Source organism: Mesorhizobium sp. WSM1386 (assembly GCF_055901595.1).
In genome coordinates this window covers 451,117-561,085 of the sequence record NZ_CM148373.1, presented here as the reverse complement: position 1 = coordinate 561,085, position 109,969 = coordinate 451,117, and the positions used below count along the sequence as shown (strand labels likewise).

113 protein-coding genes and 1 tRNA gene (2 of these 114 running past the window's edge) are annotated in these 109,969 nt (G+C 63.6%); 44 read left to right on the top strand and 70 right to left on the bottom strand.

Annotation, left to right across the window (positions count from 1 at the left end):
• From AC0NIH_RS02655 to AC0NIH_RS02630, 6 genes are all read left to right on the top strand, one after another.
• Window positions 1-372, top strand: partial view of an AraC family transcriptional regulator gene (locus AC0NIH_RS02655; RefSeq protein ID WP_473467156.1) — the final stretch only. 546 nt of this gene lie to the left of the window's left edge; only the last 372 of its 918 coding nucleotides appear in the window; its start codon lies beyond the left edge, outside the window; it ends in the stop codon at window positions 370-372.
• Between the two features lie 229 nt (window positions 373-601).
• Complete coding sequence (locus tag AC0NIH_RS02650; protein WP_473467159.1) at window positions 602-1,873, top strand: ABC transporter substrate-binding protein; 1,272 nt, start codon at window positions 602-604, stop codon at window positions 1,871-1,873.
• Window positions 1,874-2,022: 149 nt separating this feature from the next.
• Window positions 2,023-2,889 carry a carbohydrate ABC transporter permease gene (locus AC0NIH_RS02645; RefSeq protein WP_287277446.1) on the top strand — a complete coding sequence of 289 codons (867 nt, stop codon included), beginning with the start codon at window positions 2,023-2,025 and terminating at the stop codon, window positions 2,887-2,889.
• Window positions 2,886-3,698, top strand: a complete 813-nt coding sequence (locus tag AC0NIH_RS02640) for a carbohydrate ABC transporter permease (protein WP_023765510.1) — start codon at window positions 2,886-2,888, stop codon at window positions 3,696-3,698. Before AC0NIH_RS02645 ends, AC0NIH_RS02640 begins: the two co-directional genes overlap by 4 nt.
• 15 nt (window positions 3,699-3,713) lie before the next feature.
• Window positions 3,714-4,760, top strand: a complete 1,047-nt coding sequence (locus AC0NIH_RS02635; protein WP_473467161.1) for an NAD(P)-dependent alcohol dehydrogenase — start codon at window positions 3,714-3,716, stop codon at window positions 4,758-4,760.
• 7 nt (window positions 4,761-4,767) lie between these two features.
• The gene (locus tag AC0NIH_RS02630) at window positions 4,768-5,856 is read left to right on the top strand and encodes an ABC transporter ATP-binding protein (RefSeq protein WP_473467163.1); all 1,089 of its coding nucleotides are present in this window, start codon (window positions 4,768-4,770) and stop codon (window positions 5,854-5,856) included.
• Between the two features lie 8 nt (window positions 5,857-5,864).
• Here the strand turns inward: AC0NIH_RS02630 and AC0NIH_RS02625 are convergent, their stop codons facing one another.
• The 9 genes from AC0NIH_RS02625 to gcvA form a co-directional block, all read right to left on the bottom strand.
• Window positions 5,865-7,451 (bottom strand): FGGY-family carbohydrate kinase, encoded by a 1,587-nt coding sequence (locus tag AC0NIH_RS02625; RefSeq protein ID WP_473467165.1) that lies wholly within the window; start codon window positions 7,449-7,451, stop codon window positions 5,865-5,867.
• Window positions 7,448-8,131, bottom strand: a complete 684-nt coding sequence (locus AC0NIH_RS02620) for an HAD family hydrolase (RefSeq protein ID WP_013891806.1) — start codon at window positions 8,129-8,131, stop codon at window positions 7,448-7,450. The genes AC0NIH_RS02625 and AC0NIH_RS02620 overlap by 4 nt, the downstream gene beginning before the upstream one ends.
• A 15-nt stretch (window positions 8,132-8,146) precedes the next feature.
• A complete protein-coding gene (locus AC0NIH_RS02615; protein ID WP_473467166.1) occupies window positions 8,147-9,625 on the bottom strand; it encodes a mannitol dehydrogenase family protein in 1,479 nt (492 codons plus the stop codon).
• Window positions 9,626-9,791: 166 nt separating this feature from the next.
• Window positions 9,792-10,562 carry an L-iditol 2-dehydrogenase gene (locus tag AC0NIH_RS02610; RefSeq protein WP_473467168.1) on the bottom strand — a complete coding sequence of 257 codons (771 nt, stop codon included), beginning with the start codon at window positions 10,560-10,562 and terminating at the stop codon, window positions 9,792-9,794.
• A complete protein-coding gene (locus tag AC0NIH_RS02605) occupies window positions 10,559-11,563 on the bottom strand; it encodes an ABC transporter ATP-binding protein (RefSeq protein WP_023765515.1) in 1,005 nt (334 codons plus the stop codon). The genes AC0NIH_RS02610 and AC0NIH_RS02605 overlap by 4 nt, the downstream gene beginning before the upstream one ends.
• A gap of 71 nt (window positions 11,564-11,634) precedes the next feature.
• On the bottom strand, window positions 11,635-12,459 hold the full coding sequence (locus AC0NIH_RS02600; RefSeq protein WP_013891802.1) for a carbohydrate ABC transporter permease: 825 nt from the start codon (window positions 12,457-12,459) through the stop codon (window positions 11,635-11,637).
• A gap of 11 nt (window positions 12,460-12,470) precedes the next feature.
• Window positions 12,471-13,343, bottom strand: coding sequence for a carbohydrate ABC transporter permease (locus tag AC0NIH_RS02595; protein WP_224689655.1), 873 nt, complete (start codon window positions 13,341-13,343; stop codon window positions 12,471-12,473).
• 139 nt (window positions 13,344-13,482) lie between these two features.
• Window positions 13,483-14,793: an ABC transporter substrate-binding protein gene (locus AC0NIH_RS02590; protein ID WP_224689654.1), complete on the bottom strand. Its 1,311-nt coding sequence runs from the start codon at window positions 14,791-14,793 to the stop codon at window positions 13,483-13,485.
• A gap of 285 nt (window positions 14,794-15,078) precedes the next feature.
• Window positions 15,079-15,984: a transcriptional regulator GcvA gene (gene gcvA / locus AC0NIH_RS02585; RefSeq protein WP_023765517.1), complete on the bottom strand. Its 906-nt coding sequence runs from the start codon at window positions 15,982-15,984 to the stop codon at window positions 15,079-15,081.
• Between the two features lie 110 nt (window positions 15,985-16,094).
• Here gcvA and AC0NIH_RS02580 point away from each other — a divergent pair, with 110 nt between their 5' ends.
• A complete protein-coding gene (locus AC0NIH_RS02580; protein WP_023765518.1) occupies window positions 16,095-16,280 on the top strand; it encodes a hypothetical protein in 186 nt (61 codons plus the stop codon).
• Window positions 16,281-16,321: 41 nt separating this feature from the next.
• On the opposite strand, the gene AC0NIH_RS02575 is transcribed toward AC0NIH_RS02580, so the two are convergent.
• Window positions 16,322-17,281, bottom strand: coding sequence for a sugar-binding transcriptional regulator (locus tag AC0NIH_RS02575; protein WP_013891797.1), 960 nt, complete (start codon window positions 17,279-17,281; stop codon window positions 16,322-16,324).
• Window positions 17,282-17,527: 246 nt separating this feature from the next.
• On the opposite strand from AC0NIH_RS02575, the gene AC0NIH_RS02570 reads away from it, so the two are divergent.
• Window positions 17,528-18,160, top strand: coding sequence for an HAD family hydrolase (locus tag AC0NIH_RS02570; RefSeq protein WP_473467172.1), 633 nt, complete (start codon window positions 17,528-17,530; stop codon window positions 18,158-18,160).
• A gap of 12 nt (window positions 18,161-18,172) precedes the next feature.
• On the opposite strand, the gene AC0NIH_RS02565 is transcribed toward AC0NIH_RS02570, so the two are convergent.
• The 8 genes from AC0NIH_RS02565 to ureC all read right to left on the bottom strand — a co-directional run bounded on the left by AC0NIH_RS02565 (window position 18,173) and on the right by ureC (window position 24,620).
• Entirely contained in the window at window positions 18,173-18,940 is a 768-nt protein-coding gene (locus AC0NIH_RS02565) for a class II aldolase and adducin N-terminal domain-containing protein (RefSeq protein WP_224689652.1), read from the bottom strand.
• Between the two features lie 87 nt (window positions 18,941-19,027).
• A complete protein-coding gene (gene ureG / locus AC0NIH_RS02560) occupies window positions 19,028-19,669 on the bottom strand; it encodes an urease accessory protein UreG (protein WP_473467174.1) in 642 nt (213 codons plus the stop codon).
• Entirely contained in the window at window positions 19,666-20,106 is a 441-nt protein-coding gene (locus AC0NIH_RS02555) for a DUF3995 domain-containing protein (RefSeq protein ID WP_473467176.1), read from the bottom strand. Before AC0NIH_RS02555 ends, ureG begins: the two co-directional genes overlap by 4 nt.
• On the bottom strand, window positions 20,103-20,774 hold the full coding sequence (locus AC0NIH_RS02550) for an urease accessory protein UreF (RefSeq protein WP_473467178.1): 672 nt from the start codon (window positions 20,772-20,774) through the stop codon (window positions 20,103-20,105). Before AC0NIH_RS02550 ends, AC0NIH_RS02555 begins: the two co-directional genes overlap by 4 nt.
• Window positions 20,767-21,381 (bottom strand): urease accessory protein UreE, encoded by a 615-nt coding sequence (locus AC0NIH_RS02545; RefSeq protein ID WP_473467180.1) that lies wholly within the window; start codon window positions 21,379-21,381, stop codon window positions 20,767-20,769. Before AC0NIH_RS02545 ends, AC0NIH_RS02550 begins: the two co-directional genes overlap by 8 nt.
• Before the next feature lie 185 nt (window positions 21,382-21,566).
• Window positions 21,567-22,160 (bottom strand): hypothetical protein, encoded by a 594-nt coding sequence (locus AC0NIH_RS02540; RefSeq protein ID WP_023776057.1) that lies wholly within the window; start codon window positions 22,158-22,160, stop codon window positions 21,567-21,569.
• A 59-nt stretch (window positions 22,161-22,219) separates the two neighbouring features.
• Window positions 22,220-22,708 carry a DUF29 domain-containing protein gene (locus tag AC0NIH_RS02535; RefSeq protein ID WP_473467183.1) on the bottom strand — a complete coding sequence of 163 codons (489 nt, stop codon included), beginning with the start codon at window positions 22,706-22,708 and terminating at the stop codon, window positions 22,220-22,222.
• 199 nt (window positions 22,709-22,907) lie between these two features.
• Entirely contained in the window at window positions 22,908-24,620 is a 1,713-nt protein-coding gene (ureC, locus tag AC0NIH_RS02530; RefSeq protein ID WP_473467185.1) for an urease subunit alpha, read from the bottom strand.
• Between the two features lie 167 nt (window positions 24,621-24,787).
• Between ureC and AC0NIH_RS02525 the strand changes: the two genes are divergently transcribed.
• Entirely contained in the window at window positions 24,788-25,162 is a 375-nt protein-coding gene (locus AC0NIH_RS02525) for a hypothetical protein (RefSeq protein WP_473467188.1), read from the top strand.
• 114 nt (window positions 25,163-25,276) lie between these two features.
• Window positions 25,277-25,771, top strand: coding sequence for a hypothetical protein (locus tag AC0NIH_RS02520; RefSeq protein ID WP_023776054.1), 495 nt, complete (start codon window positions 25,277-25,279; stop codon window positions 25,769-25,771).
• A gap of 80 nt (window positions 25,772-25,851) precedes the next feature.
• Here AC0NIH_RS02520 and AC0NIH_RS02515 read toward each other — a convergent pair whose 3' ends face one another.
• Genes AC0NIH_RS02515 through AC0NIH_RS02495 form a run of 5 tightly spaced genes read right to left on the bottom strand, consistent with a single transcriptional unit; the run spans window position 25,852 to window position 28,223 of the window.
• Window positions 25,852-26,157: an urease subunit beta gene (locus AC0NIH_RS02515; protein ID WP_473467191.1), complete on the bottom strand. Its 306-nt coding sequence runs from the start codon at window positions 26,155-26,157 to the stop codon at window positions 25,852-25,854.
• A gap of 6 nt (window positions 26,158-26,163) precedes the next feature.
• Window positions 26,164-26,751, bottom strand: a complete 588-nt coding sequence (locus AC0NIH_RS02510; RefSeq protein ID WP_473467194.1) for a HupE/UreJ family protein — start codon at window positions 26,749-26,751, stop codon at window positions 26,164-26,166.
• Window positions 26,752-26,784: 33 nt separating this feature from the next.
• A complete protein-coding gene (locus tag AC0NIH_RS02505; protein ID WP_473467197.1) occupies window positions 26,785-27,039 on the bottom strand; it encodes a DUF1272 domain-containing protein in 255 nt (84 codons plus the stop codon).
• A gap of 10 nt (window positions 27,040-27,049) precedes the next feature.
• Window positions 27,050-27,352, bottom strand: a complete 303-nt coding sequence (locus AC0NIH_RS02500; RefSeq protein WP_013891781.1) for an urease subunit gamma — start codon at window positions 27,350-27,352, stop codon at window positions 27,050-27,052.
• 28 nt (window positions 27,353-27,380) lie between these two features.
• Window positions 27,381-28,223 (bottom strand): urease accessory protein UreD, encoded by an 843-nt coding sequence (locus AC0NIH_RS02495; RefSeq protein WP_473467199.1) that lies wholly within the window; start codon window positions 28,221-28,223, stop codon window positions 27,381-27,383.
• 202 nt (window positions 28,224-28,425) lie between these two features.
• Here AC0NIH_RS02495 and AC0NIH_RS02490 point away from each other — a divergent pair, with 202 nt between their 5' ends.
• From AC0NIH_RS02490 to AC0NIH_RS02480, 3 genes are all read left to right on the top strand, one after another.
• Complete coding sequence (locus AC0NIH_RS02490) at window positions 28,426-28,680, top strand: acyl carrier protein (RefSeq protein WP_013891779.1); 255 nt, start codon at window positions 28,426-28,428, stop codon at window positions 28,678-28,680.
• 4 nt (window positions 28,681-28,684) lie between these two features.
• Window positions 28,685-29,893 (top strand): beta-ketoacyl-[acyl-carrier-protein] synthase family protein, encoded by a 1,209-nt coding sequence (locus AC0NIH_RS02485; protein ID WP_473467201.1) that lies wholly within the window; start codon window positions 28,685-28,687, stop codon window positions 29,891-29,893.
• A gap of 214 nt (window positions 29,894-30,107) precedes the next feature.
• Window positions 30,108-30,812, top strand: a complete 705-nt coding sequence (locus tag AC0NIH_RS02480; RefSeq protein WP_473467204.1) for a glutathione S-transferase family protein — start codon at window positions 30,108-30,110, stop codon at window positions 30,810-30,812.
• 24 nt (window positions 30,813-30,836) lie between these two features.
• Here AC0NIH_RS02480 and AC0NIH_RS02475 read toward each other — a convergent pair whose 3' ends face one another.
• From AC0NIH_RS02475 to AC0NIH_RS02460, 4 genes are all read right to left on the bottom strand, one after another.
• On the bottom strand, window positions 30,837-31,145 hold the full coding sequence (locus AC0NIH_RS02475; protein ID WP_473467217.1) for a hypothetical protein: 309 nt from the start codon (window positions 31,143-31,145) through the stop codon (window positions 30,837-30,839).
• Between the two features lie 92 nt (window positions 31,146-31,237).
• Window positions 31,238-31,849, bottom strand: coding sequence for a nucleoside triphosphate hydrolase (locus AC0NIH_RS02470; RefSeq protein ID WP_023765536.1), 612 nt, complete (start codon window positions 31,847-31,849; stop codon window positions 31,238-31,240).
• A gap of 122 nt (window positions 31,850-31,971) precedes the next feature.
• Window positions 31,972-33,066, bottom strand: coding sequence for a hypothetical protein (locus AC0NIH_RS02465; protein ID WP_473467206.1), 1,095 nt, complete (start codon window positions 33,064-33,066; stop codon window positions 31,972-31,974).
• Between the two features lie 134 nt (window positions 33,067-33,200).
• Window positions 33,201-35,015 carry a methyl-accepting chemotaxis protein gene (locus tag AC0NIH_RS02460; protein WP_473467208.1) on the bottom strand — a complete coding sequence of 605 codons (1,815 nt, stop codon included), beginning with the start codon at window positions 35,013-35,015 and terminating at the stop codon, window positions 33,201-33,203.
• A gap of 288 nt (window positions 35,016-35,303) precedes the next feature.
• Here AC0NIH_RS02460 and AC0NIH_RS02455 point away from each other — a divergent pair, with 288 nt between their 5' ends.
• The 3 genes from AC0NIH_RS02455 (at window position 35,304) to AC0NIH_RS02445 (ending at window position 37,877) form a co-directional block, all read left to right on the top strand.
• Window positions 35,304-36,197 carry a D-alanyl-D-alanine carboxypeptidase family protein gene (locus AC0NIH_RS02455; protein ID WP_473467210.1) on the top strand — a complete coding sequence of 298 codons (894 nt, stop codon included), beginning with the start codon at window positions 35,304-35,306 and terminating at the stop codon, window positions 36,195-36,197.
• A gap of 564 nt (window positions 36,198-36,761) precedes the next feature.
• A complete protein-coding gene (locus AC0NIH_RS02450; protein WP_473467213.1) occupies window positions 36,762-37,691 on the top strand; it encodes a DUF1003 domain-containing protein in 930 nt (309 codons plus the stop codon).
• A gap of 109 nt (window positions 37,692-37,800) precedes the next feature.
• Window positions 37,801-37,877, top strand: a tRNA-Arg gene (locus tag AC0NIH_RS02445).
• 38 nt (window positions 37,878-37,915) lie between these two features.
• Here the strand turns inward: AC0NIH_RS02445 and AC0NIH_RS02440 are convergent.
• The 7 genes from AC0NIH_RS02440 to AC0NIH_RS02410 form a co-directional block, all read right to left on the bottom strand.
• Window positions 37,916-39,103: an IS481 family transposase gene (locus tag AC0NIH_RS02440; protein WP_474025142.1), complete on the bottom strand. Its 1,188-nt coding sequence runs from the start codon at window positions 39,101-39,103 to the stop codon at window positions 37,916-37,918.
• Between the two features lie 570 nt (window positions 39,104-39,673).
• A complete protein-coding gene (locus AC0NIH_RS02435; protein ID WP_473469265.1) occupies window positions 39,674-40,561 on the bottom strand; it encodes a pentapeptide repeat-containing protein in 888 nt (295 codons plus the stop codon).
• Between the two features lie 113 nt (window positions 40,562-40,674).
• A complete protein-coding gene (locus AC0NIH_RS02430; RefSeq protein WP_473469268.1) occupies window positions 40,675-40,980 on the bottom strand; it encodes a hypothetical protein in 306 nt (101 codons plus the stop codon).
• A gap of 425 nt (window positions 40,981-41,405) precedes the next feature.
• On the bottom strand, window positions 41,406-41,879 hold the full coding sequence (locus AC0NIH_RS02425; protein WP_473469271.1) for a DUF7689 domain-containing protein: 474 nt from the start codon (window positions 41,877-41,879) through the stop codon (window positions 41,406-41,408).
• A complete protein-coding gene (locus AC0NIH_RS02420) occupies window positions 41,872-44,760 on the bottom strand; it encodes an N-6 DNA methylase (protein WP_473469274.1) in 2,889 nt (962 codons plus the stop codon). Before AC0NIH_RS02420 ends, AC0NIH_RS02425 begins: the two co-directional genes overlap by 8 nt.
• A gap of 179 nt (window positions 44,761-44,939) precedes the next feature.
• A complete protein-coding gene (locus tag AC0NIH_RS02415; protein WP_473469276.1) occupies window positions 44,940-45,107 on the bottom strand; it encodes a helix-turn-helix transcriptional regulator in 168 nt (55 codons plus the stop codon).
• Between the two features lie 110 nt (window positions 45,108-45,217).
• Entirely contained in the window at window positions 45,218-46,489 is a 1,272-nt protein-coding gene (locus tag AC0NIH_RS02410; protein ID WP_473469278.1) for a flavin-dependent oxidoreductase, read from the bottom strand.
• 195 nt (window positions 46,490-46,684) lie between these two features.
• Between AC0NIH_RS02410 and AC0NIH_RS02405 the strand changes: the two genes are divergently transcribed.
• Window positions 46,685-47,656: a GlxA family transcriptional regulator gene (locus AC0NIH_RS02405; protein WP_473469280.1), complete on the top strand. Its 972-nt coding sequence runs from the start codon at window positions 46,685-46,687 to the stop codon at window positions 47,654-47,656.
• 28 nt (window positions 47,657-47,684) lie between these two features.
• Complete coding sequence (locus tag AC0NIH_RS02400) at window positions 47,685-48,215, top strand: imm11 family protein (RefSeq protein WP_473469282.1); 531 nt, start codon at window positions 47,685-47,687, stop codon at window positions 48,213-48,215.
• A gap of 4 nt (window positions 48,216-48,219) precedes the next feature.
• Here AC0NIH_RS02400 and AC0NIH_RS02395 read toward each other — a convergent pair whose 3' ends face one another.
• Window positions 48,220-48,921, bottom strand: coding sequence for a haloacid dehalogenase type II (locus tag AC0NIH_RS02395; protein WP_473469284.1), 702 nt, complete (start codon window positions 48,919-48,921; stop codon window positions 48,220-48,222).
• 266 nt (window positions 48,922-49,187) lie between these two features.
• Here AC0NIH_RS02395 and AC0NIH_RS02390 point away from each other — a divergent pair, with 266 nt between their 5' ends.
• On the top strand, window positions 49,188-49,418 hold the full coding sequence (locus AC0NIH_RS02390; RefSeq protein WP_013891763.1) for a hypothetical protein: 231 nt from the start codon (window positions 49,188-49,190) through the stop codon (window positions 49,416-49,418).
• Window positions 49,419-49,477: 59 nt separating this feature from the next.
• On the opposite strand, the gene AC0NIH_RS02385 is transcribed toward AC0NIH_RS02390, so the two are convergent.
• Complete coding sequence (locus AC0NIH_RS02385) at window positions 49,478-50,611, bottom strand: LacI family DNA-binding transcriptional regulator (protein WP_352709512.1); 1,134 nt, start codon at window positions 50,609-50,611, stop codon at window positions 49,478-49,480.
• Between the two features lie 607 nt (window positions 50,612-51,218).
• Between AC0NIH_RS02385 and AC0NIH_RS02380 the strand changes: the two genes are divergently transcribed.
• From AC0NIH_RS02380 to AC0NIH_RS02370, 3 genes are all read left to right on the top strand, one after another.
• The gene (locus AC0NIH_RS02380) at window positions 51,219-52,181 is read left to right on the top strand and encodes a sugar-binding protein (protein ID WP_473469286.1); all 963 of its coding nucleotides are present in this window, start codon (window positions 51,219-51,221) and stop codon (window positions 52,179-52,181) included.
• 113 nt (window positions 52,182-52,294) lie between these two features.
• Window positions 52,295-53,833 (top strand): sugar ABC transporter ATP-binding protein, encoded by a 1,539-nt coding sequence (locus tag AC0NIH_RS02375; RefSeq protein ID WP_023769272.1) that lies wholly within the window; start codon window positions 52,295-52,297, stop codon window positions 53,831-53,833.
• A 62-nt stretch (window positions 53,834-53,895) separates the two neighbouring features.
• Entirely contained in the window at window positions 53,896-54,891 is a 996-nt protein-coding gene (locus AC0NIH_RS02370) for an ABC transporter permease (protein ID WP_023769271.1), read from the top strand.
• Between the two features lie 47 nt (window positions 54,892-54,938).
• Here AC0NIH_RS02370 and AC0NIH_RS02365 read toward each other — a convergent pair whose 3' ends face one another.
• From AC0NIH_RS02365 to AC0NIH_RS02315, 11 genes are all read right to left on the bottom strand, one after another.
• Window positions 54,939-55,154 carry a hypothetical protein gene (locus tag AC0NIH_RS02365; RefSeq protein WP_224689507.1) on the bottom strand — a complete coding sequence of 72 codons (216 nt, stop codon included), beginning with the start codon at window positions 55,152-55,154 and terminating at the stop codon, window positions 54,939-54,941.
• Entirely contained in the window at window positions 55,151-55,906 is a 756-nt protein-coding gene (locus AC0NIH_RS02360; protein ID WP_473469288.1) for a COG4280 domain-containing protein, read from the bottom strand. Before AC0NIH_RS02360 ends, AC0NIH_RS02365 begins: the two co-directional genes overlap by 4 nt.
• 258 nt (window positions 55,907-56,164) lie before the next feature.
• On the bottom strand, window positions 56,165-56,794 hold the full coding sequence (gene phnN / locus AC0NIH_RS02355; protein WP_473469290.1) for a phosphonate metabolism protein/1,5-bisphosphokinase (PRPP-forming) PhnN: 630 nt from the start codon (window positions 56,792-56,794) through the stop codon (window positions 56,165-56,167).
• The gene (locus AC0NIH_RS02350) at window positions 56,791-57,930 is read right to left on the bottom strand and encodes an alpha-D-ribose 1-methylphosphonate 5-triphosphate diphosphatase (RefSeq protein ID WP_023776032.1); all 1,140 of its coding nucleotides are present in this window, start codon (window positions 57,928-57,930) and stop codon (window positions 56,791-56,793) included. Before AC0NIH_RS02350 ends, phnN begins: the two co-directional genes overlap by 4 nt.
• A gap of 41 nt (window positions 57,931-57,971) precedes the next feature.
• Window positions 57,972-58,679, bottom strand: coding sequence for a DUF1045 domain-containing protein (locus AC0NIH_RS02345; RefSeq protein WP_013891730.1), 708 nt, complete (start codon window positions 58,677-58,679; stop codon window positions 57,972-57,974).
• A gap of 153 nt (window positions 58,680-58,832) precedes the next feature.
• Window positions 58,833-59,645 (bottom strand): 5-deoxy-glucuronate isomerase, encoded by an 813-nt coding sequence (iolB, locus tag AC0NIH_RS02340; RefSeq protein WP_473469293.1) that lies wholly within the window; start codon window positions 59,643-59,645, stop codon window positions 58,833-58,835.
• Between the two features lie 322 nt (window positions 59,646-59,967).
• On the bottom strand, window positions 59,968-60,186 hold the full coding sequence (locus AC0NIH_RS02335; protein WP_473469295.1) for a DUF3329 domain-containing protein: 219 nt from the start codon (window positions 60,184-60,186) through the stop codon (window positions 59,968-59,970).
• A 42-nt stretch (window positions 60,187-60,228) separates the two neighbouring features.
• Window positions 60,229-61,146: a myo-inosose-2 dehydratase gene (gene iolE, locus AC0NIH_RS02330; RefSeq protein WP_473469297.1), complete on the bottom strand. Its 918-nt coding sequence runs from the start codon at window positions 61,144-61,146 to the stop codon at window positions 60,229-60,231.
• A gap of 82 nt (window positions 61,147-61,228) precedes the next feature.
• A complete protein-coding gene (gene iolD / locus AC0NIH_RS02325; RefSeq protein ID WP_473469301.1) occupies window positions 61,229-63,079 on the bottom strand; it encodes a 3D-(3,5/4)-trihydroxycyclohexane-1,2-dione acylhydrolase (decyclizing) in 1,851 nt (616 codons plus the stop codon).
• 50 nt (window positions 63,080-63,129) lie between these two features.
• On the bottom strand, window positions 63,130-65,064 hold the full coding sequence (locus AC0NIH_RS02320) for a bifunctional 5-dehydro-2-deoxygluconokinase/5-dehydro-2-deoxyphosphogluconate aldolase (RefSeq protein WP_473469303.1): 1,935 nt from the start codon (window positions 65,062-65,064) through the stop codon (window positions 63,130-63,132).
• Window positions 65,065-65,287: 223 nt separating this feature from the next.
• Window positions 65,288-66,133 carry a MurR/RpiR family transcriptional regulator gene (locus AC0NIH_RS02315; protein WP_023769260.1) on the bottom strand — a complete coding sequence of 282 codons (846 nt, stop codon included), beginning with the start codon at window positions 66,131-66,133 and terminating at the stop codon, window positions 65,288-65,290.
• Window positions 66,134-66,291: 158 nt separating this feature from the next.
• On the opposite strand from AC0NIH_RS02315, the gene AC0NIH_RS02310 reads away from it, so the two are divergent.
• Window positions 66,292-67,401, top strand: a complete 1,110-nt coding sequence (locus AC0NIH_RS02310; RefSeq protein WP_473469306.1) for a Gfo/Idh/MocA family protein — start codon at window positions 66,292-66,294, stop codon at window positions 67,399-67,401.
• 357 nt (window positions 67,402-67,758) lie between these two features.
• Window positions 67,759-69,048, top strand: coding sequence for an IS4 family transposase (locus AC0NIH_RS02305; protein ID WP_473469862.1), 1,290 nt, complete (start codon window positions 67,759-67,761; stop codon window positions 69,046-69,048).
• Between the two features lie 54 nt (window positions 69,049-69,102).
• Here the strand turns inward: AC0NIH_RS02305 and AC0NIH_RS02300 are convergent, their stop codons facing one another.
• On the bottom strand, window positions 69,103-69,801 hold the full coding sequence (locus AC0NIH_RS02300; RefSeq protein WP_352704051.1) for a helix-turn-helix transcriptional regulator: 699 nt from the start codon (window positions 69,799-69,801) through the stop codon (window positions 69,103-69,105).
• Between the two features lie 148 nt (window positions 69,802-69,949).
• Here AC0NIH_RS02300 and AC0NIH_RS02295 point away from each other — a divergent pair, with 148 nt between their 5' ends.
• Window positions 69,950-70,585 (top strand): LysE family translocator, encoded by a 636-nt coding sequence (locus AC0NIH_RS02295; RefSeq protein WP_023767548.1) that lies wholly within the window; start codon window positions 69,950-69,952, stop codon window positions 70,583-70,585.
• A 47-nt stretch (window positions 70,586-70,632) separates the two neighbouring features.
• Here AC0NIH_RS02295 and AC0NIH_RS02290 read toward each other — a convergent pair whose 3' ends face one another.
• From AC0NIH_RS02290 to AC0NIH_RS02250, 9 genes are all read right to left on the bottom strand, one after another.
• A complete protein-coding gene (locus AC0NIH_RS02290; RefSeq protein WP_473466959.1) occupies window positions 70,633-71,724 on the bottom strand; it encodes a 3-deoxy-7-phosphoheptulonate synthase in 1,092 nt (363 codons plus the stop codon).
• Between the two features lie 322 nt (window positions 71,725-72,046).
• On the bottom strand, window positions 72,047-72,469 hold the full coding sequence (locus AC0NIH_RS02285; protein ID WP_473466961.1) for a PIN domain-containing protein: 423 nt from the start codon (window positions 72,467-72,469) through the stop codon (window positions 72,047-72,049).
• The gene (locus AC0NIH_RS02280) at window positions 72,466-72,729 is read right to left on the bottom strand and encodes a type II toxin-antitoxin system Phd/YefM family antitoxin (RefSeq protein ID WP_352704025.1); all 264 of its coding nucleotides are present in this window, start codon (window positions 72,727-72,729) and stop codon (window positions 72,466-72,468) included. The genes AC0NIH_RS02285 and AC0NIH_RS02280 overlap by 4 nt, the downstream gene beginning before the upstream one ends.
• A 71-nt stretch (window positions 72,730-72,800) precedes the next feature.
• On the bottom strand, window positions 72,801-73,595 hold the full coding sequence (locus AC0NIH_RS02275; protein WP_473466962.1) for an SDR family oxidoreductase: 795 nt from the start codon (window positions 73,593-73,595) through the stop codon (window positions 72,801-72,803).
• 31 nt (window positions 73,596-73,626) lie between these two features.
• Window positions 73,627-74,622 (bottom strand): inositol 2-dehydrogenase, encoded by a 996-nt coding sequence (gene iolG / locus AC0NIH_RS02270; RefSeq protein WP_023776019.1) that lies wholly within the window; start codon window positions 74,620-74,622, stop codon window positions 73,627-73,629.
• A 118-nt stretch (window positions 74,623-74,740) separates the two neighbouring features.
• Window positions 74,741-75,523 carry an ATP-binding cassette domain-containing protein gene (locus tag AC0NIH_RS02265; protein ID WP_013891716.1) on the bottom strand — a complete coding sequence of 261 codons (783 nt, stop codon included), beginning with the start codon at window positions 75,521-75,523 and terminating at the stop codon, window positions 74,741-74,743.
• Between the two features lie 2 nt (window positions 75,524-75,525).
• The gene (locus tag AC0NIH_RS02260; RefSeq protein WP_023765674.1) at window positions 75,526-76,602 is read right to left on the bottom strand and encodes an ABC transporter permease; all 1,077 of its coding nucleotides are present in this window, start codon (window positions 76,600-76,602) and stop codon (window positions 75,526-75,528) included.
• A gap of 106 nt (window positions 76,603-76,708) precedes the next feature.
• A complete protein-coding gene (locus AC0NIH_RS02255) occupies window positions 76,709-77,650 on the bottom strand; it encodes a sugar ABC transporter substrate-binding protein (RefSeq protein WP_023776017.1) in 942 nt (313 codons plus the stop codon).
• 295 nt (window positions 77,651-77,945) lie between these two features.
• Window positions 77,946-78,977: a LacI family DNA-binding transcriptional regulator gene (locus AC0NIH_RS02250; protein ID WP_352703983.1), complete on the bottom strand. Its 1,032-nt coding sequence runs from the start codon at window positions 78,975-78,977 to the stop codon at window positions 77,946-77,948.
• Window positions 78,978-79,137: 160 nt separating this feature from the next.
• Between AC0NIH_RS02250 and AC0NIH_RS02245 the strand changes: the two genes are divergently transcribed.
• Genes AC0NIH_RS02245 through AC0NIH_RS02235 form a run of 3 tightly spaced genes read left to right on the top strand, consistent with a single transcriptional unit; the run spans window position 79,138 to window position 81,804 of the window.
• Window positions 79,138-80,229, top strand: a complete 1,092-nt coding sequence (locus tag AC0NIH_RS02245; RefSeq protein WP_473466964.1) for a fatty acid desaturase family protein — start codon at window positions 79,138-79,140, stop codon at window positions 80,227-80,229.
• 25 nt (window positions 80,230-80,254) lie between these two features.
• Complete coding sequence (locus tag AC0NIH_RS02240) at window positions 80,255-80,569, top strand: Rieske (2Fe-2S) protein (protein WP_023765670.1); 315 nt, start codon at window positions 80,255-80,257, stop codon at window positions 80,567-80,569.
• On the top strand, window positions 80,569-81,804 hold the full coding sequence (locus tag AC0NIH_RS02235; protein ID WP_473466966.1) for an NAD(P)/FAD-dependent oxidoreductase: 1,236 nt from the start codon (window positions 80,569-80,571) through the stop codon (window positions 81,802-81,804). Before AC0NIH_RS02240 ends, AC0NIH_RS02235 begins: the two co-directional genes overlap by 1 nt.
• A 119-nt stretch (window positions 81,805-81,923) precedes the next feature.
• Here the strand turns inward: AC0NIH_RS02235 and AC0NIH_RS02230 are convergent, their stop codons facing one another.
• The 6 genes from AC0NIH_RS02230 to hslV all read right to left on the bottom strand — a co-directional run bounded on the left by AC0NIH_RS02230 (window position 81,924) and on the right by hslV (window position 87,336).
• Window positions 81,924-82,883 (bottom strand): DUF1402 family protein, encoded by a 960-nt coding sequence (locus AC0NIH_RS02230; protein ID WP_473466967.1) that lies wholly within the window; start codon window positions 82,881-82,883, stop codon window positions 81,924-81,926.
• A gap of 274 nt (window positions 82,884-83,157) precedes the next feature.
• The gene (gene hslU, locus AC0NIH_RS02225; protein WP_023776012.1) at window positions 83,158-84,468 is read right to left on the bottom strand and encodes an ATP-dependent protease ATPase subunit HslU; all 1,311 of its coding nucleotides are present in this window, start codon (window positions 84,466-84,468) and stop codon (window positions 83,158-83,160) included.
• 2 nt (window positions 84,469-84,470) lie between these two features.
• Entirely contained in the window at window positions 84,471-85,070 is a 600-nt protein-coding gene (locus AC0NIH_RS02220; RefSeq protein ID WP_434221338.1) for a DUF2585 domain-containing protein, read from the bottom strand.
• Window positions 85,071-85,122: 52 nt separating this feature from the next.
• Window positions 85,123-86,283 carry a hypothetical protein gene (locus AC0NIH_RS02215; protein WP_027161037.1) on the bottom strand — a complete coding sequence of 387 codons (1,161 nt, stop codon included), beginning with the start codon at window positions 86,281-86,283 and terminating at the stop codon, window positions 85,123-85,125.
• Window positions 86,280-86,795 (bottom strand): GNAT family N-acetyltransferase, encoded by a 516-nt coding sequence (locus AC0NIH_RS02210; protein WP_473466969.1) that lies wholly within the window; start codon window positions 86,793-86,795, stop codon window positions 86,280-86,282. The genes AC0NIH_RS02215 and AC0NIH_RS02210 overlap by 4 nt, the downstream gene beginning before the upstream one ends.
• Window positions 86,785-87,336: an ATP-dependent protease subunit HslV gene (gene hslV, locus AC0NIH_RS02205; protein WP_473466971.1), complete on the bottom strand. Its 552-nt coding sequence runs from the start codon at window positions 87,334-87,336 to the stop codon at window positions 86,785-86,787. Before hslV ends, AC0NIH_RS02210 begins: the two co-directional genes overlap by 11 nt.
• Window positions 87,337-87,563: 227 nt before the next feature.
• Here hslV and hisB point away from each other — a divergent pair, with 227 nt between their 5' ends.
• The 8 genes from hisB to coaA all read left to right on the top strand — a co-directional run bounded on the left by hisB (window position 87,564) and on the right by coaA (window position 93,145).
• Window positions 87,564-88,163 (top strand): imidazoleglycerol-phosphate dehydratase HisB, encoded by a 600-nt coding sequence (gene hisB, locus AC0NIH_RS02200; protein WP_023776008.1) that lies wholly within the window; start codon window positions 87,564-87,566, stop codon window positions 88,161-88,163.
• A gap of 4 nt (window positions 88,164-88,167) precedes the next feature.
• A complete protein-coding gene (locus AC0NIH_RS02195) occupies window positions 88,168-88,644 on the top strand; it encodes a DUF2628 domain-containing protein (RefSeq protein WP_473466973.1) in 477 nt (158 codons plus the stop codon).
• Between the two features lies 1 nt (window position 88,645).
• Complete coding sequence (gene hisH / locus AC0NIH_RS02190; RefSeq protein WP_473466975.1) at window positions 88,646-89,296, top strand: imidazole glycerol phosphate synthase subunit HisH; 651 nt, start codon at window positions 88,646-88,648, stop codon at window positions 89,294-89,296.
• Window positions 89,297-89,355: 59 nt separating this feature from the next.
• A complete protein-coding gene (hisA, locus tag AC0NIH_RS02185; RefSeq protein ID WP_352703904.1) occupies window positions 89,356-90,105 on the top strand; it encodes a 1-(5-phosphoribosyl)-5-[(5-phosphoribosylamino)methylideneamino]imidazole-4-carboxamide isomerase in 750 nt (249 codons plus the stop codon).
• A complete protein-coding gene (locus AC0NIH_RS02180; RefSeq protein ID WP_473466977.1) occupies window positions 90,102-90,938 on the top strand; it encodes an arginase family protein in 837 nt (278 codons plus the stop codon). The genes hisA and AC0NIH_RS02180 overlap by 4 nt, the downstream gene beginning before the upstream one ends.
• The gene (gene hisF, locus AC0NIH_RS02175; RefSeq protein WP_473466978.1) at window positions 90,938-91,729 is read left to right on the top strand and encodes an imidazole glycerol phosphate synthase subunit HisF; all 792 of its coding nucleotides are present in this window, start codon (window positions 90,938-90,940) and stop codon (window positions 91,727-91,729) included. Before AC0NIH_RS02180 ends, hisF begins: the two co-directional genes overlap by 1 nt.
• Window positions 91,730-91,837: 108 nt before the next feature.
• Window positions 91,838-92,161 (top strand): phosphoribosyl-ATP diphosphatase, encoded by a 324-nt coding sequence (locus AC0NIH_RS02170; protein WP_473466980.1) that lies wholly within the window; start codon window positions 91,838-91,840, stop codon window positions 92,159-92,161.
• A gap of 24 nt (window positions 92,162-92,185) precedes the next feature.
• Entirely contained in the window at window positions 92,186-93,145 is a 960-nt protein-coding gene (coaA, locus tag AC0NIH_RS02165; RefSeq protein ID WP_023765656.1) for a type I pantothenate kinase, read from the top strand.
• 82 nt (window positions 93,146-93,227) lie between these two features.
• Here the strand turns inward: coaA and AC0NIH_RS02160 are convergent, their stop codons facing one another.
• From AC0NIH_RS02160 to AC0NIH_RS02145, 4 genes are all read right to left on the bottom strand, one after another.
• The gene (locus tag AC0NIH_RS02160; protein ID WP_473466982.1) at window positions 93,228-94,769 is read right to left on the bottom strand and encodes a DegQ family serine endoprotease; all 1,542 of its coding nucleotides are present in this window, start codon (window positions 94,767-94,769) and stop codon (window positions 93,228-93,230) included.
• Between the two features lie 198 nt (window positions 94,770-94,967).
• Complete coding sequence (locus AC0NIH_RS02155) at window positions 94,968-95,684, bottom strand: MBL fold metallo-hydrolase (RefSeq protein ID WP_473466983.1); 717 nt, start codon at window positions 95,682-95,684, stop codon at window positions 94,968-94,970.
• A complete protein-coding gene (locus AC0NIH_RS02150; protein ID WP_473466985.1) occupies window positions 95,684-96,850 on the bottom strand; it encodes a diphosphate--fructose-6-phosphate 1-phosphotransferase in 1,167 nt (388 codons plus the stop codon). Before AC0NIH_RS02150 ends, AC0NIH_RS02155 begins: the two co-directional genes overlap by 1 nt.
• A gap of 174 nt (window positions 96,851-97,024) precedes the next feature.
• Window positions 97,025-97,795, bottom strand: coding sequence for a L,D-transpeptidase (locus AC0NIH_RS02145; protein ID WP_473466987.1), 771 nt, complete (start codon window positions 97,793-97,795; stop codon window positions 97,025-97,027).
• Window positions 97,796-98,051: 256 nt separating this feature from the next.
• Here AC0NIH_RS02145 and AC0NIH_RS02140 point away from each other — a divergent pair, with 256 nt between their 5' ends.
• Window positions 98,052-98,675: a LysE family translocator gene (locus AC0NIH_RS02140; RefSeq protein WP_473466988.1), complete on the top strand. Its 624-nt coding sequence runs from the start codon at window positions 98,052-98,054 to the stop codon at window positions 98,673-98,675.
• 89 nt (window positions 98,676-98,764) lie between these two features.
• On the opposite strand, the gene AC0NIH_RS02135 is transcribed toward AC0NIH_RS02140, so the two are convergent.
• Entirely contained in the window at window positions 98,765-101,554 is a 2,790-nt protein-coding gene (locus AC0NIH_RS02135; RefSeq protein WP_473466990.1) for an autotransporter family protein, read from the bottom strand.
• 226 nt (window positions 101,555-101,780) lie between these two features.
• Here AC0NIH_RS02135 and AC0NIH_RS02130 point away from each other — a divergent pair, with 226 nt between their 5' ends.
• Together AC0NIH_RS02130 and xylB are read left to right on the top strand one after the other, a co-directional pair.
• A complete protein-coding gene (locus AC0NIH_RS02130; RefSeq protein ID WP_473466991.1) occupies window positions 101,781-103,103 on the top strand; it encodes a tetratricopeptide repeat protein in 1,323 nt (440 codons plus the stop codon).
• An 82-nt stretch (window positions 103,104-103,185) separates the two neighbouring features.
• A complete protein-coding gene (xylB, locus tag AC0NIH_RS02125) occupies window positions 103,186-104,640 on the top strand; it encodes a xylulokinase (protein WP_473467080.1) in 1,455 nt (484 codons plus the stop codon).
• A 197-nt stretch (window positions 104,641-104,837) separates the two neighbouring features.
• Here the strand turns inward: xylB and AC0NIH_RS02120 are convergent, their stop codons facing one another.
• A complete protein-coding gene (locus AC0NIH_RS02120) occupies window positions 104,838-105,200 on the bottom strand; it encodes a nuclear transport factor 2 family protein (protein ID WP_023765646.1) in 363 nt (120 codons plus the stop codon).
• A 124-nt stretch (window positions 105,201-105,324) separates the two neighbouring features.
• Here AC0NIH_RS02120 and xylA point away from each other — a divergent pair, with 124 nt between their 5' ends.
• Both xylA and AC0NIH_RS02110 read left to right on the top strand, forming a co-directional pair.
• The gene (xylA, locus tag AC0NIH_RS02115; RefSeq protein ID WP_023765645.1) at window positions 105,325-106,650 is read left to right on the top strand and encodes a xylose isomerase; all 1,326 of its coding nucleotides are present in this window, start codon (window positions 105,325-105,327) and stop codon (window positions 106,648-106,650) included.
• 204 nt (window positions 106,651-106,854) lie between these two features.
• A complete protein-coding gene (locus tag AC0NIH_RS02110; protein ID WP_473466993.1) occupies window positions 106,855-107,058 on the top strand; it encodes a hypothetical protein in 204 nt (67 codons plus the stop codon).
• 16 nt (window positions 107,059-107,074) lie between these two features.
• Here the strand turns inward: AC0NIH_RS02110 and AC0NIH_RS02105 are convergent, their stop codons facing one another.
• Window positions 107,075-108,055: a GlxA family transcriptional regulator gene (locus AC0NIH_RS02105; RefSeq protein ID WP_473466994.1), complete on the bottom strand. Its 981-nt coding sequence runs from the start codon at window positions 108,053-108,055 to the stop codon at window positions 107,075-107,077.
• A 77-nt stretch (window positions 108,056-108,132) separates the two neighbouring features.
• Between AC0NIH_RS02105 and bcoG the strand changes: the two genes are divergently transcribed.
• The 3 genes in view from bcoG to AC0NIH_RS02090 are tightly spaced (at most 16 nt apart) and all read left to right on the top strand, a layout consistent with a single transcriptional unit that may run on beyond the window.
• Window positions 108,133-109,050 (top strand): 3-dehydrocarnitine:acetyl-CoA trimethylamine transferase BcoG, encoded by a 918-nt coding sequence (gene bcoG / locus AC0NIH_RS02100; RefSeq protein WP_023765643.1) that lies wholly within the window; start codon window positions 108,133-108,135, stop codon window positions 109,048-109,050.
• 16 nt (window positions 109,051-109,066) lie between these two features.
• On the top strand, window positions 109,067-109,696 hold the full coding sequence (locus AC0NIH_RS02095) for an HD domain-containing protein (protein WP_473466996.1): 630 nt from the start codon (window positions 109,067-109,069) through the stop codon (window positions 109,694-109,696).
• A protein-coding gene (locus AC0NIH_RS02090; RefSeq protein ID WP_023775988.1) for a carnitine 3-dehydrogenase crosses the window boundary here: on the top strand, window positions 109,693-109,969 show its beginning. Its footprint extends 818 nt past the window's final position; 277 of the gene's 1,095 nt are visible here — the first part of the coding sequence; its start codon is at window positions 109,693-109,695; the stop codon falls past the right edge of the window. The genes AC0NIH_RS02095 and AC0NIH_RS02090 overlap by 4 nt, the downstream gene beginning before the upstream one ends.

Sequence of the window (109,969 nt, the reverse complement as noted above, 5' to 3'; positions counted from 1 at the left end):
CCGGATTTCTCGCCGGTCCTGGATGCCGCCTCGCTGGACATCATCCAGCGCGCGCTGACCTATCTCTTCCAGCATTTCGCCGAGGACCTGAAGCTGCCGGAAGTGGCGGAACTCGCGGGGATGACCGAGAGCACATTCTCGCGCTTCTTCCAGAAGAACACCGGCAACTCCTTCAGCGACCACCTCGCCAAGCTCCGGCTCTGGCAGGCCTGCAAGCTGTTGGCCGACACCGATATTCCGATCACCGACATCTGTTTCCAGGTCGGCTACATGAACATCTCGAACTTCAACCGTGCGTTCATGCGCAAGCACAAGATGACGCCGTCGTCCTATCGCAAGCTGTCGCGGCAGCGGCTGACGATGCGCGCATAAACCGCCATTTCAGGTGCAATCGGTACTCACGTGAATGGTGCCCTGGATGGGTGCCCTTTTTTGCGCTGCACAATGCATAAAAGTACAGGTCTGCTGCAACGGAGCTTCTAGCACGAGCCGCCGCAACTCCGCATTTTGGCGATGGGTGGCATGTCGCTCGGGCGATGGTGAGGATCGCTGAACCGAGGACTTTGCGCTTCCTGCGAAGTGTACCTGGAGGAGAAAGACCATGAAACCAGTTCGGCTCGCTGCCAGCCTTGGCGCAGCTTTTTTGCTTTCCGCTACCGTTTCCACCCTCGCGCTCGCGCAGGCACCTGTCTGCTCGGCGCCGGTCAAGGTGCTGGCCCAGCCACGCGATGGCCTGACCCTTCTGGAGGACTCCAAGGCCGAGTTCGAGAAGCTTGCCGGCGCCGGTTTCCAGATCGACTATCTGAACGAGAACGACCGCCGGGCGAAATCGCGCGCCGATGCGTCCACTGTCGGCAACTACAATGTCTATTATGTCGACGAAGCCAACGTTGCCCTGTTTGCCTCCTCGAAATGGATCGTGCCGCTGACCGACTACTATCCGGCTGACTATGACTACGCCGATTTCGATCCTGGCCGCCAGAAGGTCGCGACCTATGACGGCAAGGTCTGGTTTGCGCCGCTGACCGGTGGCGGCGACCTGATGGTGTACCGCAAGGACGTCCTCGAAGCCGCCGGCATCCAGCCGCCGAAGACGCTGGACGAGCTGATCGCCGATGTGCCGAAGCTGACCAATCCGGACAAGGGCATGTACGGCATCGCGCTGCGCGGCGCACGCGGCTCGGGCGCCAATGTCTGGCGCTGGATGCCGTTCTTCAAGGCCTATGGCGGCCAGTGGTTCGACGGCGACAAGCCGGCGTTCAACTCGGATGCCGCCGTCAAGGCAACCGAGACCTATCTGAAGCTGTTCAAGGATTCGGCGCCCGGCACGCAGACCGGCAGCTGGGATGAATCGACCGGCGCCTTCCTGTCGGGCCAGGTCGCCATCCTCGTCGAATCGACGCCGCTGTCGGGCATGGCGGTCGACCCGAAGACCTCGCAAGTGGTCGGCAAGATCGGCTTCCTGCCGCCGCCATCGCCGCTCACCGGCGGCGGCTATGGCCATGGCCTCGCCATCGCCGCGAAGGCCAATGCCGACGACGCCTCGAAGAAATGCGCCGGCCTGTTCATCGCCTGGGCGACTTCGAAGGAAAACGAGAAGCGCCGGCTCGATGCCCACCAGTTCGGCGAGCTGAACCGCACCAGTGTCCTGTCCAGCAAGGAATTCTCCGATATCTACGGCGCCGATCTCGGACAGGCGCTTGCAGAAACCGGCAAGGTCACGGCGGTCAACTTCTGGCAGGATCCGCGCTGGCCGGATCTCGGCGACCGCTGGGGCATCATCCTCGAGGAACTGGTCACCGGCACCCGCACCGACATCAAGGGCGGCCTCAACGAGCTCGAGGCCTACGCCAACGATCTGGTGAAGAAATAAGCCATCCTCCCCCGCGGCGCACGGTCCACGGCATTCAAGCGGATGTCGGGACCTGTGCGCCGCGGGTTCCCGTCATTGCCGTTCGAGCCAGCCATCGCGAAAAGGTCCAGCCATGCTCGATCGCTCGAGACGCAGCCAGGGATAGACAGATGCCGAGACGCTCTTCCTTGCCGGTCACGTTTGTGGTGCCGACGCTCGTCATTCTCTTGATCCTGTCGATGGTGCCGACGCTTTACGCGATCGTCATCGCCCTGCAGAACCGCGAACTCTCTTCGACAGCCTATTCCTATGTCTGGCTCTCGAATTTCGCCGACCTGTTCGCCGACCGGCGTTTTCTCAACGCTGTCTGGGTGTCGGTGAAATGGGAGTTCGTCACTGTTGTCGCGACGATGGTTGTGGCGATCGGGCTGGGCGTCCTGATGTTCGAGGTCGCCAGCCCACGCCTGCGCAATGTCTACTGCCTGCTGTTCATCATCCCGGTGCTGCTGCCGCGCGTTTCGGCGGCCTTCGTCTGGAAGTTCGCCTATCACCCGCTCTACGGCATCGCCACCTACCCTTATCGCCTGCTGACCGGCGGGCTGATCTTCGACCCACTGTCCAAGCCGGCGACGGCGTTGTTCGCCGTCGCGTCGGTCGATGTCTGGCAATGGGGCCTGTTCTTCGCCGTCATCGTCCTGAAGCTCCTGGAAACGCTGCCGCCGCAGCCGATCGAGGCCGCGCGGCTCGACCATGCCAGGCGCTGGCAGATCCACGCCTATGTGACCTTGCCGATGCTCAAGGCGCCGCTGATCAGCCTGATGTTCGTCAAGATGATCGAGTCGCTGCGCTCCTTCGACCTGATTTATGTGATGACCCGCGGTGGCCCGGGCGTGGCCACCGAAACGCTCGACATGTACGCCTTCTCGCAAGGCTTCATCGAATCCGGCAAGGTGTCCTATGCCTCGGCGATGGCCGTGCTGATGATGATCGCCACCGTCATCACCTTCACCATGCTGTGGAAGCGGGTGCAGGCATGAGGCCGGGTAGGCTCATCGGCAAGGCCGTGCTGGCATTTGCCGGCTTCATGGCTGTGTTTCCGCTGCTGTGGACAGCGCTCAATTCGCTGAAGAACAATGTCGACATCATCACCCGCGTCCCGCGCCTGGTGTTCACGCCGACCCTTGCCAATATCAGCTACATCATCGGCCGCGACAGCGTCATGACCGGTCTCTACAACTCGGTCATCGCCTGCGGGGTCGCGGTGCTGATCGGCGTGGTGCTCGGCCTGCCGGCCGCCTACGCCGTCGCGCGCTATCCCAACCGCTGGGCCGGCGACATCCAGTTCTTCGTGCTGTCGCTGCGCTTCCTGCCGCCGGTGGCGGTCGCTATCCCGCTGATGGTGATCTGGCTTCAGCTCGGGCTTTACGACACGCTGGCGGCGCTGATCGTCACCTATTCGCTGCTCACCATCTCGGTGATCATGTGGCTGGCCATCCCCGCCTTCCAGGCCGTGCCGAAGGAGGTCGAGGAAGCCGCCTTCGTCGATGGCTACGGCGCCTATTCGGTGTTCTGGCGGATCGCACTGCCCGTGGCTGCCCGCTCCCTGGCGGGCGCGGTCGCCTTCAGCTTCGTGCTGGTCTGGAACGAGTTCCTGATCGCGCTGATGCTGTCCAGTTCCAACGCCAAGACCTTGCCGATCGTCGCTTCGGAACTATCCCAGCAAGGCATGAACGTGCCGTGGGGGATCCTCAACGCCTCGGTCGTGCTTTTGTCGCTGCCGCCGCTTTTGTTTCTCGGCGTGCTCAGCGGCTTCCTGAATTCCGTTTTCCGGCAAAAAAAGACTTGAAGCGAGGACGATACGATGCGGGCACTGGTGCTTGAGAAAAAGGGTGAGCTGGCCTTGCGCGAGATCGCGTTGCCGCTCGATGTCGGGCCGGACGACGTCAAGATCGCCATCCACACGGTCGGTGTCTGCGGCAGCGACGTGCATTACTACACCCACGGCGCCATCGGCAGCTATGTCGTGCGCGCGCCGATGGTGCTCGGCCACGAAGCGTCCGGAACGATTATCGAAATCGGCGCCAATGTCAGGACGCTGAAGGTCGGCGACCGCGTCTGCATGGAGCCGGGCGTGCCGAACCTGTCGTCGCGCGCGACAAAGCTCGGCATCTACAATGTAGACCCGGACGTCACCTTCTGGGCGACGCCGCCCGTGCATGGCATTCTCGCCCCTGAAGCCGTCCATCCGGCGGCGTTCACCTACAGGCTGCCGGACAATGTCTCCTTCGCCGAAGGCGCGATGGTCGAACCTTTCGCCATCGGCATGCAGGCCGCCGCCCGCGCACGCATCGTTCCGGGCGACGTCGCCGTCGTCGTCGGCTGCGGGCCGATCGGCATCATGATCGCGCTGGCGGCCCTCGCCGGCGGTTGCTCGAAAGTGCTGATTTCCGACTTCTCCGCTCCCAAGCTCGAAATCGCGGCGCGCTATCCCGGTATCGTTCCGGTCAACATCGGCGAACAGTCGCTGGCCGATGCGGTGGCGGCAGCGACCGACAATTGGGGAGCCGATATCGTCTTCGAGGCCAGCGGCAGCCCAAAGGCGTTCACCAATCTGTTCGACGTCGTGCGCCCCGGCGGCGCGGTGGTCCTGGTCGGCCTGCCGGTGGAGCCTGTGTTGCTCAACGTGCCGGCGGCCATATCGAAGGAAGTACGCATCGAGACGGTGTTCCGCTACGCCAACATCTTCGACCGCGCCTTGCAGCTCATCGCATCGGGCAAGGTCGACCTCAATCCGCTGATCACCGGCACCTATGATTTCTCCGACAGCATCGCGGCGTTCGAGCGGGCGGCGGCGGGCAAGCCGGAAGACGTCAAGCTGCAGATCCTGATTTCGAGCGAGAAGGCCTGACCAGAGCATGTCCGCGATCGTCTGTTCCCATGTCGACAAATCCTACGGCGCCACGTCAGTCATCCGTGACCTGAACCTCGCCATCGAGGATCACGAGTTCGTCGTCTTCCTCGGCCCATCCGGCTGCGGCAAGTCGACCCTGCTCAGGATGCTGGCCGGCCTGGAGGACATCAGCGGCGGCGAGGTCTCGATCGGCGGCAAGGTGGTCAACGACCTCGATCCCGGCGATCGCGGCATCGCCATGGTGTTCCAGAACTACGCGCTCTACCCGCACATGACGATCTTCGACAACATCGCCTTCGGCCTGAAGCGGCAGAAGGTGCCGAAGGCCGAGATACAGCAGCGCGTCGAGGCGGTCTCGAAGACGCTGGGTCTCGACCCCTATCTCGGCCGCAAACCCGCCGAACTGTCCGGCGGCCAACAGCAGCGCGTCGCCATTGCCCGTGCCATGATCAAGACGCCGAAGGTTTTCCTGTTCGACGAGCCGCTGTCCAATCTCGATGCCAAGCTGCGCAACCACATGCGCGTCGAGATCGCCCGGCTGCACCAGTCGTTGAACACGACCACCGTCTACGTCACCCACGACCAACTCGAGGCGATGACGCTCGCCGACCGCATCGTGCTGTTGCGCGACGGCAGGATCGAGCAGATCGGCTCGCCGGCGGAAATCTACGAGCGGCCGGGCAATCTGTTCGTTGCCGGCTTCATCGGAACGCCGAACATGAATTTCATCGATGTGACGGTGGGCCGGAAAGGCAATGGCTGGACGCTGACCAATGGCGCAACGGTCTTCACCGTCGATAGCTCGCGCTTCAAGCTTCAGCATGGCGAGCAGGCGGTGCTTGGGATCAGGCCTCCCGATCTGAGGATCGCGGCCGCCGACCGCTCCGAAAATATCCTGGCGGGAACCGCCGATCTCATCGAATTCCACGGCAATGATGCGCTGGTGACATTCGCTCTCGGCGGCAAGGAAATCAGCGCACTGGTATCAAGCCGCGCCTGTCCCGTTGTCCGCAGCGATGTCCGCTATACGTTCGACGAATCGAACATGCATCTGTTCGATGCCAAATCCGGCCTGTCCTTGCTGGCAGGCTAAGGCGCGTTCTACCGGATCGCGTCGAGCGCCTGCCGCTGCCGGTGCATCTCCAGGAAGATCCGGTAATCGCGATCGAAACGGGCGCCGGCGGCCGGGTTGGCGGCACGCGTCTTGCCCCCTTGCTGCATGGCGAGGCAGGCGGCGTTGAGGTCGGGGAATAGCCCGGCCGCCGTCGCCGCCACCATGCCGGTGCCGAGCAGCACCGCCTCGTCGGCCAGCGGCTCGACCACCGTGCAGCCAGTGGCGTCGGCATAGAGCTCCATCAGGAGCGGGTTCTTGGTGTGGCCGCCGGTGACATGCAGCGTGTCGATCAGATAGCCGTTCTCGTTCAGTGCCTCCAGCACATGGCGCACGCCGAGCGCGATGCCGACGGCCGTGCGCCAGTAAAGCTTGCACAGGCTGTCGAAGGAGGAATCCAGCGTCAGTCCGCTGACCACGCCGACGGCATGTGGGTCGGCGAGCGGCGAGCGGTTGCCGTGAAAGTCCGGCAGCACGTGCAGCCTTGCGGCGAGATTGTCACCTTCGGCGGCGCGCAGTTCGGCGACGCGCCCGGCGATCCTGGCATGCATGGCTGCGTCCGGTTCGCCGCCGGCGCCATGCCAGCGGATGATGTGGTCGAGCAGGGCGCCGGTGGCCGACTGGCCGCCTTCCGACAGCCACAGCTTCGGCAGCGCCGCGCCGTAGTAAGGCCCCCAGACGCCCGCGAAAGGCTGCGGGTCGGGCGACATCGCCATGACGCAGGAGGATGTGCCGGCGATCAGCGCCAGATGCCGGCCGATATTCTGCTTGTCGCCGGCAAAGCCGCCGAGCACGCCAAGCGCGCCGGCATAGGCATCGATGACCCCGGCGCCGACCCGGCATTTTTCGGTGAGACCTAGCTCGTCTGCTGCTTTTGCCGTCAGCGAGCCGATGTAGCCGCCGACGGGGCTCGCCCGCTCGGGCAGATTGCCGTGCTCGAACAGGTCATCGAGGCCGACGAGCGCGAAGAAATCGCGCTGCCAGGCTGTTTCCTCGTGCGCCAGATAGGTCCACTTGGCCGTCAGCGTGCATTGCGATCGGGCCAGGGATCCCGCCGCTTGCCAGGTCAGGAAGTCAGTGAGGTCGAATAGATAGCCGGCTTCATTCCATGTCTTCGGCAGGTTCCGCTTCAGCCACATAAGCTTCGGCGTCGCCATTTCCGGCGACATGACGCCACCGATATAGTTGAGCACCTCGTGGCCGCTCGCTGTGCATTCGTCGGCTTCGGCGATGGCGCGGTGGTCGAGCCAGACGATGGTGTCCCAACGCTTGTCGCCGGTGCTCGAAACGCTGAGCTGACCGCCCTGCCGGTCGCGCACCACCAGCGAACAGGTGGCGTCAAAGGAGATGCCGACAATATCCTCAGCGGCGACGCCAGCCTTTTCGCGCGCCGCACGCACGGCGGTGCAGACGGCCGACCAGATATCGCGCGAATCGTGCTCGGCGTGATCGGCCTTCGGCTGGTTCATGGCGATCGGCCGCTCGGCGCGGCCGAGTAAGCTGCCACCAGTGTCGAGAATGCCCGCGCGGGCGCTCCCGGTGCCGACATCGACCGCGCAAACAAACTGTTTCGTCAAGATGCTCTAACTCTCGCTCCCAGGCCTGCAATCAGATCGGGCAATTGCAGCATGTCAGCGAATATAAAGTCCGGTTCACTCGACGCAAGCCGCGCTTTCAGTGCGGGGTTGCCGGCATGCGAGCCGCCGGTGAAGGCAAACACGCGCATGCCCGCCGCCCGCGCTGCCGCGATGCCCGCCGGACTGTCCTCGATGACCAGGCATTTGCGCGGATGCGCCCGCATGCTGGCGGCGGCATGCAGGAACAGGTCGGGCGCCGGCTTTCCCTTGGCCACCATGGCGGCGCTGAACAGATGCGGCTCCAACAGCCCGAGCAGGCCGGTGACGTCGAGCGCGTAGCGGATGCGCTCCAGCGTGCCGGAGGAGGCGACGCAGAACGGCAGGCCGAGCTTCGGCAGCACCTCACTGATGCCGGGGATCGGCTTCAGCTCTTCACGAAACTTTCGCATCAGGTCGACGCGCATGGCGGTGAGATGCTGGTCACTGATCTCCAGACCGAAGTCGCGGCCGAGGATCTCGCGCACGCTTTTCATGCTCTTGCCCAGAAAATGCTCGTAGGCGGCGTCCTCGCCGACATTGCCGCCGGCCAGTGCGATCATGCCGAGCAGCGCCGAAACGGAGAGCGCCTCGCTGTCGACCAGCACGCCATCGCAGTCGAAGATGACCAATTCAGGCGTCATGGGCGTCGACGGCTCTCAGAGCTTGCCGGCGATGTAGCGTGCCAGCGTGGCGCGCGCGCCATTCGCCCATAGCACGTTGAGCGCATGGGCAAAGGCCTCGACAAACGCCGTCGCGCGGCCGACATCGCCATAGATATCCTCCATGGCAAGCCAGGTGGCGGGCGCGTCCTTTGCCGCCTTGGCCGTTGCCTGCATCCGGTCCCAGCTCGGGTCGTTGGGCTCGATGACGGCGCCGCTGTCCGACGTGCCGAAGCAGTAGCGGCACCATAGCGCCGATTCCAGCGCGAGACCCGCGACGCCCTTTCCGGCCTTCAGCCGGTCGGCGATGGTCGGGATGATGAATTTCGGCTGGCGGTTTGAGCCATCGAGGCAGAGCCTGCGCACCGTGTCGCCGATCTTCGGGTTGGAGAAGCGCTTCTCGATGAGCTGGTAATAGTCTTCCAGCACCGTGTCCGGCACCGGCGGCACGGTCGGAATGATTTCGTCGTGCTCGAGCTTGTCGAGAAAGCCGCGCACCAGCGGCTCTTGCATCGCCTCATGGACGAAATGGATGTCCATCAGCCCGGCCGGATAGGCGATGGTGGCGTGGCCGCCATTGAGGATGCGGATCTTCATCAGCTCGTAGGGCGCGACATCCCTGACGAATTGCACGCCGACCTTTTCCAGCGGCGGACGGCCATCGGTGAAATGGTCTTCCAGCACCCACTGCCGGAACGGCTCGCAGAACACCGGCCAGCCGTCCTCGACGCCAAAGTCCTTGGCCAGGATGTCGCGCTCGCGATCGGTGGTGGCTGGCGTGATGCGATCGACCATGCCGTTCGGGAAGGCGACATGCTCGCTGACCCAGGCCGCCAGATCCTCGTCGATCAGGCGGGCCAGGCCAATGACCCCATCCGACGTGACGTGGCCATTGTGGGGGATGTTGTCGCAGGACATCACGGTGAACGGCACGATGCCGTCGTCGCGGCGGCGCATCAGGCCGGCGAGGATGATGCCGAACACCGTCTTCGGCGTGGCGCCCGGTTGCGCGTCGGCGACGATGTCGGGGTGGGCCGGGTTGAAGACGCCCGATGCCGGGTCGATGAAATAGCCGCCTTCGGTGATGGTCAGCGAAACGATCTTGATCGCCGGGTCGGCCAGCCTCTCGATGATGCCAGCCGCATCGCCCGGCATCAGGAAGTCGATCATGGCGCCGGTGACGCGGGCGCTCATGTGACCTTCATCCTGCTCGACCACCGTGGTCAGCCAGTCCTGCTCTTCCAGCTTGCCGCGTCCGATCTTCTCGCCTTCGAATACGCCGGCGCCGACCAGCGCCCAGTCATGGCCGAGGCCCGCATTGAACAAATCGTCGAGATAGACGGCCTGATGCGAGCGATGGAAATTGCCGACGCCGAAATGCACGATGCCAGCCTTGAGCTTCGAACGGTCGTATTTCGGTCCGGCGACGTTGGCCGGAAGCGTGGCGAGATTGGAGGAAGAGAGTTTCACGGTCATCTGCTTTACCCTTTGGCCGGGATCCGGCCTTCGTTACGCTCCTCTCCCCGTCTTCTACGGGGAGGGCAAAGGCGAGGGCGGCGCATCATCGGATAAAGGCTCGCCTCTCACCGGACTGTCGGCCTCCTCTCCCCGCGGAGGTACGGGAAGAAGAGGCCGTCCCCCCTCAACTCATCCACTGGCCGCCATCGACATTGTAGGTCTGGGCGACGATGTATTCGGCGTCGTCGCTGGCCAGGAACACGGCCATGCCGGCGAGATCCTCCGGTCTGCCCATGCGGCCGTAAGGCACGCCTTCGCCAACCAGTCTCTTCTTCTCACCCTTGGGCCGGTTCTCGTATTTGGCGAACAGCGCATCGACCTGATCCCACATATCGCTGTCGACGACGCCGGGCGCGATGCCGTTGACGTTGATGCGGTGCTTGATCAGGTCGAGCCCCGCCGACTGGGTCAGCGAGATGACGGCGGCCTTGGTGGCGCAATAGACGCCGACAAGGGCCTCGCCGCGCCGCCCGGCCTGGCTCGCCATGTTGATGATCCTGCCGCCCTTGCCACGCGCGATCATCGAGCTGGCCGCAGCCTGCAGCATGAACAGCGTGCCGGCGACATTGACGGAGAACAGTTTCTCGTAGCTTGCCCGCGATATCTCGACGATCGGCGCCAGGTCGAACAAAGCGGCGTTGTTGATCAGGATGTCGAGGCCGCCGGTCCTGGTCTCGACCGCCTTCACCGCTGCGTCGATGGAGGACTGGCCCGTGACATCGAGTTTCACGGCGTAGGCTTTGGCACCGATCTCGGCGGCTGTCTTCTCGGCAGCTTCCAGGTTGATGTCGGCAATCGCCACGATAGCGCCTTCGCGCGCATAGGCTTCGGCGAAGGCCCTGCCGATGCCACGGGCCGAACCCGTGATCAGCGCCGATTTGCCGTTCAACCTCACTGCACCATTGCCTTTCCGTCGGCGCCGAAGCGATGCAGCTTGGCCTTGTCGGGCGTGAGATAGATGGTGTCGCCGTGATGAACCGCCAGCTCGCCGTCGGCGCGCACCGTCAGCGGCCCGACGCCATCGGCCTGGACATGCAGGAACGTGTCCGATCCAAGATGCTCGGCGACACCGACGGTCGCCTTCCATTCGCCCGCCGTGGTCGAGATTTCCATGTGCTCGGGACGGATGCCGACGGTCTTGGCGCCATGTTTGGCCGCAGGCGCGCCTTCGATGAGGTTCATCTTCGGCGAGCCGATGAAGCCGGCGACGAACAGGTTGCGCGGCGTCTTGTAGAGCTCCATCGGCGAGCCGACCTGCTCGATGTTGCCGGCGTTGAGCACCACGATCTTGTCGGCCATGGTCATGGCTTCGACCTGGTCGTGGGTGACATAGATCATCGTGGTCTTGAGCTGATGATGCAGTTCGCTGATCTCCAGCCGCATCGTGCCGCGCAATGCGGCGTCGAGGTTGGACAGCGGTTCGTCGAACAGGAAGGCCGATGGCTGGCGCACGATGGCGCGGCCGATGGCGACGCGCTGGCGCTGGCCGCCCGAGAGCTGGCCCGGCCGGCGCTCGAGATAGTTGGTGAGGTTGAGCACGCGCGCCGCGTCCTTCACCTTCTTGTCGATGGTGGCCTGGTCCTCGCCCGCCATCTTCAGCGGGAAGGCGATGTTCTTGGCCACCGTCATATGCGGGTAGAGCGCGTAGGACTGGAACACCATGGCGAGCTTGCGCTTGGCCGGCGCCTCGCCGGTGACATCACGGCCATCGATGTTGATGGTGCCGCCGCTGGTGTCCTCCAGCCCGGCGATCAGCCGCAGCAGCGTGGACTTGCCGCAACCGGACGGACCGACGAAGACGACGAACTCGCCATTCTCGATGACCAGGTCGAGGCCGGGGATGATGGACGTCGATCCAAAGGATTTGGAGACGTTCTTGAGCGTGATGTTTCCCATGGTTTCCTCCCCGAGGGGTTATTTTCCTGCCGGTTGCTTCAGGCAAATTCCGTTACTTCACCGCACCGCCATTATTTGACGGCGCCAAATGTCAGGCCGCGCACCAGCTGCTTCTGGCTGAACCAGCCCATGATCAGGATCGGCGCGATGGCCAGTGTCGAGGCCGCCGAAAGCTTGGCCCAGAACAGGCCTTGCGGACTGGAGAAGGAACTGATGAACGCGGTCAGCGGAGCAGCGTCCGTGGTGGTCAGCCGGATTGTCCAGAACGCCTCGTTCCAGGCCAGGATGATGTTGAGCAGCATGGTCGAGGCAATGCCGGGCACCGCCATCGGGGTCAGAACATAGACGATCTCGTTCCACAGCGATGCGCCGTCCATGCGTGCCGCTTCCAGGATCTCGCCCGGGATTTCGCGGAAATAGGTGTAGAGCATCCACACCACGATCGGCAGGTTGATCAGCATCAGCATGACCATCAGGCCGATGCGGCTGTCGAGCAGTCCGAGATTGCGGAAGATCAGGTAGATCGGGAACAGCACGGCGACCGCCGGCATCATCTTGGTGGACAGCATCCACATCAGGATGTCCTTGGTCCGCTTGGTCGGCGAGAAAGCCATCGACCATGCCGCCGGAATGGCGACCAGCAAGGCCAGGATGGTCGAACCAACCGAGAGCAGCACCGAATTGAAGAAGAATTTGAAGTAGCCGCTCTGCGCCTGGACCTCGGTATAGCTCTCGAATGTTCCCGACGGGATAAGGTTGAAGCCCTGGATCGCCTCCTGTTCCGATTTGAACGAGGTGATGATCGTATAGAGGATCGGGAAGAAGATCAGCAGTGCGACGATCCAGGCCGCAACGGTCGCGATCGTCTTGTGCTGGGTGGTGACTGAGCGTGCCATCGTATCCTCCCTTACTTGTCCAGGTTCTTGCCGACGGCGCGCATGGCGAAGAAGGCAACGATGTTGGCGAGAATGACGGCGATCACACCGCCTGCGGATGCCTGGCCGATTTTGAATTCCAGCAACGCCTTCTGGTAGACCAGGAAGGGCAGGTTGGTGGAGGCGTATCCCGGGCCGCCATTGGTGGTGACCAGGATCTCGGCATAGACCGACAAAAGGAAGATCGTCTGGATCAGGATGACGACGGTGATGGCGCGCGACATGTGCGGCAGCGTCAGGTAGATGAAGCGGCTGACGAAGCCGGCGCCGTCCATCTCGGCGGCCTCCTTCTGCTCACCGTCGAGCGACTGCAGGGCGGTCAGCAGGATCAGGGTCGCGAAAGGCAGCCATTGCCAGGCGACGATGATGATGATCGCCGTCATCGGATGCTGCCCGAACCAGTCGATCGGCTGCGCCCCGAAGAATCGCGCTATATCGGCGAACACCCCGTATTGCGGATGCATGATCATATTCTTCCACACCAATGCGGCCACCGGCGGCATGACGAAGAACGGCGAGATGACGAGAATGCGCACAATCCCTTGCCCCCACATCGGCTGGTCGATCAGCAGCGCCAAAAGGATGCCGCCGATCACCGTGATCAGCAGCACGCTGATCACCAGGACGAGCGTGTTGAGGATCGACTGCAGGAAGGCTGGATTGGAATAGAACAGCGCGTAGTTGGAGACGCCGACGAACCCGTCGCGGATCGGATTGAGCGGATTGTACTGCTGGAAGGAGAACCACAGCGTGAGCGCCAGTGGGACAACCATCCAGACCAGGAGCAGGACGACAGATGGCGCCATCATGAAACGGGCAAGCGAACGGGTCTGCTGAGTAGCCATGACGGTCACCCTCCAAAGGTCAGCTGGATTTTAGAGTTGCGCCAGAAATTCCAGGATTTTGAAGATGGCCGCCCGAACTGGGACTCGGGCGGCCATTGCCGGTCATGATGCGCGACCGGCATTCGGCACCGGGAGGAGCCTACTTGATATAACCGCCTTCGGTCATTGTCGCCGTGGCGGCGTCCTGGGCCTGCTTCAGGGCATCGTCGACGCTCGACTGGCCGGCGAGAGCCGCCGAGAACAGCTGGCCGACAGTGGTGCCAAGGCCCTGGAATTCAGGGATGGCGACGAACTGCACGCCGACATAGGGCACCGGCTTGACCGTCGGATGCGTCGGGTCGGCCGCGTTGATCGAGTCCAGCGTCATCTTGGCGAACGGAGCCGCCTTCTGGTACTCGGCATTGGCGTAGAGCGAGGTGCGCGTTCCTGGAGGCGCGCTGGCCCAGCCCAGCTTGGAAGCGACGAGCTCCGAGTAATGCTTACTGGTCGCCCAGCCGACGAACTTCTGGGCTGCGTCACCCTTCTGCGTACCGGCCGGAATGGCAAGCGACCATGCCCACAGCCAGTTGCCGCGCTTGCCGAGGCCATTGTCGGGCGCCAGGGCGTAGCCAACCTTGTCGGCCACCTTGGAGCTCTTCGGGTCGGAGACCATGGATGCGGCGACCGTGGCATCGATCCACATGCCGCACTTGCCCTGCTGGAACAGCGCCAGGTTTTCGTTGAAGCCGTTGGAGGACGCCCCCTCGGGGCCGTCGGCCTTCATCAGGTCGACATAGAACTGCAGCGTGTTCTTCCATTCCGGCTGGTCGAACTGTGGCTTCCAGTTCTCGTCGAACCAGCGGGCGCCGAAGGAGTTCGACATGGCGGTCAGGAAGGCCATGTTTTCGCCCCAGCCGGCCTTGCCGCGCAGGCACACGCCGTTCACGCCATTGGCGCGGTCGGTCATCTTGTCGGCGGCCTGCTTGATGAAGTCCCAGGTCGGCGCGTCAGGCATCTTCAGCCCGGCCTTGTCCATCAGGTCCTTGCGGTACATGACGAAGGAGCTCTCGCCGTAGAAGGGCGCGGCATAGAGCTTGCCGTCGACCGAAAGGCCGCCGGCGATGGCCGGCAGGATGTCCTTGGCATCGTAGTCGTCGCCGAGCTTGTCGAGCGGCAACAGCCAACTCTGCTTGGCCCAGATCGGAACCTCGTAGGTGCCGATCGTCATCACGTCGTACTGGCCGCCCTTGGTGGCGATGTCGGTGGTGACGCGCTCGCGCAGCACGTTCTCTTCGAGCGTCACCCAGTTGAGCGTGATGTCGGGGTTCGCCTTGGTGAAGTCGTCGGTCAGCGTCTGCATGCGGACCATATCGGCATTGTTGACGGTGGCGATGGTGATGGATTCGGCGTGCGCAGCGAACGCCAGCGCGCTGGTCGAGCACAAGCCCAGGATGAGCGTACGAAGTTTCATCAAATTCCTCCCATGGACCAAGATGAGCATTTGCCTTGGCTGTGAGCAATTACTCATTAAGTTCCATATTATGTCAAGCCAGATTCGATGCTGCAGCGCAGCACTCGACGACGCTGGCCGGATATGGAGTAGAGGAAAATAGCCGGGCAGGCTGTGGCTGCTGCCTCTCATAATTCAGAGGTCGCGCAGCCCGATCGGATCCGGAGGTCAAAACGACCGGCATTTTGAACGGCATGCATGAAGACGCCTCGCGGAACTTCGCTTCGAAGCGATGTGCCTTGCCAGTCAGCAGGCGATTTCGGCCAGCAGCCAGTCGCGGAAGGCGCGGATCTTCGGCACGTTGCGCCGTGCCTCCGGATAGACCAGCCAATAGGCGTGGCCATCGTCGCCGACGAGGTCGAAGGGCTGGATCAGGCGGCCGTCGGCGAGTTCCGCCTTGAACAGTGCCCGGGTCAGGATCGCCACGCCGTGGCCGGCGATCGCCGCATTGGCCTCATAGGCCTGTGCGCCCATGCTGCTGCCGGGCCGCTTGGCGAGATCGTGCGAGTGCACGCCGGCGGCCTCGAACCATTGCGTCCACCAGACGTCGCCGGGATCGAGGATCGGCAGCCGCAACAGATCCGCCGGTTCCCTGACGCCGCCGATGCTTGCCGCGAGCTTCGGGCTCAGCATCGGCGTGAAATCGGCATCGAGAAGCTTGTAGGCTTCCAGCCCGGGCCACTTGCCGCCGCCCGACCGGATGGCGAGGTCGACATCCTCGCGGGCGAAATCCGTCAGCCGGCTCGACGTTTCGAGCCGCACGGCGAGCGAAGGATGAGCGATCTGGAACGAGCCCAGATGGTGCGCCAGCCAGTTCGAGGCGAAGGTCAGCACGGTGGTGACGCACAGCACGCCATCCGCGCCGCCGCGCGCCGCGGCATAGGCCTGGCCAAGAATGGCGAAGGCCTCGCTGACCGCCGGCGCGAGGCGCTGTCCGGCCTCGGTGAGCGCGATCTGGCGCGGCCGCCGCAGGAAAAGCGGCGCGCCGACCCGTTCCTCCAGCACCTTGATCTGATAGCTGACCGCCGCTTGCGTCATGGCGAGCTCCTCGGCCGCCTTGGTGAAGGAAAGGTGCCGCGCCACCGCTTCGAACACCCGGATCGCCTGCAGAGGCGGGAGCTGCGAAACCTGCCGCGAGCTGAGGTCCGGCATAAAGCCTCCTTATGGGTCCTTATCGACGTTCGATTGGCCAAGGCGGCCGGCAAGACCGACATTCAGCGTCAACCCGTCATGCGGGTCCAGGATAGCGAAGGTTGACGATCATGACCATGGCACAGCAAAAATGCACTCCCGCACCCGATCATCGCTGGATTTCGTGGCTCGCGGACGGATTCGGCTGGTTTTCAGTGAGAAAAAAGGCACATCTCGACATCAGGGACCTGTCGCCGCATCTGCAGCGCGACCTCGGGTTCCTCGACGGCAACGACCCTTTCGGACGGCACGGATAGCATTGCTCTCTTTATCGCAAATCGCTCGCAGCGGGTTCCAGTCAGATGCTGGCCAAGAGCGCGGCTGCCGTCCGCTCGTCGGTGATGAGCCCGTTGACCAGCCGGCGGTTCACGGCCGCCAGGATACCCGGCAGCTTGCGCTCGCCCATGGCCAGCGCAATGACCAGCGATTTCTCGCGCGACGGCAGCGATGCCGACGACACCCGGTCATTGGTGATGCCCTCGATCATGCGGCCTTCGCGATCGAACACCCAGCCGACGATCTCGGCGATGCCTCCCGCCTTCTGCAGGGCTTTCAGCTCGCTTTCTGAAATGAAGCCGTCCTCGTAGAGCGGCGCCTTCGGGCCGAGGTCGCCGATGCCGATGAAAGTGACGTCGGCCTCGGCTGCCAGCGCCAGCGTCGGCTGGATCATCGGCTGGTTGAGCAGCATCTCGCGCTCCTGCGGCGAGGAGGCGATGACCGGCAGCGGCATCGGGAAGGAGCGCGCCTTGACCCTGTCGGCCATGGTGAAGATGACGTTGTAGAAGGCGGCCGAGCCGTCCGGCGAGATGTTGCCGGTCAACGACACCACCTTGTGCTGCGGGCATTCCATCGGCGGCAGCTGTTCGATCGCCGCCTTCAGCGTGCGCCCGGTGCCGATGCCCATGACGATCGGCGTCGGTGACCGCAGCCGGCGCTCGATCTCGGCGGCGGCCGCCTCGGCGATACCGATGGTGGTGGAGGATGAATTCGGGTCACTCGGCACCACCTCGACCAGGTCGAGCGCGAAACGCGACTTGAGCCGGGCCGCGAGGTCCAGGCAGTTGGCGATCGGATGGTCGACGCGCACCTTGATCAGCCCTTCCGACACCGCCAGCGACACCAGCCGCTGCGCGGTCTGCCGCGATATGCCGAGCGTCGCGGCGATCTGATCCTGTGTGTTGCCGGCAACATAGTAAAGCCACCCGGCGCGCGCCGCGTCGTCCAGCCTGTTGTTGCCGCCATCCTGCCGCGTATTCACGTCCTGCCTCCCCGAGGCCGCCGGCCATCGAGGCGGTCCATGCCTAGTTTCGCAGGGAACTGCCTGCTGTGCAATTGTCAATCGAAAGAGCAAATGCCTGCGTCTGTCCAACCCGGATTTTGCATCCACCAATGTCTGGTCGGAGAAGCAACGCGGCGTCGGTTGCCGGCCGGCGCCGCGTTCTGCCGCCTCGAAGGTTTATCTCCCGGCGCAAACCCTTTAAGGGATCGAAAAAAGGAGCGCTGCATGACACCGAAGGCGGTTTTCTGGGACATGGACGGCACGCTGGTCGACAGCGAACCACTGCATGAGGCAGCCCTCGTGGCGGCGATGCGCAATGCCGGTCTGATACCGCCTGATAATTTGCATGAGCGGGTGCTCGGCGTTGCCGCCTGGCCGGTCTACGAGATGATGCGCGACGAGTTCGGCCTGGACCTGCCCTTCGACGAATGGATCGTCCACAAATACGAGCACTATCTGCCGCTTGTCGAAAGCTTGCAGCCGCGCCCCGGCGCGATCGAGGTTTTCAACGAGTTGCGGGCAAAGGGCGTGGCGCAAGCCGTGGTGTCGAATTCGGACCGGATGATCGTCGATGCCAATCTGCGCATGGTCGGGCTGACCTATCCGGGCATGAAGACGATCAGCCGCAACGACGTGCGCGAAGGCAAGCCGCACGCCGAACCCTTCCTGCGCGCCGCCTATCTCGCCGATGTCGACCCCACGCACGCCGTGGCGATCGACGACAGCTGGCCGGGCGCCCTGGCAGGACTGGCGGCGGGCATGAAGACGATCTTCTGGCCGGAGAAGCCGATGGAAGGACCGCCCGGCGCCGTCGTCATCAACAGCGCCGAGGAGTTGCGCGGAGAGCTTGGGCTCTGAGTTCTCAGACGCTCAGTTCCGGTAGACCGGTTCCTGCTCGTCGAGGATCGCCTTCAGTTCGCTGAGATGGCGCTCGGCCTGACCGGGATAGTCGTCCATTTCGCTGGCCGTCTTCTCGGCGATCGCGTCGGACAGCGTGCGCAGCGGCCGGCCGGTCCAAAGTGCCTTGATGTAGGTTTCGGCGGCGCGCTCGAAATAGAACATCCGGTTGAACGCATCGGCGACCGTATCGCCGATGACCAGCACGCCATGATTGCCCATCACCATCACCTTGACCTTGGGGTCGGTCAGAAGCTGCGAGCAGCGTTCGCCCTCTTCCTCGAAGGCCAGTCCGCCATAGTGGGCGTCGACGACATGGCGGTTGAAGAACATCGCCGAATTCTGGTCGATCGGCGGCAGGCGGGAATCGGCGAGCGAGGCCAGCACCGTGGCGTGGATGGAATGGACATGCATGACGCAGCGCGCATGGCGGACATTGCGATGGATGGCGCCGTGCAGTCCCCAGGCGGTCGGGTCGGGCGCGTTCGGCCCCGTAAGCGTGTCGGGATCGTTGGCGTCGATCATCAACAGGTCGCTCGCCTTGATGCGCGAGAAATGCACCTGGTTGGGGTTCATCAGGAATTGCGTGCCGTCCTCGTTGACCGCTAGCGAGAAATGGTTGGCCACCGCCTCATGCATGTTGAGCCGTGCCGTCCAGCGGAAGGCGCAGGCGAGATCGACGCGCTCTTCGTAGAAGGGCAGGTTGGTCAGCGTTTCCTTCTGCAGGCGGGCGATGCTCATCGAAAATCCTCCGGTTTTGCCAAGAATGCCGCGACCTACGTCCGCCCGCAACGGGTTTCGGTTGGTGCAGGAAGAGGCGGCTGCTGGTCAGGCCGCCGTGCTGGCGGCAATGCCGGCCCTCAGCCCGCCATGCTCGACGATGAAATCGATGACCTCCTGCAGCCCGTTGCCGCGCGACAGGTCGGTGAAGCCGAACGGGCGCTTGCCGCGCATGCGGCCGGCGTCCCTCTCCATCACGTCGAGGTTGACGTTCACATAGGGCGCCAGGTCGCTCTTGTTGATGATCAGGAAGTCCGAGCGGGTGATCGCCGGGCCGCCTTTCCGCGGGATTTCTTCGCCCTGGCAGACCGAGATGACGTAGAGCGTCAGGTCGGCCAGGTCCGGCGAGAAGGTCGCGGCAAGGTTGTCGCCACCGGATTCGATGAAGATGATATCGAGATCGGGGAACTTCCGGTTGAGCTCGGCGATCGCCTGCAGATTGATCGAGGCATCCTCGCGGATGGCGGTGTGCGGGCAGCCGCCAGTTTCCACACCGACGATGCGGTCCTCCGGCAGCGCCTGCAGCCGCGCCAGCATCATGGCGTCTTCCCTGGTGTAGATGTCGTTGGTGACGACGGCGATGGAGAATTCATCGCGCAGCGCCTTGCAGAGTTTTTCGGTGAGCGTCGTCTTGCCGGAGCCGACAGGGCCGCCAATGCCGATGCGAAGGGGACCATTAGCTTGGGTCATGTCGGGAACTCCGTGATGGCAAGGACTGCGAAGCCGAGCCCGATCAACAGGCACAGCGGCGAATAATAGCTGGTATCGAGCCGCGCGAAGGGCTGCTCTGGGGTCAGCCGGCGCCACCAGGGCGTGAAGCCGGCAATGCCGCGCCCGACAAACACCAGCCCGATGAGCAGCGCGGTGGCGGCGAGCCCTTCCTTGGGGAAGGGCGATGCGAAAAAGCCGATCAGCGCCAGTGGCCACAACGTTGCCAGGGCGAGACAGGCGGCAACGGCGAAACTGGCGGATGGCGTCGGCATTTCATCGACGCCGCGAAAACCGACGACGGCATGGGCGCATGACGTGGCATCCCTGCCCGGCCAGATGCCGCCAATGCCCCAATAGACATGCAGCGCCGTGATCAGCAGCAGGACGAATGAGAGGATGAAGGCGAGGGCGATCATGAGCGGAACAGCCGCGAATATTGGGTTTCGTGTTTCATCGCCATGACATCGGAGACGAAGGCGCAGCCGCCGAGATCGTCGAGCGAGGAACTGGCGGCGCGGGCAGCGGTTGCCAAGGCTAGCGGCTCGAAGCCGGCAAGTAGCACTGTTGCTTCCGACTGGCCGACGACACCCAGCCTGATCGCCGCCTGGACAAGGTTGGAGAAGAAGGCTTGCAGGAAGGCGGACAGCGCGTCCCGCAGCGCAATGCCATTGCCGCCGGCGAGGGTCCCGACAGCGACGCAATAGGCGCATTCGGCCGGCAAGCGCTCCAGCACGGGATTGGGCCAGGCCGATGCGGCCTTGATGAAGGCGGCACCTTGCAGCATGGTCTCGGTGTGGCGTTCGCGCGAACCGGCGAGCGCCTCGGCGAGCGCGGCCACTTCGACCAGATCGCCGGCATTGCGGGCGCGGCGCCAACTCTCGGCGAACAGCACGGCATCGTTCCAGCCCGAACCCATCTCGACCAGCGTTTCCAGCCATCCGGCGAGGCTGCCGGCATCGGCCACCAGCCCGTCATGCACCGCGCGCTCCAGACCGTGGCTGTAGGCAAAGCCACCGACCGGAAAGGCCGGCGACAGCCACGCCATCAGCCGCAGCAGGGTGATGTTGGAGGGCTGGTCAGTCATGGTCGTGGTGGTGATGGTCGTGAGAATGGCTGTGCGAATGGGAATGCTGTTCGCCGTGTGCGTGCGAATGCGCTTCCGAGTGGCTGTGAGCATGCGCCTCCGCGTGATGATGGCCGTGATCATGACCATGGGCACCACCATGGGCTGAATAGGCGCCGCGCACCGGCTTGAACGGCTCGGAGACCTCGCGCACCGTGGCGCCGAGCCCCTCCAGCATCGCCTTGATGACATGATCGCGAAGGATGACGATGCGGTCCGCCTCGATGCCCGCCGCGAGGTGACGGTTGCCGATATGCCAGGCAAGCTCGGTCAGATGCACGGCGTCACGGGCGCGGATGTCATAGACGTCCTCCGGCGCAGCGATGATCTCGATATGGCTGCCATCCTCCAGCACCAGCCGGTCGCCGTCGTTGAGAGCGACAGGCTCGGGCAAGTCGACCAGCACCTTGCTGCCGTCGGCAAGTTCGATGGCGCGGCGGCGCAGATGCCGCTCGTCATGAGCCAGAACCGCACGGCCCGATGGCGCGCCGGTTCCGGTATTGCCGGCGGTCAGCACCGAGACGGCGCGCGGGAATTTCGTGAAGTCGGTGTTGAGATTGAGCTTCATTTCATGGAGCCTCCGTTAGCCTGTGCCCGCGCGCGAGCGGGGCGCGCCAGAACACGGTCGAAATACGCGTTGACGCGCCCGGACTCGATCGGAAATTTTCCGGCGCGGGCCCAGCCTCGCGATCCGACGGCCTTGTACATGGTTGGACCCTGCCTTTCCTCTGGACTCTAGACCATGCGCCCTGGTCATACGATCGTGTCGAAGAGCCGCAGGATGAACGATATCTGATAGATCAGTGCTGCCGTGACAAAGGCGATGTGAAAGCGGCGGTCGCGCACCAGGATCGCGGCGATGCAAAGCGCGACGAAGACCGGCGTGCGGAACAGATACTCGTTGCCGAAGCGGGCGAAATGCTCCGGTCCTTTCAGCAGCGTATCGATCACATCGAGCAGATAGGTCGCCGCCAGCAGGCCGAAGAACCAGGCGCGGCGCGAATAGAAGAAATCCTCGTAGCTGGTGTAGTCCAGCATCGAATCCGGAAACAGCAGCGCGCACAGCAGGAACAGCGTGATCGCGTAGAAGATGATGAACAGGTATTTGCCGAAGGTCCACGTTTCGATGGCGTAGAGGCCGAACTCCCACCACCAGAAATGCACCAGCATCAGCAGCACCGAAGCGACCCAGGCCAGATGCACGGGATAAAGCCGGTACTGGCCCGGATGCTGGACGATGCGCGCCACGCCCGACAGCAGGCGGGCGACGCCAAGCCCGATCACCATGCCCATGACGATGCGGATATGCGGGAAGATGTCGTGGGGAGAGGCTATTTCGGTGGCCATGGGCGGATAATAACAATGCTCACGACGGGATGAAATATTTGCGACGGGCCACTTCGCGGCTACTCGCGAATAAGTTTATCCGAAGACCACGGCGTGCCTGGAAAATAGCCATGGTCCAGAATTTCCCTGATTGTAAATGGGCAATCAACAGGAAAATCGCGATCGCTCAAGCCGGTTTCGTCCAGCGCCTTTAACCTTGCTATCTTGAACTCTCGTCCGAGCATCTGCGCCGGATAGGCTTTCAGGCTCGGACTTTCATCGAGCAGATTTTCAATCCGATATCGCTGTTCACGGATTGTGAGCAGCCATCCGGTTTTGCGCTGCTCGGGCTGAAACTCCCATTTGAGCAAATGCAGGATCAAGGTGCCAAGCCTGCTCGCAATTTCCCTTTTGTCGCCCCGCCCCAAGCTCTCGATCTCCTCGGCAAGATTCTCGCGATCAAGATCGGACAGACGACCTTCGCGCAACAGCGCGCCTTGCTCGGCGCACCACTGAGCATAGTCCGCCTCGTAGGGCGTCAATTGCTGTTTGCGAAAAATCTTGTTCATGCAGCCTATATTGCTCCAATGGCCCCGAATTTCCAAGTTGGACGCAAAGGATAGGGCGATAAGGCGATCCAGCGAAAACTTTGTCGGCGTCGAGGTTGACCAACCGCGTACGGTTTTTGCGCTAGCGATTGACGCAATGCGCGCATCTTCAGTCAGACGCATAACCGAATTCATGAACCAGTCATGACCTGGGGAGGCATCAAAAAAGAAAATACCGCTGCGCCATCGGCAGCACCGTTGCCGGCTCGCAGGTGAGCAATTCACCATCGGCGCGGACCTCGTAGGTTTCCGGATCGACCTCGACATGCGGCGTGGCGTCGTTGAGCACCATCGAATGCTTGCCGATGCCGCCACGGGTGTTTTCGACTGCGACCATCTGCTTGTCGACGCCAAGCCGGCCATGCAGGCCCGACTCGAGCGCTGCCTTGGAAACGAAGGTCACCGACGAGTTGGTCCTGGCCTTACCATAGGCGCCGAACATCGGCCGGTAATGCATCGGCTGCGGCGTCGGGATCGAGGCGTTGGGGTCGCCCATCGGGGCGGCGGCAATCATGCCGCCGATCAGCACCATATCCGGCTTCACCCCGAAGAAGGCCGGGTTCCACAGCACCAGGTCGGCGCGTTTGCCGACCGTGATCGAGCCGATCTCTTTCGACAGCCCATGCGCGATGGCCGGGTTGATCGTGTATTTGGCGATGTAGCGGCGGACGCGGAAATTGTCGTTGTTGCCTGTCTCCTGCGGCAGTGAACCACGCTGGCGCTTCATCTTGTCGGCGGTCTGCCAGGTGCGGATCGCCACCTCGCCGACCCGGCCCATGGCCTGGCTGTCGGACGAGATGATCGAGAAGGCGCCGATGTCGTGCAAGATGTCCTCGGCGGCGATCGTCTCCTTGCGGATGCGGCTTTCGGCAAAGGCGATGTCCTCGGGGATCGACGGCGACAGGTGATGGCAGACCATCAGCATGTCGAGATGCTCGGCCAGCGTGTTGACCGTGTAGGGTCGCGTCGGATTGGTCGAGGACGGGATGACGTTGGGCAGGCCGCAGACCTTGATGATGTCGGGTGCGTGGCCGCCGCCCGCACCTTCGGTGTGGAAGGCGTGGATGGTGCGGCCCTTGATCGCAGCCACGGTGTTTTCGACAAAGCCGGATTCGTTCAGCGTGTCGGTGTGGATCATCACCTGCACGTCATGATCGTCGGCCACCGACAGGCAGCAGTCGATCGCCGCGGGCGTGGTGCCCCAGTCCTCGTGCAGCTTCAGCGAGCAGGCGCCGCCCAGCACCATTTCTTCCAATGCCGCCGGCAGCGAGGCGTTGCCCTTGCCCGACAGGCCGATATTCATCGGAAAGGCGTCGAAGGACTGGATCATGCGGGCCATGTGCCAGGGTCCCGGCGTGCAGGTTGTCGCCAGCGTGCCGTGCGCGGGGCCGGTGCCGCCGCCGAGCATCGTGGTGATGCCTGACATCAGCGCTTCCTCGATCTGCTGCGGGCAGATGAAATGGATATGCGCGTCGAAGCCGCCGGCGGTCAGGATCTTGCCCTCGCCGGCGATGATTTCGGTGCCGGGGCCAATGATGATGGTGACCCCATCTTGCGTGTCCGGATTGCCGGCCTTGCCGATCGCGGCAATGCGGCCGTCCCGGAGGCCGATATCGGCCTTGAAGATGCCGGCGCTGGCGTCGATCACCAGCGCATTGGTGATGACCGTGTCGACCGCGCCCTGGGCGCGGGAAACCTGGCTCTGGCCCATACCGTCGCGGATGACCTTGCCGCCGCCGAATTTCACCTCCTCGCCATGGATGGTGAAATCCTTCTCGACCTCGATGAAGAGCTCGGTGTCGGCGAGCCGCACCCGGTCGCCGACCGTCGGGCCATACATCTGCGCATAGGCGGCACGGGTTACTCTGGCCATCAGCGATTGCTCCCGAATTGCGGTGCGGTTGAAGCCGGCTTGCACATTGTCGCCATCCAATGGTCATGCAATGACCCGCTGGGCGACACCTTCTGATCCCATTTGGCGGTTGAGGTTGGGGGGTCACCCCAAAACGACCGTTTGCCAAATCGATGGAAGGAAGATCCATGCGCAAAGCGATAGTTCTTGCAGCCGCCGCCACCCTCATGCTGGCTGGCGCCGCCAGTGCCCAGCAGCAACCCGCGCAACAGCCCACACAGGCGCCGGCCGCGCCCGCTCCTGGCGGTCAGCAGGCCGCGCCGGCGATCCAGAGCGTCAACATCGTCGACATCACCGAACTGCCGAAGGACACCCAGACGCAGGTCAACCAAGTGATCGCCCAGCGCGGCGATGACGGCCTGAAGAAACTGCGCAGCTCGATCGATGCCACGCCCAAGGTCAAATCCGCGCTGGAGGCCAAGGGAATGACCTCGGCGCAAGTGGTCGCGGCCAGCATGGAGCCCAATGGCGCGCTGACCCTGATCACCAAGAAAGCCAGCTGACGATCCGGCCTGGCGGGCCGGCATCCGGCCCGCCAGGCGCATCGTGAAGGGAACCGTGGCAAGGCTGGAAGCGTTTCGTTTCCCAGAGGTTGGAACGAACCACGAAAGCGAGCGATGACCGTCACGATACTGCCCGATGCCAGATGGCCGCATGCCTTTGCGGCGGCGGCTTTTCTCGCGGCAAGCATCCCCCAGGCCGTGTTGAACGCACAGGGCCTCGAAAGCCCGGAGACCGTCGACAGGATCGTCGGATCGCAGGTCAATCAGGAAGAAGCCAAGGCCACCGCGGAAATTGGAAAAGTCAGTTCGGCGATCGACCGCACGCGTGAAAACATCAGCACCGTGCGCAAGACGTCCAAGCTCGACAAGGTCGACATCGTCTTCCTCACCGATGCGGCGCGCAGCGAAGGCGGCCCGCCGCCGGTCATCGAGAACAAGGTTCGGCAGCATCAGGACGATGTGGCGGAGCTGCGCAAGGAGATCGAGGCCAACGCCTTGCTCTTCAATGCCATCGATTCGCGGCGCGTGCTGGCCGAGGACGTCCTTGCCGTCGAGTTCGACGATCCCGGAAAGATCGTCATCTACGCGGCCGCCAAACCGCCCGGCTGAGCTGAAAGCACCGTATGCTCTCACGCTTGCCCCGAAGCCTGTCGCCATCTTGGCGCACCACGCGTGAGATCCCACCGATCTCACAGCTTGCCCATCACCTTCTGCTGGAATCCATAGACCTCGCGCTTGCCGCCGAGCGGCACCAGCGTGACGTCGCGTTCCTGGCCCGGTTCGAAGCGCATGGCGGTGCCGGCGGCGATGTCGAGGCGCATGCCGCGTGCCCGTTCGCGGTCGAACTTCAGCCCTTCATTGGTTTCGAAGAAATGATAGTGGCTGCCGACCTGGACTGGCCGGTCGCCGCTGTTGGCGACTTTCAGGGTGACGGTCGGCAGGCCCTTGTTGAGTTCGATGTCGCCTTGTGCGGGGATGATTTCGCCGGGGATCATTGGATGTCACACCACACCGAAGGCAAGGCCGACGCCGATCGCCGCGCAGGCCGCGCCCGCGATGCGGGCCAGGCCGCGCAACCTCTGGCCGAGGCTGAGGCCGGCGGCAATGCCGGTGGCATGGAGCAGCACGGTGGCGACGGCAAAGCCTGCCATGTATTCGAGCCCGCCGGCATTCTCCGGCACCTCGGTGCCATGGGCATGGCCGTGAAACAGCGCGAACAGGGCGATGATGGCGGCGCCAGTGGACACCGGGAGATCGGTCGCCAGCGCCACCAGCAGCCCAAGCGCCACGACCGACGCCAATATGCCCGGCTCGACGAACGGCAGCGGCATGTGCAGCATGCCGAGTGCGCCGCCCACCAGCATGACGCCGGCAAAAGCCGCCGGCCAGGCCCAGATCGCCTTGCCGCCCTTGAGTGCCGCCCATAGTCCGACCGCGATCATAACCGTCATGTGATCAAGGCCGGAGAGCGGATGCATGAAGCCGGCCGTGAAGGAGGATGTCGTGCCGATGCCGACATGGGCATAGGCCGGCATGGCGGCGGCCATCAACAGGATCGCCGAGAGGCACAGGCGTTTGGCGGGGATCATTCACTTGCCTTTCGTTTGCGGTGTTCGCAGGGGTCACGCGGCCTTGCGCGGGCCGCAGCCCTCGGCCTTGAGGACGCGCCTGGTCGAAGCCGGGTATTTCTTCAGCATCGCGGCGGGACGGATCGGCCGGGCCGAAAAATTGCCGCCGCAGTTCGGGCAGACGCCACCCAGCACGCCTTCCGCGCAGTCGGCGCAGAAGGTGCACTCGAAGGTGCAGATCAACGCGTCCGTCGCCTCCGGCGGCAGGTCCTTGTCGCAGCATTCGCAGTTTGGACGCAGATCCAGCATTCCGATCTCCTCACCTGATGGGTTCGTGCACGGTCACCAGTTTCGTGCCGTCGGGGAAGGTCGCCTCCACCTGCACGTCATGGATCATCTCGGCGATGCCTTCCATGACCTGGGCGCGGCTGACGACATGGGCGCCCGCCTCCATCAGCTCGGCGACCGGGCGGCCGTCGCGGGCGCCTTCGACGACGAAGTCGGTGATCAGCGCGATCGCTTCCGGATGGTTGAGCCTGACGCCGCGCTCCAGTCGCTTGCGGGCCACGATTGCCGCCATGGCGATCAGCAGCTTGTCCTTTTCCCTTGGCGTCAGGTTCATGCGTTTGCCTGAAATGATGCGAACAGAATCACAGTGACCATAATTTGGGCAGTCCCGCCTCTCCATTGAGCAATCCGACGAGCGGAACCAGCCGCAGGCGCAACTGGTAGCCGTCCTCGGCGTAAAGCCTCGCAAGAAGCTTGCCAGATGTCCCTACGCTCCAGACGCTGGCGCCACCCTGGTCGCCGATGATCTCCCGGACCGGATCGAGCAGCACCTCTGCCCGAGGCGACACCAGCAGCAGCGTCGCCACCGCGATCGCGCCGCCGGCGACAGCCGGACGGCCAAGGATCGCGGCGATGTCGGGTCCGATGCGGAAATCCTCGGCATGGATGAGGGACCCATTGCCACGGACACGCCAGCGGTCATGGAAATTGCCCTGCGCGGCACGTTCGCCCATTGCCAGGCGGCCAAAGACGGTCGCCTCCACCAGCAGCGCCTCGGCGCCGGCGGCAAGTTCGACATCCAATGTCCTGGCAAAGGCCGCCCGGTCGAAGACGATGGTTTCCTGGGGCAGCCACGCAATACGGCCGTTTTCGCCGACGGTCAGCTTGATCGACACCTCGGCGCGGTCGGACGCGGCGCGATAGACCTTCTCGCAGGCCTGGGTGGTTATCGCAGCGCTGGCATTTGCGCCGACATCCACGTCCCATCCGAGGCGGTCGCCGCCGGTCAGCCCGCCGGCGGTATTGATCAGCACCGCTTCCAGCGGTCCGGCCGAAACCGCCGGCAGCCTTATCTTGGCGGAGCCGTCCTGATAGAGGCGGCGCAGCCGCGTGCGGCCATCGATGCTGGCGCAGCCAAGCTGGGCCAGGCCAGCGGCGCGCTGGGCCGGTTGGCCTGAAAACTTCGTATATTCGATCGTGTCCACGCCGCCAGGTTAAGCACTGCGGCGGTTTTGTCGATATATAGCTTGTTGCTTGATAGCGTTTCCGTTTCTATAGAGGGAGCCACCTTGGTGCGGTCATGCGATGCCTGGCGGGGGTAGAAGGCGACAATCGCGGCCTGATATCGAGGACAAAAAGGCGCTGTTCAGTTGGCGTCGGGAAACGAAAAAGTGGGGAAGAAACCGAATGGCCGACCAACTGGCAACGGAAATCATCGAAAAGATCAAGGCCCATGCCGAGCCGGGCGGTGAGGAAATCACCACCGCCACCGAATTGACGGCGCTCGGCATCCATTCGCTGGAGCTGACGGAGATCATCTTCGATCTCGAGGAGCAATATGGCATCGAGATCGAGATGAACACGGTCGACGCCTGGAGCAATCTGAAGAACGTTGGCGACATGGTCGAGGCCGTTCGCGCGCTGATCGCGAAAAAAGCCTGACCGAATGCTGAAACGCGTCGTCATCACCGGCCTTGGCGGCATATGCGGGCTCGGCACCAATGCGCCGGCAATCTGGGGCGAGATGCGCGCCGGCCGCTCGGCGATAGGCCCGATCGAAAATCATTCCCTGCACGACCTGAAGGTCAGGACGGGCTGCGAGGTCAAGGCGCTGCCCGATCACGGCATCGAGCGCAAGCAACTGGTGTCGATGGACCGTTTCAGCCTGCTGGCGGTGATCGCGGCGCGCGAAGCCCTGCAACAGTCCGGATTGGCCCCCCACGCCGACAATACCTATCGCATGGGAACCATTGTCGGCGTCGGAGTCTGCGGGTTCGAGACCGTCGAGGAGAACTATCGCGCCATCCTGGTCGAGGGCAAGAATCGCGCCGGCATCTTCACCGTGCCCCGGGTCATGCCGGGTGCCGCCGCCGGCCAGGTCAGTATGCACCTTGGCCTGCGTGGGCCTGTGTTCGGCGTCACTTCGGCCTGCTCGTCGGCCAACCACGCCATCGCCTCGGCGGTCGACCAGATCAGGCTCGGCCGCGCCGACGTCATGGTGGCCGGCGGTACCGATGCGCCGCTGGTCTGGGGCGTGCTGAAGGGCTGGGAGGCATTGCGCGTGCTGTCGCCCGACACGTGCCGGCCGTTCTCGGCCGATCGCCAGGGGCTGGTGCTGGGCGAAGGCGCCGGCATGGCTGTCCTGGAAAGCTATGAACATGCGACGGCGCGCGGCGCCACCATCCTCGCCGAAATCGCCGGCGCCGGCCTGTCGGCCGACGCGTCCGACATCGTCGCGCCGACCATCGAGGGCCCGGAAGCCGCGATGCGCTTCTGCCTTGCCGATGCCGGGCTCAATCCCGAGGACATCGACTATCTCAACGCCCATGGCACGGGCACCAAGGCCAACGACCAGATCGAGACCACCGCCATCAAGCGCGTCTTCGGCGAGCACGCCTACAGGCTGTCGGTCTCCTCGACCAAGTCGATGCACGCCCATTGCCTCGGCGCTTCGGGCGGACTGGAGATGATCGCCTGCGTCATGGCGATCCGCGAAGGCGTCGTGCCGCCGACGGCGAATTTCCGCGAGGCCGACCCCGATTGCGACCTCGACGTGACGCCGAATGTGGCCCGCGAACGCAAGGTGCGCGTCGCGATCAGCAATGGCTTTGCCTTCGGCGGCACCAACGCGGTGCTGGCCTTCAAGGCTGTTTGACCACTGCGGTTACCACCGCACCCCTGCGGTTACCACCGGCAGTTACAACTGCCGGGCGATCCCGCGTGCCATCGGCGGTTGCGCCCGTCTGATTGGTTGGCGGTCGCTCATGGCGAAACCGTCGCCGCCATATTGATCACACCCGGCCGCGCGCCTAATTCTTTGCGGACCCGCCAGCACCGCGCTTTTGCGCATCCCCTTTCAGGAGTTCACCATGGCCGACCTGTCCGCCTTTCCAATTACCGCGCGCTGGCCGGCCAAGCACCCGGACCAGATCCAGCTCTACTCGGCAACGACGCCGAACGGGGTGAAGATATCGATCGCCCTGGAAGAAATCGGCCTGCCTTACGAGCCGCATTGGATCAATATCGGCCAGAACGAAAGCTGGACGCCGGAATTCCTGGCGCTCAATCCCAACGGCAAGATACCGGCGATCATCGATCCCAACGGCCCGGACGGCAAGCCGATCGGCCTGTTCGAATCCGGCGCCATCCTGCTCTATCTCGCCGACAAGACCGGCCTGCTTATGCCCGTGGACGCCGCGCGCCGCTATGAGACGATCCAGTGGGTGTTCTTCCAGATGGCTTCGGTCGGTCCGATGTTCGGCCAGGTCGGTTTCTTCCACAAATTCGCCGGCCGCGAGATCGCCGACAAGCGCCCGCTGGAGCGCTATCGCGACGAATCGCGGCGGCTGCTCGGTGTGCTCGACGCCAGGCTGAAAGGCCGCAAATGGATCATGGCCAATGACTACACCATCGCCGACATCTCGCTGCTCGGCTGGGTGCGCAACCTGATCGGCTTCTATGAAGCCCGCGACCTCGTCGGTTTCGATGATTTCGCCAATGTGGCGGCATGGCTGGAGCGCGGCCTGGCACGACCGGCGGTTCAAAAGGGCCTGACCATTCCGGCAAAGGCCTGAGGCGGACTGCCGCCCTGCTGCCTGCTACTCCGCTTTGGCCTTCGAACTGCCCTTGCCGATCACGGCGGCGGCAAGCGAAGCGGCGCCCCGGGCGGTTGCAACCACCGCACCTGCGGCGACGTTCGCTGCGGTTCGAACGGCACCGGCTTTGTTCGGCGCCGCTTTGCGCGGGCTGGCCGTCTTGGCGGCCGGGACCACTTTTCTAGGTGCCGCCTTGCCGAAAGCGCCTTTGGCGTCTTTTGAGCGTTCGGCTACCGCGGGGCCAGCACCGGCTTTCGCTTGCGTTGCCTTCGCGGGTTTCGTCTTTGCGGGTTTTCTAGCCTTGGTTGCCATGCAAAATCCCTCACGCCACACAAACTGGTTCTGAGGCATAACGGCGCGAAACTCTTAAGGTTCCCGTCCAAGAATACCGAAAATTAAGCAGGTTAACCAATGACCAGGTCGGCCGCCCGGCGCCGTGCCAGCACGCGTTCGATGTTCGGCATGTCGTTGGAGGCGATCCAGGCGCGCGCATCGGCGTCGGAACGGCCATGCTCGTGCCAGCGCTCCATCAGGCGGCGCTCGAGCTCGTTGCGCGGCACGTCGACGAAAATCGAATAATCGAACAGCGGCGCCAGCCGCGACCACGGCTCCTCGTCGAGCAGCAGGTAATTGCCTTCGACCAGGATGAACTTGGTCTCGGTGCCGACGATCGCCGCGGCGGCGCGCGACAGCTCCAAGCCGCGGTCGAAGACGGGAATCGCGATCTCGGCCTCGCCGGCCCGGATGCGCTTAAGCAGGGTTTCGAAACCGGCGAAGTCGAAGGTTTCCGGCGCGCCCTTGCGCGCGCGCAGGCCGCGCGCGTTGAGCACGATGTCGTCATAATGGAAGCCGTCCATCGGCACGACTTCCACGGCTCCTTCGGGCAAAAGGTCATGCAGGCTCGCCGACAATGTCGACTTGCCTGCTCCCGGCGGTCCCGCAATGGCGACGATGAAGCGCTTTGCCTTGCCGGCGCGCTTGAAGATGGTGGCGGCGAGGTGAGCGATTTCGGACATGGGAGCCTCACTTGCCCAGATGGTCGGCCCAGATGGTCGGCCCTGATGATGCAGGACAATTTCGCCCCCATCTTGGCGGCAGTCGGCGGAAATTTCAAATCCGCCATTGCGCAATCTCGTGCCTATGCCGCGGCAGGCTGGCCGATGCGCAGGAAATCGCTGTCGAACGGCACGTCCCATGTCGAGCCGCCGGCCGACAGCCGCATGCGGCCATCCGTCGTGACAACCTCCTGCGGCGGTTCGCCACCCGGCAGCGGCATGGCGCCGATGACATGGCGAAACGAGAAGCTGTCGCCGAGCGCAAAGGCGGTCGCCACGCCCTCGCGCTTCAGCCAGTTGTCGCCGATCGAGGCGGCGTGGCCGACGGCGGCGCGCCCATCCTCGATGCCGAGCACGCCCAGATGGCGGCCGCTCCACGGCGCGTAGTCGCGGCCGCCATTGCTGAGCCACAGCATGGTAACAGGCAGTTCGGCCGGGTTCTTCAACACCAGCACCAGGTCGCCCTCGGCCTTGCGGGCCAGCGCCGTCCAGCCCGGCCCGCCATGGTCGGCCTCGATCAGGGTGACGAAATCCTCGCGCCGATCGTCCATGCGGTAGTCCGTCAGGTCGCACGTGCGTCCGGCGGCGGCAGGAAAATGGCCGAGGTCGGCCGACCGCGCCGGATAGGCCAGCATGAAGCGGCCGCGTGCGGGATCAGGCTCCAGGGGGTCGGCCGGCGTCGCGGCAAAGCGCTTCGGCGAAAAGGCCAGCCTGCCGCCGCCCTTCATCGCCGTCATCGGGTGATGGGCGACGGAAATCGCGCCTTGGCCGCCGGAAAACACGTGCTCCTGGTAGAGGAAGGGATGGCCGTCGATGAGGGTGAAGATCTTGTCGACGCTGGCGCCCATGACCTTGTGCCGCAGCCGGAAAACGGCGCGCCAGCCACCGTCCGTGGCGCTGCTTTCGCTGATGTCCCAGGCGCTGTTGGCCGGCCAGCCATGCAGCGGCGCGTCCTCGACATCGCTGCGCGAAAACGGCGCGCAGAGGAAATCGCCGGAGAGCCTAACGGTGCCTTGCGGCAGATCTTTCGGCAAGGTCTCGCCCGCGTCGACCCAAGGCGCGCGATGCAGAGGCTTCAACCGGCGTCCGTCGCCGTCGACGGTCATGTCGGCGATGTGGCCGACGGTGAGATCGAGCGAAACCGAAATGCCCCTGGCCTTGATCGTGCTGATGTCCATTGCGCTCTCACCCGATTCTGAAGCAGCAACCAGAACCCGTTCGGCGCGGCTTGCGCAAGCGTGATGTCGGGCATTTCGCATCAGCGCCGCTTTCACCCTCCCCACAGGGAACACAAGGGGCAGGGTAAGCAGACCTACTGCCGCTTGTATTCCCGCACCGGTGATTTTGTGCTGTCGGTGTAGGTGACCTGCACCGACATCGATTTCACGCTGTCGGCGACCTTGAAATAGGGCTGGTAGTCGTAGGGGATGGCATAAGGATCTTTCTTGTCGCAGGGCGGCATCTTGATCTGCTTGTCGAGTGCCGCGCCGTTCAGGCTGTAGCGGACTTCCTTGATGGCGCAGCGGTAGGACAACATCTGCGTGAAATAGACCAGCCCATGATTGCCGCCGGCATCGAAGGCGATCCATGACGTCCAGAACTGGTCGAGGATCTGCTTGTCGCCTTGCTGAAGCGCCGCATCGGGATCGAAGCGGATGTCGAACGGACCGGTCTCTCGGCCCCGGATGTCGAGATATTTTATCGCGATGGTGGTCGCGGCCGTGCTGTCCGGCAACTCGAAGCTCGGATTGGGCATCGGCTTGCCGGTGCGCTGGTCGTTGAGTGCCAGCACGCCAGTATCGGTAAAGGCGCCGCTGTCGCCGAGACGCCAGGAAATCGCGGTCGCCGGCTCCGGCAGCGAGATGGTCATCGACCAGCCCTGGTTGGAGCGCATCGGCGTCAGCGACGGCGCGAAGCGGGCGGGGTCGAGCACGTCGCCAAGCGCTGTCAGCCGGCTGCGGCTGCGGTCCAGCCAATCGGCCAGCTGGGTCTGGTCGACGAAATATTTGAGCAGCCCGCCATCGTTCTCGTAAGCGACGAATTTCGTCAGCGCCTGGGCTTCGCCGCGCTTGTCGGCCAGCGTCTGGCTACCGAGGCGGTCTTCCGAAAATTCCTGCGCCAGGAGGTAATAGGCCGGCGCGTAGCCGGGATTGGCGGCGATGAACGCATTGACCTTGTCGACCCGCTGGGCGTCGTCGAACTGCAGCAGGTGGACGAGCTTGATCGACGGCGACTTGGCCTTCTCCGCAAGCTGGCCGAACACTTCGCGCGCGCCGGCCTTGCCGTCCTGCACCCGAAGCAGCGTGGCGAAGCGCGTATAGGGGTCGATGGCGTCGACATCGAAGCCGGCAAAGGCAAGGTAGGCGCGCCGCGCGTTGAGCATGTCGCCCGACAGTTCGTAGACGCGGGCATTGTGGTAGAACTCGTCCGGCCGTTTTGGCTCGGCGATCGCCCCGCCCTGTGCTGCCAATTGGGCAAACCCCTTGGCGATAGTGTCGATCGAGACGGCGATCTGTTCTGTCGTCGCCTGCAGTTTCTCCGCCTGGGCCTGCTGCTGTTGCTGGCCGGCGGCAAGCGTGTCGGTGGTCTGCTTGACCGCCTCCACGGTCTTTTGCGTCTCGGCGCCCTGCTGCGTCTGCTGCTGCTGGGCGGAGGCGATCTGATCGGCCTTCTGCACCACCGTGTCGGTCGATTTCTTGACCTCTTCGACGGTCTTCTGCGTTTGCGTGACGGTCTGCTCGATCTTCGCCACCCTTTCGGAGACGATGCCGATCGATTGCTGCAGTTTCGCGACCGCCGGCACAAGGCTGGCGATGATGCCGTTCTGCGAGCTGGTCTCCTTCTGCACGGCATAGACGCCGCCGGCGACCGCCGCCGCACTGGTGGCGAACACCAGCGCCGGCAGCGCCTTGGCCGCCAGCACGAGCCGCAGGACGATGGCAATGGCGATGATGACCGCCGCGATCGATGCGACCAGCGCGATATAGGCGGCGAACGGCGCCAGCGGATTGAGGATGTCGGAAACCGCGCCGCCGATAAATGCGATGCTGCCGGCCCATTTGCCGGTGCGGCTGAGAGATGCCCTGATAAGCGAGGGCGCTGCGCCCCCGGCCCCGATATTCGTCATGCCACCCCCCAAGCCGCCAGATGCCGCGCCCCTTCCCACAGGAAACGCGATTCTGGCACAGAAAGATAGGAACGGGGCTATTTCGGGGCGGCCTTCGCAACCTCTTCCTCTCCCCACTCCGCAGGGCGATCGCATATCACCGACCCCTCGGTTAGGGAGAGGAACCCAGGTCTCCGATGGCCACCATATTCCTGGGACTAACCATCATTAACCAAATGGACGCACCAATCGCGTTACGTTAGCTTCGCCGCATCTCGAGCAACGGCCTACCAAGAACAGACCTGCCCCTTGTCCCACCTGCATCCCCTTTCGTTCGTCCACAAAGTTCTCGCGGCATTTGCCTTGCTGGTGCTGCTGGCCGGCTGCTCGACCACGACGCCGCCGGATTCGGTTCTGGCCGTGCCCGCGCCGCCGGAGAAATATGCCGCCATTGTCGTCGACGCACAGACTGGAAAGCAGCTGTTCGAGGTCAACTCGACCGCGCAGCGCTACCCGGCCTCGCTGACCAAGATGATGACGCTCTATCTGCTGTTCGAGGCGATGGACTCCGGCCGCGTCACCAAGGAAACGCAGATCCCGGTCTCCGACCACGCCGCCTCGCAGCCGCCGACCAAGATGCGCTTCCGGCGCGGCGAAACGATCGACGTCGATTCCGCCATCCGCGCCATCGTCGTCAAGTCGGCCAATGACGTGGCGGTGGCGGTCGGCGAATATCTCGGCGGCTCGGAGGATCAGTTCGCCGCCATGATGACCTCCAAGGCGCGCCAGCTCGGCATGACCAGCACCACCTTCCGCAACGCATCCGGCCTGCCCGACGACAGCCAGATGACGACGGCGCGCGACATGGCGGTGCTCGGTATGGCGCTGCATTCCCGCTTTCCCCAGCATTTCCACTATTTCTCCGAAAGCGATTTCATGTTCCGTGGCCGGCTGGTGCGCGGCCACAACGACATGCTCGGCCGCGTGCGCGGCGTCGACGGCATCAAGACCGGCTACATCAGGGCCTCCGGCTTCAACATCGTCACCTCCTACAATGCCGACGGCCGCCGCCTGATCGTGGTGGTGATGGGCGCCGACTCGGCCCGCCAGCGCAACGACCATGTCGAGGCGCTGATCCAGCGCAGCCTCTCGCCCATGGTGGCCGACACCAAGACCAGGCTGATGTTCGCCGAACAGCAGTAATACAGCAGTAATTAAGAGCCGAGCCTACCTTCGTCATCCACGGGCGGAGCAAGGAGCGCAGCGACGCGGCGCAGACCCGAGGATCCATGCCGCGACTTCCAAAATGCCGCTGCGGTGCAGAATTCCGTTCCGCCGCACCCTCAACCAACGTCACGGCATGGATCCTAGGGTCTCCGCGACGGAGCTTCGCTCCTGCTTCGCCCTAGGATGACGACGTTGGGGAGGCCTCGCCTCTTATGGCCATCCGACCCCTCAACCACAAAAACACCCACAGCCGGCTATCGTTTCACGAATGTCACACAATCGTGCGGAAGCCATGGCATAGGCTGCGAAGACCGACGGTGGCTATGCGCCGCCCCGTTGGCGTATCGTCTGCCTGCGACAGGCAGAAGGCCCAAGATGTGTTGAGATTCAGGTCAGGCCGAGCTGAAAACGATGGCTTTCGAGAACCGGAGCGGAGCGTACTTTTCGTACGTGAGCACCGGAAGCGCAGAAGGCCGTCGTTTGCAGGCCGGCCTCACCTGAATATCATCACACCTTAGCGCCACAGCAGGAGCCAGCACCATGAGCACCGTTCCCAAGGCATCCGAGCAGAAGGCGGCGGACAATGAGAACGACAGCGGCGGCGAATATTTCGAGGCGTCGACCACGCAGGAAGACCTGCACGGGGTTTCCGACGAGCATTTCGACACGCCCGAGGTTCCGGACTCCGAACCTTCAGGCCCTGGCGCGTCGCGGTTCAAGCCGAAGAAAAAACCGTCGGCTATCTCGGGCCGCAAATTCCGCAAGCGCGACCTCGTGCGCATCGACACGCTGCGCCCGAGCCTCGCCGACCGCATCCACGCGGATCATCCGGACCTGCCCAAGGGCGCCCGCATCAGCCGCGAGGAGCTCGGCCGCTACCGCATGCGCTACATGGAGGAGCTGCTGCAGCAGGAGCACGGCGAATTCTCCGAGCTCGACCGCCAGGTGGTGGAATCGATCGCCCGGCAGGACACGATTTCCGAAAACTCGGAAGAAGAATTCGAGGAGCACCGCTCCTTCGCCGACCGCGTCTCCGACAACATGGCGGCCTTCGGCGGCAGTTGGTGGTTCCTGATCTCGTTTGGCAGCGTGCTTCTGATCTGGATCGGCATCAACCTGATCGCGGGCATGAGCAGCGCCTTCGACCCCTATCCCTTCATCCTGCTCAACCTCCTGCTCTCCTGCATCGCCGCTATCCAGGCGCCGATCATCATGATGAGCCAGAAGCGCCAGGAGACCAAGGACCGCCTGCGCTCCTTCAACGACTACCGCGTCAACCTCAAAGCCGAGCTCGAAGTGCGCCACCTGCACGAAAAGCTGGACTACCTCATCTCCCGCCAATGGACGCGGCTCGCCGAAATGCAGCAGATGCAGCTCGACGCGATGCACGAGCTGACGGGTGCGAAGAAGGCGAAGCGAGCCGTGCGCGGGGTGCGGCGGCCAACGGTGAAGAGTGAGGCTGGGCAGTAGGGGTCCGCACAGCCAATCGCCGATTGCCCGTTGAAGCCCGCCCCGGCTTCCGCTAAGAAGCCGTGACTTGCCGGTTCACCGGCTGGTTCGTTTTCCGGCCCCCCGGGAAGCACCCGTAGCTCAGCTGGATAGAGCGCTGCCCTCCGAAGGCAGAGGTCACAGGTTCGAATCCTGTCGGGTGCGCCAACAGAATCAGGGTCCGTTCCGGACACATAGGTTACGGTTTATACCGGAGACATGGGTAACACTTTTGGCCCGAAAGGGTTTTGGAGTGGTTCGAGCCTGCATGTCTCATCGTCGAAATATCCCAAATCATAGTCCATGAAGGTAGCCAGCCAGATATGGTCCTCGACCTGTTTGATGCCGACGGTCTGGCCGGCGAAGACGAGACTGAGATTGATCTTCTTGCGATTGTAGCAGATGCGGCCGCAGGTGGTGACGGTGACAGCCTTGTCGTGAAACGGATAGTCGAGGTCCGGCAGGCCGGTGTAGGGGCGCGTTGAGGGCGTGTAGCGCTCTGCCGGACAGTCCATGCCGAGTGCCTGATGCGGGCGTTCTGAGTTGAACTCGTCGATGAAGTCATCGAACCTGGCCTGCTGCTGAAGGAAATTGGCGCCTGCCGGTTTGGTGGCTTCCCTCTTCAGGGTGAGGTGCATGCGTTCATGGCGCCCGTTCTGCTGCGGGCAGCCCGGCTTGATGCGCTCGATGTCGATGCCCAGGCGCAGCCACCAGACCGACAGCTTGCTGAGGTTGAACAGCGCGTTGGAGCTGGCGAAGGGAACGCCATTGTCGGTCCTGATCGCGCTGGGCAGGCCGAACTCTTTGAAAACGCTTTCGAACACGGTGAAGGCAAAGGCTTCCTTGGTGGTCGACAGCGCCTCGCAGGCGATGAGATAGCGGCTGGCGAAGTCGGTGATGGTCAGGGGATAGCAATAACGTCGGTCGGCGAGCATGAACTCGCCCTTGTAGTCGGCACACCAAAGATCGTTGGGTCGATAGCCGTTTGAAAGCGGTGTCCCCGTCGCCCTGTTGCGCCTTCGCTTGCGGTGCTCGACCATGCCGTGCCGGTCGAGCACCGCATGCACTGTCGAGATCGCGGGCCGGTGCACATCGGGATACAGCCGGGCCAGCCGCTCGCGTATCTTCGGCGCCCCCCATGTCGGCTTATCTTGCTTCAGGCGCACAATCAGCTTCTCGATTTGAAACGGAAGCTGATTGGCGTGGCGATAGGGCCGGCGCGATCGATCCGTCAGCCCTTCAAGGCCGCTGTCATTGTAGCGCGTGAGGATCTTGTAGCCGGTCTTGCGCGAGATATCGAACTCCCGGCAAAGCACCGCCATCTTCTCGCCGTCCAGCAACCGGGCGACGAACTTCAGCCGCTCTTCCATGACGTTACACTCCTTCCAAGGCACCTTGCTCTCCTTGCAAAGGGCCCAAAGTGTAACCCATCTATCCGGAATGAACTGTCACCCATCTCTCGGGAAGGGCAAACGTGAAAACATACGGTTAGCAAGGGCTTGCTTCGGTAAGAAGAGGTCGGGAAATACGTGGCGGAAGCGCCACGGAAGCTATCGGCAGTGTGTTTAGGGCAGCCGCACATCGATCGCGATCGTGTCAGACCGCCCGTGTCCCTACTAAGCGGATCACTGGTCGCGGCAATTGCCGGACGGAGTGCTATGACGATTCTCCGCGAAAATGGCAGTGAGAACATGCCAAAGGCAATGTGAACCCCGTGCCACGCTAAGACTTGGACAGTCCAGCGAGGTTCACAGGGCAGATCCGTTCGGTCGAGTATCCTCGTCCGCAAACGCTCCAGCAAACCTGAAGGCATCGTGCCAATGGCGGGCTGCATCCGCGTAAGTCAAGATGCAGTGGGCCGATAGGGTAAGTCCTCCGCAATAGTCATATCGTGGCCGATGAGACCGAACTCCCACCCGCCAGATTCGCAGAGAGTGTCATATGACGCCACCTTCCCCAATGAGCTAGGATTCGGAAGATGCCGGCGTCTGGCCACCATCGAAGTGGCAGGTTTCTAGCCCCGTTGCACCATCGAAAATTGCCTTCTCGATATTCTGGGCGCCGCGAAAATCGGCATTCTGAAATCGCACTTTTTTGAAGCTGCAATTCGTTAGGTCTGCGCCATAAAAGGCCGGGTTGTAGATCTGGGCATAGATCGGTGAACCGTCTTCGGCTTCATCGACAAGTTCTTGCCAGTCGGCTTCATCGGCTATGACTCTTTCGACCGTCCAATTCAAAGAGGTTCCGTTGAATTTAGCACCAACAAGGGATGCGCCCTGAAAAGCGCAGTCATTAAACGTAGCCAAAGAAAAATCGCCGCTGCTGAAACAAACGTCGCTACAATCCACTCCGGTGAAAGCCACCAAATTGAGCTTGGCGAAGTTTTTCATCTCGTCATCAAAGTAGAGGCCATCAGAGATTACAGCGCCAGAGATAGAGCGGATCCCGTTACTGGGAAAGGAGAAATTAGTCAGCCGAGCGCCACGTAGGTCAATGTCTGTAAGGCCGAATCTGGCAAGTCCCCGTATCGCGGAACCTATGATACTATGCGCACGCGGATCATCGAACCTTTTCACGTCTTCGATACGCTCACGCAAACGGGCAATGTCATCGCTCCGGCGACGAAATTGCTCATAGGCTCCGAATGTGAACACCACGACAACCACGTCGAAAAATCCCGCCGTGGTGTTTGTGGCTACGCCTTTCCAATACTCGTCCAACTGGTTGTAAACGTACCAGAAGAAAACTGCGATGCCGGCGGAAAGCAGAAGAACAGTGACGGCCACAGTCCACCAACTTGAACCGACGGCAATCACCGTCTTGCGCCAGTTCCAAGTTTTCTTTTTTGGCAATGGGAACCTCCCCGCCGATTTCCTCTAGTCGGCTCGTCGTGGCGCTCATTCCCAAAGCTGCCCAGGGGCGCCTGAGACAACCTTTAGCAGCGCCCCATGCGCCTCAATGCCGATTAGTCAGCCATGTTCTTCTCGCATGCGAAGCATGCTTCGCCCGGGTGATTTTCGTATGCCTCTTTTAGGAGGTCAGTGTATTCGCGAGCTTTCATGGCGGCGGCCCAAGGAACTGGCCCATTAGCACCACGGTTCCGGTCGTTCATCACCTGCTTGTAGAAATCGTCTTCCAAATCCCAAGCGGCTCCGCCGTAGATGGTACCGTGGGCCTCGCAGCGTTCCATTCTTCCGATGTCCACTAGGTAGGAAGCAGCCATAGCCAAGTTTTCTTCGTGTTCCATCATTGCCGCCTTAACGCCACCCATGATCTCTCCTTCCCCTACAACAAAACGTAAGTAACCGTCCCGGCGGGACGGCGCAATGTAGGTGGGCATTGGCTTGCGCTATGTCCATGACTTGGTGTCAAGAATTTGCTCTTGCAACCCGCTGAACCTATCGGGCCTGTTCGCTTTCTGGCACCATCAAAATGGTCCGCGATCTGGCAGCATTCTGTCTGAATTGCCAAAACCGTTGACGTTGATGGCAAATTACGGCGCATACATCTGCACCGGGACAAGATTCGCCGCCGGCTAGGATCAAAAAGGGCCGCTTTCGCGTGCCCATTGGCCTTAGAGTTTAGGGATACAACCTCTCTAAAGCGGACCTTGGCCGCCAAAGCCGATAGCGGTCATGCGCAGAACCTTGCAAGATTGGACACGATAGAACGGTTTGCCGATCGGCCTGACGACCGCTAACTTTTTGGCCGCTTCAGGATCAGCGACGCTAACCCGTATCCAAGTGTCTTGTCCTCGCCGCTTTCCAGTGCCTCCAAAGTCCGGTGGGCAATGTCTTCGGCCCGTCCGAGCTTGCTGGTCCACTCGCCCGTCGCGAGTTGCCTCGCCGCGTGCGTCGGGATACCATCCTCGTCGATGTAGAGGGCGATCTTCTGGAAGCCGGGCTCCGGCTCCCTACACTGGCTCGAACAGACTTGGTATCCCATCACGGCGTAGGCCTGGATGAAGCTGTCGACCGTCTCTTCCTGCGGCGCCTCAGGCGGCCAGAAGATCCCCGGCCCTTCGGCGGGCCACCACCACCAGTCGCTCACCTCGGCGGCATGGGCAATACAATTGTAGGAGACGGTGTTCTCGCTGGTCTTCCGATATTCGCCCCTTCGCAGGTTTGGGAACGCGGCTTCGATCTCAGGCGGCAGATACTGCTCAGTCATTCAGCCCAAATCCCTTCGAGGCTCCCCATTCCACCCATGCGTCGACGGCCTTGGCGAGGACCTTGCGGTCGGCAACCGGGACTGGGTTTTCCCCGGTGATCTCCTCCAACGCGGCGAACCAGTGGTCTGGCCGCCTCGCCAACTCGGCGAGAATCATTGGCACAGCTTCCTCCCCCAGCGCCACGATCTTTCGGTAGGCCGGATGACGCAGCTTCTTCGTGACTGAGGAGACAATAGCCGTGTCGCGCTTCCATTTCTCGGCTAGCAGCCCGAAGGCTTCCTTGACCGGCACCTCGTCGTTGGTAACACGGGCCTCGCGGATGAGGTCGTGCAGGCGGTCCGTAACACGGGTTCGGTGGGTCCTAATTTCGTTGAGGAGCTGTCGGCTCTCCTCGTCCACACGCCGTCCGAACTCGGCCAGGAGGGTCTGCTCGCCCTTCGTTGCGTCGGGGATTCGGATCGTCCGCAGGTCATCGAAGTACAGCCGGTCGCGGATCGAGCCTGTCGTGATGACGTCGATGTACATGCGATAAAAGGGCGAGCGGAGGAGGGTCAGGAGATAGTTCGGATTAATGCCCTTGGCCCTGAACACGACGTAGTCCGGGCTGGTGATCACGTCCTCTGCATCCGGCACCAGGCCGATGCTGCCGATGTTGATCCGCATCGGGTTGTAGATGAAGTCCTGCGGCGAGACCTTCTTGGGCTTGTAGGTGCTCGCAAAATCCTCCCCCCGCACAATGCTGTCCAGTGTCACGCTGCCGTCGCTGGAGACGGACGCGTAAGTGAACTCGCGATCCTTGTCGTCTTCCGTCAGGAGCCTCAAGCGGTCCTTCACCTCAACCACTCTGTCGCCGATTGGGCGGAGCGCCTTCAGTGTCGCTGTGGATTGCGACCGCCAAAAGTAGAAAGGGGGGTCGAGACGATCGACCGTCTCGCTCAGTTCGACGGTGAATGCGGTCTTTAGCCCCTTCACGGTGCCGCGGACCGTCTGCTCCTTCCGGCGAAAAGACTTCTCACCGTAGAACCGAGACGCAAACTCGAACAGGTCGACGTCGGGACTGACGATCATCTCTTTGGCGGCGAAGTCCTCTAAGAGGAAGTCGAGGTCGGTCTTCTCGCCCGGCTCCAAGATTGACCGGCCGCTCGGTTCGAACCCAACGAACTCGGCGGTCGCCATGAAGATCGAGTAGTCGAAGTCTGGATCCTTCCGCAGGAGTGCGCGTATCTCGGGTTGTGTCAGGCCAGCCGTCTTCTCGTCGTAAAGGGCCTGCTTTTCGTCCGTGAATTTCTGGACGAACAAGACGCACGTATTCACCGTCGGCACACCGGACTGGACAAAGGTGTGTGTCGGCAGGCTTACCACGGCGCGCACCTCGGCCTTGCTGTGGATGTAGTCGCGGACCCGGGCGTTGTTGACGCCGCTCATCAAGCCCTGCGGGAGCACGATCAGCATCTTCCCCTCTGGGCGGAGAAGCTTCAGCCCCTTCTCGATGAAGAGGATTTCGGTCTTCGCGGACTTGGTTTCCTGGGTTTCGCCGCCCAGCGCGTAGCGGCGAAGGATGTCGGCCTCCTTCTCCCGGCTGCCGAACGGCGGGTTCGCGAGAATGACCGTGCAACCCGATCCCTGATTCCGCGGATCGTATTCGGTCAGTTCGTAAGGCCGACCGGCGTGATCTTTGTCGTCGAGCGCGTTGCCGCGGACGACCTTCTTGCCGTCACCCCACATCAGCATGTTCATCTTCGCCGTCCGCGCTGCACGGGGCTCTGCGTCAATACCGAAGATCTGGTTTGCCTTGATGTCCTCGAGAAGTTCCTCGCGCGTCGTCCCCATTCGGTGGAGGGTGCCTGCCGGCAATTGCTCGACCCCACGCTCCATCTGCTCAAAGGCTTTGATTAGGAAGCCGCCGGACCCGCATGCGAAATCCGCCACGACGTCATGGATCGAGATGGCCGCCAGATCCGCCATAAAGTTGACGATCGGACGCGGCGTGAAGAACTGCCCGAGGCCCTCGCCGCGGAGCTGCGACGGAAGGAACTCTTCGAAGGCGCGCCCCTTCACATCGACGTCTCCGCCACGGACATGGAACGATGCCATGTCCTGAAGGACGATCGCGAGTGTCGCGGGCGACAGGTTGATCTGGGGGTGGTCGTCAAAGATGCCGGGGAACAGTTCGTCCGTCGCCGCAGAGAACCAGCGGTTGACGAGGCTTTGAGCGGTATCCTTACCGAGAGAAGCCCACTCGAGGATCTTCTCTGGCGTCAGGACAGGCTTCGCCTTCTTTCGGGATACCCAGTCGTCCTCAGCTGCCTTCAGGAACAGGAGCTTGCTCAGCTCATCGAAGGCGGCACCGGGATCGAGCTTGTCGCGGTCGCGGATCGTGCTGTGGATGCGGCGGAAGAACCGCCGGTAATCACGAATCTTGCCCTCGTCCGGTGCGACGATTGGCATTGCTGGCTCGGCCAAGGTCGACTGGATGTTTTTGAACGAAATCAGGCTGTCGAGCTTGCGCCACTTGTCGCTGGCGAGTCCGTCGACGCTCTCATCGATTACGTTGATGCGGCTGTTGAACGAATAGTAGCCCCGCAGGATGAACTGCCGGCCGTTCGTGATGATGCTGTACGGCGTCTGGAGGTGAAAGGCGTACGAGTCGAGTTGCCCCATATGCGCCTGGACCGGTTCGGTTGGCTTCTTTGCTTCGACCGCAATCACGTTCCGGCCTTTGTACTTAGCGACGAGGTCCGCTTCCTTGACCTTCTTCTCGCGCCCGAGATGCATAGGGACCGGCACGGCCCAGTCCAGCTCGTCCTCGGGATAGCCGAGGATGTCTGTGAACAGCGGGTGGAGGAGCTTTACCTCCACCTCTCTCTCAGACTTGTACAATGTCAGCATCTCATGCCCGGCTGGTTCGTCGACGCGCCATGTATCACACGCGAAGGTTTCGATCAGGTTGCTGATGAACCACTAGCACGCACAGAATCGCCTGTATCGCTCTTCCGACAACTCGCCGCAAGAGGTGAACCTATGCCGGTGGCGGCATTGTGCCGGCCGACCGATTGCCGCTACTCGAGATTGCTCCGCCCCGCCCTGCCGCACCACAAAACAGGGTCATCGACCCATCGATTAACATCGGATTCTCGCCAGCCTGCGTCGTTGACACTGATCTTGATCTGAGCCGGGAAACTGCCTTCGGCGATCTTGCGATAGATGGTTGAACGGGACAGGTCCATTCTGGAGACATGGGTTACGGTTTATACCGGAAGAACGCCCCGTACGCGCCTTGAACGTCATCCGCGATCTTGCCGCGAACGCCCTTCAAGCGGCCGAGGTTTCGGGAGGCTTATGGCTTGAACCTGCCTCTGGCATGCTTGACCCGCTTTTGCGGATTGTCCGCGGCAAATCCGGCCAGGCTTGCATAGCCACGCACGACCCGCTGGCGTTCCTCGTAGGATGCGACGGTCTCGATGTCGTCGAAGCCGTCGGGTGCTCGGCTTTCCACGAGATCGATCACGCCTTCCGGCCCGCCCTTGCGGTTGGAGTGGACGATTTGCGCCGTGTTGGGACGGCGTTCCGCGTCGTATGCCGCGAGCGCGGCCTCCACCGATTCCTGGGTCCGCAGATGTTCCGCCAGGGAGCTGGCATCGAGGATGGCCTGGCTCGCTCCGTTCGAGCCGACGGGATACATGGGGTGGGCGGCGTCGCCCAACAGGGCGACGCGTCCGAACGACCAGCGCGGCAGCGGCTCGCGGTCGCAGTTGGGATATTCATGAAACGCACCGGTGGCGCGGATGATCTCCGCCGGGTCGACATAATCCAGGTGGAAGCGGTCGCGCACGAACGGCAAGACCTCGTCGAGCTTGCCGGGCCGGCTCCAGTCGCCGAGGGTGAGCTTTCGGGAGGTCGATTCGCGGCTTCTGGCCATCACGGCCCAGTTGGTCAGGCGCATGCCTGGATTGTCGGGATCCTTTCCGATCGGATAGAAGACGAACTTGGCATGGTTGCCGCCAGCGATCGCCATGGTGCAGCCGTCCCGCCATGTCGGCCACCACGTGGCTCCGCGCCAGAGCATGACGCCGTTCCAGATCGGCGGCCCCTCGTCGGGATAGAGTTTTGCGCGCACGGTGGAGTGAATCCCGTCGGCGCCGACCAGCAGATCGCCGCTCGCCTGCAAGGACTTCCCGGCTTCCGAGAGGTAAACCGTGGCCCGGCGCCCCTCCTGTTCGAAGCCGGTCACGCCGCAACCCGTGCGGATGGCGCCCGGCCCCAACCGGTCGATCACAGCCCGATGAATCAAGCCCAGCAGCGTGCCGCGATGGATGCTGAACTGCGGCACGGCATGGCCTGCCTCGATGCCGCGCAGCTCCCGCCAGACGATCTGGCCGAACCGGTTCGCATAGATCAGTTCGCGCGTGCGGATTGCGGCCGCGTCGAGTGCCGCCATCAGCCCGAGTTCGGCCAGCAGGCCGACAGCGTGCGGCAGCATGTTGATGCCGACGCCGAGTTCGCGCACCGTCTCGGCGTGCTCGAAGATCTCCACCTCGATGCCGGCCCGGTGCAGGAAGAGCGCGGTCGTTAGCCCACCGATGCCGGCGCCGGCGATCAGCGCCTTCATGGTCCCGCTCCGTATTGCGGGTGTTCGAGCTGCGTCCTCGGCCAAAGGCCGAGGCCTGCCGCCGGCAGGGCGATGAGGGCCAATCCAGCCCGGATGAGATTACGCATGGGCATCCCCGATCGAGCGTAGCTCCCCTCGTCACGGTATCGAGCGCACCCTCTGGCGGGAATGACATAAACATGGCATTTTCTGCCAATGCACAATGTCACCTTCGCCGTCTATCCCGGCTTCGAGCTTCTCGACACGTCGGGGCCGATCTCGGTCTTCACCAGCGCCAATCGATCGCTGGGGTTGCGTGAGAAACCGCCGTTTTACGCTATCGACCTCGTCTCGGCCGCGGGCGGGCCGGTGGCGAGCAGCAGCGGCATCGCCGTCGAGACGCAAAGCCTGGAAGAACGCGCCCGCAAGGCAGTCGACACGCTCCTTGTCGCCGGCGCGGAGCGCGAGCACCTGCTGCCGGTCCTTGCGCATTCCGCCTGGGCAGCGTCGCTCCGGAAGCTGGCGGGCAAGGCGCAGCGGTTTGGCTCCGTCTGTTCAGGCGCGATCATCCTCGCAAGGCTCGGACTGCTCGACGGGCATCGTGTCGCCACCCACTGGGATGCCTGCGCGCCGCTCGGCGCCGCCTTTCCATCCGTCACTGTCGACCCGGATTCGCTCTACGTGGTCGATGGGCGGCTGTGGACCTCAGCCGGGGTTACCACCGGCATCGACATGGCGCTCGCCATGGTCGCGCACGATCTGTCCGCCGAGATTGCCGGCGAGGTCGCCAAACGGCTCGTGCTTTATGCGCGACGCCCCGGCTACCAGTCCCAGTTCAGCCCGTTGCTTCAGGCGCAGGTGAAGGCCGATAGTCCTTTCGCCGAGCTGATCGCCTGGATACTGGCGAACCTCGGCGCATCGCTGGAAGTTCCTGTGCTGGCCGATCGCGCCGGCCTCAGCGAGCGGACGTTTCATCGCAAGTTCGTCGCGGCCACCGGCGAAACGCCGGCCCGGTTTGTCGAGACAGCGCGCCTCGATGCCGCCCGCATGCTGCTGTGCCGCGGGCTTTCGCTGAAGTCGGTCGCGGCCGAAGTCGGCTTGTCCCCGGCGACGCGCTTCTCCGAAGCCTTCGAGCGCCGCTTCGGCGTCTCGCCGCGCCTGTTTCGCGAAATGCATGCGGAATTCTGACGATGATCGCCGGGGAGAAAAACGCGCGATGCCACTGACCGTACACAAGTTCCAAGTCGTCGAAGATCAGGAATGGATATTCCCGGCTGACGACGACGATTATGAGACCTTCTTTGCGCTGGACGGCCGCGTCATTCAGGATTGGGTCGCCCCTGTCATGAAACTGGATACGGCAGGCCGGACCTACTCCGATTTCCCGTGGCTGGGCGAACACGCGCCGATCTTGAAAAAGCCCGCCGTCCAAGCACTGGCGCCGACTCTTGGTGGGCACGGGCAGCTTCTGCCCCTAGAGGGGGAAGCAGTCTGGCTTTTCAACACCACGACCGTCCTCGACGCCCTCGATCATGAGCGGTCGCGCATCGCCTATTTCGACAATGGAGACATCCTTGACATCGAGCGTCATGTCTTCAGGACAGAGAGAATTGGCGCCGCGGAGCTCTTCAGACTGCCGATGCGGGCCTCGGCCGTCTATGTCACCGGCAGTTTCGTTGAGAAGGTCCGAAACGCCGGTCTTCGCGGTGTCTCGTTCGCCCATGTGTGGACGTCTGCGGAGAAATGAGCAGTTAGATCCACCCAGCCTTCTGGAAAAACCCCGGCACGTCATCCAGCCCATGCGCAATCGCGTCTGGCTCATAGTCCGCCGGCGGGCGGCGCCCTGTGCCGCGATCGACCCACACGGCGCGAAAGCCGAGGTCGCGCGCGGCGGTCAGGTCGAGATGCGGGCTGGCGCATATGTGCACCAGTTCTTCCCTGGTCACGCCAAGGGTTCGCCATGCATGTTCGAAAATCTGCCGCGATGGCTTGTAGGCTTGCGCCTGCTGCGCCGTGATGACCCGGTCTATTGAGCCGCCCAGTTGCGCGACATTGCCGGCGATGATCGCATCGTCGGTGTTCGAGATGATCGCCAGCTTGAAGCCGGCTTGCTTCAGCCGGCGCAACGTTGCGACAACTTCGGGGAAAGGCGGCATCCGTCCGATCGAGGACGTCAGCAGCTCCGCGTCGCCGGCATCCGCTTCCAGGGAAAAATCGCGCATCGCCAGCTGCAAGGCTTTTGCCGTGACGTCGGCGAAGGAGAGATGCGGCTTGGTATGCTCCAGCTGGTGTTCGTGCCGGTCGTAGACGGGAATGAATTCTTCCGCCTCGATCTTGCGGCCCTTGCGCGACAGGATCGTCTCCATCGCCGCCATCAGCCCTTCATCCCACTGGATCAACGTTCCGTAGCAGTCGAAGGTAAGCCAGGTCGGGCGGGGACCGTTGAGTGCCATTCGGGAGACCTTTGCGAAGAGCGGCTGGTCAATCATATTTGAGTAGCCTGTCGAGGAATGAAATATTCCAAACCCGCCTTTTATCCAGTCCATGGCGCTCGGATCGGTGCCCGTTCGCCAATCAGTCGCCGTCAGCCGGCATTCACCGCCCTCGCGCGTCCCCGCTCCACCGACGGGGACTCCAGCTTGAAGGCGAGCCGGGAACATTATCTTGCGCGGATGCGTTCATGATCCTGCAAGGGACGGATTTTTTCTGGAGGCTGACGATGCACAGCTTCGAAATGATCGATCTGCTTTGCGTGGTCGAGGCGTGCAAGCGCGATCCCGCGGTTGGGAATTTCGTCTCGATGGCCGAAGGGGTGGAAGAGTTGCGGGTGCTGACCGGCGATTTCGTGTCATCGGACCACGCGGTGGCAAATGCGCTTTCGAAGGTGGCGCTTGCGCGAGGGTGCTCGGTTCTGTTCGACGAACAGGCGGGCGCTGAAATCCCTTTCTGAGGCCTGGACGGCCAAATCCTGGCCCCGCAGCCAGAGCCTTGCGGGGAGAACCCTCCCGTCTAGCCGCCCTTCACCGCCCGCACGCTCTCCCGTTCCACCAGCGGGCACTCCAGCTTGGTGATCGGATAGCGTCCTCGCCCAGGCGCCGGCGGCGCTTCCAGCTGTTCGATCGCCCACTGCCCCATCGCCATGTGCGGCAGGATCGAGGTGGTCAGCGGCGGGAACAGGTGACGGGCGATTTCCTCGTCGTCGTAGCCGACCACGGAGATGTCCTGCGGAATGTGCAGGCCGGCCTCCTTCAGCGCTTCGTAGCAGCCGATCGCGGTGCGGTCGTTCTGGCAGAAGATGGCGGTCGGGCGGTCTTTTAGCGCGAGCAACTTGACGGTCGCGGCATAGCCGGCGCTCGCCGACCAGTCGCCCTCGACCACCAGTTCGGGATCGAACGGGATGTCGGCGGTGGCGAGCGCGCGGCGATAACCTTTCAGCCGGTCCTGCGCGGCCTGCATCCAGGGTTCGCCGGTGATGGTGGCGATGCGGCGGTGGCCGTGGCTGATCAGGTGCCGGGTGGAACTCTGGCCGCCGGCGATCTCGGAGGGCACCACGGCCGGGAAGGCATAGTCCGCCGTGTAGCAGTTGAGCAGGATCACCGGGATGTCGAGGCCGTAGAGGTAGTCGGGCGCGGTGATCTCGCGGGTGAAGATGGTCATGTAGATCAGCGCCGAAATGCCCCGCCGGGTCAGCGCCTGGATGGCGCGCGGTTCCATCACGGCGTCGCCCATGGTCTGCGCCACCAGAAGCACGTTGCCGGCATTCCACGAGGCCTGGCGGGCGCCCTCGATGGCGACCACCGCTTCCGGGCTGGTCGCCAACTGGTCGACGGCGAAGCCGATCACCCCGTCAAGTCCATCGAAGGCCGGTCCTTCGAAGACTGGCCCCTCGAAGGCGGCAATTGGCATCTTCAGCGCCGAGAAGGCGGGCGCGCTGTAGCCGAGCGCGCGGGCGGCCTCGATCACCCGTTCGCGGGTTTGCTGCGACAGTTTTATCCCCGGCGAATTGTTGAGCACGAAGGAAACCGTCGCCTGCGAACAGCCGGCGGCCCTGGCGATGTCGGTCATGGTCACCCGGCCCTTGGGCTTCGCCGCTGCCTTGCGGCGCCGCGCCGTTTCGATCGGGCCGTCCGTCGTCTCGCTCATTGCACAAGTGTCCCCAGATCCCCGGCCTGTCCTAGCGGCGGCCTGTCCGCCCGGCAAGATGGCGCGGCGTCGCCAGCTTATAGAAACCGTCGCTGCGTTTATATCTATTAGTAGACTGTCCGTCCATCGGCCATGTGACGATGTCCATCCCGGAACGGCAGGGACAGAAAGGCGTGAACGCCCGCGTGCCAACTCAGCGGTTTGTCGGCAAAGCAGCCGCCAAGCCACAACGATGGGTGCCCCGGCAGGGTCTAACTAATACTGTTTACTAATACAAAAATGCGCTGTAACGTCGATCGGTCGCGTCCAGGTCCGGTTGGATCCGGAGCGGCGGGAGGTGCATGTGAACGGCCCGATGGCGAGCGGATAGTGCCCCCGCGAAGCTTTGTCTCGGACATGTGATATGTCAGACAAATCGGACTATTTACGAATGAGGGATGAGTCTCTAAAGTCCGTGCTCGTGGCTGGAACGACGCCATTCTTTCAGTGCCGGGTACCCTTGAGGAGGAGGGGCGTCCAAGCCGCAAGCGGCATATTCAGGTGAGCAAGCAATTCTAGTGACTAAGACCGGTCAGCCGAATGGCTGCACCAAAACGGGAGGTTGAACATGAAATCCTTGATACGCAATGCATCCGTCGCCACCGCAGCGCTGCTGCTTGGCCTCACGGCGACAGCCATCGCGCGCGCCGACGACAAGCCGACGCTGGCCTTCGTCGTCAACGGCGCTTCCGATTTTTGGAAGGCGGCCGAAGCCGGCGTCAAGAAGGCGCAGGGCGAACTGCCCGACTACACGCTCGAGCTCAAATATCCGGAACAGTCCTCGGTCGCCATCCAGCAGCGGCTGATGGACGATCTGGTGACGGCCGGCGTCAAGGGCATCATGGTCTCGGCCGTCGATCCCAAGACCTCGACCGACGGCCTGAACAAGATCGCCTCGCAAACGGCGCTGTTCACCACCGACTCGGATGCTCCGCAGACCAAACGCGTCGCCTATATCGGCTCGTCCAACGTCGATGCCGGCAAGCAGGCGGCCGAAATCGCCAAGAAGGCGATGCCCGATGGCGGCAAGTGCCTGGGCTTCGTCGGCCTGCTCGGCGCCGACAATGCCAAGGAGCGTATCCAGGGCATGAAGGACGGTCTTGCCGGTACCAAGATCGAACTCGTCGACGTGCGCGGCGACGACATCGATCAGGCCCGCGCCAAGAAGAATGTCGAGGACGCGCTGGTCGCGAGCCCCGACGTCACCTGCATGGTCGGCTTCTACTCCTACAACACGCCGCGCATCTATGAAGCGCTGCGCGACGCCGGCAAGCTCGGCTCGATCACCGTCGTCGGTTTCGATGACGATCCGATCACGCTGGGCGGCGTCAAGGAAGGCACCATCGCCGCCACCGTCGTGCAGCAGCCGTTCGAATGGGCCTATCAGGGCATGAAGCTGATGGCCGCCTATCTCAAGGGCGACAAGTCGGGCATCCCGGCGGGCAATTTGATCATCATCCCGACCAAGATCATCGGCAAGGATGACGTCGACGCATACGCCGCCAATCTGAAGGCGATGGCTGGAAACTAAGCCCAAGGCAGTTCAGCCGGCTCAAGTCGCTTGAGCCGGCTGTTCGCATTGACGAACCCTTCGAGGACCGTCAGTCTGCCGGGAGGCCGGCCCGTCAACTGCTGTCAGGCATGATGAATTATTCCGACACATCCATCGCCGCGACCAACCCGTTTCTCAGCCTTGAGAACGTGCGCAAGACCTATCCGGGCGTCGTCGCGCTCGATGGTTTTTCCATGGAGGTGAGGCCGGGCGAGGTCATCGGCCTCGTCGGCGAGAACGGCGCCGGCAAATCCACCTTGATGAAGATCCTCGGCGGCGTCACCAAGCCGGACACCGGCACCATCACCGTCGACGGCACCGCCCACAACAGCCTGACGGTCGAAGGCAGCCTGGGTTCGGGCATCGCCTTCGTCCACCAGGAACTCAACCTGTTCGACAATCTCGATGTTGCCGCCAACATCTTCTTCGGCCGCGAGCCGCTGCGCGCCGGGCCGCTCAGGCTCGTCGACCGCGCCCGGCTGCGCGCCATGGTGGCGCCGCTGCTCAAGCGCGTTGGCGCCAATTTCTCCGCCGACATGCAGGTCGCCGACCTGTCGCTCGCCCAGCAGCAGATGGTCGAGATCGCCAAGGCGCTGTCGATCAAGGCGCGCCTGGTCATTCTCGACGAGCCGACATCGAGCCTGCCGATCGCCGAGACCGACAAATTGCTCGACGTCATCAAGGCGCTGAAGGCCGACGGCATCAGCGTCATCTTCATTTCGCACCGCCTGCACGAGATCGAGCGCGTCGCCGACCGTGTCGTCGTGCTGCGCGACGGCATGCTGGCCGGCACGCTTCAGAAACGCGACATCAACCACGACCAGATGGTCAAGCTGATGATCGGCCGCATGCTGAAGGAACGCGAGAAGGCCTCCGAAGCAGCCCGGGCGCCCGGCGCCGTCGCTCTTGCGGCCAAGGCGGTGCGCACCCCCACCTATCCCGGCCGGCCTGTCGACCTCGACGTCAGGCGCGGCGAAATCCTTGGCCTTGCCGGCCTTGTCGGCTCCGGCCGCACCGAACTGGCGCGGGTGTTCTTCGGCATCGAAGGCAGCCTTGGCGGCACGCTCGAACTCGACGGCAAACCGCTTGTGCTGGGCTCGGCCGCCGACGCCGTCGCGCGCGGCATCTTCCTGGTCCCGGAAGACCGCAAGCTGACCGGCATCCTGCTCGACCTGTCGATCGCACAGAACATTTCGCTGCCCAATCTGCCGGCGCATGCCAAGCGTTCCCTGGTCTCGGCAAGTGCGGAAAGCGCCACCGCCGAGAAGCAGAAGAAAGACCTCGGCATCAAGGCGCCTTCGGTGCAGACGCGCACCGGCACGCTGTCGGGCGGCAACCAGCAGAAGGTCGTGCTCGGCAAGTGGCTGGCCATGAACCCGAAAGTGATGATCCTCGACGAGCCGACGCGCGGCATCGACATCGGCGCCAAGGCCGAAATCTACGGGCTGATGCGGGCGCTCGCCGATGCCGGCGTCGCCGTGCTGATGATCTCCAGCGACATGGAGGAGGTGATCGGCGTGTCCGATCGCATCGCCGTCATGCATGAGGGCCAGATATCCGGCATTCTCGACAAGGACCAGTTCAGCCAGGAAAACGTGCTGCTGCTGGCGGTGGGCAAGCAGCCGAAATAGTTTTGTAGCGCGGGTCTCGTGAGACCCGCGAACCTGCTCGGGCAGGCATTGGGGAGAAGACGATGAGCAAGAAAGATCTTGGGCTGCTGATCCTGATCCTGGTGGTCGGCGCGATTGTCGCCATCATCAATCCGCGCTTCCTGTTGCCAATCAACCTTGCCAACACCTCGAACCTGATCGGCCTGTTCGGCATCCTGTCGATCGGCCAGGCCTTCGTCATCATCACCGGCGGCATCGAATTGTCGGTCGGCTCGGTGGTCGCCTTGCTGGGAACGCTGTTCATCGACTTCATCGCCGTGCGCGATCTGGACTGGCCGCTGGCCTTCGTGCTGATCATCGCGCTCGGCGCCATCATCGGCCTTGTGCATGGCTGGCTGATCACGCGGCTCAAGCTGCAGCCCTTCGTGGTGACCTTGTGCGGCCTTCTGATCTATCGCGGCGTCGCCCGCTTCTACACCGCCGACGGCACCGCCGGCTTTGCCTTCGGCCAGAATTTCCCAGAGCTGGAATTCCTCACCGCCGGCCGCTCCTGGGGCGTGCCGAACTCCTTCATCGCGCTGATCGTCATCGCCATCGTCATGTGGGTGGTGCTGCACCGATCGGTGTTCGGCCGTTATCTCTACGCCATCGGCAAGAACGAGGAGGCGGCGAAATATTCGGGCATCCGCACCGGCCGCATCGTCATGGCGGCCTATGTCATCTGCGGCGTGCTGACGGCCTTGTCGGCGATCTATTTCGCCATGTACACGCGCTCGATCTCGCCGGCCAGTCACGGCCAGTTCTACGAGCTCTATGCGATCGCGGCGGCAGTGCTGGGCGGCTTCTCGCTGCGCGGCGGCGAAGGCTCGCTGATCGGCGTCGTTCTCGGCACCGTGCTGCTGCAGGAGCTGCAGAACCTCGTCAATCTGCTCGGCATTCCGTCCTCCCTCAACTTCGCGGTGATGGGCGGCGTCATCCTCATCGGCGTGCTGGTCGATCAGCAATGGGGCGTGTTCAGGGCACGGCGGCTGATGGTCGAGGCCGCCCGCAAGAACGTCGCCGGGGCGCCGGCGGAATAGCCGCGCCGCCAATTCAGCGGCAAGGAACATCCCGTGCGGGGCGGTCGCTATCGATCGGTCCGGCGGGCCGCGCGGCGAACGCTATGCAGCAGGACGGCGAGGCAGCCGACCAGCAGCAGCACGCCGCCGATGAGCGGCGGCAGCGCCAGCAGCTTCACCGCCGCCACGACGGCGGCCACCAGGACCAGCGCCAGCAGCGCCAGGTTGCCGTCATCGACGAACATGCCGAAGAACTCCCTGGCAATGAGACGAACAGCGTTCATCGGGCGAGCCCTCCAGCGGCGGCGGGATAGGTGCTGCGCAGCCAGCGCACCATGGCGAAGGACGCCAGCGCGACCATTGCGAAGATGGCGAGCAGAGCGAGATCGGCGCCCGGCCAGTCGGCACCAATGCCCTCGCCGGTCCAGAAGATGCCGAAGCTGGTCAGCATCAGCCCGACCACGAATTTGAGCGCATTCTCGGGAACGCGCGCCAGCGGCCGGTGGACGGCCGATCCGACAAGCATCACCAGGATGAATGCCACCAGCGCGCCCAGGCCGGCGTAAAGCGTCTGCCCGTGGGCCCCGCCGACGGCAATGACGATGAACACCACTTCGACGCCTTCCAGCAGCACCGCCTTGAACGAGGCCAACCCGGCGAGGTAGTCGGCGCGGCGGTCTTTGGCCTGTTGGTGCAAAGCGGCGGTTTCCTTGGCGAAGGCTGCTTCCTCGTCATGCAGGGCGATGACGCCGACACTGCGCAGGATGGCCTTCCGCAGCCAGCGCATGCCGAACAGGATCAAGAGTACCCCAACGGCGAATTGCAGCGCGGTGGTCGGCACCAGCGCCAGCAACGGGCCAAACGCCAGTACCAGCGCCGCCAGCACCGCCAGGGCCAGCGCGGCACCCGTCAGCGACGGGCGCCAACCGCGCGCCACTCCGACCGCAAGCACGATGGTGAAAGCCTCGACGACCTCGACGACGGACGCGAGAAACGCCGCGGTGACCGTCGAGAGGATGGGCGTCAGTGTTTGCATGAGAGGCTTCCTGTATCGTCTCGGTCGAGCATGATCTTTTTTGCCGTTCGTTTCCACCTTCGGAAGGGCAGTTCAGATCACTATGCGGTCAGCACCACGCAATGCTTCGATGGCAGCAAAAGCAAGCGAGGCGCTAGCCGGCGGAGCTTCGTCCAGTCGAGCCGCACACGCCGCGGCTGCAGGAGGGCAGGTCCTACCTCCTTGTTCGGCGCAATTCTGATTGGAAACCGTTTCACACTTTCCTGGATCTGCTCTTGATCAGATCAGGCCCGACATGTCGGAAAAGGCCATGGCCTTGCGCAACAATTCGGCGAAGCGTTCGCCGGCGACTTCGCGCGCGCCGCTGTTGTCGATCGAGGTGACGCCAGGACCGGACAGGGTGACATTGGCGCTGCGTGCCAGCCGCGCCAGCACTTCCCCGCGCGACTCGCGGCCGCGCATCGCCAGCCGCTCGGCCAGCACATCCGGCGATGCGGTGATTTCGACGATGGCCAGGTTGGCGTAGCGTTCGCGCAACACCGGAATGACCGCGCGCGACACGTTGGCCACTGCGACGTGGCCGTTGGCCACCGACCAGTCGACATCGGCCGGCAGGCCGTAGCGCAGGCCATGCGCCTCCCAGGAGATGGCGAAGGCGCCATCGGCCTCGGCTTCGACGAAGGCGGCGTCGGCCAGCGTGTCGTGATCCTCGCTCGCCGCATCGCTCGGCCTGGTGATGACGCGGCGGACGAACTCCAGCCGGGTCTCGTCGGTGAACAGCGCGCGGGCGTAGCCGATCACCGTGTCCTTGCCGGCGCCGCTTGGGCCGACGATAGCGACGAAAACGCCATGGCGGATCGGAAACGTTTCCGCGGACAGTTCACGCTCGATCAAGGCCGACACCATCATGCAACACGCAGTCCCTGCCGCCAGACGGTGCGCACCACCGGGACATGGTCGTCGACGCGCACGCGCACCAGGTCGGCGCGTCGGCCCTGCTCGATGATGCCGCGGTCATTGAGGCCAACCGCTTCGGCCGGGTTCTTCGAAACCATGGCGACCGCCTGCGGCAGCGAAATGCCTTCGACCATGTCGCCGAGGAAGAAGGCGGACTGGATCAGGCTGAAGGGAATATAGTCGGATGACAAGATGTCGAGCAGGCCGTCGCTGGCCAGCGTTCGCGCCGAGACATTGCCCGAATGCGAGGCGCCGCGCATGACGTTGGGCGCACCCATCAGCACGCCCAGGCCTGCGGCCTTCGAAGCGCGTGCCGCTTCCTCGGTGGTCGGGAACTCGGCGACGCGCACGCCCTGTTCGATCGCCTCGCCGACGTGGCCAATGGTGGCATCGTCATGGCTGGCCAGCACGATGCCGCGCTCCTGGCAGGCGGCGGCGATGTGCACCCGGTTCGGCCTCGAATTGAGCGCCGACTCGCCCATTCGCTTCTCGCAGAACTTCTGGAAGTCGCGGTCGGTCAGCTTCAGCTTGCGCTGGTAATAATAGGCGTAGGTTTCCAGATTGACGAACTGGCGCTGTCCCGGCGCATGGTCCATCAGCGATGCCAGCTTGACCCGCTCGTCGCCGTCGAAATTGGCGAAGGCCTGCAAGCAGTCTGGCGCCGAAACCTCACAGCGCAGATGCAGGAAATGATCGGCGCGCAGACGATCCTGCGCGACGCTGTCCTCGATTGCATCGGCCAGCTTGCGGATATCGGCCAAGGTAAGATCGGCGTCCTCGTCCATGCCGACGCGCAAGGCGTCGAGCACGGTGGTGATGCCGGCCGTCGCCACCTGCGCGTCATGGGCAAGCACAGCCGCGATCGGATTCCAGCGCACCTTCGGCCTTGGTGCGTAATGGCCCTCGAGATGATCGGTATGCAGTTCGACCAGCCCAGGAATGACATAGTCGCCGCCCATGTCCTCGCCGGTCCGGCTGCTACCTGCATCGACGTCGGCGATAAACCCGTCGCGCAGCACCAGCGAGCCCTCGACGATCTCGTCGGCAAGCACGATGCGGGCATTGGAAAGAACGGTCTCGGCGGTCATTTCAGGCAATCCTTGGTTCTTCCTGTCGGAATTGTTTCGGTTCAGGCGGTCTTTCTGGCCGGGCGGCGCCCAAGCGCGTGATGGGAAAGCACCATGAACGGTGCTCCCGGCTCGAGTTCGACGAACAGCGTCAGCGCATCCACCAGCACCGGCTGCGAAAGCACCTCCGCGAACAGGCTGTCGATTGCTGCACGCAGACGTGGGCTTTCCTGTGGCCCGGCCCGGCCGGACAGCGTCATGTGGAAGCGGAAGGTCTCGAAGACATAAGGGTAACCCCACTGGCACAGGTTGCGAAACTCGGCCGGCTTCAGCGAATCCGGGCTGCGCCGCTCGATCTCGGCCTCGGTCAGCGGCGCGCGGAACCGGTCGAAATCGCGCACCACGTCATCGGCGAAACGGTTGAGCGGCGGCAGCGGCCCTTCCGGCACGAGCGCGAAAAAACTGTCGATCTGGCTGACGACGAGACGCGGGATCGTCACCACCGGCGTTGCTTCGGCAAAATGGTCGAGTGCCGCGCGCAGCGAGGCCTCGGTCTCGTTGGCCGCCAGGCGGAAGGGCGCCTTCAGCGTCGCGTGGAAGCCGTAGCGGCGCGCCGAAGCGGTGTGAAAGGCGACTTCCGCCGCCGACAGGTCGGCCACCGCCTCGACCGGCTTCGTCGCGGCGCCGAACGGGTCGCGGCCCAGCCAGTTGGCTGCGATCCGCGCCAGCGGTTCGTCCTGCCGGGGGGTGAAATAAATGGCATAACGCATGAAAAATCCTCGTCAGTCTCGCTGCCATAGGTGATTTCCATGACGGATTGACGAAGCTTTGAAGGGTTTTCGATGGCAAATCGACCCCTGTCGGTCCTTAGCCGACGATTTTTCCGAGCTGGACCAGTGGCTTCGGCCGAAAACCCGGAAGGCTCAGGCCTTCATCAACCATTCGTGCTCGGGCGCATTGTGGAATTTCCACGTCCGCTTCGGCCCGGCCATGACGTTGAGATAGTAGAGGTCATAGCCATGGCAGGCGGCGCAGGGATGATAGCCCTCGGGCACCAGCACGACATCGCCGTCCTCGATCGCCATCGCCTCGTCGAGCGCGCGATGGCCGCTCTTGTCGGCGTCGGTATAGACGCGCTGGAAGGCAAAGCCCTGCGGCGGGTTGAGGCGATGGTAATAGGTTTCCTCGAGATAGGATTCGGCAGGCAGATTGTCCTGGTCATGCTTGTGCGGCGGATAGCTCGACGTGTGGCCGCCCGGCGTGATCACCTCGACCACCAGCAGCGAGTCCGCTGGCTGGCCTTCCGGCAGGATGTTGGTGACGTAGCGCGTGTTGGTGCCCTTGCCGCGCACCTCCTGACCGAGATCGTCGGGTCCGATAACCCGGACCGGCAAACCGCCGCCAAGGCCCGGTGCCGAGCAGACGGCGAGTTCCAGCTCGGTTCCCGCGGTCACCGACCAGTCCGATCCCTGCGGCACATAGACCGACCATGGCTTGCCTTCGAAGGGCGACATGCGTTCGCCGAGCAGGCCGAGATCCTTGCCGCCGGCTTTCGCCTTGCCCTTGCCGGTGACGAACACCAGGCAGATTTCGCGGTCGTCAGTCTTTCCGGAAGCCGTTTCGCCCGGCTTCAGCCGATGCAGGTCGAAACCGACATAGGTCCAGCCGGCGCTTTCCGGCGTCACATGAGCGACGCGGCCATGGCCCTTGTCGGCTTTGACGAGCAGCTTCGACATTTTTTGTCTCCTATTCCGTTGGCTTGAAGGCTCCGGGAAGCCAAGCCGTCTGTTTGAAAGGGCCATCGCAAATCTTCAGCGGCGCCCGTCCGACTTCGTCATCCTAGAGCGTAGCAGGAGCGAAGCTCCGTCGCGGAGACCCTAGGATCCATGCCGTTACCTCGGCCGAAGGGCACAGCGGAGCGGAATTCTGCACCGTCACACCAGCCTCAAAGTCATGGCATGGATCCTAGGGTCTGCGCTGCGTCGCTGCGCTCCTTGCTCCGCCCTAGGATGACGAAGTTAGAAGCACTGCAAGCCAATCGCCAACGCATGCGATCAGTTACTCCTTCGGTTCGGCCTCGGCCGGCGCATTGCTCTCATCGACCGGCTTGTAGAGGTAGAAAAACTGCCAGACGCCGTAGCCGGCGAAACCCAGCGCGATGATGCCCCAGAACGGGGTGCCGGTGGCGAACTCGATGATCGACCAGATGACGCAGACCGCGACGACGGCGACACGACGCCACAAGGGCCGGAAAAAGGGGTGCTCGGAATCTTTCATCGCGCCAATCTACAGCAACCTGCCTCGCCGTGAACCCTCGCATCAGGCATTCGGGAAACCCTGGGTTTCGACCGTGTAGCCGGCTGATGTCATCACGCGCATCAATTCCTTGTGGCCAACCTCAGCCATCTTGAGCGGCGGGTTCTTCTTCGGGTCCTGCTCGGCCTCGACCACGAACCAGCCCTCATAGCCATGGTCGGCGAAGCGCTGCACGATGGCGCCGAAGTCCAGCGAACCGTCGCCCGGCACGGTGAAGGCGCCGAGCGCCACCGCGTCGAGGAAGGATCGCTTGGTGCGATCGAGCTTTTCGATCACCCCCATGCGCACATCCTTCACATGCACGTGGCTGATGCGCTTGTGGTGGTTGTCGATGGCGCGCAGCACGTCGCCGCCGGCAAAGGCCAGATGTCCGGCATCGAGCAGCAGCGGAATGCCTTCGCCGGAATGGCGCATGAAGGCATCGAGCTCCGGCTCGGTCTCGACCACGGCCGCCATGTGGTGGTGATAGGACAGCGGCATGCCTTGCCCGGCGCACCATTCGCCGAAAGCGGTCAGGCGCTTGGCATAGGCCTTCATCTCATCGTCCGAGAGTTTCGGCTTGGTGGCCAGCGGCTTGGAACGGTCGCCCTGGATCGAGCGGCCGACCTCGCCATAGACGATGCAAGGCGCGTTGACCGCCTTGAACAGATCGATCATCGGCTGGATGCGATCCTGGTTCTTCGCCATCTCTTCGTCGACCAGCGTGCCCGAAAACCAGCCGCCGCACAGCGTCACATCGGCCGCCTTGAGGATCGGCAGCATGACAGCGGGGTCGTTGGGAAAACGCCGGCCCATCTCCATGCCGGTGAAGCCGGCCGAACGCGACTGGCGCAGGCATTCTTCCAGCGACACGTCATCGCTGAGTTCGGCAAGATCGTCATTCCACCACGCAATGGGGGACATGCCCAGTTTGGCTTTCAAGTTCTAGCTCCGGTTCTTCTTCACCCTCCCCCCTGTGGGGAGGGTCGCTGCGCAGCAGCGGGGTGGGGGGGCGGCGCCGATATCAATCGCCAACGCTCTGCATCTGCCGCTTTTCGTCATAGGCCTTGCGTGCCGCGTTGACCTGGGGACGCGCGGACACTTCCGGCACCGCCACATCCCACCAATGGCCGCCGGCATCGGTGGAGACAAGCGGGTCGGTGTCGATGACCAGCACCGTGGTGCGGTCGTTTGTCTTGGCCTTTTGCAGCGCGTTTTCCAGCCCGGCGATCGACGGCACTTTCTCGGCGATCGCGCCCAGGCTCGTCGCGTGAGCGGCGAAGTCGATGTCGGGCAGGATCTCGTGGCGCGAGTCCTTCAGCAGGTTGTTGAAGTTGGCGCCGCCGGTCGCCATCTGCAGCCGGTTGATGCAGCCATAACCCCTGTTGTCGAGCACCACGATGGTGAGCTTCAAACCGAGCATAACCGATGTGGCGATTTCGGAATTCATCATGAGGTAGGAGCCGTCGCCGACCATGACGACGACCTCCCGGTCGGGCTTGGCCATCTTGGCGCCGAGCCCGCCGGCAATCTCGTAGCCCATGGTCGAGAAGCCATATTCGCCATGGTACGAGCCGGGCGCTCCCGCCTGCCAGAGTTTATGCAGTTCACCCGGCAGGCCGCCCGACGCGTTCAGCAAAATCACGCCTGACCCCATTGAACGCTGTACGGCGCCGATCACCTGCGCATCCGAGGGGAAGGCGGCGTTGGTCGACGCCGTCACCTTGGAGGCGTCAACCTGCCAGGCCTTCTTGCCGGCAGCGGAATTGTCGGTCCACGCGGAAGGCGCTTTCCAGCCGCCCAGCGCCGCACCCAGTTCGGCCAGCCCCTCGGCCGCGTCGGCGACCAGCGGCAGCGCGCGATGCTTGCCGGCATCGAAAGGCTGCACGTTGAGCCCGACGATGGTCTTGCCGGAGTTCTTGAACAGCGCCCACGAGCCGGTGGTGAAATCCTGCAGGCGCGTGCCGATGGCGAGCACCACATCGGCCTCTTCGGCCAGCCGGTTGGCGGCAGACGTGCCGGTGACGCCGACCGCCGCCATGTTGAGCGGATGATTGTCCGGCAGCGAGGATTTGCCGCCTTGCGTCTCGCACACAGGAATGCCGGCGCCTTCCACGAATTTCGCCAGTTCATAGGAAGCCTGCGAATAAAGCACGCCACCGCCGGCGATGATCAGCGGCTTCTTCGCGCCCTTGAGCGCCGCCGCCGCCGCTGCCAGTTCGCCGCGATCCGGACGCGGCCGGCGCTGGTGCCAGACCCGCTCGGCGAAGAAGCTCTCGGGATAGTCGTAGGCCTCGGCCTGCACGTCCTGGCAGAGCGACAGCGTTACCGGGCCACATTCGGCCGGATCGGTCAACACCTGCATCGCGCGGCTCAGCGCCGGGATGATCTGCTCCGGCCGGGTGATGCGGTCGAAATAGCGTGACACCGGGCGGAAACAGTCATTGACCGTCGCCGTGCCGTCGGAAAAGTCCTCGGCCTGCTGCAGCACCGGATCCGGAATGCGGTTGGCGAAGACATCGCCCGGCAAAAACAGGACGGGCAACCTGTTCACGTGCGCCAGTGCCGCCGCCGTCACCATGTTGAGCGCGCCCGGGCCGATCGAAGAGGTCGCGGCCATGAAGCGGCGGCGGAAATTGGCCTTGCCATAGGCGATCGCCGCATGCGCCATCGACTGTTCGTTATGGGCGCGAAAGGTCGGCAATTCCTGCCGAACCTGGTAGAGCGCCTCGCCGATGCCGGCGACATTGCCATGGCCGAAGATCGCCCAGACGCCGCCGAAAATCGGAACCGTCTTGCCGTCGATCTCGGTCATCTGGCGGCTGAGGAAGCGGGTCAGCGCCTGCGCCATCGTCAGGCGGATTGTCTTGCTCATGGTGTTTTCCTCCGCGGTCCTGCGTCGCGTCTTGTTATGCTGCGCTCTTCTTATGCTGCCTTGCGGCCGCGCGCGGCAAGCCACGCTTTGGTCAACCGCTCGAAGCGCGACGCCATGTCGGCGACGGCCTCGTCATCCGACATCTTGCCGGCCAACCATTGTTCGGCCGCGTGGACGAAGATGGTCCGGCCGACGGCAAAGCCTTTCACGATCGGCGCCTTGGCGGTAGCGGCGAAGGCCGCTTCCAGCTCGTCCTGCGGTGCTTCCAGCCCAAGCAGCACGATGCCGCGGCACCAGGGATCGTGTTTCAGGATGACGGCTTCGATCCTGGCCCAGGCACCGCTCGATGCCTGCGGTTCGAGCTTCCACCAGTCCGGCTTGATGCCGAGTGCATAGAGTTCCTCCAGCGCGCGCGGGATCGTCGTGTCGTCGAGCTTGCCGTGCTTGCCGGCGATGATCTCGATGAGAAGCTCCCGGCCGACTTTCCGCGCCGCCTCGAACAGCGCGCGCAGCTTCTGCTGCTGTTCTTCCTTCAGCGCGGCCGGGTCGTCCGGGTGGTAGAAGCACAGGCACTTGATGCAGTGATCGACAGGCCATTCCACCAATTGCGAGCCGATGTCCTGCGAGAATTCGAAGCGCAACGGCCGCGAACCCGGCAATTCGACCGGCCGGCCGAGCCAGGCGAAGGGATGGCGGGCGAATTCGAACATCGCCTCGCGGCCATGTTTCTCATCGATCAGCATGCCGTAGCCGTCGCGCCCGGCGGCGACCTTGGCCGCCGCCTTGACCGCCAGCACCTTGAAATCGCGAATGCGTGCCGGATCGGCGCCGGCCTTCGCGGCGACATCCTCGAGCTGGATGCGATGGTCGCAGGCGAGCGCCATCAGCGAGGGAACGTCGCGCCGGCGGGTTGTCGCCCAATGAATGTGGTTGATCGCCTCGTCCTTGCGCAGCGCCCGATGCTTGCTGCCGTTCTTGAGGAAGAACTGCAGCTCCTCGAAGGTCGGATATTCCGGCGCGCACAGCAGCCGCGAGACGGCGAAGGCGCCGCAGGCATTGGCCCAGGTCGCCGCCGTCGCATGGTCTTCGCCGCCGAGCCAACCGCGCAGGAAGCCGGACATGAACGCGTCGCCGGCGCCCAGCACATTGTAGATCTCGATCGGAAACCCCTTGCCGACGATGCCGTCTTCCAGATCGTCGCTGATCGGCCCGTCATAGACGATGCAGCCCATGGCGCCGCGCTTCAACACGATGGTGGCCGAAGACAGCGCGCGGATCGTCTTCAGCGCGCTCAGGCAGTCGTCGGCGCCCGACGCGATCATGATCTCTTCCTCGGTGCCGACGATGAGATCGCAATCGGGCAGCACCGTCTTCAACTGGGCCGAGACCCGGTCGGACTTCACATAGCGCTCGAAGCCCTCGGCATGGCCGGCGAGGCCCCACAGGTTCGGCCGGTAGTCGATGTCGAAGACCACCTTGCCGCCCTTGGCTTTCATGATGCGGATCGCCTTGCGCTGGGCGGCGTCGCTGTTGGGGCGCGAAAAATGCGTGCCGGTAACGACGACCGCACGGGCCGAGGAGATGAACGCTTCGTCGATGTCCTCTTCGGCCAGCGCCATGTCGGCGCAATCCGAGCGGTAGAAGATCATCGGCGAAACGCCTTCATCCTCGACCGAAAGCAGCACCAGCGCGGTCAGCCGCTCCTTGTCGGTCTTCAGTCCGTCGGTGTTGACGCCTTCCCGCTTCAGCTGCTCGCGGATGAAACGGCCCATCTGCTCGTCGCCGACGCGCGTCAGCAGCGCCGAGCGCAGGCCGAGCCTGGCCGTACCGACCGATATGTTGGCCGGGCAGCCGCCGACCGACTTGGCGAAGGAGGTGATGTCCTCCAGCCGCGAGCCGATCTGCTGGCCATAGAGGTCGACCGAGGCACGACCGATGGTGATGACGTCGAGCGGCGCCTGTCTTGCGTCCACGGCTTCGCTCATTGGAACCTCCCGTCGGTCTTGTTGTCATGAACAACATTGTTTGGGTAACACGCGCGAGCGGCAGCGTGGCGCCGGCAATATGAAATAATAATTCCAATCCATAGTCAATATGGAATGAGCATTCCCGGCCGAAAAGTGCGGGAGCATGATCCCCGACCGAAGCCGCGGCAAGCGACCGGCTGGGCCCGGCTCCCAGCCTCGGCCGCGTCGCGTCAGGACCTGCTCAGGCCTTGCGCTTGCGGCCGACGTCGCGCCGTTTCTCGCCGACGCCGACGGTCAGCGCCATGGCCAGCGCCATCGTCGCCGACAGCGAACGGAAGCCGGCGAAATCCGCCTCGGCAACCTCGAACCACACGCTGGCAAACTGGGCAAGCGGCGAAAACGAACTGTCGGTGATGGCCACGATCGGCACGCCCTGCTCGGAAATGGCGCGGGCTTCCTCGATGGTGGCCGGCGCGTAGGGCGAGAAGCTGATGGCGATGACGGCGTCCGCCGGCGTGGCGAAGGAGACCATCTCGGCGTTCAGGCCGGCTGCCGATTCGATCAGCTGGTTGCGGATCTTCAACTTGCCCAAAGCATAGGCGATGTAGCTCGCCACCGGGTAGGAGCGCCGCTTGGCCAGCACATAGATGGTCTGCGCCTTCGCCAGCAGTGAAATCGCGTCTTCGAAGTGCGCGTCATCAAGCGTGCGCGAAATGTCGTTGAGCGAGGTGCTGGCGGCGGCGACGAAGCCATCGAAGATCGCCCGGTGGCCCGCGCCGGCATCGGCCTTGGCGCGCAGCGCCTGCAGCCGTTCGTCATAGGACGAATTGCGCTCGCGCAGCCGCTCGCGAAACACCTGCTGCAGGCTGGTGAAGCCATCGAAGCCAAGCTGCTGGGCAAAGCGGATGAGGGTGGAGGGCTGCACGCCGGCCGAGGCGGCGATGCTGGCCGCGGTGCCGAAGGCGATATCATCGGGATTGTCGAGCGCATAGGCGGCGATCTGGGCGATGCGCTTGGGCAGGCTTTCGCGCCGATCGAGGATCGTGGCGCGCAGCGTCTCGAAATCGCGAGGTACCCGTTCGTCCATCGTCGGCCCGTCCAAGCTCATCCGTGAAACGTCCTCTCTGCCCCATCATAGCGAGCCTGCGCAAGAACACCATAAAAAATGAGGCAGACATTCCATTCCAGATAAAAATGGACTAATTCATCCACGCAACCTTTCTGTCAGTGGAGGAACGAGGGAAGATGGTCGGCGTAGGTCTTATCGGCACCGGGTTCATGGGCAAATGCCACGCCATCGCGTGGAGCGCCGTCGGTGCCGTCTTTCCGGACGTGGCCAAGCCACGGCTCGTCCATCTCGGCGAGGTCAATGAGGACTTGGCCCGGCGCAAGGCCGGCGAGTTCGGCTTCGAGAAAGCGTCCGGCGACTGGCACGCGGTCGTCAATGACCCGGAGGTCGATGTCGTCTCGCTGACCACGCCCAACCAGTTCCATCCGGAAATGGCCATCGCGGTTCTTCAGGCCGGCAAGCATCTGTGGTGCGAAAAGCCGATGGCGCCGAGCTTCGCCGAGGCCGAGGCGATGGCGGCAGCGGCGAAGAAGTCGGGCAAGGTCGCCGCGCTTGGCTACAACTACATCCAGAGCCCGGCCATCCGTCACATCGGCGCGCTGCTCGACGAGAAGATCATCGGCGAGGTCAACCATCTGCGCATCGAGATGGACGAGGATTTCATGGCCGATCCGGAAGCGCTGTTCTTCTGGAAGCACGAGGCCGCTTCCGGCTATGGCGCGCTCGACGATTTCGCCGTGCATCCGCTCTCGCTGGTCACCGCGCTGTTCGGCCGCGTCGCCAGCGTCATCTGCGACATGGCCAAGCCCTATGCCGACCGCAAGCTGGCGGCGGGCGGACGCCGCGCGGTCGAGACCTATGATATCGCCAGCGTCTTGATGCATCTGGAAAACGGCATTGCCGGCACGCTGCTGGTCAATCGCTCGGCCTGGGGCCGCAAGGGCCGCATCGCCATCCAGATCTTCGGCTCGAAAGGGTCGATCCTGTTCGACCAGGAGCGGATGAACGAGTTCCAGCTCTATCTCACGTCCGATCGCCCGACCGAACAGGGCTATCGCACCATCCTAGTGGCGCCGCACCACAAACCCTACGATCTTTTCGTGCCGGCGCCCGGCCACAGCCTCGGTTTCAACGATCTCAAGATCATCGAGTGCCACGAACTGCTGACGCGGCTTGCCGGCAAACCGGCGCGGCTCATCGAGTTCGGCGAAGGCCTGGAGATCGAGCGCACCGTGCATGCAATGGCACGCTCCTTCGAGGAAAAGCGCTGGGTCGACGTGAGGTAGAGCGGCTGCTTCCCTTCTCCCCCTCGTGGGTCCCTCGTGGGAGAAGGTGTCGCCGAAGGCGACGGATGAGGGGTGTTCCAGGGAACGCCAGCGTCTCATTCCGCTGGAACACCCTCAACCGTCTCGGCGCTATCGCGCCGATCCACCTTCTCCCTCAAGGGGCTAGTGTGCGCACACATTTGCTTCGTGCTTTGATCAAGCGTGAAGAAGCGACGCCGGAAAATGGCTTGAAGCGTTTGAATCGTATGTGATTCTGTAGCTGCCATTGTTGATTCTGGAGGCTTCGACGATGGCTTTGCTGCTTGGATACTTCGGCGACCTGCGCTTGCAAAAAAGGGGAGCATGGTTCTGGAGCGCATGTTTGCGCGTGTCAGCGCGGGCATGCGCCGGCTGGCCGACACGCGCGCGGAGAAGGTCGCGTTCACGCGCCTGTTTCGCAATCGCCACGTGAGCAAGCAAGAGATCATCCGCACGGCGGCGGCGCGAACCGCCGAAATGGCCGCCGGCCGCCACGTGCTGATCATCGAGGACAGCAGCGAGATCAACTATGAAGCCAAGGCTTCACGCAAGCGTGGCCTCGGTCGTGTCGGCAATGGCAAGGATATCGGGCTGTTCGTGCATCCGGCGCTGGCCGTGGATGCCGGGGACGGCTCGGTCCTGGGCCTTGCAGGCGCCACGATCTGGCGGCGCGAGGCAAAGAAGGCGCATGACTACCAGGCGCTGCCGATCGAAGCCAAGGAAAGCCACAAATGGATCGGCACCGCCAAGGCGGCATGCCAGGCGCTGACCGACACGCCGCAGATGACGGTGGTCGGCGACCGCGAAGCCGACATCTACGAAGTGTTTGCAAGGCTTCCCGGCGAGCGCACCCATGTGCTCATCCGCGCTGTACGGGATCGGGCTTTGGGCACGCGGGGCGAGCGCCTGTTCAGCGCGATCGCCAAGACGGCGGAAGCCGGCCGCATTGCCTTCGAGCTGCAGGCACGCCCTGGCCGGCCGGGTCGCACCGTCGAACTGGCCGTTCGCTTCACCGCGGTGAGCTTGCGCCAGCCCCGCCTTGGCGCCGACAGCCGCGATCCGAGCGAACTCACGCTCAACATGGTGGAAGTGCGCGAGATCGATCCACCTTCGGCCAAGGACGCGGTGATCTGGCGGCTGTTGACCACCCACAGCGTCGAAACACTCGCCGATGCCTGCCGCATCGTCGAGATGTATCGCTCGCGTTGGATCGTCGAGCAGTTGTTCCGGACCGTGAAGTCGCAGGCCATCGATCTGGAGGAAAGTCTCATCGCCGATGGCGATGCACTCGAACGCCTGGCCGCCGCCGCTCTGGTCGTCGCCACCAGGGTCATGCAACTCGTGCACGGGCGTGGTTCGCCGGGCCAGGGCTTCCAGGCCGCGCGCCTCTTTGATCCCACCGAGATCACCGTCCTGGACGTGCTCATCGCCAAGCTCGAAGGCAAGACCCAAAAGCAGAAGAACCCTCACCCCACGCACACGCTCGCCTGGGCCGCCTGGTGTATCGCCAGGCTCGGAGGCTGGAACGGCTACGAAAAGGAACGCCCGCCAGGGCCTATCACCTTCACCAACGGCCTCAGACGCTTCAACGCCATCGTAGACGGCTTCGTTCTCGCCTCACAAAAATGAGCCCGAAGCAAATGTGTGCCCACGCTAGCCCTCAAGGGGAGAAGGGAAATCGCGTCAGCCGCCAACCGGAGCGTTCGCCTCCCAGCCGTTGACCCAGACCTGCCGCAAGCGGTCGCCTTCGCCCTTGAAGCGTAGCCCGGTCGGCTGGCAATCCGCGATCCGGTCGCTGCGGAAATTGCGGATCGCCTGGCGCAGCTCGCACCAGGCGACGATGTTGGCGGTTTCGGCGTAGTAGATGAGCGCGATCGGCCGGACGAGGCGCTCGGAGGCGCGGCCCATCTCGTCGCGATAGGAGAGGTCGAGCTTTTCCTCATCGCGGATGGCGCGGCGCACCAGCGCCAGGTCGATGGTGCCGGCCGAGGGCGCGGCGAACCCCCACGCATGCAGCGCATTGGCGTCGAGCGTCTGCCGCAAAGGCGGCGGCACCGCACCGGCGATCTTGGCGCCGACACGCTTGGCTGCCTGCTTGAGCTCGTCGTCTCCCGTGCGCTCCAGCAGCGCCAGTGACAAGACGATCGCCTCCATCTCCTCGATCGAAAACATCAGCGGCGGCAGATCGAAGCCGGGACGCAGTATGTAACCGATGCCGCGTCCGCCCTCGATCGGCACGCGCATCGCCTGCAGGGCCGCGATGTCGCGGTAGATGGAACGGATGGTCACCTCCAGCTGCGCGGCGATCGTCGCCGCCGTCACCGGCTGTCGCGCCAGCCGCAGGATCTGGATGATCTCGAACAGGCGCGACGCCTTGCGCATTTTCTCACCCGGCTCCGATCGCAACTGACACATCATCGTCAGTTGGGTTGGTCTATAGGACTGCCTATCGAGTTGAAAATCAACAAATTCCTCTGCGGCGCGCCGTCAGGAGGCGACGAGCAACTGACATGAATTATGCGGAAAATCCATGAATTATGCGGAAAATCTTTGGCTCTTCTTCATCCTCCTGTTCGGCATCATCGCCGTTCCGGGCATGGACATGCTGTTCGTGCTGGCCAATGCGCTGACCGGCGGACGCGACCGGGGTCTTGCAGCAACCGGCGGCATCATGGTCGGCGGCATGGTGCACACGCTGAACGGCGCGATCGGCGTCGGCCTGCTCATGCATTTCGTGCCGATCCTGTTCACGCCGCTGCTGATTGCCGGCGCCGCCTACATGGCCTTCATCGGCATCACGCTGATGCGCAGTTCGATCACCGTCGGTGATGACGGGCCCGCCGGCAGCCGCTCCGCATGGAAGGCGTTTCGCCAGGGTTTCGTGACCTGCCTGATCAACCCGAAGGCCTACCTCTTCGTGCTGGCCGTCTACCCGCAATTCCTGAAGCCGGATTATGGTCCGATCTGGATGCAGGCGACCATCATGGGCCTGATGACGGTCCTGACCCAGGCCGCGATCTATGGCGGGCTCGCAATATCAGCCGGCCGCAGCCGCAAGCTTCTGATCGCCAATCCGCGGGCGACCGTTCTCGCCGGCCGGGCGGCCGGCTTGCTGTTGTTTGCGGTCTCGGTGTTCACCGCGTGGGAAGGGCTGAGGACGGCGTGATCCCCAGCTGAATCGGGAACCGCCGCCCTGCCTTGTGCCCGGCCAGATCAAGCGGCGCCCGGTCGGCTCTCCATCATGGCGCGGCGTGTCGAGCGGCGCCATTCGACGGCGCCGGCAAGGCCGTGCAGCACGGTCTCGGTGGTTGCCCAGTCGATGCAGCCATCGGTGATGCTCTGGCCGTAGACGAGCGGCTTGCCTGCCACCACGTCCTGCCGGCCGGCGACGAGATTGCTCTCGATCATGACGCCGACGATGCGCTCGTCGCCAGCCGCCACCTGCCCCGCGACATCCGCCGCCACCTTGGGCTGGTTCTCCGGCTTCTTCGAGCTGTTGGCGTGGCTGACATCGATCATCAGCCTGGGTGCGACGCCGATGCGGCCGAGTTCCAAGCTAGCCGCCTCGACGCTCGCCGCGTCATAGTTGGGCTGAACGCCGCCGCGCAGGATGACATGGCAGTCCTCATTGCCCGTGGTGGTCGCGATGCCGCTGCGGCCGCCCTTGGTCACCGCCATGAAATGATGCGGCTGCGCGGCGGATTTCACCGCCTCGGCGGCGATCCTGAGATTGCCGTCGGTGCCGTTTTTGAAGCCGACCGGGCAGGAGAGGCCCGATGCCAGCTCGCGGTGGATCTGGCTCTCGGTCGTGCGCGCGCCGATCGCACCCCAGGCGACGAGGTCGGCAATATATTGCGGGGTCGTCATGTCGAGGAATTCGGTCGCCGCCGGCAGGCCGAGATTGTTGACGGCGGAAAGGACGTTGCGCGCCATCCGCAAACCCTTGTCGATGTTGAAGCTGCCGTCGAGGTCCGGATCGTTGATCAGGCCCTTCCAGCCGACCGTCGTGCGTGGCTTTTCGAAATAGACCCGCATGACGATCTCCACCCGGTCGGACAGGGCCTCGCGCAGCGCCGCCAGACGGCTGGCATAGTCGACCGCAGCGACCGGATCGTGGATCGAACAGGGGCCGACGACGACGAGCAGCCGGTCGTCGGTCCCGTTCAGGATGGCATGGATGGCGTTTCGTGACGCGCTGACGGTGCGCGTCGCCGTCAGCGTGCGCGGGATCTCCCGCATCACCTGGTCGGGTGTGCTCAGTTCGCGGATTTCCTTGACCCGAAGGTCGTCTGTGGTGGTCAACACGGCTTTCTGCTCCTTTTTTGGGAACCTGCCGGCTGAAACAAAAAAGCCGCCAGGTCTGGCGGCTGTTCGGATATTGTTGCTGCAATCTTCAGATCGAGCGCAATCCTCCCGCCGCCAGCGAGCTGCTAAAGTACCAATAGGTGGCGGTCAGGTGGATCATGCGGCTCATATAGTCGAAGCCGAGGCGTTTGTCACGTGGGTGATGGCTGTCAATTCCGGTAGGCCGAACCCTCGCGATTTCGTCATTCACGGGCGGAGCAAGGAGCGCAGCGACGCGGCGCAGACCCGAGGATGACGAAGTGATAGGCGTTCCCGCCAAACTTCATGCCGTCCAGGGATCGAAGAGTTCTATCCCAAAACCTTCGAAATCCTTCGTGTTGCGCGTTGCCAAGGTGAGCTGCTGCGCGATCGCCGTGGCTGCGATCAGCCCGTCCATCGACGACAGGCCGCGACCGCGGCGCTTCGCAAGGCCCATCAGGTCGCCCCAGGCCAAGGCAACCGGTTCGTCCACCGGCAAAACCCTCTGTTCGAAGCGCTGCGGCAGGTCCCGGGCGAGCCATTCGGCAAGGGCTTCGCGTTTCCGGCCCTCATCCATCAGGGCGACGCCGCGCCTGATCTCGGCGATCGATACGACGCTGATGAATGAGCGGTCCTCATCAAGCCCGTCCAGCCAGTCCAGAACGCGTGCGTCCGGCTCCGGCCTTGTCACCTCGGACAGGACATTCGTATCGAGCAGCACTCTCACAGCGGCAGGTCACGCGGCTCGTCACGCTGACGCTCGAGGTTGAGATCGGCGCCGCGCAGTGGCGACTCCAGCAGGAATTCCGCAAGCGTACCCTTGCGCACGGTCTTGCGCTGCCATTCCTCGGCCGAGACGACAACCACGCTCGGTTTGCCGTTTCTGGTGATCGTCTGCGGCGAAGATTGCGCGCGCTCGATAACCTCCGAGAGCCGGGCTTTTGCCCCGGCGACCGTCCAATTGGTGTCTTTGGGCGACGGTAGCATCGCATCCCTCATGACTAGCTTGACTATCATGACTATATGGGAACGGCGGTGCTGCCGCAACAGGGTTGAAACTACTCCGGTGACGCTCCCGCGACACTCTGGTCATAGTCGACCAGCGATCCGGTCATGACACCGGACTGCGGGCTGACCATGTAGCTGATCAGCCGGGCAAGCTGGTCCGGCTTCACCAGCTGGCCCATCGGTTGCGCGGCTTCGGCCTTCGCCAGCCAATCATCCGGCGCGTCGTGCCATTTCTTCTGCACGATATCCTCGCCCTCGGTGTCCATCCAGCCGGGCAGCACGGCGTTGCAGCGGATGCGGTTGAAGCGATAGGCGTTGGCGACGTTCTTGGTCAGCGTCATCAGCGCGCCCTTGCTGGTCGAATAGGGCGTCAGGAACGATTGGCCGGTATGCGCCGACATCGACAGCACGTTGACGATCGAGCCGGGTGCTTTCTTTTCCAGGAGATGCGCCACCACGCCTTGCATCAGGAAAAACGGGCCGCGCACATTGGTGTCGAAGATCGTGTCGAACAGCTCTTCCGAGGTTTCGACCAGCGAGCCGCGTGCGGAAGTGGCGGCGGCGTTGACCAGTGCGTTGATGGTGCCGAAATGCAAGAGCGCGGTGGCGACCGCGCGCTTGCAGTCGGCCACATCAGAAACGTCGGCACTGATGAAGATCGCGTCGACGCCCGCTTTCTTGAAATGGGCGACCGCCTTGTCGCCCTTCTCCTGCGAGCGGCCGATGAGCGCCAGCGCCTTGCAGCCTTCGTCGGCCAATGCTTCGGCGACGGCAAAGCCAATGCCTTGCGCCCCGCCGGTGACGATGGCGCGTGTGTTCGAATTGCGATCGGCTGATGCGCTCATCGCTTTGCTCCTGTGGCTTGGGTCCGGGTTCTTACTTGTCGAGGCGAACGGTCTTGCCTGATGTCGCCGACTTCAGCGCCGCATCCGCCAGCTTCAGCGCCACCAGTCCGTCCGCGCCGCTCGGCGACGCCTTCTTGCCCGAGGTCGCGGCGGCAATGAACGCGGCTATCTCGATGGCATAGGCGTCGAGATAGCGGGTCATGAAGAAATCGTGCAGCGGCGGGCGGGTATAGCCCTTGTCGTTGGCGACTTCGATCGACACCGGCCGCTGGTTCTCGGCGGCCACCATGCCTTTCGAGCCATGCACCTCGATGCGCTGGTCGTAGCCATAGGTGGCGCGGCGCGAGTTGGAGATGACGGCCTGCTTGCCGGACGCGGTCTCGAGGATGACGCTGACCGAGTCGAAATCGCCGGCCTCGCCGATCTTCTTGTCCACAAGCACCGAGGCATGCGCGCTGACCGCCACCGGTTCCTCGCCGAGCAGGAAGCGCGCCATGTCGAAATCATGGATGGTCATGTCGCGAAAAATGCCGCCCGAGCGCTTGATGTAATCAATCGGCGGCGCGCCCGGATCGCGCGAGGTGATGGTGACCATCTCGACGGTGCCGATGGCGCCATCGTCGATCGCCTTGCGCACCGCGGCGAAATGCGGGTCAAAACGCCGGTTGAAGCCGACCATCAGCGTCGCCTTGGCCTTGTCGACCACGGCCAGGCATTTCTCGACGCGCTTGACGTCGAGGTCGATCGGCTTCTCGCAGAAGATCGCCTTGCCGGCCTTGGCGAAACGCTCGATCAGATCGGCATGGGTGTCGGTCGGCGTGCAGATGACGACGGCGTCGATATCCCCGGCTTTCTCGATCGCGTCGATGCTGCGCACCTCGGCGCCGTAAGCGCTCGCCAGTTCGGTCGCCGCCTTCTCGAAGGCATCGGCGACGGCCACCAGTTTGGCCTGCGGGTTGGAGCCGACGGCGCGGGCATGGACCTTGCCGATGCGGCCGGCACCGAGGAGGGCGAAACGAACAGTCATGGATATTTCCTCTAGGGGGATGGGGTTCGAGAGAATTGTGTCTCCACCTTCCCGTCGGGAAGGTGGCAAGTTGTTTGCGAGCGCCGCGGATCGTCCCGGAACCGGGTGATCGCCCTGTTTAGGCCGCGAGTTCCGCCTCTCCCGTCTTGGCACCGGTGATGTAGGAGACGATGTCCTGGCCGTCCGTGTTCTCCTTGCGCAGATTGGCGACGATGCGGCCGCGCCGGAAGACGACGATGCGGTCGCAGAGGTCGAACACCTGGCGCATGTTGTGGCTGATCAGGATCAGCGGCTCGCCATTGTCCTTCAATGTGCGGATGATGTTTTCGACCTGTGCGGTCTCCTGCACGCCGAGCGCCGCCGTCGGCTCGTCCATGATGATCAGCTTGGAGGCGAAGGTCGCGGTCCGGGCGATCGCCACGCATTGCCGCTGGCCGCCCGACATATGGCGGATGGTGTTGGACAGATTGGGGATCTTCACCGCGGTGCGGATCAGTGCAGCTTCGGTCGCCTTGCGCATGTATTTGCGGTCCAGGATCGAGAACGGCCCGAGGTTGAACAGCACTTTTTCGCGGCCGAGGAACAGGTTCGACGGCACGTCGAGGTCGTCGGCCAGCGCTAGGTTCTGGAACACGGTCTCGATGCCCGCCGTGCGAGCCTCGATCGGCCCGGCAAAATTCACTTCCTTGCCGTCGAACCAGACCTGGCCGCTGGTGCGCTGTTCGACGGCGGTGATCTGGCGCACGAAGGTCGACTTGCCGGCGCCGTTGTCACCCATGATGGCGACATGCTCGCCTTTGCGCAACTCGAAATTGGCGCCTTCCAGCGCATGCACGCCGCCATAACGCTTGGTCAGGTTTTCGGTCTTCAGGACGATGTCTGTCGTGGAGATATCTGGCATGGTCAAGCCCTCAATGCCCGCATACGCTGGCGCCATTGGTCGAGAACGACGGCGCCGACGATGATCACGCCCTTGACCATCTCCTGGTAATAGGCGTCGAGGCGCAGGAAGGTGAAGCCGGAGATGATGACGCCGAAGATCAGCGAGCCGATAACCGTGCCGATGATCGAGCCGCGGCCGCCCGACAGCGAGACGCCGCCGATGACCGCCATGGCGATGGCGTCGAGCTCGTACATCACGCCCATGCCGGACTGCGCGGTGAGGTTCTTGGAAGAAAGCACCACGGCCGCGAGCGCGGCGAGAATGCCGGCGATGACGTAGACCAGGATCTTGTGGTTGGCGATCTTGATGCCGGACATGCGCGCGGCGTCCTCGTTGGAACCGATCGCGTAACAGTGCTTGCCATACCTGGTGTAGGTCATGATCAGCTGGAACAGGATAGCCAGCGACAGAAAGATGATGACCGGCATCAACCCCTTGCCGATCGCCGCGAAACTTTCGGTGGGAAACGAGATCGGCTGGCCCTTGGACCACCATTTGGCGATGCCGCGCGCGGTGACCATCATGCCGAGCGTGGCGATGAATGGCGGAATGCGCGTGTAGGCGATCAGCGCGCCGTTGACCAGGCCGGCGAACAGGCCACAGCCGATCGCCACCAGCACCGGCACGATGACCGGCAGGTCGGTCCAGCCTTGCGCCAGGAACATCGCCTTGGGATTGGGGTTGCCGTTGACGGTCGCCACCTGGGCGAAGCTCATGGCGATCATGGCGGTCGCGCCGACGATCGAGCCCGAGGACAGGTCGATGCCGCCGGTGATGATCACTTGCGTCACGCCGATGGCGATGATGCCGACGATCGACACCTGCAGGATGATGATCTGCAGGCGTGCCTCGTTGAAGAGACCGCCGACGTCGCTGCGGGTGTTGAACAGGAAACTGTCGCCGAGAAAGATACGGCCGATCAGTTCGAAGATGACGACCAGGATGACGAGCGCCAGGAAGACGTTGAATTCGGCCGGCCAGTTGCGCTTCTTCGCGTCATAGCTGACCCCGCCGACGCCGTGAGATGTCTGTGCCAATCTTCTATCCTCCATCAGCCACGGTCGTCCTCGGCACCCGAAGGCGCCCGGGGGAAGAGGAGCGGCGCTGTCTTTGCGCGAGAGCGCCGCTCCGTGGATCCGTTGCTCAGTTCTTCTTCAGGAACTTGTCGATGTTGGCCGGCGTCACCAGCTGGAAGGGCACGTAGACCTTGTGCTCGACCTTCTCGCCCTTGGCGAGCTTCAGTGCCGCATCCAGCGCACCGGCGCCCTGGCCGGCCGCGTCCTGGAACACGGTTGCATCGAGGTCGCCGGCCTGCATGGCCGCCAGCGCGTCCTGGGTGGCGTCGACGCCTCCGACAACGACCGACTTCATGTCGATATTGGCGGCTTTCATCGCCTGGATGGCGCCGATGGCGCTTTCGTCATTGTTGGCGATGACGCCGTCGAACGGCTTGCCGGTCGACAGCCAGTTGGTCATCAGATTCTGCGCTTCGTCGCGGTTCCAGTTCGACGTCTGCTTGTCGATGATCTTGATGAAGCTGCAATCCGGCGTGGCGATGACCTCTTCGATGTCCTTGGTGCGCTGCACGGCGGCCTGGTTGGAAAGCTCGCCCATGATGACATAGACATTGGCTTCCTTCTTGCCGGCTTCCTTGAACAGGCGGCAGACTTCCTTGGTTTCGAGCGTGCCGGAATCGGCCTCGTTCGAGGCGACGAAAGCCTGGTTGTCGGGCAGCGTGTTCACATTGACCGGCTCGCGGTTGACGTAGACCAGCGGGATCTTGGCGGCCGCGGCGGCGTCCGACATCGCCTGCGTGGCCGAAGTGTCGACCGGATTGACGATGATGGCGTCGACGCCCGAAGCCGCGAAGTTCTTGATCTGGTCGAGCTGCTTGGCAACGTCGTTCTGCGCGTCTTCGACCTGCAGTTCGACGCCGCTCATGCCCTTGGCCTGCTCGATCATGCCGTTGCGTAGCACGGTCAGGAAGTTGTCGTCGAACTTGGCCATCGACACGCCGATCTTGGCGGCCATGGCCGATGAACTCATCAGCGCCGCGAAGGCGACGCCCAAAAGCAGTTTCTTCATTGTAATCTCTCCTCCACTTTTGGTGTCCGGTTGCACCGATCTATCCGGAATCCCCGATCTCCCCGGGGAATCTCTCCCTGATGTCTTCGTTCCGTGTGGCTCCCGCATCGGCAGGAATGCCAAACCCTCTGTTTGAAACAGATATTCCGGAACGAAAGAACCAAAATACACAGCTGGTGAAATATTTATTCCATTCCAGCGGAACGTCAAGGGCGATTCCGCGGCCTGCCGCCGGAATTTCGGATCGTTCTGATGGTTTCTATCATTTCCGGCCGCTACTCTCGGGCGGGAAAGGCTAGATATTTTCCGGCAGATAGATGTCGAAGGGCAGGAAGGTCTGGCCAGGTGCGTTGGCGGCGCCGGCCTCGATGGCATGCACCATTCGATCAACCAGTTCCCTGCAGAGCGCGGCCAGCGGCGTCGAGATCACCATGGTGAGGATGTTGTCGGCGAGTGCCGCGCGCGACGCGGCATTGATCTCGTTGCAGACGACCACCGGCATGTTTACGGGCCTTGCTGCCCGCAGCGCCGAGACCGCGCCTTCCATACCGCCACCGGCGACATAGCAGCCGGCAAGGTCCGGATAGCGCGCCAGGAGATCGATCATCGCATCATGGGTCACCTGGTTTGCCTCCAGATTGACCAGCGTTTCGAGCACACTGAAGTCGGGTGCATGCTCGCGAAAGAACGAGCGGAAGCCGATCTCGCGCAACTCATGACCATGGAAGCGATGGCTGCCGACGAAGAGGGCGACTTTGCCGGGCTGCCGCGCCGCCCTGGCGATCATCCAGGCCGCGGTACGGCCGACCTTGCGGTTATCAAGGCCGACATAGCCCTCGCGGATGCCGGCTGCGAAATCTGACAGCAGCGAGAACACCGGTTGCCCTCTCGCCTTCAACGCCTCGACCGCCGCGGTCAGGGTCGGATGGTCCGGGCCAACAACGGCGATGGCCCTCGATTTTGCCGCCAGCCTGCGCATCTGGGCGGCGATCTCGTCTGGGACCAGGGAACTGGCGAAGTCGATGGTTGCGGCACCACGGAACCGCTGCGATTGCGAGACCGCCAGTTCGAGCTCCGCCGCGAAGTCGCCGTAGAAAACGTCATTGCCTCTCAAAAGCAAGAAGCCGAGCCGGTACTCGGGCAGTTCATGGCGCATGCGTTGCTTGATCAGGCCGGCCGCGTGATAGCCGATCTCGGTCGCGGTCTCATAGACGCGGCGCGCGGTTTCCTCGCGCACCGGCAGGCGATTGTTGAGCACGCGGTCCACCGTGGCGACGCTGACACCGGAGATGCGCGCCAGGTCGGTGATGGTCGGCCGTTTCGCCATGATCGCCCTCATTCGAATTGCAGGGTATCAATACATCATTCTGATAGGAAATGATAGAAACTATCTTTATGATGTTGAGTCTATCATGGCTCGGCGCTATTTTGACGGCGGAAGCTGGCAATATCAGGCATTCGCCAATGCCCTGCCGAGGGAGGCAACCATGACCATAGCGCCGTCCCGGCGTGACTACAGCCTGATCGGCCGCGACGCCAAGCTCGCCGTGGAGAACGGCCTGTCGGCGGCCGAGTGGTATCACACCGACATTCCGCGCAAGCAGATGAAGGAGCTGATGCAGCGCTCCGACGGTCCGGCGATCCGCGATACCGCGATCTGGATTGCCGCGCTCGTCGTCAGCGGCGCCGGCGGCGCCTGGTTCTGGGGCAGTTGGTGGTGCGTGCCGTTCTTCTTCGTCTATGGCGTGCTCTACGGCTCCTCGACCGATTCACGCTGGCACGAATGCGGCCACGGCACGGCCTTCCGCACGCAGTGGATGAACGACGTCGTCTACCAGATCGCCTGCTTCATGATCATGCGCAATCCGGTGACCTGGCGCTGGAGCCACACGCGCCACCACACCGACACCATCATCGTCGGCCGCGACCCGGAAATCTCCGTCATGCGGCCGCCGGACCTGGTGCGCGCCATCCTCGGATTTGTCGGCGTGCTCGACGCCTGGCATGCGATGTCAGACATGCTGCGCAACGCCGCCGGCAACATCAGCGCCGCCGAAAAGACCTTTATTCCGGAGCAGGAACAGGGCAAGGCGATCCGCATTGCCCGCATCTGGACCGCCATCTATGCCGCGACCATCGCGCTGGCGCTCTATTCCGGCTCGTTCCTGCCCTTGATGCTGGTCGGCCTGCCCAGGCTCTATGGCGCCTGGCACCATGTCATGGTCGGCCTGCTGCAGCATGGCGGCCTGGCCGACAACGTCACCGACCACAGGCTGAACAGTCGCACCGTGTACATGAACCCGATCAGCCGCTTCATCTACTGGAACATGAACTATCACGTGGAACATCACATGTTCCCGATGGTGCCCTACCATGCGCTGCCGAAGCTGCATGCGCTGATCAAGCACGATTTGCCGGCGCCGACCCCGTCGATCCTGGCCGGCTACCGCGAGATGATACCGGTCTTCCTGCGCCAGCTGCGCAACGAGGATTATTTCCTCAAGCGCGAACTGCCGCCGACCGCCAGGCCCTATCGCGAGGAATTCCACAGCGATGCCGTCGCCGCCGCAGCGGAATGACAATGCGATTTTTGCGGAGGAACAAATGAGCGACTGGGTCGAGGCCTGTGCTGCCGATGACATCGACGAAGAGGACGTGATGCGCTTCGATCATGGCGGCCGCACCTTCGCCATCTACCGCAGCCCTGACGACGAGTACTTCGCCACCGACGGGCTTTGCTCGCATGAGAAGGTGCATCTCGCCGACGGGCTGGTGATGGACGACATTATCGAATGCCCCAAGCACAATGGCCGCTTCAACTACAAGACGGGTGCGGCCAGGGGCGCGCCGGTCTGCGTCAACTTGAAAACCTATCCGGTCAAGGTCGACGCCGGCAAAGTCCTGGTCCAGATCGGGTGATGGATATGGCGCGCGGAATGGTCATCATCGGCGCCGGCGAATGCGGCGGGCGGGCAGCGCTCGCGCTGCGCGATCTCGGCTATGACGAGCCGGTGACGCTGGTCGGCGACGAACCGCACCTGCCCTATGAAAGGCCGCCTTTGTCCAAGGACGCGATGGCCAGCGACGCGCCGGAAATCAAGGCGATCGCCAGCGACGAGATGCTGGCTGAAAAGTCGATCCGCCATATCCATTCCGTTCAGGCCGTGGCGATCGATCGCGCGGCGCATGCGGTGCGCCTGTCGGATGGCTCGGTGGTGCCCTACGACAAGCTCCTGCTGGCCACCGGCTCGACCCCGCGCAAGCTGCCGATGCCCGGCCTTGGCGCGCGCTGTGTTTATCTCCGCACCTTCGCCGATGCGCTGGCCATCCGCGCCCATCTCAGCGCCGGCAACCGCATTGCCATCATCGGCGGCGGCTTCATCGGCCTGGAACTCGCCGCCGCGGCCCGCAAGCTCGGTGCCTCGGTCACCGTCATCGAGGCGCAGCCGCGCATCCTGATGCGCGGCGTGCCCGCCGAGATCGCCGAAATCATCCATCAGGCGCACATTGCCGAAGGCGTCGACATATTGTGCGGCGACGGCATCGCGTCGATCGCCGACGACGGCAGGCAGGTTCGCATCGCCCTTGCCGGCGGCCGAGAGGTATCCGCCGATCTCGCCATCATTGGCATCGGTGCCATGCCGGTGACCGCGCTGGCCGCCGAAGCTTTCCTGGCGATCGAAAACGGCATTGCCGTGGACGAGCAACTGCGCAGCAGCGATCCCGACATCTTTGCCGCCGGCGACTGCTGTTCGTTCCCGCTCGCCGTCTATGATGGCCGTCGCGTGCGGCTGGAAGCCTGGCGCAACGCCCAGGAACAGGGCGCGCTGGCGGCCAGAAACATGCTGGGCGCCGGCGAGGCGCATGCGGCGGTGCCGTGGTTCTGGTCGGATCAGTATGGCCTGTCGCTGCAGATCGCCGGGCTCTCGGACGAAGGCCGGAGCACGGTGCGCCGCGATCTCGGCGAAGGTGCCTTCATCCTGTTCCATTTGGCTGAGGACGGCAGGCTGGTGGCGGCGAGCGGCATCGGCCCCGGCAATGCGGTCGCCCGCGACATCAGGCTGGCCGAGATGCTGATCGGCAAGCGCGCAAAGCCCGCGCCGGAAGCGCTGGGATCGCAGGACGTCAAGCTGAAGTCGTTGCTGGCGGCGTAGAGAGACTGGCCACCCTACCCCTTGTGGGGAGGGTCGCTGCGAAGCAGCGGGGGGCGGCACCGACCCCCACCCGGACCTTCGGTCCGACCCCCCACAAAGGGAAGGTAGAGGGCCGCGCCCTAAAACAGCGCCTTCAGCTCCGACAATTTGTCGTTGACCAGCCAGCCGTAATAATTCTCTTCCGGCAGTTTCGCCGGTTCGCCGGCGGCGCGGCGCTTGTCGTTTTCGGCCTTCAGCGCATAGGCGCGCTGCTCCGGATTGCCGACATTGTAGAGCGTGGCGGTCAGTCCCGGATTGCCCGAAATGTCGAAGCCGGCAATGCTCTTGTAGGCGTCGATCGATTTCCGGATCGTCGCCGCCACGTAAGGCAGTGTCAGGTCCGGATCCATGATGGTCTTGTAGACCGCATTGGGGTCGGCGACGTCGAGCTCCGGCAGTCCGGACACCTTGTGCACGAGATCGCTCATCTGCAGGGCGGTCAGCGGGTTCAGCTGGCCGAGCCCGAAAGTCTGGCCGGCATAGTAGGGCTGGAAGAAGGTGGCGCCGAAACGGTCGTCGGGAAAGCTTGTCCCGCCAACGGTCTTGCCGCGAAACGCGCGGTTCCACACCTGCTCGCGGCATTCCCACAAATCGTAGCTGTCCGACATTCCTGCGCATTTCCTGAATTCCGGCCGCTGCACGAAATCCGTGATGTCCTCGCCGTCATAGGCGAAGGACAGTTTGCTGGAGAGATAGGAGATCGCCTTGACGTAGTAGGTCTGCAGCCGGTCATAGGCATCGACATTGTAGGTGTGCTCGCCGACGATGGCGCCGACGATGTGCATCGGATCGATGCCGTAGGCGGAAGCCGCCTTCTTGATCTTGGCGCGCAGGTCGGCGTCATTCTGCAGCAAAGCGTAGACCTTGCGGTATTTCGCCTGGAAGGTGGTGTTGGTCGCCTGCGTGCGCCGGCTCGAGGCGCCCGGAATGTCCGGCTGCTCGGCATTGCGGTTTCCCGGCGGCACCAATGTTGCCGCTTGTGCGCCGAACAGCGTCGCCGCCAACGTCAGGCCGAGAAGGACCAGGATCAGTTTTTTCATGCGCCGCCGCTGCCCAAGCAATTCCAAGGAAAGTGTGAAACGGTTTTCCGTCCGGAATTGCGTCAAACCAAGAGATCGAGAATTGCCCAAGAGATCGAGAATTGCCCAAGAGATCGAGAATTGCCGCGCAAACTAGGTAAAGCTCTTGGTCGAGTCGAGAGCGCCCCCGCACAAGGCAAGACGAAAGGTGGCCAGATGGTACCATCTGGCCACACATGATGCTTTTGCCGGAAGTTGCTGCCTGAACCGGCGCCGGATGAACCGGCGCCGGCTTTTAAAGGATGAATCGCGACAAATCTGTGTTTCGCGAGAGATCGCCGACATGCTTTTCGACATAGGCGGCGTCGATGGTGACCGATGTGCCGTTGCGGTCCGGCGCATCGTAGGAAATCTCGTCCAGCACCCGCTCCATCACCGTCTGCAGCCGCCGGGCGCCGATATTCTCGACGCTGGCATTGAGATCGACGGCGATGCCGGCAAGCGAATCGATGGCATCGTCGGTGAAGGTCAGCTCGACGCCCTCGGTCTTCATCAGCGCGATATACTGCTTGATCAGGCTCGCTTCCGTCTCGGTCAGGATGCGGACGAAATCCTCCTTCTCCAGCGCACGCAGCTCGACGCGGATCGGCAGGCGGCCCTGCAGCTCCGGCAAAAGGTCGGACGGCTTCGAGACGTGGAACGCGCCGGAAGCGATGAACAGGATGTGATCCGTCTTCAACGGCCCGTATTTGGTCGCCACCGTGGTGCCTTCGACCAGCGGCAGCAGGTCGCGCTGCACGCCTTCGCGCGAAGGCCCGCCGGAAATGTCGGATCTCGCCGCGATCTTGTCGATCTCGTCGAGGAAGACGATACCGTCATTTTCCGCCGCATCGAGCGCCCGGCGCACAACCTCGTCCTGGTCGAGCAGCTTGTCGGACTCGTCGTTGACCAAGAGGTCGTAGGATTCCTTCACCGTCGTCTTGCGCAATTTGGTCTTCTTGCCGCCCATCGCCTTCGACAGCATGTCGTTGATGTTGAGCACGCCGATATTGGCGCCCGGCATGCCGGGGATCTCGAAGCCGGGCATGCCGCCATTGCCGGTGTCCGCCACCTCGATCTCGATTTCCTTGTCGTCGAGTTCGCCGTCGCGCAGCTTCTTGCGGAAACTGTCGCGCGTGGCCGGGCTCGCCGTCTTGCCGACCAGCGCTTCCAGCACGCGTTCCTCGGCGTTGACGTGGGCGCGCGCCTTGACGTCCTCGCGCATCTTCTCGCGCACCAGGCCGATGGCGATCTCGACCAGGTCGCGGATGATCTGCTCGACATCGCGGCCGACATAGCCGACTTCGGTGAACTTGGTGGCTTCGACCTTGACGAAGGGCGCCCCGGCCAGCCGCGCCAGGCGGCGCGAGATCTCGGTCTTGCCGACGCCGGTCGGCCCGATCATCAGGATGTTCTTCGGCATCACCTCTTCGCGCATCTGGCCTTCAAGCTGCTGACGGCGCCAGCGGTTGCGCAGGGCGATGGCCACGGCGCGCTTGGCGTCCTTCTGGCCGATGATGAAGCGGTCGAGTTCCGAAACGATTTCGCGGGGAGAAAATGTCGTCATAGCTAAATTCCACTTTGCCACTGCTTGATGGCCTCGAACGGATGCAGCAGCATGATCACGTTGAGTGTCAGATTGTCCCGGATGAGATAGCCGGTACCCAGTTCGAAGAGGACGGCGAGGCTGACGATCACCCATATAGGTAGCTTTCGCGCCATCACAAATCCCAGCACCATGGCCAGCGTGTCGGACACCGAATTGATGATGCTGTCGCCATAATAGTCGAGCGAGATGGTGCCCGCGCGATACCGTTCGATGATGAACGGGCTGTTCTCGAGCAGCTCCCAGCCGCCCTCGACGAAGACGGCGAAGGCCAGCCGCAAGCCGATCGGCGAACGCGGGAACAGGAACTGCGCTAGCGCATAGAACAGGAAGCCGTGGATGATGTGCGAGAAGGTGTACCAGTCCGAAATATGCTGGGAGTTCTCGGAACTGTTCACCACGCCATGCCAGAGCTTGACGTAGCCACACGTGCATATCGGCGGATGGCCCATTCCGTAGAGGGCGCCGGCCTGGAAGATGAGCAGCCCAAGGACGAGCAGAAGTCCCATGCGCCAGCTGTCTTCATAGGCCGAATAGCTGTTTTCCGTGGCCGGTGTCGTCATCGGTTCATTCCCCCTGGTTTCGCGTCGCCGTCTCGACCATCACAAAGCCCTGTCACGCCTTCAGCGGCGGTAGCCGGCGGATCACGGCCGCCGGCAAGGTGGGATTGACCACAATCCGCCTGATACGCTGCCAGCCGGCCCCGAACAGAATAATCAGCGCGCCAACAACGACCAGGATCAAGGCAAAAGGCGGGATGCCCGTCGAATCGGAGGCGGAATTCACCAGATAATAGATGCCCAGCGAGCCGAAGTAAGCCAATGTAGGAACCAGAAGCGAACGGCGGTCTATGGCCAGCGCGACATAGAGGAAGCCAAGGATCAGAATCGTCAGCATGATGGTTGCATTGGCATCCGGCGCGATATGTCCGAATACGACGTTTTGGCCGGTTGCCATGATAAAGAGCGGATGCACCAGCATCGGCGCCGAGACGACATGCAGCCAGAAAGCGCAATCGGACCAGATCTTGCGTCGATCCCTGTCGTAAATGTCAAAAGCGACACCCGTTGCGAACACGATCAGGCCGCAGATCAGCGGCATGTAAAGGGCCGCGCGAAGCAATTCGGGAACGTCCTCGAGGCGCGGCGGCGCAATCGCGCCGGTTGTCACGCTGTCATACAGGATTATCGCCGTTTGCAGGAAGGCAAGCAGTGTGAAGGCGATGGCGATAGTCCCGGCAATGATGGGGACGCGAAAGCGCCAGAAATAGATCGCCGCCGCGATTATTCCTCCGCCCAGGAACAGATATCCGGCCCGGGACGCCGTCTGGCGCAACGCCAATAGCTGCCAGATGGTTTCCGGCTTGCGTATGCCGAAGCTGGCCTCCACTTGCAGCGCCAGAGCGGCCAGAATGGCGGCCATGAAAATCAGGGCAAGCACGGACGACGATAGTTTCATCCGGTGCTGACGCGTGACGATTTCGGCGAGCCCCCAGGCGAAAACCGCGAGGATGCCGGCGATCCAGAATGTCTGGCCTGGAAGCAAGGTGGTGAGGACAAAGAAGAAGCCGGCGCTGAGCAGAACGGTTCCCACGGTGACGAACAGATCGTTGCCGCCGCCGACCAGCCGCAGGTTTTCCTCGTCACCCTCGTCATCGGCGCGCCTGGCCTCGGGGGCGAGAGCGACCGCGCGTTCCATGGCCTCCAACTGATCGCGCAAGGTCTGCGAGATCAAACCTTTCGCGACTGCCTTGTCGAGGGTTTCGGCGCTGATCAATTGGGCTCCGGCGTCGCGTCGCGCGCCATCATCAGGGCTGGCCCGTACTCCGATGTTCTGGTGTCAAAGGCAACAAAGCCGGCCTTTTCGTAGGCGCGGATCGCCCTGACATTGGCGGGATCCGGGTCGATGATGACGCGCGGAACACCTTCCTCGAAAAGCTGTTCGACAAATTGGCGCACGATCGCCGAGCCATGGCCACGCCCGACCAGCTCCGGCCGGCCGATCGACACGTCGATACCGAGCGTGCCGAACGGCTGGTCGGCATAGGGATGATCGTCTTCCAGATGCGGGTCGTAGCTCTGCAGATAGCCGATCGGAATGCCGTCGAGTTCGATGATCAGCGGTTCCACGGAAATACTGTCGATGTGACCGCGAATCTCGGCGATTTCGGCCTCCGGATCGTCCCACCATTGCGCGACATGCGGCTCGGCGAGCCAGCCGGCGATCATCGGCAGGTCTTTCTCCGTCACAGGCCGAAAATCATAGAGCACGCCTGATTCAGGCGGCATCGAGCGTTTCGACGGCGAAATTGTTGTTGGTGTAGACGCAGATGTCGGATGCGATCTGCATCGCCTTGCGAGCGATCTCCTCGGCATCCTTGTCGGTGTCCATCAGGGCGCGTGCGGCGGCCAGCGCGTAATTGCCGCCGGAACCGATGGCCATGACGCCAAATTCGGGTTCGAGCACGTCGCCGGTGCCGGTCAGCGCCAGCGAGACCGACTTGTCGGCAACCAGCATCATGGCTTCCAGCCGGCGCAGATAGCGGTCGGTGCGCCAGTCCTTGGCAAGCTCGACGCAGGCGCGCGTCAGCTGGTCGGGATATTGTTCGAGCTTGGCTTCCAGCCGCTCCAGCAGCGTGAAGGCGTCGGCGGTGGCGCCGGCGAAACCGGCAATCACATTGCCGCCCTTGCCGATACGGCGGACCTTGCGGGCATTGCCCTTCATGATGGTCTGGCCAAGGCTGACCTGGCCGTCGCCGGCGATCACCACCTTGTTGCCCTTGCGCACCGTCACGATGGTCGTGGCGTGCATGGTCAGATTATCAGACATTTTTAGCTCCGATTCGCGCGATCCCAAAAGGCGATTGGCGCGGTACGAGTGATTTTATCGGCCATATGTATGCATGGGACCAATGATTGCAAACGGCTGGATAGCGGCGGGGATGGCAACTGGCAATCGCCGGATCATGCTGATAGAAGGCTTTCGTTTTCAAGCCCGCGAGCGCTTGAGGCCCGTGAACCGGTCACCATGTGAACCAATGGGACAAGGATAAAGTGATGGCGCCCCGTTCCGCCGAAGCCAGCCGCAAGACCAGGGAAACCGACATCTCGGTGTCGGTCCATGTCGACGGTTCGGGAAAATCCGATATCGCCACCGGCGTCGGCTTCTTCGACCATATGCTGGACCAGCTTTCTCGCCATTCGCTGATCGACATGACGGTCAAGGCCAAGGGCGATCTGCACATCGACGACCACCACACCGTCGAGGATACCGGCATCGCGCTTGGCCAGGCCTTGACCAAGGCGCTGGGTGAGCGGCGCGGCATCATGCGCTATGCCTCGATCGACCTTGCCATGGACGAGACGCTGACGCGCGCGGCGATCGACGTCTCCGGCCGTCCCTTCCTGGTCTGGAACGTTTCGTTCTCGTCGCCGAAGATCGGCACCTTCGACACCGAACTGGTGCGTGAATTCTTCCAGGCGCTGGCGCAGAATGCCGGCATCACGCTGCATGTCACCAACCACTACGGCGCCAACAACCATCATATCGCCGAGACCTGCTTCAAGGCGGTGGCGCGCGCGCTGCGTGCCGCACTGGAACGCGATCCGCGTCAGCCGGACGCGGTTCCCTCCACCAAGGGATCTTTGAAGGGATAGCGTCATGGCCAGCTATGTCGTGATGGAACCACCCGGCCGCAGCGAGAGAGCCGGCGCAACGGTCCTTGTCCGTGACGGCTTTGCCTGGTTCGGCCTGCTGGTGCCGCCACTATGGTTCGCCTGGCATAGGCTGTGGATCGAGGCGGCGCTGACCTTCGTCGTCATGGGCCTGCTTTCGATGCTTGGTGAGAAGCTCGGCCTTGGCCTTGCCGGCTCGCTGCTGTCCCTGCTCGTCTCGCTCTATGTCGGCCTGGAAGGGCAGGGGCTGCGCATCGCTGCGCTCCGCCGCCGCGGCTGGCATGAATGGGGCGTGGTCCAGGCCGGCTGGCTGGATGATGCCGACATCCGCTATGCGCTGGAGGCCGAGGCGCATGCGGACGAAGCCGCACCTGCGCCGCGGATGGTTCCGGATGCCGCCTTGGCGCGTCCGGCGCAGCCGGGCATGGCGCTGGGACTGACCCACATTCCGGGACGGCGCTGACATGCGGGTGGCAATCATCGATTATGGCTCGGGCAATCTGCGCTCGGCCACCAAGGCATTCGAGCGCGCCGCGCGCGAAGCCGGCATCGAGGCTGAGATCGACCTGACGGCGGATGCCGAGCGGGTGCGCACCGCCGACCGCATCGTCCTGCCGGGCGTCGGCGCCTATGCCGACTGCGCGGCCGGCTTGCGCGCCGTCGAAGGCATGTGGGAAGCGGTCGAGGACGTCGCCATCGCCAAGGGCCGGCCTTTCCTCGGCATCTGCGTCGGCATGCAGCTGATGTCGCAGCGCGGCCTCGAAAAGACCGTCACCAACGGCTTTGGCTGGATTGCCGGTGACGTCAAGGAGATCGCGCCAGCCGATCCGGCGCTGAAGATCCCGCAGATCGGCTGGAACACGATCGAACTCAGGCGTGAGCATCCGCTGTTTTCAGGCATTCCCACTGGACCGACGGGGCTGCACGCCTATTTCGTCCATTCCTACCATCTCGATGCGCGCCAGCCGAACGAGGTCCTTGCGGTCGCCGACTATGGCGGCCCGGTGACGGCCGCTGTTGCCCGCGACAATCTCGCCGGCACCCAGTTCCATCCCGAAAAGAGCCAGGCGCTCGGCCTGGCGCTGATCACCAATTTCCTGAAGTGGAGGCCCTGACGAGCATGAGCAAACTTGCCGCCTCATCAGGTCATTTCGTCATCGTCGAGGGCGCCTAGATGATCCTTTTTCCCGCCATCGACCTCAAGGACGGCAAGTGCGTGCGCCTGAAGCACGGCGACATGGCCACCGCGACCATCTACAACGATGATCCGGCCGCGCAGGCAAAAGCCTTCGAGGAGCAAGGCTTCGAGTGGCTGCATGTCGTCGACCTCAACGGCGCCTTCAAGGGCCAGAGCGTCAACAGCGCGGCCGTCGGCGCCATCCTCAAGGCGACGAAGAACCCGGTGCAGCTCGGCGGCGGCATCCGCACGCTGGAGCAGATCGAGGACTGGCTCGCCCGTGGCCTCGCCCGCGTCATCCTCGGCACCGTGGCGGTGCGCGATCCCGACCTGGTCAGGCAGGCCTGCAAGGCCTTCCCGGGCAAGGTCGCCGTTGGCATCGACGCCAAGGGCGGCAAGGTCGCGGTCGAGGGCTGGGCCGAGGCGTCGAGCCTCGGCGTCATCGAGCTGGCCAGGAAATTCGAAGGCGCCGGCGTCGCCGCTATCATCTACACCGACATCGACCGCGACGGCGTGCTGACCGGCATCAACTGGGACGCCACCATCGATCTCGCCGAGGCGGTGTCGATCCCTGTCATCGCTTCGGGTGGCCTCGCCTCGATCGCCGATATCGTGCGTATGACCATGCCGGACGCGCAAAAGCTCGAAGGCGCCATTTCGGGCCGCGCACTCTATGACGGCCGCATCGATCCGGCCGAGGCGCTGGCGATCCTGCGGGGCAAACCGGCAATGGAGGCGCGGTCGTGAAGCTCACCATCATCCTGGCCTCCTATGACAGCGGCCATTATCATGGCGGCATGGGCCAGGGTCCCGATGCGCTGATCGCGGGCGGCCTCGTCGACGCCCTGACCATGGCCGGCCACGACGTGACCGTGGAGGATATCGGCAGGGTTGGCGATGCCCAGGAACGCGAGATCGCCACCGGCTTTGCCGTCTGCAATGCCGTCTCAGGCGAGGTTCGCATTGCCATCGACAGGGGCCGGTTCCCCATAGTGCTGGCCGGAAATTGCCTGACGTCAGCCGGCGCGGTCGCAGGTGAGGGTGCCGATGCGATCATCTGGGCCGACCAGCATGGCGACCTCAACACGCCCGAGACATCCACATACGGCTTTCTCGACGGCATGGCGCTGGCGACGGTGCTCGGCCTGTGCTGGCGTCCGATGGCGGGAGCCATCCCGGGCTTCAAGCCGATCGATCCCTCACGCTGCGTGCTCGTCAACGCGCGCGATCTCGACCCGGCCGAGGAAAAACTTGTCGAGACGCTGCCGGTCATCCGCACGGAATGCCCAGGCGTGGCGCAAGCGACGGCAAAGCTGAAGGCCGCAGGCGCCGAACGCGTGCATATGCACCTCGATCTCGACGTGCACGATCCCGAGGAGCTGCAGGCCAACCGCTACGTTACCCCCGGCGGGCCGGACCCGGAACAATTGCGCGACGCGGCTTGCGCCATCGCGCTTGCCGTGCCGATTATCGGCATCACCATTTCCGCTTACGATCCGGCTTTCGACGCCAAGGCCGACGTGCCGCCGCTGGTCGGCCAGCTGCTCAACGATCTCATCGCCACGATAGAGGGCCGCTGATGCTGAAAGCCCGCGTCATCCCTTGCCTCGACGTCAAGAACGGCCGTGTCGTCAAGGGCGTCAACTTCGTCGATCTCATCGATGCCGGCGATCCGGTCGAGGCGGCCAAGGCCTATGACGCGGCCGGCGCCGACGAGCTTTGTTTTCTCGACATCACCGCTTCGTCGGACAATCGCGAGACCATTTTCGACGTCGTCGCCCGCACCGCCGAGCAATGCTTCATGCCGTTGACCGTCGGCGGCGGCGTGCGCCAGGTCGCCGACATCCGGAAATTGCTGCTGGCCGGCGCCGACAAGGTGTCGATCAACACGGCAGCGGTGACGAATCCGGATTTCGTAGCCGAAGCCGCCGACAAGTTCGGCAATCAATGCATTGTCGTCGCCATCGACGCCAAGAAAGTGTCCGGTGCCGGCGAAGCCGACCGATGGGAGATCTTCACCCATGGCGGACGCGAGAAGACCGGCATCGATGCGGTCGAATTCGCTCGCAAAATGGTCGATCGCGGCGCCGGCGAGATCCTTTTGACCTCGATGGACCGCGACGGCACCAAGGCCGGCTACGACATCGCGCTCACCCGCGCGGTTGCCGACGCGGTGCGCGCCCCGGTTATCGCTTCGGGCGGCGTCGGCACGCTCGATCACATGGTCGAAGGCATCCGCGACGGCCATGCCGGCGCGGTGCTGGCGGCCTCGATCTTCCATTTCGGCACCTACACCATAGCCCAGGCCAAGGCACATATGGCCGCGGCCGGGCTGCCGATGCGGCTAGACTCCTCGGGCGATCGGTCCTAGAGCAATTCGGAATTGCGTAAAAACAAAGAGATAGAGCGGTTCGCCGTTTCCGTAAAACGGTGAAATGCTCTAGAGGCTTTCCGGCTAAGAAAAGGGGCCTCAGGCGCCATGGCTGAATTTTCGCTGTCCGATCTGGAAAAAGTCCTCCACGAGCGCGCCCATTCCGGTGACCCCGACTCGTGGACGGCGAAACTGTTCGCCCGTGGCATCGACAAGGCGGCGCAGAAGCTCGGCGAAGAGGCGGTCGAGACGGTGATCGCCGCCGTCAAGGGCGACAAGCAGGGCCTCGTTTCCGAAAGTGCCGATCTTATATATCATTGGCTCGTCGTTCTCGGCCTCTCGGGTGTCCCGTTGAGCGACGTGCTCAAGGAGCTTGAAGGCCGCACGGGGCGTTCGGGCATCGCCGAGAAGGCGTCACGGCCCAAGGGCTGACCGCGAGGAAGGGCAGGTATCTCGATGGATCAGCTCGCGCCGACCGAGAAATATTCCCCGTTTCGTTTCTTCTCCGCCGAGCAATGGTCGCGATTCCGCGCCGACACGCCGCTGACGCTGAGCGAGGACGAGTTCCGCCGCTTGCGTTCGCTGAACGACCCGGTCGACCTCGCGGAGGTCTCGCGCATCTATCTGTCGCTGTCGCGGCTGCTGTCCGCCCATGTCGAGGCGAGCCAGCTTCTGTTCCGGCAGCGCCAGGCCTTCTTCAACGCCGTCGATATCGTCAAGACGCCGTTCATCATCGGCATTGCCGGCTCCGTCGCGGTCGGCAAATCGACCACGGCACGCGTGCTGAAGGAGCTTCTGGCGCGCTGGCCGTCGAGCCCCAAGGTCGATCTCATCACCACCGACGGTTTTCTGCTGCCCAACGAGGTGCTGCGCCGCGAAAACCTGATGGAACGCAAGGGCTTCCCCGACAGCTACGATGTCGGCGCGCTGCTGCGCTTCCTCTCCGGCATCAAGTCGGCGCTGCCCGATGTCCGCGCCCCTGTCTATTCGCACCTGACCTATGACGTCATTCCCGGCGAGTTCGTCACCATCGACCGGCCTGATATCCTGATCTTCGAAGGCATCAACGTGCTGCAGCCGGGCAAGCTGCCGCAGGACGGCAAGATCGTGCCTTTCCTGTCGGACTTCTTCGACTTCGCCATCTACATCGACGCCGACGAGAAGCTGATCCACGAGTGGTATATTTCCCGCTTCATGCGGCTGCGCGAGACCGCTTTCCGCAATCCGGACTCCTTCTTCCACCGCTATTCCCAGCTCTCGGAGGATTCGGCGCGGGCCATCGCCGAAGGCCTGTGGACCAACATCAACTTGAAGAATTTGCGCGAGAACATCCTGCCGACCCGTGCCCGCGCCGACCTCATCCTGCGCAAGGGCGCCGACCACCTGGTCGAGGAAGTGGCGCTGCGCAAACTGTAGCTGGCGGTGGCCGCAAGGCTGGAACGCATGGCGGCTCGTCGTCGACAAGCCGCCACGCCGTTGTTCAAGCCAGCGTCACGTCTCAGCCATTGGCGATCGGCACGGCGACATAGATCTGGCTGCCGCCGCGTTCGACCAGCAACAGCACCGACTTGCGCCCTGATTTGCCTGCCTGGGCAACCGCCTGGGTCACCTGTTTGGCGCTCTTCACCGGAACCTGGTTGACGGCGACGATGATGTCGCCCGGCTGGATGCCGGCAGCGGCCGCTGCCTTGTCGGGATTGACGCGGGCAACAACCGCGCCACGCTCGTTATCGGCGAGGTTCATTTGCTGGCGAATGTCGGGCGTGATGTCCATCAGGCCGAGGCCGAGCGCTGGCGCACCGGAGCCCTGCTCGGCGCCAGGCGCGCCGGAGCCGCCGGTCGATGCCGTCTTCGCATCGTCGCTGTTGCGTCCGACATCGACGGAGATCTTCATGGCCTTGCCCTTGCGCCAGACATCGAGCGATTCCCTGGTGCCAGGGGCGACGTCGGCGACGGCCCGCGACAGATCCTTGGGATCCTTCACGTCCTGTCCGGCGAAGCCGGTGATGACGTCGCCGGTTTCGACGCCGGCAAGGGCCGCCGGGGAGCCGTCATTGACCTGGGAAACCAGCGCGCCGCCGGGATGATCGAGCCCCATGGCGCTGGCAACGTCCGGCGTCACCGGCTGGATATCGACGCCGAGATAGCCGTACTGGATGGAGCCGCCTTTCTCCAGCTTGGCGACCACCTTCTGGGCCTGGTCGGAGGGAATGGCGAAGCCGACGCCGACGCTGCCGCCATTGGGCGAATAGATCGCCGTGTTGATGCCTATGACATTGCCGTTCACATCCACCAGCGGACCGCCGGAATTGCCATGGTTGATCGGCGCGTCGATCTGGATGAAGTCGTCGAACGGCCCGCTGTGCAGGTCGCGGCCGCGCGCCGAGACGATGCCCGCGCTAACCGTGGTGCCGATGCCGAACGGATTGCCGATCGCCAGCACCTGGTCGCCGGTCATCAGCCTGTCGGAATCGCCCCATTTGACCGTCGGCAAAGGCTTGCTGGCCTTGATCTTGAGCACCGCGAGATCGTTCTTGGCGTCGCTGCCGACGACCTTGGCCGGCAGTTCCGTGCCGTCGTCGAGCGTCACCTTGATCGAAGAGGCGCCGTCGACGACATGGTTGTTGGTGACGATGGTGCCGTCGGCACCGACAATGAAGCCGGAGCCCAGGGCCTCTGTTCTCGGCGCCTGCTGTTGTGGCGGCGTCCTGGGCATGGGCATGCCCTGGTCGCCGAAGAACTGCCGGAAATAGTCGTCGAACGGGGAATTGTCCTGGAAGGGCGACGCTTCGTTCATGGCTTCCGGTTGTGCCTTCATGACGGTCGTTACCGTCACGACGGCCGGTTTGGTCGCGGCCACGACCGGCGCGAACGAACCGTTCGGCGCCGATATTCCGGGTACCGGGGTCTGGGTGGTCGCAACGATCTTGGCAATGCCGTTCGTGTTCTGGGCGAATGAAACGACAACAGGGGAGATAATCAGCGCGGCGCCCAGCAGGGCGGCGACGCGATGTCTGCGAAGAATGCCTAGAGGTGACATGGTCGTTCTGTCCGGGCGAGAGTTGATCCGGCGCCGTGAGCGTTCTTGGAGGAGCACCCATCGGCGTGTCGACGACCGGGATCGCCTGTCTCGCCGTACATGGCGGCCGGCCGGATCGACAACCAGCTATCTAGGGTGCGGATCGGCCCGATTTAGGGTTTTGGAACGAACTTTACGAAGATTTAATTCAGCGAGCGCTCACGGACCGGCATGCAAGCGCAGATAGGCCTTTGCAATCGCACGCATGCGCTCGCCGTCGAAGCTTGGGCCGTGGCCGCCATGGCCGATGCGGATCGGCAGGTCGAGCAGGCGCCGCATGGTGCCGATATAGGCGGCGCGGTCGGAATCCGGCAGGCTGTCGATCAGCGTGTCGTCGTAGATGGCGTCGCCGCTGAAGAACAGGCCGTCGGCCTCGTCGAACAGCGCGATCGAATCCGGCGAATGCCCCGGCAGGTGCAGCACGCGGAATTGCCGGTCGCCGAGATCGATCACGTCGCCTTCGTCGAGGGTCCGCGTCAGGGGCGCCGAAGGGATCTTGTAGTCGGCGGCTTTCCAGCCCGGCTCAGGCAGTTTCGAAACGGCGCCTTCGAGATCGTGGAACATGTAGGCGTAGGTCGCCGCCTCATCCATGCTTTCGAATTGCGCCGCACTCATCCTGGGTCCCGCCCGCCATGGAAATTCATGCAGCGAGCCGACATGATCGAGATGGATATGGGTGGCGACGACCAGCAGCGGCTTTCCACGGGACGTTTCGATCTCCGGCGCCAGCGGACGGATACCCATGCCGGTGTCGACCAACAGGTCGGCATCGCGCCCACGCAGGTGCCAGATGTTGGCGCGCACATAGTCATGCACGAACGGCTCGGTCAGCATCGTCGTCCTGTCGTCGACGATGCTCCGGCTGAACCATTCCATCAGACGAACGGCTTCCCGACCTTGTATTTTTCCGGCACCAGCCGCTTGAGATAGGCCATGCCGGCCTCGGACAGCTGGTTGATGTCGGGCTTCATGAAATTGTCGGGCATGTGGCGGGTCTTGCCGGCGACGTTCTTCAGCGGCACCTTCTTCAGCACCGTTTTAGCGCCGTCATACTGCAGCGCCACCGAGCCGCCGCCTTGTTCGGCGACGGAGACGGCGAAGGCGCCGGCATCGAAGGCCTCTTGCGCGTCGACGGCGCTGATGGCGCCGACATAGCCGCGCGGCATGTAGCCGAGCGCGTCGACGCGGGCGCGCTTGCCCGGCAGGCCCTCGGCCAGCGCACGCTCGAGCGCCGCCGGCAGGTCGCTGCCCGACAGCTTGACGTTGCCATGGGCATCGCGCTCAAGCTTGTCCGGCGGCACCAGGCTTTCGACCAGCGCCTTGCCGTCGGCGGTGCTGACCCCTTCCGACACGGCGACGATGCAGCGCTTGTGGCGGTCGAGCGTGGCGCGCACGTCGTCGATGAAGCCGGCGGCCGAGAACGGCCGTTCGGGCACGTAGACCAAATGCGGGCCGCTGTCGGGGTCGAGCTGCCAGGCGGCGGCGGCCGCGGTCAGGAAGCCGGCATGCCGGCCCATGACGATGCCGACATAGATGCCGGGCAGGGCGCGGAAATCGAGATCGACGGACAGGAAGGCGCCGGCCACGAACTCGGCCGCCGAGATGAATCCCGGCGTGTGGTCGTTTTCCTCGAGGTCATTGTCGATGGTTTTCGGCGCATGGACGAAAGCGATGCTGCCGCCGGCCGCATCGGTCAGGATTTGCTGCGTGCCCGAGGTGTCGTTGCCGCCAATATAGATGAAGGCGTCGGCGCCGGCCTTTTTGAGGCCGTTGAGGATGATTTCGCAATAGGCGTCATCCGGCTTGTCGCGCGTCGAGCCCAGTGCAGCGCTTGGCGTTCCGGCGATCAGCCGCAGGCGGTCTTCGGGAATGGCCGAGAGGTCGACATAATTGCCGTCACGAATGCCGCGCACGCCGTGGATGGAGCCCAGCACCCTGGCGCCCGGATGCCGCTTGCGGATCTCCAGCGTCGCACCGACCACCGTTTGGTTGATCACGGCGGTCGGGCCGCCACCCTGCGCGATGACAAAAGTTCCGGTCATTCCTGGCGTCTCCCGAGGCGATGATTTTCAAGGCACCTTGGCCTGTCTTGCCGCATCGCGCAACGGGAGAGTCCGGGCAGGGCCCCGAACCGAAGGACCGCGTAAGCGAAAAGCGGCACCGGTTTCGGAGAAGGTCCCGCTCAAAAATAGGACGGCCGCAAGCGGCGGCCACGATCACATGACGACGACCGGGTTTTTCTTCGAAACGCGGCTGTAGAGGTCGATGATGTCCTGGTTGATCAGGCGCACGCAGCCCGACGACATCGCCTGGCCGATGCTCCACCATTCGGGCGAGCCGTGGATGCGATAGCCGGTGTCCTTGCTGTCCTGGTAGATGTAGAGCGCGCGCGCCCCGAGCGGGTTGGTCAGGCCGCCGGGCTGGCCGCCCTGCCATTTCACCAGTTCCGGCTTGCGCTGGATCATCTCGGGCGGCGGCGTCCAGGTCGGCCATTCCCTGCCGTACTGGATGTTGGCGCGGCCGGACCAGCGGAAGCCGTCCTTGCCGATGCCGACGCCGTAGCGGATGGCATCGCCTCCCGGCTGGACCAGATAGAGCATGCGTTCCTTGAGATGGACGACGATGGTGCCGGGCGCCTCGCCTGTGGTGTCGACGACGATCTGGCGGCGGAATTCCGGCTTGATCTTCAGGTACGGCACTTCAGGCACGTTGAAGCCGTTGTCGGTCAAAGCGGCGTACATGACATCGGCGCCGGTGATGTTCTTGTCGACGCTGATCGCGGGCCGCATCTGCGGCACCGAACCGGTTACCGTATTGTCGAGATCCAGCACCGGCATACCGCCGTCCCCGGAGGTCGAGCAGCCTGCGGCGCTGAGCAGCGCCAGCGCGCCTGCGCCGGACAGGACGGCGCGGCGGGAAAGATGAAGATCGGTATCGATTGCGCCGCCGTTTCGTGGCGGCGTCGGACCTTGCGGCAACTCACGCATGTACCCAAACCCTACGCTGTCGGCGGGAAGCACGGTCCGGCCGGATAGCGGGTATTTTCGTCATTCATGGTTGATAAAGCGTGAATATCTGTGTCGCCTGCGTTCGAGCATGGCTTGGCGGTGTTCGTCCGCTTCCGACGACGTCAGCCGAGCGGCGGCTTTCAGTCGGGAATGGCGCAAAAACAAAAAACAGGCCCCCTTTACATTCTCCCAGGGCTCAGGATTTATCCTTCTCTTTAACCCTAGGGAGACAAGCATGTCCTTCGAAAACTGGGCCGCTTTCGCCGCCGCGTCGAGCATCCTCCTCATCATTCCGGGTCCGACGATCCTGCTGGTCGTGTCCTATGCGCTGGGCCAGGGCTGGCGCACCGCCTTGCCGATGGCGGTCGGCGTGGCGCTCGGCGATTTCACCGCCATGACACTGTCGATGCTGGGCATTGGCGCCCTGCTTGCGGCCTCGGCGACCATCTTCACCGTCCTGAAGCTGATCGGCGCCGGTTATCTGATCTATCTCGGCGTAAAGCTGTTCCGCGCCGGCGGCACGCTAAGGGCCGAGCCGCGCACCGATGCAGTGTCTTCCGCCAAGATGATGGCGCATGCCTGGCTGGTCACCGCTCTCAACCCGAAAAGCATCACCTTCTTCGTCGCCTTCCTGCCGCAGTTCCTCGACCGGCATGCCAGTTTCTGGACGCAGATGCTGATCTTCGAGACGACCTTCCTGGCACTCGCCTTCGCCAATGCCTTCGGTTATGCGCTGGTCGCCGCGCGCGCCCGCAACGTCGTGCGCAATCCCAAGGCGATCCGCATCTTCAACCGCACCGGCGGCACGCTGCTGGTTGGCGCCGGCATCGCCACGGTGGCGATGCGCTCGGGTAATTGAAGCGGCGCGATCTTTCGGCTCGGTTCAAAGTCCAAAGTGTGGTGAGATTCAGGTCAGGCCGGCATCACCTGAATATCAGCACACCTTTGTCACCATTTGACGCTGAAGCCCAGATTGCCCTCGAGGATGCGGCGCTTGTCGCCGCCGAGATTGGTGGTGTAGTCGCCGGTGGCGAAGATGCTGACCTTGTCGCTCACCTTGGCCACGACGCCGCCGCCGAATTCAAACGAGGTCGATCGGCCCTCGGTCGCTATATCGGTGGTGTCGAAGCTGACGGTGTCGGTGCCGCCGAAATCGTGCCAGAAATTGGCTTTGAGGTAGGGCTGCACGGCCAAGCCGTTGATCGTTGTCTCGCCTTGCAGCCGCGCGCCCAGCCGGCCGGTGACGCTGCTGTCGGTGCCGAACGAAACCGACGAGAAGCGGTCCTCGGTATCGTCCAGTGACAAATGCTGCCAGACCAGTTGCGCTTGCGGCTCGAGCGTCCAGCCCTGTCCCAGCGCGATGGGATAGCCGCCTTCCAGCGAGGCCGTGACACCGGTGCCGTCGACATCGATGCCGACGCCGCGCGACGACGTCGCGTCGCCACCGAAGAACGTGGCCATCAGGACGCCGTCGAGGTACCAGCCGCCCTGGCCGATGCGGGTCCAGTAACCACCGACACTGGTGCCGTTGAGGTCGAGCTTGCCGACCGACAGATCGTTTTGTCCCAGCGCCTGGCCGCTCACGTCGCCCTTCATGCTGCCATAGGCGACGAACAGGCCGGCGCGATCGATTCCACCTGAAGCGGTCTCGCGTCCGAACACGTCGAAGCCTGCCTGAAGGCCGAACAGCGTGCCGTCGAAGGAGGGCGACACCGTTCCTGACCAGCCCATCTTGGCGTCCTGGCCGAAAATGCGGCCCCAGGCCGGCGACATCTCGGTGTTCGACAGCAGGCTCTGTTCGCCGCGCCGCTCGTGGAAGGTGCCGAGTGTCGTCATCGCCAGATGTTCGGCCACCGGCGGCAACGCCGAATAGACGGGAACCTCGATGCGATAGAGCAGGATCTGCTCGCCCAGTGCCGGGATTGGCAGGTCAGGCACGGCGGTAGGCACAACCGGTGGGGGCGGCGGTGGATCCGCGGGCGGTGCCGGCGGTGGCGGCGGCGGCGGCTCGGGTTCCGGGTCAGCGGCCTGCACCGGCGGCGTTGGATCGACCGGCGGGTTGTTGATGTCGCCCTCGGTCGGCACAGGCACCGGTGGCAGGTCCGACGGCGGTGGCGGTGGCGGCTCGGCCGCGGGCGGTTCGGGTTGGAGATTTGGCGCGGGTTCCAGCGCCGACGGCGCCGCCGCCGGCGATGTCGGCGTTATCAGCGTCGAGCGCAGATACCAGTTCTCCCCGCTGCCGGCGCTGACGCCACCCTTGAACAGATAATATTCGAAGGCGCCTGCCGCGACCGGCGCGTCGAGGGCAAAGGCACTGGCGCTGGATGTGGCACCGTTGATCGCCTGGACGACCATGATGCCGTCCGCGGTGGTCTCGGCACCCGCGCCGCCGACATTGATCACTCCGATGCCGGTCGAGCCGGACGCCGTTCCACCAGACAGGACCAGCCTGTCGGAAGCGGACGTGTCATCGCCAAGTTCGGTCTGGATGAGCAGCAGGCCGCCGAGTCCGGTATAGTTGCCTGATATGGTCAGTCGGTCCGTAGCGCCGGTTGTGCCGTTGGTCAGGTCGATACGGCCGGCATTGACGACATTGGCCAACTGGCCGGACGTGAAGGCTTGGATCGCCGAGTTGAAGCCGCCGCCATAGAGCGTGCTTGCCTGATCGACATTGAGCGACCCGGTGCCCGTGCCGCTGTCGCCGAGCACGAGATTGCCGTCCAACATCAACTGGGTGTCGTTGGTGGCGTTGATCGTCTCCCAGTTCTGGACCCTGGCGATCCCCTCCAGCTTGAAGTTGTCGAAGGTCAGCGTGTCTGTGCCTGCACCGCCCGTGATCGCCTTGGTGTCGCCGAGATTGCCATTGGTGAGGTTGCTGAGCTTGGCGGTGTCGTTGTCGCCGCCCAGATCGACGGAACCATAGATGATGCCGCCGCCGTTCCATACGAAATTGTCGGAACCAAAGCTCATCAGCACGTCGCCGCCGACCGTGCCGCCGGTCACCGTCACGCTGTCGTCGCCGCCGCTGACGCTGATGTTGCCGCCGATTATGCCGCCCGACAGGATGATGGTGTCCTTGTCGAAACCGGTGACGAGGTTGCGGTCGATGATGCCGCCGGACATGTTGAAATAGTTCTGGTCGAGCTTCATGTTGACACGGCCGATGCGCCCGCCGGTCATCACGGCATGATCGCCGTCGTCGAAGAAATCGACGATACGCCCACCGGTCATGGTGAACGTGTCCAGCCCGTCGCCCTGGTTGAGCGAACCGATCTGGCCGCCGCTCATGTTGAAGTCGTCGATGCCGGCGCCCTGCTGCACATTGCCGGCCACAGTGCCGGCGCCGATAGTGAAGAAATCCGTGCCGCCACCCTGATCGACCGTGCCGGTGATGGTGCCGGACTGCATGTCGATGCGGTCCGTTCCGACGCCGAAGGTGACGTTCCCGCTGATCTGCCCGGTACCACCTGCGGGAAAGTTCAGCGTGTTGTCGCCGTCGGTATCGGTGAGGCTTCCGCCCGAATTGCCGCTATCGCAGGTGTAGACGGTATTCCCCGCGGTTGGGCCCAGCACGCATGCCGCGAAGGCCGCGGAATTGGGCAGCAACGTCAGTGCTGTAGTTGCAAGAAAGCTAATAAGCCGTGGATTGATTCGTCGCGGCCTTTGCCGCAGCAAAGCAACCGATTCGCTGGGGTACTCCGAACGACAGTTCGGAAGCTGTATTTCACTATGCCGCATCGCGTCCCCTCTCAGATCGCGATTTCAAGCCTGCCGCCGCGCCGCAATGAAGACACAATTCGTTCGCTTTTACAAAGCCTAATCTGCACTCCATGGTTGATGAACTGCAAAAACTACTGGAACGGACCTGCGCGACATGCGGTTGGCGCGCCCGTGGCCCATGCGTTAAGATCGCTTTGGACCGAGGGGGCAGCGTGCCCATGATGGCTCGATCGAGGGATTTGGCATGGCGATCAAGGACGGATTCGGCGTGGTATTTTCGGGCGCTACGGAAGCGGGGCTCGCGCCCTACAGCCAGGCGGTGCGCGAATTGCAGTGCTTCATCGGCGATCCCGTAGCCTCGGTCGACCGCGCTATCGCGGAAAATCCCGGTTTCGTCATGGCCCATGTCTTCAAGGGCTATCTGTTTGGCCTTGCCACCGAGCAGGAGGCGACGGCGGTGGCCAGGGCCTGCCACGAGGCGGCCCTGCCGTTTGCCGCGACAACGCGCGAGCAAGCCCATGTCCTGGCCCTCGGTCACCTCGCCAACGGGCGCTGGCATGATGCAGCCGGCATTCTCGAGGACATCGCCATCGATTTCCCGCTCGACGCCGTGGCATTGCAGGTCGGTCACCAGGTCGACTTCTTCACCGGCAATGCCCGCATGCTGCGCGACCGCATCGCCCGCGCCTTGCCGTCCTGGCAAAGCGGCATGCCCGGCTACCATGCCATCCTCGGCATGCAGGCGTTCGGGCTGGAAGAGATGGGCGACTATGGCAGGGCCGAGAGGCTTGGCCGCGCGGCGGTCGAGATCGAGCCGCGCGACGGCTGGGCGCAGCACGCGGTTGCTCATGTCATGGAAATGCAAAGCCGGCAAAGGGATGGCATTGCCTGGATGCGCGCCGATCCCGAGGCGTGGACGAAAGAGAGCTTCCTGCAGGTGCACAATTGGTGGCACCTGGCGCTGTTTCACTACGATCTCGGCGAGACCGACGAGGTGCTGGCGCTCTATGACGGGCCGATCTACGGCACGCCGTCGGCAATGGCGCTGAACATGGTCGATGCGTCGGCGATCCTGTGGCGGCTTTATCTCGGCGGTGCCGATGTCGGCGATCGTTGGGCCGCGCTCGCCGCCAACTGGCCCAAGGTCGGCGCCGGCAACTATGCCTTCAACGACGCGCACGCGATGATGGCCTTTGTCGGAGCCGGTCTCGACGCGGCAGCCCTTGGCTTGCTCGAGGCGCAGCGCGAGGCCATGCATGGCAGCGACGACAATGCGGCTTTCACCCGCGATGTCGGCCATCCGCTGACGCGGGCGATCAAGGCATTCGGCGAGGGCAAATACACCGAAGCCATACGTCTGATCAGGCCGATCCGGGCGATCGCCCACCGTTTCGGCGGCAGCCACGCCCAGCGCGACGTCATCGACCTGACGCTGATCGAAGCCGCCTTGCGAGCCGGTGACGGCGCGCTTGCCAGGGCGCTCACGGCCGAGCGTTCGGCGGTACGCCCGGACAGTCCGCTGTCGGTGCTGTTTTCGCGACGCGCCGCCGATTTGTCGGAGAATTGACCCGAAGCGGATCTTGCCTTAAAAACTGGCTTCGGCCAGATTTTTTCGAGATCCGAAAAAAATAATGGCATGGGAGGATAACATGTATCTCGGCCTCGACCTGGGCACGTCGGGCGTCAAGGCGCTGCTGATCGATGCCGGACAATCCGTCATCGGCTCCGGCCATGGTTCGCTTGACGTCTCGCGGCCGCATCCCGGCTGGTCCGAACAGGATCCTTCGCACTGGATACGCGCTTGCGAAGAGGCGATTGCCGAACTGAAAGCTTCGCATCCCCGGCAGTTCGCGGCGGTGAAAGGCATCGGCCTGTCGGGCCAGATGCATGGCGCGACCTTGCTCGATGCGGCCGATCATGTGCTGCGGCCCTGTATCCTGTGGAACGACACGCGCAGTCATGTCGAGGCGGCAGCGCTGGACGCCGATCCGCGTTTCCGCGCACTCACCGGCAACATCGTCTTTCCTGGCTTCACCGCGCCCAAGCTCGCCTGGGTGAAGAACAACGAGCCCGCGGTCTTCGCCAAAGTGGCCAAGGTGCTGCTGCCGAAGGATTTCCTGCGGCTTTGGCTGACCGGCGAACACATTTCGGAAATGTCCGACGCGGCCGGCATGGCCTGGCTCGATGTCGGCAAGCGCCGCTGGTCAGCGGACCTGCTCGCCGCCACCTCGCTCGACGAGAAACAGATGCCGGCCCTTGTCGAGGGCACCGAGAAGGCCGGCGGATTGCGCGCCGAATTAGCGTCGAAATGGGGCGTCGAGGCCGGCATCCCGATTGCCGGCGGCGCCGGCGACAATGCGGCTTCGGCCTGCGGCATGGGCACGGTCGGTGCCGGCCATGCCTTTGTTTCGCTGGGCACGTCGGGTGTGCTGTTTGCCGCCAACGCGGCCTATCTGCCCAACCCGGCAAGCGCGGTCCACACCTTCTGCCATGCGCTGCCCAACACCTGGCACCAGATGGGGGTCATCCTGTCGGCGACCGATTCGCTCAACTGGCTGTCGGAGATCACGGGCAAGGGCGCGGGCGAGCTGACAACGGAACTCGGCGATGCGTTGAAGGCACCGAGCGGCGTGTCCTTCCTGCCCTACCTTTCGGGCGAGCGCACACCGCATAATGATTCCGCCATTCGCGGCTCCTTCACCGGGCTGGCGCATGAATCGAGCCGTGTGGTGCTGACCCAGGCGGTGCTCGAAGGCGTCGCCTTTGCCTTCCGCGACAGCCTCGAAGCGTTGAAGACCGCCGGCACCGTGCTGACGCGCGTGACCGCGATCGGCGGCGGCTCGCGCTCGCGTTACTGGCTGAAGGCGATCGCCACCGCGCTGCAGCTGCCGGTGGATATTCCAGCCGACGGCGATTTCGGCGCCGCCTTCGGCGCCGCCAGGCTCGGCCTGATCGCGGCGACCGGCGCGGATCCGCTGGCGGTGTGCACGGCGCCGAACACGGACGCCACGATCGAACCGGATGCGGCGCTTGGTGGAGCGTATGCCGATGCCTATCAGCGCTACCGGGCGCTGTATCCGGCGATTAGGGGCGTGACCGCGTGAGTCAGTGCGAGGCGCCCCCCTCTGCCCTGCCGGGCATCTCCCCCTCTAGGGGGGAGATCGGCAGCGTTGACGGCTTTGCTCGTCTTGCAAGGTTGATAATTAGCGAAGGCGGGAAAGACAGCCAATCTCCCCCCCTGAGGGGGAGATGCCCGGCAGGGCAGAGGGGGGCGCCTCGCACCTGCCTTACCCAGAAACCCTCACTGCGTCGGCACCTTGTCGAGGAAGCCGGTGACGCTCTTCAGGCGACCGTTCTCGATGATGCCGATATCCGTGCCTTCGATAACGGACGGCGTGCCCTCCGGGCCGAGGTTCCAGGAGAAGCGGATCTTGTCGGCAAACCCGTCCGGCGTGCCCTTCAGCGAGAAACGGAAGCCGGCAAAGCGCTGCTGCACGCCGTCGATCAGGATCGCGACGCCTTCGTGTCCGTCGCCCTGCATGATCGGATCGCGATAGCTGACGTCTTCGGTGAAGGTGGCCTTCAGCAGTTCGGCGCGGCGGCTGGCATCGCTTTCGTTCCAGGCGGTGATGTAGCCCTCGGCGATTGTGTTGAGGTCGGTCATGGTCAGTCTCCTTTGCTTGACGGCTTTGACATGAGCGTTTTCGACCACCGCGGACCCGAAACCAATTACGCCTGAGGTAATCAAGGCGAATTACCCGAGCCCTATTCGAGAGAGGACAGAAATCATGAGCAGCGGATTTTTCGGCGACATCCAGAAGATCAAATACGAGGGACCGGATTCGACCAATCCGCTGGCCTACCGGTTCTACAACCCCGATGAGGTGGTGGCGGGCAAGCGGCTGGAAGACCATTTGCGCTTCGCCGTCGCTTACTGGCATTCCTTCGCCTGGCCGGGCGGCGATCCGTTCGGCGGCCAGACCTTCGACCGCCCGTGGTTTCCCAAGGCCGGCGGCGTCGACACGATGGAGTTGGCCAAGCTGAAGGCGGATGTCGCCTTCGAGATGTTCTCGCTGCTCGGCGCCCCCTATTTCTGCTTCCACGACGCCGATGTGCGGCCCGAGGGCAAGGATTTCTCCGAGAGCGCCGCCCGCCTGGACGAAATCGCCGATTATTTCGCGGGCAAGATGAAGCAGACCGGCGTCAAGCTCTTGTGGGGCACGGCGAACCTGTTCTCCAACCGCCGCTTCATGTCGGGCGCCGCCACCAATCCCGATCCGGATGTCTTTGCCTATGCGGCGGCGACGGTGAAGAGCTGCATCGACGTCACCAAGCGGCTGAAGGGCGAGAACTACGTGCTGTGGGGCGGCCGCGAAGGCTATGAGACGCTGCTCAACACCGATCTTGGCCGCGAGCAGGAACAGGCCGGCCGTTTCCTCAGCCTCGTCGTCGACTACAAGCACAAGATCGGCTTCAAGGGCACCATCCTGATCGAGCCGAAGCCGCAGGAGCCGACCAAGCACCAGTACGATTACGACGTCGCCACCGTTTACGGCTTCCTCAAGCGCTTCGGCCTGGAGAAGGAAGTAAAACTCAACATCGAGCAGGGCCATGCCATCTTGGCCGGCCATTCCTTCGAGCACGAGCTGGCGCTGGCCAATGCGCTCGGCGTCTTCGGCTCGATCGACATGAACCGCAACGACTACCAGTCGGGCTGGGACACCGACCAGTTCCCCAACAACGTGCCGGAAATGGCGCTGGCTTATTATCAGGTCCTGCAGGCTGGCGGCTTCAAGACCGGCGGCACCAACTTCGACGCCAAGCTGCGCCGCCAGTCGCTCGATCCGCAGGATCTGCTGATCGGCCATATCGGCGGCATGGACGCCTGCGCACGCGGCCTGAAGGCCGCCGCCCGCATGGTCGAGGATAAGGCACTGTCCGCGCCCCTTGCCGAGCGCTATGCCGGCTGGAACAGCGCCGAGGCCAAGGCAATGCTGTCGGGCAAGCGCACGCTGGAGGAGATCGCCGAGCGCGTGGTGAAGAAGAAGATCGAGCCGCAGCCGCGCTCCGGCCGCCAGGAACTGCTGGAGAACATCGTCAACCGCTACGTCTGAGGTCGGAAGGCCGATTCGTATTGCTCGAGGGCGGCTGGATAACACTCCCGCCGCCCTGGAACAGCCTGCGCCAAAGCGCCCGTCCGGCGACAAGCTTTTGCCCCCAGACGCCCCTCAATGGCCTCGCTCTTGCCTTCAAACAGCCGTCACGTATCTCGTATAAGAGGGACCTGTGGCGGGTGAAAAGGAAGGAGGCGAACCGATATGCAGCACGAACGCGAAATCGACGCCCTACTGGCATCCGGCGAGACCGGATCGATCATCGACCGGCTGATGGCGTTGCCGAGGCCGACCGACGACATGAAAAACCAATGGGATCGCGCCATCAGCAACCGTTTTGAAGTCCGGCTGGCGAGACAGATGCGCTCGCAGATCGACGCTGGCGGCGATCGTCAGAACGCCGCATAATCTCCCCTAACTAAAACTATCCTCGGCGCAGCCTGACCGGTGCTTCGCCGAAAGCTCTTGAAAACGCTCTGGAAAATGCCGCGGCGGACGAGAACCCTGTCCGCCCGGCAATATCCGCCATGGCCACCCGCGTGTCGACCACCAGCCGGCGCGCCGCGCCCAGCCGCAGCCTGAGATAGTAGGCGCCCGGGGTCTCCCCGATCGATCTCCGAAAAATGCTTTCCAAGGTGCGCGCCGTCACCCCGGCACGCTTGGCTATGGCCTCTATGGTTAGCGGCTGGTCGACATGTGATTCCATCAGCCGAATGGCCTGCGCCAGGCGCGGATCGTAGCCGTCGAGCCGGCCGAGCGAGACCAATGGCTGTGCGTCGGTCGCGGCACGGGCCTGGTCGTAGATGAAGACGCTGGCGACATCGAGCGCTACCGCCATGCCGAGCCGCGTGCGAATCAAATGCAGCATCAGGTCGAAGGTCGGCGAGGCGCCGCCCGAGGTGAACACCGGCCCGTCGATGACATAGCGGTCCGGGCGGACATCGATGCCGGGAAAGGCCGACGAGAAATCCTCCATGTCTTCCCAGTGGGTGGTGGCGCTGCGCCCCTCCAGCAGGCCGGCGCGGGCCACTAGCCAGGTGCCGGCCTCGACGCCGCCGCATGCGCGGGCCGCGCGAGCCGCTCGCCGCAGCCCTGACAGCAGCGCTGTCGTGGCATAATTCTGGGTGCCGAAACCGGCGACGACGACGAGAACGTCGGTTGGCTCGGCCGCGTCGAAGCGCCCGCTGACCGCCACCGGCAGCCCGCATGTGGTGACCGGCGCCTCGCCAGTCACCGAGACCAGCTTGAAATCGAACAGGGTCTCGCCGGAGATGCGGTTGGCGGCGCGCAGCGGGTCGACGGCCGAGGCCACGCACATGATCGACGAGCCGGAAAACACCAGCAGCGTCACCTTGAGCGGCGAGCGCTCGGCGCGAAAGATAGTCGGTTTTTCGCTTTTGATCATGGAAGCTTCGTAAAACGCAAAACAGTTTCCGGCAAGTCAGTCATTGTTGAAATCTGTTTCTATGGGAGGAGAGTTCCATGCCGCTCGCGATGAACCGTGAGGTCTTCATTACCTGTGCCGTGACCGGATCCGGCGGGTCGCAGGACCGCTCTCCCCATGTGCCGCGCTCGCCCAAGCAGATCGCCGATTCGGCCATCGATGCGGCCAAGGCCGGTGCCGCGATCGTCCACTGCCATGTCCGCGACCCCGAAACCGGCAAGCCTAGGCGCGACGTGCGTCTCTACCGCGAAGTCACCGAGCGCATCCGCGAAGCCAATGTCGATGTCGTGCTCAATCTCACAGCCGGCATGGGTGGCGACATGGTCTTCGGCTCGCCCGAAGCCCCGCTGCCGCTCAACGAAAAGGGCACCGACATGGGCGGCGCCACCAACCGCATGGAGCATGTGCGCCAGTGCCTGCCGGAGATCTGCACGCTGGATTGCGGCACCATGAACTTCGCCGAGGCAGACTACGTCATGACCAACACGCCCGGAATGCTGCGCGCCATGGGCGGCATGATGACGGCGCTCGGCGTCAAGCCGGAGATCGAGGCCTTCGACACCGGCCATCTCTGGTTCGCCAAGCAACTGGTCGAGGAGAAGGTGCTCAATCCCGATGCGCTGGTGCAGCTCTGCATGGGCGTGCCGTGGGGCGCGCCTGACGACCTCAACACCTTCATGGCCATGGTCAACAATGTGCCGTCGACCTGGAACTGGTCGGCCTTCGCCATCGGCCGCAACCAGATGGCCTATGCCGCCGCGGCGGTGCTGGCCGGCGGCAATGTCCGCGTCGGGCTGGAAGACAATCTCTGGCTCGACAAAGGGGTTCTTGCGACCAACGCGCAGCTAGTCGAGCGCGCCGCCAGCATTGTCACCAATCTCGGCGCCAGGATCATCGGACCGGAAGAAGTGCGCAAGAAGCTGAACCTGACCAAGCGGGCGCCGATCGCCGCGTGATTTGAGGGGGTCGACGATGACAACCGTCAAATTCACCGCGATGAAGGATGGCGACAGGGACGACTACGAGTTCCTGACCGCGCATGAAATCGACTACGCAGCCAAGACCGGCGAGCGTTTGCTCGACGCGCTGGTGCAACTCGACGAGGGCCTGTCCGGCTACAAGATCACGCGGCTCGGCCATTCGCTGCAGGCGGCGACGCGCGCCTGGCGCGACGGCGCCGACACCGACTGGATCGCCTGCGCGGTGCTGCACGACATCGGCGACATCTACGCGCCCTATAATCACGATGAATACGCCGCTTCGATCCTGAAGCCCTTCGTGCGCGAGCAATGCACCTGGGTGGTGGAAAAGCACGGCGATTTCCAGCGCCTCTATTACGCCCATCATCTGGGCGGCAATCGCCATGCCCGCGACCGCTTCGCTGGCCACGCCTATTTCGACGATTGCGACCAGTTTTGCGAACGCTGGGACCAGTCGAGCTTCGACCCCGGCTACGACACGCTGCCGATCGAGTTTTTCCGGCCCTTCGTGCTCGAGGTCTTTGCCCGCAGGGCCTACGACCCCTCGGTCATTCGCGCCGGCGAGCGCGTGCCCCTCGTCGATCCCACAACAGCCAAGACAAGAACCGGAGCATCCGCATGAGCATCGTCAACAAGGCAGCCGCCATCGGCGGCGGTGTCATCGGCGCCGGCTGGGTGGCGCGCCTGCTCTTGAACGGCATCGACGTGTCGATCTTCGATCCCGATCCCGAGGCCTCGCGCAAGGTTTCGGAAGTGATGAAAGGCGCGCGGCGCGCCTACAAGCAGATGGTTCCCGGCGGCCTGCCCAAGGAGGGCAAGCTGACTTTCGCCAAGACCATCGCCGAAGCGGTCGCCGATGCCGATTTCATCCAGGAGAGCGTGCCGGAACGGCTCG

Excerpts from the sequence above, each read along its gene's own strand:
- AC0NIH_RS02650 (WP_473467159.1), top strand. The coding sequence starts at position 602 with ATGAAACCAGTTCGGCTCGCTGCCAGCCTTGGCGCAGCTTTTTTGCTT.
- AC0NIH_RS02645 (WP_287277446.1), top strand. The coding sequence starts at position 2,023 with ATGCCGAGACGCTCTTCCTTGCCGGTCACGTTTGTGGTGCCGACGCTC.
- AC0NIH_RS02640 (WP_023765510.1), top strand. The coding sequence starts at position 2,886 with ATGAGGCCGGGTAGGCTCATCGGCAAGGCCGTGCTGGCATTTGCCGGC.
- AC0NIH_RS02635 (WP_473467161.1), top strand. The coding sequence starts at position 3,714 with ATGCGGGCACTGGTGCTTGAGAAAAAGGGTGAGCTGGCCTTGCGCGAG.
- AC0NIH_RS02630 (WP_473467163.1), top strand. The coding sequence starts at position 4,768 with ATGTCCGCGATCGTCTGTTCCCATGTCGACAAATCCTACGGCGCCACG.
- AC0NIH_RS02620 (WP_013891806.1), bottom strand. The coding sequence starts at position 8,131 with ATGACGCCTGAATTGGTCATCTTCGACTGCGATGGCGTGCTGGTCGAC.
- AC0NIH_RS02615 (WP_473467166.1), bottom strand. The coding sequence starts at position 9,625 with ATGACCGTGAAACTCTCTTCCTCCAATCTCGCCACGCTTCCGGCCAAC.
- AC0NIH_RS02605 (WP_023765515.1), bottom strand. The coding sequence starts at position 11,563 with ATGGGAAACATCACGCTCAAGAACGTCTCCAAATCCTTTGGATCGACG.
- AC0NIH_RS02600 (WP_013891802.1), bottom strand. The coding sequence starts at position 12,459 with ATGGCACGCTCAGTCACCACCCAGCACAAGACGATCGCGACCGTTGCG.
- AC0NIH_RS02595 (WP_224689655.1), bottom strand. The coding sequence starts at position 13,343 with ATGGCTACTCAGCAGACCCGTTCGCTTGCCCGTTTCATGATGGCGCCA.
- AC0NIH_RS02590 (WP_224689654.1), bottom strand. The coding sequence starts at position 14,793 with ATGAAACTTCGTACGCTCATCCTGGGCTTGTGCTCGACCAGCGCGCTG.
- gcvA (WP_023765517.1), bottom strand. The coding sequence starts at position 15,984 with ATGCCGGACCTCAGCTCGCGGCAGGTTTCGCAGCTCCCGCCTCTGCAG.
- AC0NIH_RS02580 (WP_023765518.1), top strand. The coding sequence starts at position 16,095 with ATGACCATGGCACAGCAAAAATGCACTCCCGCACCCGATCATCGCTGG.
- AC0NIH_RS02570 (WP_473467172.1), top strand. The coding sequence starts at position 17,528 with ATGACACCGAAGGCGGTTTTCTGGGACATGGACGGCACGCTGGTCGAC.
- AC0NIH_RS02565 (WP_224689652.1), bottom strand. The coding sequence starts at position 18,940 with ATGAGCATCGCCCGCCTGCAGAAGGAAACGCTGACCAACCTGCCCTTC.
- ureG (WP_473467174.1), bottom strand. The coding sequence starts at position 19,669 with ATGACCCAAGCTAATGGTCCCCTTCGCATCGGCATTGGCGGCCCTGTC.
- AC0NIH_RS02555 (WP_473467176.1), bottom strand. The coding sequence starts at position 20,106 with ATGATCGCCCTCGCCTTCATCCTCTCATTCGTCCTGCTGCTGATCACG.
- AC0NIH_RS02550 (WP_473467178.1), bottom strand. The coding sequence starts at position 20,774 with ATGACTGACCAGCCCTCCAACATCACCCTGCTGCGGCTGATGGCGTGG.
- AC0NIH_RS02545 (WP_473467180.1), bottom strand. The coding sequence starts at position 21,381 with ATGAAGCTCAATCTCAACACCGACTTCACGAAATTCCCGCGCGCCGTC.
- AC0NIH_RS02540 (WP_023776057.1), bottom strand. The coding sequence starts at position 22,160 with ATGGCCACCGAAATAGCCTCTCCCCACGACATCTTCCCGCATATCCGC.
- AC0NIH_RS02535 (WP_473467183.1), bottom strand. The coding sequence starts at position 22,708 with ATGAACAAGATTTTTCGCAAACAGCAATTGACGCCCTACGAGGCGGAC.
- ureC (WP_473467185.1), bottom strand. The coding sequence starts at position 24,620 with ATGGCCAGAGTAACCCGTGCCGCCTATGCGCAGATGTATGGCCCGACG.
- AC0NIH_RS02525 (WP_473467188.1), top strand. The coding sequence starts at position 24,788 with ATGCGCAAAGCGATAGTTCTTGCAGCCGCCGCCACCCTCATGCTGGCT.
- AC0NIH_RS02520 (WP_023776054.1), top strand. The coding sequence starts at position 25,277 with ATGACCGTCACGATACTGCCCGATGCCAGATGGCCGCATGCCTTTGCG.
- AC0NIH_RS02515 (WP_473467191.1), bottom strand. The coding sequence starts at position 26,157 with ATGATCCCCGGCGAAATCATCCCCGCACAAGGCGACATCGAACTCAAC.
- AC0NIH_RS02510 (WP_473467194.1), bottom strand. The coding sequence starts at position 26,751 with ATGATCCCCGCCAAACGCCTGTGCCTCTCGGCGATCCTGTTGATGGCC.
- AC0NIH_RS02505 (WP_473467197.1), bottom strand. The coding sequence starts at position 27,039 with ATGCTGGATCTGCGTCCAAACTGCGAATGCTGCGACAAGGACCTGCCG.
- AC0NIH_RS02500 (WP_013891781.1), bottom strand. The coding sequence starts at position 27,352 with ATGAACCTGACGCCAAGGGAAAAGGACAAGCTGCTGATCGCCATGGCG.
- AC0NIH_RS02490 (WP_013891779.1), top strand. The coding sequence starts at position 28,426 with ATGGCCGACCAACTGGCAACGGAAATCATCGAAAAGATCAAGGCCCAT.
- AC0NIH_RS02485 (WP_473467201.1), top strand. The coding sequence starts at position 28,685 with ATGCTGAAACGCGTCGTCATCACCGGCCTTGGCGGCATATGCGGGCTC.
- AC0NIH_RS02480 (WP_473467204.1), top strand. The coding sequence starts at position 30,108 with ATGGCCGACCTGTCCGCCTTTCCAATTACCGCGCGCTGGCCGGCCAAG.
- AC0NIH_RS02475 (WP_473467217.1), bottom strand. The coding sequence starts at position 31,145 with ATGGCAACCAAGGCTAGAAAACCCGCAAAGACGAAACCCGCGAAGGCA.
- AC0NIH_RS02470 (WP_023765536.1), bottom strand. The coding sequence starts at position 31,849 with ATGTCCGAAATCGCTCACCTCGCCGCCACCATCTTCAAGCGCGCCGGC.
- AC0NIH_RS02465 (WP_473467206.1), bottom strand. The coding sequence starts at position 33,066 with ATGGACATCAGCACGATCAAGGCCAGGGGCATTTCGGTTTCGCTCGAT.
- AC0NIH_RS02460 (WP_473467208.1), bottom strand. The coding sequence starts at position 35,015 with ATGACGAATATCGGGGCCGGGGGCGCAGCGCCCTCGCTTATCAGGGCA.
- AC0NIH_RS02450 (WP_473467213.1), top strand. The coding sequence starts at position 36,762 with ATGAGCACCGTTCCCAAGGCATCCGAGCAGAAGGCGGCGGACAATGAG.
- AC0NIH_RS02430 (WP_473469268.1), bottom strand. The coding sequence starts at position 40,980 with ATGGGTGGCGTTAAGGCGGCAATGATGGAACACGAAGAAAACTTGGCT.
- AC0NIH_RS02425 (WP_473469271.1), bottom strand. The coding sequence starts at position 41,879 with ATGACTGAGCAGTATCTGCCGCCTGAGATCGAAGCCGCGTTCCCAAAC.
- AC0NIH_RS02415 (WP_473469276.1), bottom strand. The coding sequence starts at position 45,107 with ATGGACCTGTCCCGTTCAACCATCTATCGCAAGATCGCCGAAGGCAGT.
- AC0NIH_RS02410 (WP_473469278.1), bottom strand. The coding sequence starts at position 46,489 with ATGAAGGCGCTGATCGCCGGCGCCGGCATCGGTGGGCTAACGACCGCG.
- AC0NIH_RS02405 (WP_473469280.1), top strand. The coding sequence starts at position 46,685 with ATGCACAATGTCACCTTCGCCGTCTATCCCGGCTTCGAGCTTCTCGAC.
- AC0NIH_RS02400 (WP_473469282.1), top strand. The coding sequence starts at position 47,685 with ATGCCACTGACCGTACACAAGTTCCAAGTCGTCGAAGATCAGGAATGG.
- AC0NIH_RS02395 (WP_473469284.1), bottom strand. The coding sequence starts at position 48,921 with ATGGCACTCAACGGTCCCCGCCCGACCTGGCTTACCTTCGACTGCTAC.
- AC0NIH_RS02390 (WP_013891763.1), top strand. The coding sequence starts at position 49,188 with ATGCACAGCTTCGAAATGATCGATCTGCTTTGCGTGGTCGAGGCGTGC.
- AC0NIH_RS02385 (WP_352709512.1), bottom strand. The coding sequence starts at position 50,611 with ATGAGCGAGACGACGGACGGCCCGATCGAAACGGCGCGGCGCCGCAAG.
- AC0NIH_RS02380 (WP_473469286.1), top strand. The coding sequence starts at position 51,219 with ATGAAATCCTTGATACGCAATGCATCCGTCGCCACCGCAGCGCTGCTG.
- AC0NIH_RS02375 (WP_023769272.1), top strand. The coding sequence starts at position 52,295 with ATGAATTATTCCGACACATCCATCGCCGCGACCAACCCGTTTCTCAGC.
- AC0NIH_RS02370 (WP_023769271.1), top strand. The coding sequence starts at position 53,896 with ATGAGCAAGAAAGATCTTGGGCTGCTGATCCTGATCCTGGTGGTCGGC.
- AC0NIH_RS02365 (WP_224689507.1), bottom strand. The coding sequence starts at position 55,154 with ATGAACGCTGTTCGTCTCATTGCCAGGGAGTTCTTCGGCATGTTCGTC.
- AC0NIH_RS02360 (WP_473469288.1), bottom strand. The coding sequence starts at position 55,906 with ATGCAAACACTGACGCCCATCCTCTCGACGGTCACCGCGGCGTTTCTC.
- phnN (WP_473469290.1), bottom strand. The coding sequence starts at position 56,794 with ATGATGGTGTCGGCCTTGATCGAGCGTGAACTGTCCGCGGAAACGTTT.
- AC0NIH_RS02350 (WP_023776032.1), bottom strand. The coding sequence starts at position 57,930 with ATGACCGCCGAGACCGTTCTTTCCAATGCCCGCATCGTGCTTGCCGAC.
- AC0NIH_RS02345 (WP_013891730.1), bottom strand. The coding sequence starts at position 58,679 with ATGCGTTATGCCATTTATTTCACCCCCCGGCAGGACGAACCGCTGGCG.
- iolB (WP_473469293.1), bottom strand. The coding sequence starts at position 59,645 with ATGTCGAAGCTGCTCGTCAAAGCCGACAAGGGCCATGGCCGCGTCGCT.
- AC0NIH_RS02335 (WP_473469295.1), bottom strand. The coding sequence starts at position 60,186 with ATGAAAGATTCCGAGCACCCCTTTTTCCGGCCCTTGTGGCGTCGTGTC.
- iolD (WP_473469301.1), bottom strand. The coding sequence starts at position 63,079 with ATGAGCAAGACAATCCGCCTGACGATGGCGCAGGCGCTGACCCGCTTC.
- AC0NIH_RS02320 (WP_473469303.1), bottom strand. The coding sequence starts at position 65,064 with ATGAGCGAAGCCGTGGACGCAAGACAGGCGCCGCTCGACGTCATCACC.
- AC0NIH_RS02315 (WP_023769260.1), bottom strand. The coding sequence starts at position 66,133 with ATGGACGAACGGGTACCTCGCGATTTCGAGACGCTGCGCGCCACGATC.
- AC0NIH_RS02310 (WP_473469306.1), top strand. The coding sequence starts at position 66,292 with ATGGTCGGCGTAGGTCTTATCGGCACCGGGTTCATGGGCAAATGCCAC.
- AC0NIH_RS02305 (WP_473469862.1), top strand. The coding sequence starts at position 67,759 with ATGTTTGCGCGTGTCAGCGCGGGCATGCGCCGGCTGGCCGACACGCGC.
- AC0NIH_RS02300 (WP_352704051.1), bottom strand. The coding sequence starts at position 69,801 with ATGCGCAAGGCGTCGCGCCTGTTCGAGATCATCCAGATCCTGCGGCTG.
- AC0NIH_RS02295 (WP_023767548.1), top strand. The coding sequence starts at position 69,950 with ATGAATTATGCGGAAAATCTTTGGCTCTTCTTCATCCTCCTGTTCGGC.
- AC0NIH_RS02280 (WP_352704025.1), bottom strand. The coding sequence starts at position 72,729 with ATGCTACCGTCGCCCAAAGACACCAATTGGACGGTCGCCGGGGCAAAA.
- AC0NIH_RS02275 (WP_473466962.1), bottom strand. The coding sequence starts at position 73,595 with ATGAGCGCATCAGCCGATCGCAATTCGAACACACGCGCCATCGTCACC.
- iolG (WP_023776019.1), bottom strand. The coding sequence starts at position 74,622 with ATGACTGTTCGTTTCGCCCTCCTCGGTGCCGGCCGCATCGGCAAGGTC.
- AC0NIH_RS02265 (WP_013891716.1), bottom strand. The coding sequence starts at position 75,523 with ATGCCAGATATCTCCACGACAGACATCGTCCTGAAGACCGAAAACCTG.
- AC0NIH_RS02255 (WP_023776017.1), bottom strand. The coding sequence starts at position 77,650 with ATGAAGAAACTGCTTTTGGGCGTCGCCTTCGCGGCGCTGATGAGTTCA.
- AC0NIH_RS02250 (WP_352703983.1), bottom strand. The coding sequence starts at position 78,977 with ATGGCGAAACGGCCGACCATCACCGACCTGGCGCGCATCTCCGGTGTC.
- AC0NIH_RS02245 (WP_473466964.1), top strand. The coding sequence starts at position 79,138 with ATGACCATAGCGCCGTCCCGGCGTGACTACAGCCTGATCGGCCGCGAC.
- AC0NIH_RS02240 (WP_023765670.1), top strand. The coding sequence starts at position 80,255 with ATGAGCGACTGGGTCGAGGCCTGTGCTGCCGATGACATCGACGAAGAG.
- AC0NIH_RS02235 (WP_473466966.1), top strand. The coding sequence starts at position 80,569 with ATGGATATGGCGCGCGGAATGGTCATCATCGGCGCCGGCGAATGCGGC.
- AC0NIH_RS02230 (WP_473466967.1), bottom strand. The coding sequence starts at position 82,883 with ATGAAAAAACTGATCCTGGTCCTTCTCGGCCTGACGTTGGCGGCGACG.
- hslU (WP_023776012.1), bottom strand. The coding sequence starts at position 84,468 with ATGACGACATTTTCTCCCCGCGAAATCGTTTCGGAACTCGACCGCTTC.
- AC0NIH_RS02220 (WP_434221338.1), bottom strand. The coding sequence starts at position 85,070 with ATGACGACACCGGCCACGGAAAACAGCTATTCGGCCTATGAAGACAGC.
- AC0NIH_RS02210 (WP_473466969.1), bottom strand. The coding sequence starts at position 86,795 with ATGCCGCCTGAATCAGGCGTGCTCTATGATTTTCGGCCTGTGACGGAG.
- hslV (WP_473466971.1), bottom strand. The coding sequence starts at position 87,336 with ATGTCTGATAATCTGACCATGCACGCCACGACCATCGTGACGGTGCGC.
- hisB (WP_023776008.1), top strand. The coding sequence starts at position 87,564 with ATGGCGCCCCGTTCCGCCGAAGCCAGCCGCAAGACCAGGGAAACCGAC.
- AC0NIH_RS02195 (WP_473466973.1), top strand. The coding sequence starts at position 88,168 with ATGGCCAGCTATGTCGTGATGGAACCACCCGGCCGCAGCGAGAGAGCC.
- hisH (WP_473466975.1), top strand. The coding sequence starts at position 88,646 with ATGCGGGTGGCAATCATCGATTATGGCTCGGGCAATCTGCGCTCGGCC.
- hisA (WP_352703904.1), top strand. The coding sequence starts at position 89,356 with ATGATCCTTTTTCCCGCCATCGACCTCAAGGACGGCAAGTGCGTGCGC.
- hisF (WP_473466978.1), top strand. The coding sequence starts at position 90,938 with ATGCTGAAAGCCCGCGTCATCCCTTGCCTCGACGTCAAGAACGGCCGT.
- AC0NIH_RS02170 (WP_473466980.1), top strand. The coding sequence starts at position 91,838 with ATGGCTGAATTTTCGCTGTCCGATCTGGAAAAAGTCCTCCACGAGCGC.
- coaA (WP_023765656.1), top strand. The coding sequence starts at position 92,186 with ATGGATCAGCTCGCGCCGACCGAGAAATATTCCCCGTTTCGTTTCTTC.
- AC0NIH_RS02160 (WP_473466982.1), bottom strand. The coding sequence starts at position 94,769 with ATGTCACCTCTAGGCATTCTTCGCAGACATCGCGTCGCCGCCCTGCTG.
- AC0NIH_RS02155 (WP_473466983.1), bottom strand. The coding sequence starts at position 95,684 with ATGGAATGGTTCAGCCGGAGCATCGTCGACGACAGGACGACGATGCTG.
- AC0NIH_RS02150 (WP_473466985.1), bottom strand. The coding sequence starts at position 96,850 with ATGACCGGAACTTTTGTCATCGCGCAGGGTGGCGGCCCGACCGCCGTG.
- AC0NIH_RS02145 (WP_473466987.1), bottom strand. The coding sequence starts at position 97,795 with ATGCGTGAGTTGCCGCAAGGTCCGACGCCGCCACGAAACGGCGGCGCA.
- AC0NIH_RS02140 (WP_473466988.1), top strand. The coding sequence starts at position 98,052 with ATGTCCTTCGAAAACTGGGCCGCTTTCGCCGCCGCGTCGAGCATCCTC.
- AC0NIH_RS02135 (WP_473466990.1), bottom strand. The coding sequence starts at position 101,554 with ATGCGGCATAGTGAAATACAGCTTCCGAACTGTCGTTCGGAGTACCCC.
- AC0NIH_RS02130 (WP_473466991.1), top strand. The coding sequence starts at position 101,781 with ATGGCGATCAAGGACGGATTCGGCGTGGTATTTTCGGGCGCTACGGAA.
- xylB (WP_473467080.1), top strand. The coding sequence starts at position 103,186 with ATGTATCTCGGCCTCGACCTGGGCACGTCGGGCGTCAAGGCGCTGCTG.
- AC0NIH_RS02120 (WP_023765646.1), bottom strand. The coding sequence starts at position 105,200 with ATGACCGACCTCAACACAATCGCCGAGGGCTACATCACCGCCTGGAAC.
- xylA (WP_023765645.1), top strand. The coding sequence starts at position 105,325 with ATGAGCAGCGGATTTTTCGGCGACATCCAGAAGATCAAATACGAGGGA.
- AC0NIH_RS02110 (WP_473466993.1), top strand. The coding sequence starts at position 106,855 with ATGCAGCACGAACGCGAAATCGACGCCCTACTGGCATCCGGCGAGACC.
- AC0NIH_RS02105 (WP_473466994.1), bottom strand. The coding sequence starts at position 108,055 with ATGATCAAAAGCGAAAAACCGACTATCTTTCGCGCCGAGCGCTCGCCG.
- bcoG (WP_023765643.1), top strand. The coding sequence starts at position 108,133 with ATGCCGCTCGCGATGAACCGTGAGGTCTTCATTACCTGTGCCGTGACC.
- AC0NIH_RS02095 (WP_473466996.1), top strand. The coding sequence starts at position 109,067 with ATGACAACCGTCAAATTCACCGCGATGAAGGATGGCGACAGGGACGAC.